Consider the following 85,938-nt stretch of genomic DNA (forward strand, 5'->3'; position numbering starts at 1 on the left):
GCTCAGCACCTATTTTGAACCGCTGGTCATCTACAATGCCGGGCTGGCCGATATCGAAGGCGACCTCGCCAAGGACTACAAGATCAGCGACGACCAGCTGAGCTATACGTTCAACCTGGTCAACGAGACCTGGCATGACGGCAAACCGTTCACCTCGAAGGACGTCAAGTTCACCCTCGAGCTTGCCAAGAACAAGGCCTCCGGCAGCCTGTTTGCGGCCCGCCTCGCCAACATCGCCTCGGTCGATGCCCCGGATGACCACACCGCAGTGGTGAAGCTATCGAAACCGAACGGCTCGTTTCTATCCATCCTCTCGCAGCTGATGATCCTGCCGGAGCATGCCCTGGCCGCTCTGCCGCCGGAATCGCTGGCGACAAGCACCTGGTGGTCGACCACTCCGGTCGGCACCGGCCCGTTCAAGTTCAAGCGCTACGTGACCGACCAATATGTCGAACTGGCAGCCGATGACGATTATCGCGGCGGCAAGCCGAAGGTAGACGTGCTCATCAACCGCTATTTCGAGTCGCCGGCGGCGGCCGTTGCCGCGCTCCGTGCCGGCGAAATCCAGTTCACTTATGTCGAGCCCGACGATGCGGCATCGTTCAAGAGCGACAGCAATTTCAAGGTGATCGAAGGTGCCTCGTACGTGGTCAACTATATCGGCCTGAACCAGAAGGTCGACCTGTTTAGGGATATCCGTGTCCGCCAGGCGATCATGTACGCGATCGATCGCAACGCCATCATCGACAGCCTCTACGGCGGTGCCGCCGAGCCAGCCAATTGCGGCTATGTCGCGCCGCATCTCGTTCCCGCAGGCCTCGAACCCTATGCCTACGATCCGGCAAAGGCCAAGGCGCTGCTGAGCGAGGCCGGCTGGGACAAGATCAACGGCGACAAGCCGATCACCTTGCTGACCTATTACGGCTCGCCGCAAGCGGCCAATGTGATGGCCGCTGTCCAGTCGATGCTGGCCGAGGTCGGCATCAATGTGGTGCCGCGGGTCGTCGATACGCCGACCTACAACGGCATCGTCTACAAGCAAGGCACGCCGGACTGGAACGCCTTTCCGATGGTCTATGCCGGCCTGCAGAACGGCCCCAACCCGGCCGGCCTCAATCCCGGCCTCAACAAGTCGCAGATCCCGCCGGCAGGCTTCAACACCATGCGCATCGAGTTCGACGATCTGAGCACCGCATTGGACGCCGCGCTAGGCCAAACCGATCCGGCCAAGCTCGATCAATCCTGGCAGGGGGTCTGCAAGGTCATGAACAAGGAGCTACCCTGGGCGACGTTGTGGGTGGCCAACCGCTATGGCGTAGCCTCCAACAAGCTGCATGACTTCGTCTGGACGCCGGCGCCGGGCGGCGGCCCCTACGCAGCTCACCCCGAGCGCTGGGACATCCAGTAAGAAACCCGCAACCAAGCGAGCAGGCGGGACCACTTTGGCGCCGCCTGCCACCGCCACGGAAAGCCCATGTTGAGCTTCATCGCCCGCCGCAGCGCCACAGGATTGCTGATGCTGGTCGCGCTCAGCGTCCTCATCTTCATCCTGTTGCGGCTGGCGCCGGGCGATCCGATCGACGCCTATATCAACCCATCGGTCCCCATGTCGGCTTCCGACCTCGAGGGCCTGCGCGAACGGCTCGGGCTCGATCGGCCGCTTCCCGTGCAATATCTCGCCTGGCTGCGCGCGGCGCTGAGCGGTGACTTCGGCTATTCGATCCAGCGCAGCGGCGTTGCCGTGCTGCCACTGGTCATGGAACGCATCGGCCCGACGGCGCTGCTGATGGGTACGGGCCTGGCGATCGCCATCGTGCTCGGCATTTCCGCCGGCATTTTCAGCGCGGTGCGCCGTAACGAACCATCCGACATCGCGCTGTCGGTGCTGTCGTTTATCGGTATCTCCAGCCCGGCTTTTCTGACAGCGCTGCTCGGTCTCTATTTCTTCTCGGTGCTGCTGCGCTGGGCGCCGTCCGGCGGCATGCAGACCGCGGGTGCGCCGTTCTCGGCGACGGATGTGCTTGCGCACCTCGTCCTGCCCGCCTGCCTGCTGTCCGTCGGCCATGCCGCGCTGATCATGCGTTACATGCGCGCCTCGCTGCTGGAAGTGCTCAACCAGGATTACGTGCGGACGGCGCGTGCCAAGGGCGTGCGCGAGTTCTGGGTTATCATCAAGCATGCAACCCGCAATGCGCTCTTGCCGGTCATTACCTTGATCGGCTCGACTGTCGGCATCGCCATCGGCGGCGCCATCTTCCTGGAAAGCGTGTTCAACTGGCCGGGCATGGGACTGCTTCTGGTCAACGCCGTCGGCACCCGCGATTACCCGGTGATCATGGGCGCTACCCTGGTGATCGGCGTTTGCGTCATCCTGGTCAACCTCTTGACCGACGTCGTTTATGCCGTCGTCGACCCGCGCATTCAGGTGGCATGATGGCAATCACGGCGCCAGATCCTACAGTTGACCCGACAGCCGTGCCGCAAACCAAAGGCCCGCTTCGCCGCGCGCTCGACCGCTTTTTTGAAAACCGCGCGGCGCGTGCCGGGCTTTTGATCGTCATCCCGATCCTGCTGGCGGTTTCGACGTATCCTTTGTGGTGGCCGTTCGGTCCTAACACCATCGACCTCCGAGCAATGAACAAGGCGCCGTCGGCCATTCATTGGCTGGGCAGCGACGGCGTCGGGCGCGACGTCATGGCCCGGCTGCTGCAAGGCGGACGGATCTCACTGCTGGTCGCCGTCTGCTCGGTCGCCATATCGACCGTCATCGGCTTCCTGGTCGGCGCCGTCGCCAGCTTTGGCGGGCGTCTTGTCGACGGCACGGTGATGCGCCTGGTCGACCTGGCGATGACGCTGCCGCCGGTGATCTTCCTGCTGGTGCTGGCTTCGATCGCCGGCACCGGCATCGCCCCGACCATCCTGGTGATCTCGCTGCTCTCCTGGCCGGTGCTGTCGCGCATGGTGCGCGCCCGGCTGCTCGAACTGCGCGAGCGCGATTTCGTCGTTGCCGCCCGCGGCATGGGCGCGGGGCTGCCGCATCTGCTGTTCCGGCATGGCCTGCCCAATTGCATCGATATCCTGGTCGTCTACGCCACCTTGCAGATCGCCAACGCCATCCTGCTCGAGGCCGGCCTGTCCTTCCTCGGCCTCGGCATCGCACCGCCCGAAGCCAGCTGGGGCAACATGCTCAATCTCGCCCGCTCCACCGTGGTGCTTGAAAATTACCCCTGGCAATGGATGTTCCCGGGCGCCGCACTGGTGCTCACCGTGCTCGCCATCAATTTCATCGGCGACGGCCTGCGCGACGCATTCGACCCCCGCTCCGATCTCAACTGACCTCAAAGGTTTATCAAAATGCCCCTGTTTACCGGCGTCGTGCCACCTGTCGTCACCCCGCTCAATGCCGATTTCAGCATCGACTTTCCGTCGTTCACCCGCACCATCGAGAACCTGCTCGACGGCGGTGTTCACGGGCTGTTCGTGCTCGGTTCGACCAGCGAGGTGGTCTTCCACGACGAGGCGGGCCGCAGGGCCGTCCTCGAGCACGCGGTCAAGGTCAATAACGGCCGGGTTCCGATCTTCGCCGGGGTCATCGACCCGACGACCGACCGCGTCATCAACCACGCCCGGATCGCCAGATCGGCCGGCGCCGACGCCATCGTCGTCACCGCGCCGTTTTATACCCGCACCAGCCAGCCGGAGATCGGCGACCACTTCCGCTATATCAAGGATGCGATCGACATTCCGGTCATCGCCTACGACATCCCGGTCTGTGTCCACGTCAAGCTGGAGCGCAAGACCATGGTCGGTCTCGCCAGGGAAGGCGCCATTGCGGGTATCAAGGATTCCAGCGGCGATGACGGCAATCTGCGTTACGTGCTCAAGGACATGGCCGACGATCCCAGTTTTTTCGGCATGACCGGTTCCGAGATCCTGGTCGACAGTGTGCTGGCGATGGGTGCGCATGGCGTCGTGCCGGGCCTCGCCAATGTCGACCCGCATGGTTATGTCAGGCTGTGGAAGCTGACGCAGGCGGGCCAGCATGCCGAAGCCCGCCTGGAGCAGGAGCGATTGTTGAAACTGTTCGAGATCGTCTGGATCTCGCTCGGCAGGACTAGCGCCGGCTCGGCCGGCGTCGGCGCCTTCAAGGCGGCGATGAAGAGCCTCGGCATCATCGCCTCGAACACCATGGCGCGGCCGCAACGCAGCCTGAACGAGGAAGAAACCGCGAAGGTCGACATGATCCTTCGCGACGTGGGGCTGCTCCGCTGAGTGTCGCGCCGATCCTCTCGATTTCCGGCCTGCGCGCGGTGTTCCGCATCGCGGGGCGCGACATCGCGGCGGTAACGGATGTCGACCTGACGATCGGCTCCGGCGAGACGGTGGCGCTCGTCGGCGAATCCGGGTCCGGTAAGTCCGTCACCAGCCTGTCGATCATCGGCCTGTTGCCGAAAAGGGTCGGACATATCGCCGAGGGGTCGATCGCGCTGCGGCGCAAGAACGGCACGGTCACCGAATTGACCAGCCTCGATGCCGAATCGCTGCGCAAGATACGCGGCAATGAGATCGGCATGGTGTTCCAGGAGCCGATGACCAGCCTCAACCCGGTCTACACGATCGGCGAGCAGATCGCCGAACCGATCCGCATCCATCTCGGCAAATCGCACCGCGAGGCAGAAGCAGATGCGGTGCGGCTGCTGGAACAGGTCGGCATTCCCGATCCGAAGCGGCGGGCGCGGCAATATCCGCACGAACTTTCGGGCGGGATGCGCCAGCGTGCCACCATTGCCATGGCCCTGTCCTGCGATCCTGGTTTGCTGATCGCCGACGAGCCGACAACCGCATTGGACGTCACCATCCAGGCCCAGATCCTCGATCTTTTGGCCGACCTGCAGGCGCAGCGCGGCATGGGCATCCTGTTCGTCACCCACAATCTCGGAGTCGTCGCCGAAATCGCCGACCGGGTGGCGGTGATGTATGCCGGGCGTATCGTCGAATCGGGTCCGGTGAGCGAGGTGTTCACCCGTCCGCGCCATCCCTATACGGCAGGGTTGATGCGCTCGGTGCCGCGGCTCGGCCAGGCCACGGCGCTGAAGGCGGCGGGAACGCCGCTGCCGACCATTGCCGGAAATGTTCCGTCGCTCGCCTTGCTGCCCATGGGCTGTTCCTTCGCGCCGCGTTGCCCGATGGCTATCCCTGCCTGCCGCGCCGCGGTCCCTCCATTGTTTGCGGCGACGCCGACCCAGCAAAGCCGCTGCCTGCGCTGGGAGGAACTCTGATGGCCGACGCCCCTTTCCTCGCTGTCAAAAACCTGACCAAGCATTTTGCGCCGACAGCGTTCTCGCGCGGACCCGTCGTAAGGGCGTTGGAGGATATTTCTTTCGATATCGGGCGTGGCCAGGTGGTCGGCCTGGTCGGCGAATCCGGCTCCGGCAAGACGACGATCGGCCGCTCGGTGCTGCGTCTTATCGAGCCGACATCCGGCCAAATCAACTATGACGGCACCGACATCACCAGGCTGGGTGCCGCCCAGTTGCGCCGCCAGCGCCGCAAGATGCAGTATATTTTCCAGGATCCCTTCGCCAGCCTGTCGCCGCGCATGACAATCGGGCAGATCCTCACCGAAGGCCTGGACATTCAAGGCATCGGCAAGAAGTCCGAGCGGCGGGCGAAGGCCGAGAAGGCACTTGCCGCGGTCGAGTTGCCGGTCGACGCCTATGACCGTTACGCCCATGAATTTTCGGGCGGCCAGCGCCAGCGCATCGGCATCGCCCGGGCGCTGACGCTCGAGCCGGAATTCATCGTTGCCGACGAGCCGGTCTCGGCACTCGACGTCTCGATCCAGGCGCAAATCATCAATCTGTTGCGCGACCTGCAGCTCCGGCTCGGCCTGACCATGCTGTTCATTTCGCACGATCTGGCTGTCGTCGAGTACATCTGCGACACGGTCATCGTGCTCTATCTCGGGCGCATCATGGAGGTTGCGCCGGCGGCCGAGCTTTATGCCCGGCCGCAGCATCCCTACACGCGCGCGCTGCTGTCAGCCATTCCGTCGCTCGATCCGCTGGCCAGGCAAAGCCGGCAGGTGCTCAAAGGCGATATTCCAAGCCCGGCAAACCCGCCGTCGGGCTGCGTTTTCCGAACCCGTTGCCCGTTCGCGCTGGAAGCTTGCGCCGGGGCTGTACCGCCGCTGAGGGCGACAGCCGAGGGCCATCTGAACGCCTGCATTCGCGACGACATCGCTTAGGTTTTCTGCCCTCGGCCTACGGGAGAACTTGGGCGAGATGGACAAGGTCGTCGGCCACAAAGTCCCAGCTCTCAAGAGGCGAGAGATCGGTCGTCTGCGCCGGGCCATGCTCTTTTGGCCGAGCAACAAAGGCGGTTCCGATACCGCACCTTCGTGCCGCGGCCAGGTCGTCATTGTGCGCGGCGATTAACACGGCCTCCGCAGGTCGCACCCCCAGGATCTCCACTGCGCGGAGATAAGCCTGCGGCGCAGGCTTGTAGGTGCCGAACACATCCGAGCCAAGGACGGTGTCCCAAGGCAGGCCGGCGCGCTTGGCCATATCCAGCAACAGCCGGGTATTGGCCCCTGATAAGGGCACGATGATGAAGCGTTCCTTTAGCCTCGCAAGGCCTTTCAGCGAATCGGGCCACGGCTCCAGCCGGTGCCAGGCGAGGTTGAGTTCCTCAAGTTCGGCGGTCGGCAGCTCGGATGGGGCCAGCCCGAACTGGACGAGGGTGGCGTCCAGATTCTCCCTGTTGATTACGTCAAGTGACACGAAAGGCCGCTGCCCCGTCCGCACCGCCTCGGTCGAGGCGTCATAGCGCGACGCCCACGCATCGGCGAATTCACCGGGATCGACCTGCTCTGCACCAACTCGCGCGAGGAAGGCGCCGGCCTCCCTTGCGATACCGCTGCGCCAATCAACGACGGTTCCCAGAACATCGAAGAATAGGACTCGAGTAGTGGTCATTGAGCTTTCCTCCGACCTCATTGAAACGTCGCCGACGCCAACCCATATGCAATGCGCGTCGGATGTTTCCTCCCATTCGTCCGGCGCGTTCCCCTCTGAAGGTTTTCGACCTTCACATCTGGCCGGGCTTTGCAGCCCGGCCTTTTTTTGCGGGTAAGTGAGCCAGCCGAGATCATGGCGCAGGTGTGCCCAGCGTATCGATGCGTTTCGCCAGCGCCGCGGGATCGCCAAGCACGCGCAGCGTCTTCAGCCGAGCTGTGCCGCCGGCAGCGATCGAGACGCCCGATGCCGGCACGCCAAGCGCCTTGGCTACCAGCCTTTCCAGCGCTCGATTGGCGGCTCCGTTTTCCGGCACGGCGCGGACGCGAGCCTTCAGATGGCTTCGTCCATCCGCCGATGTTTCGATGCCTTCCAGCCTGTCCATCGCTGATTTCGGCGTCAGCCGGACAAACAGGTCGATGCCGTCGGCGCGCGTGCGGAACGGCGCACTCATCGACGCCCTGGGCTCAGACGACCAGCGAAAGCACGGTGGTGAGCAGGAACTGCCGGATGAAGAACAGGATCAGCAGCAGGATGATCGGCGAGATGTCGATGCCGCCGAGGTCGGGCATGAAGCGGCGGATCGGCCGCAGCGCCGGCTCGGTCAGCCGATAGAGCATGTTGCTGATGGTGTCGACGAACTGGTTGCGGGAGTTGACGACGTTGAAGGCGTAGAGCCAGGAAAATATCGCCGAGGCGATGATGATCCACCAGTAAAGGTCAAGCGCCATGACAATGGTCTGAATGAGGGCGATCATGCCGGTCTCCGATTGTTGCCGACATGTAGCCACTGTAGGTGAAAGCGGCAAGAGCCGCCTTCTGCCGCATGGGCGAGGGCGCACGAACGGCCGAGCGGCATTTCGGCAGCAAGCGCAGCCTTGACAGGAAACCGCAGCGGCCGATAAAAGCCCCATCCGCTGGACGGGGCTGTAGCTCAGCTGGGAGAGCGCGTCGTTCGCAATGACGAGGTCAGGAGTTCGATCCTCCTCAGCTCCACCAGCGGATTTTGTCGGACCCTTTGCCTGGATGAATTCCAAGGAAATCCTCCTTGGATTCGCGGCGTCTCTCAGACGAAGCTCGCGAACGCATTGCAGGCCTCTGCCGGCTTGGCACTTATCGTTGCCGGGTGGATTCACATCGGCGACGTAAAGACCCTCTACACCAGTAGCGTATGCGGCCTATTGCCACTGCGCCTCGTCCTTGCCAGACTTGGTCCGTCTTCAAAACCGAGGGGAATTCACCATGACCAGCACGACAAGGCGTGATTTTGTAGGTCTTACAGGAATGGCAGCGACTACCCTGGCCGGTGCTGTTGCAACACGAGCTACCGCTGCGGAAAGCGACGTATCGCCATCGTTCGATGAGGTTCTTCAAGAGTACAATCAAAACAACACAGAAAGGACTAGATCAAAGCTGGCGATCTATGTGGTGCTTTCTCACCTGCACGCCAGTCTCGAGGAGGAATTTAGCGACCTTGGGCTAGAGCTGCCTTTAGGGAAAAAGGCCTTGCCATCGAACCTGCCGGCCAATTTCGCCGACGCGCAGGTTGCACCCCTTCCTTGGCTCTTCAAGCCCTCGGAAGTTACCGACCACGAACGAAACGGCTATGCGACGATTGCAATGCGAATGAACGCAGTGATGGCAAGACACACCGCCGACGTAAGTGTCGGGGTTTCGCATATCATGTCGCACAAGGGATAACCGCGACCTTGCCGGCGAGAACGGCACGTCAGGCGAGCACAACGCCGGCCGGCGATTTGTTGTTGCGGGCGAACCGATTACCTGTTTTGGCGAGGCGACTGCGCTGCGAGAGTCCTCACAATGGATAAATACTTCCGGGACGCGCCGCGCGAGATAGCAAAGCTCTCGGCACCCCGGCCAGTGGGAATTGTCAGCCGTCCGCGCGTAGTGGCGCTGCTTTCGCAGGCCCTCGACAGCGGTGCATGCTGGCTGGCGGCGCCTGGTGGATACGGCAAGACGACCGCGGTGATCGACTTTCTGGAACACGGCGGGCTGGAACAAGGCGGCCTGAAGCAAGGCGAATCGGCGTACAAGTGGTATCGGGTCGACACCGAGGACCAGGACGTTGCGCGCCTTTTCCACTATCTGACGCTGTCGCTCGACGGCAGGCATGCCGGCATGCCGGTCTTTGGTCCGGAATATGCCGACAATTCCGACGATTTCGCGCGGCTGTTCTTCCGCACCTATTTCTCGCGGCTTGATCCGGGCACGATCCTGGTCCTCGACGATCTGCATCGTGCCGATGCGCCAGGCTTTCGCCGGACGCTGGCGATCCTGTTGCGCGAACGCCCCAACACTGTCCGCTGCATCTGCACATCGCGGATGCTGCCTGAGGGCGACGTCGCCGACCTCGTGCTGTCGGGACAGTTGCCGGTGCTCAACCAAACGCTGCTGGAGTTTTCGCCTGGGGAGGCTCGCAACCTCGTCACCGCCCGCTCGCAATCGCCGTCCGAGGTCGGCGACATTTCGGAGGCGCGCGGCTGGGCGGTGGGCCTTCTCCTGCTGGCCAACGCCGGAATGTACTACCCGCTTTCGCAGACCGGCCTTGCCGGGGGCGCCGGCCTTCGGGAGATTGTCGGACGTTATTTCCTGCGCGACATCGCGCCGGAGGACCAGGATCTGCTTATCAGGCTCAACGTTCTGCCGGAGATCAGCACGGAGCTTGCCGATGCGTTTCTGGGCTCGCCGCAGGCTGCTCGCCTGCTGGTGCGGCTGCAGCATCGCCAGCTGCTGATCACGCGCGACGGTCCGGGCGGCGCCGCCTTCCAGCTGCATGACTTGTTGCGCGAATACCTTGCCGGCCTACTGGACCGGCGCGTGACGGAAGCGGACCGTTCCAGGCTGCGCGAGCAGGCAGCAAAGGTCCTGCACGAGGCAGACAAAACCGACGCGGCAATCGTGCTGGCGTTGCAGGCGGGCGCCTGGCCGCTGGCACGCCAGCTCATTCTGGAGTGCGCTAACGGCGTTCTCACGCAAGGGCGCAGGGCCAGCTTCGTCGAATGGTGCAACAGGCTGCCCCCCGAGCAGATGGACGGGTGGGTCCATTATTGGCTGGGCGTCGCCTTCGCAGCGGACGATGGTATGGCCGAACCGCACTTCTCCAAGGCATGGCAAGCATTCGAGAACACCGACATGCGCGGCCAATGCCTGACGGTCGCGCGAGCGGTCGTAGTCAAGACCGCCAGTTGGCGTACGCATGAGGGGCTGGCGGATTGGACGCGCCGAGCCTCACAGCTTCTTGCCAGGGGATTGCCGGAGTTGGATCCGGAGGAACTCATGATGGTCAGGCTCGGCATCCTGCGGGCCGTCGATTTCGCCGAACCTGGCGAATTCGACGCCCATGACGCGAAGCGCCTCGTGAATGATATCCAGCAGCGCCTGACACATCTGCCGATCGAGGATTCGGTCGAGTTGCGCCTGCTGGCAAGCGAAGCGCTCATCGACTACGCGACCTCGTCGGGGCAGCGCGACATTTTTGCCAATGCCGTGGACAGCGTTGCCGCCGATCTCGAACATCCGGATATCCCGCCGCTGGTGCTCGGCATGTGGCTGGTGTCCTTTGGCTCGGCCAGCGGCCGTTACTTCCCCTATTCGCGGCGCGGTTTTGTCTATGCCTCGGCCGAGGATGCGTTGCGACGCGCAACGGCGATAGGCGAGCAGCACGCCTTACGGGGCGTCGAGTTCAGCGCGCTCTATCAGCTTCAATTGCTGATGAAGCTTCACAACAGGTTCTCGGAATTCAATGCGCTCGTCTCCCGGCTGGGCGAGATCGCGGACAGCAGGTTCACAACCCAGGTCGCTGTAGTCGCCGACTGCCACGCGGCGATGCACACGCGCAACGGCGACTTCGTCAAGGCTTATCTCGACTGCGATGCCTTCATGGATGCGATCGAGCGGGCGAATGAGCCGATGATCGAACGCTGGCCGCATTACGTCACCAAATACCAGGTCCTGCTGGCCGATCGGCGTCCAGCGGAGGCCATTGCGCTACTCCAGGAGATCGTCGAAAGGCTGAGCGGCGGCCCTCGCCAGCGGGTCGAACTCAACATTCTGGCCGCTCGGGCCCTGGAGCAGAAGTGGAAAGGCGGCGCGTCCTATGGCACTCGTCTGGCTGAATTCATGGAGGTGTTGCGCCAGGTCAACCCCTCCGCAATCCTGCTCAACCTGCCGGACCTATTGGCCGATCTGGTCGCCGATGCGCTGGAGCGAAAGATCGACGTCGATCTCTGCCGCCGCGTCGTTCGGGCGCGATATCTGGTCCCGCCCGCTGGCCGACCCGTCCAGTGGCCTTGGCCGCTCAGGATCCACTTGATGGGAGGCTTCCGCCTCGAGATCGATGGTGCCGAGGTCGCGCCCGGTGCCAAACCTACCCGCGCTCTCGACATATTGCGCATTATCTGCCTGTCGAGGGATCAGGTCTGTTCGGTGGAAACCCTGCAGGATTGGCTCTGGCCCGACCTCGACGGCGACCAGGCCAAAGCGGCCTTGGAGCAGGCGCTGCATCGTCTGCGCAAATTGCTCGGGCAAGGCGAGCTCGTAACGCTGAGAGAGGGCCGTTTGCGGCTCGCTGCCGACAAGGTCTGGATCGATCTGCAGGATTGGGAAGACCGGCTGAAACCCGTTCTGTCGGGCCAAAGAGACAGCGCAATCGAGGAGCAGGAGAGACTGCTGGAAGGCTTTGTCGGCCCGCTTTTCTCGAATGGCCCGACGCCCGCCTGGTCGAACGCCGCGGCCGACCGGGTGCGGGACGGGTTGGTCGAGCTTGCCGTGCGGGTCGCCAAACACTGGCAGAGCCAAGGCAACGCAGATCGGGCACGCCAGGCGTGCCGGCGTGCGCTCGATTTCTACCCGGAATCGGCCAAACTCCATGGCACGCTCATCCAGGAGAGCCTCTCCAGAAACGACCATGCCGGCGCCATCGAGGATTACCGGCGCTATGAACGCGCGCTCGCTTCGACCGGCGATGACGAGCCCTCGCCTTTGCTGCGTTCGCTCGTGCGCCCGTTTCTCTAGACCGGTCATCGTTTCACCGAAACGCCGAACCGCTCTATCTCTTTATTTTTATTTTTGCGCAATTCCGGACGGAAAACCGTTCCACACTTTTCCTGGAATTGCTCTGGCGCAGCTCGGAACTCTGTAAGCCGTCCGTAAGTCGCGGTCTGGGAACCTCGGCTCGTCGATCAAAACCGATCGCCGGAGGCCTGAAGCCCCCGATACCAACACTCACAGGAAGGAAAAGGTCATGCCGTATACTGCCAGAGCAACTTCGAGAGTGCGTGCCGGTACCATCCGGGCTGGAGCCACAAGACTTTCCGACCAGCTCAGGATCGGGCCTTGGTCGCTCCTCTCGCCCGAAGCTGTCATACAGCAAAAGTACAACTCCCTTGGAGGCGCCGGCTTCGCCGAGATCGACAGGAAGGACACTGGAAAAGCCTGGTATCTCAAGAACGGCTCATGCATTTGTTACAACGATGCCATGCACGACGCCTTTGAGATCCATGGCGAAATCTACAGGAAGTGGATTGCGCTTGGCGGTCTCGCGTGGGGCATTCCCTGCACCGACGAAACCGGAACTCCCGACGGCGTCGGCCGATACAATCACTTCAACAACAATACCGCTTCGATCTACTGGACACCGAATACCGGTGCTCAAGCGATTTGGGGGGCAATTCGCGGCAAATGGGCAGCAATGGGCTGGGAGCGCTCGGTTCTCGGCTATCCGGTCACCGACGAAACCGGAACTCCCGACGGCGTCGGGCGCTACAACCATTTTGCCAATGCCGGCTCGATCTACTGGACACCGAACACAGGAGCCAACGTGGTGTACGGTGACATCCGCAAGAAGTGGGAGAGCCTGGGCTGGGAACAGTCATATCTGGGATATCCCACGACCGACGAGACCGAATTTGCCGATGGTGGCCGTGCCAATCTGTTTGAAAACGGCGGCATATACTGGTGGCCCGACACCGGCGCGATCGACCTTCGAGATGTCGTCGTCCACTATACCGGCCTCCATTGCTTCGGCGAGACCGACTGGGATCAGGGATCGAGTGCGGACGAACCCTATGTCATCGTCAGCGTGACAACGCCGCAGATCGCCGACACCAAGCGCAGCCAGGTCTATGGCGACGTCGATGCCGGAGATACAAGACCCGACCTTATGGAAATCTATCGAGGCAAGCCTTACGGCATCAATATCGGCACGGTGCTGATGGAAAACGATTTTGGCGACCCCAACAAATACAAGGACGAGGTGCAGAAGATCGTCATGGGCGTCCATACGGCGGGCACGCTCGCTTTGGGCCTCATTCCGGTGGCAGGACCTATCATTGCCGCGATAGCCGGCCCGGCCCTGGGATCCTTGATGCCATCGATCGGCGGCGCCATCAGCGATCTCTTCGATTGGGGCGATGACAGGATCGGGAGCGCGACAGTAACCATCTCCGCAAAACAGATGGTGTTGCTCGCGGCACGCACGAACAATACCACCTTCAGCGGGATTGGGTTCAAGGTGGAAACGCCCCTGATTTCCGGCGATGGGGCTTCCTACAAAGCCTATTTTGGCTTTGTGCCTGCCTAGGCCAATCGCCCTGGCAAAAAAGCTTGCCGGGACAATCAACTTACCAGCCCCGCCTTCCGTTGGCGGGGCTGCCAGTTCGCGACAGAGAGTTTCCGTAGCGGTCGTCGCAAGGTGCGGTCCGGATGCGGCAGCGGCCGATCAGCATAGCGGGCAAGCTGTCGTTGCCTAACCCCGCACAGCCCGTAGCGCCGCCATGAACGCGGCTCCTTCGGCCGGAACGATGGAGACCGCATTAAGTGCGGTCACCTCAACGACGCGGCCGCAGCCAACGAGGCCGAACGGGACCGGCGGAAACCGGATCAGGCGGTGCGCAACCCGCCGCCATGACAGCCGAGATCAATCAGGATGGAAAGAGAACGGTGACAAGAGCGGGCATGCATCACACCAGCCCGCGCTTGGCCATCATCGCTTCCGGGGAAGGCATCTTGCCGCGGAAGGCGGTGTAGAGTTCTTCCGGGTCCTTTGAACCGCCGGCGGCGTAGATGTTCTTGCGCAGCCGCTCGGCCAGCGCCGGATTGAAGGGATCGCCTGTTTCCTCGAAGGCGGCGAACGCGTCGGCGTCGAGCACTTCCGACCACATGTAGGAGTAATAGCCGGCAGAATAGCCATCGCCGGCGAAGATATGGCCGAAATGCGGGGTGCGGTGACGCATGGCAATGGTGTCAGGCATGTCGAGCTTTTCGAGCGTCTCGGCTTCGAAACGAAGCGCCTGTTCCGGTGCATCCGGCCGGGCGTGGTAGGCCATGTCGACCAACGCCGAGGCGGTGAACTCGACGGTGGCGAAGCCGGCGCCGAAGGTGCGTGCCGCCAGCATCTTGTCGACCAGCGCCTTTGGCATCGGCTTGCCGGTCTTAATATGCAGCGCATGCTTTTCCAGCACCGCCGGCACCGTCAGCCAGTGTTCATAGAGCTGCGACGGCAGCTCGACGAAATCGCGGCTGACCGAGGTGCCAGCGACCGATGGCCAGGTAACGTCGGTCAGCATGCCGTGCAGCGCGTGACCGAATTCGTGGAACAGGGTCTTGGCCTCGTCGACCGACAGCAAGGCTGCCTCGCCGGCCGGCGGCTTGGCGAAATTCATGATGTTGTAGATGACCGGCTTGGAGCCAGGACCAAGCTTGTAGCCGGATTTCAGCGCGCTCATCCATGCGCCGGAGCGCTTCGAGGGTCGCGCGAAATAATCGGCGAGGAACAGGCCGCGCTCGCTGCCGTCGGCATTCTTCACCACGAAAACACGGGCGTCCGGATGCCAGGTGGCAATGCCCTTCTTTTCTTCGAAAGAAATGCCGAACAATCGTGTTGCCACGTCGAAACAGGCGTCGATGATGCGGTCTAGCTGCAGATACGGCTTCAGCTCGGCCTCGTCGAAGGCGAATTTCTCTGCGCGCAGCTTCTCCTGATAGAAGCGCCAGTCCCAGGCAGCGAATTTCTCGTTGCTGCCGGCCTCGGCCGCCAGCCGCTGCAATTCGGCCTGGTCGCTTGCGGCCTTTTCCACCGCCTTTTCCCAGACCGGATCGAGCAGCGCGTGCACCGCCTCCGGCGTCTTGGCCATGGTATCGTCGAGCTTCAATGCGGCATAGGAAGGATAGCCGAGCAGCTTCGCCTTCTCGGCGCGCAGGCGCAGCATGTCGCGCACCACTTCCGTGTTGTCGGTAGCGCCGCCATTCTGGCCTCGCATGATGAAGGCGCGGAACGCTGTCTCGCGCAGGTCGCGGCGTTCTGAGAAGGTCGAGAACGGCTCGTAGATCGAACGCGACAAAGTGACGGCGTAGTGGCCCTTCTGGCCGCGCATCTCGGCGGCTTCCGCCATCGAGCTTTTCAGGAATTCCGGCAGGCCGGCAAGATCGGCCTCGTCGAGGAACAGCGCCCAGTCGCGCTCGTCGGCAAGCACGTTCTGGCCGAAATTGGTGCCGAGCGACGACAATTCCTCGTTGATCGAGGCGAGCCGCTTCTTGCCTTCGGCGTCGAGCCTGGCGCCGGAGCGGACGAAGTTTTTCCAGGTCTTTTCCAGTACGCGCAGCGTTTCGGCATCGAGCTTCAGAGTCTCGCGGCGTTGATAGAGATCGTCGATGCGGGCAAAGAGGCGCTCGTTCATCGAGATCGCCGAGAAATGCCGCGACATCTTCGGCGAAATGTCGCGCTCCAGCGCCTGGATTGCCTCGTTGGTGTGGGCGCCAGCGCGGCACCAGAAGATCGACGAGACATGGTCGAGAGCCTCGCCGGCGAGTTCGAGCGCGGCAAGTGTATTGTCGATGGTCGGCGTCCCGGTGTTGCCGGCAATCGCCTCGATCTCGGCCTCATGCGCCTTCAGGGCCGCGTCGAAGACCGGAGAAAAATCGCCGTCGCCGATGCGCGTGAAATCGGGCAGGCCGAGCGGCCCTTGCCATGCGGTCAGCGGATGGGCGGCGAGGTCGACGGTGGACGGCATGGGCAAACTTTCGCTGAGTGGCGGGAGAAGCGGATCGTCACCGATGTAAGGCGCCGGCCGGTTGCGCGCAACAGCGGGTCCCGTTCATGGTTCCGTCAGTAGCCGTCGCAGTTTTCGGCGATCGCGGCTTGCGAACTGGCGGTGATCTGGTCGTTGGCGACTGCAAAGGTCTCCTGCATCAGCATGTCGTTGCTGGGAAAATCATAGCAGGCGATCACAGTGGTGACGCCGCCCTCCGTCTTCTCGATCCGGTGGCGGATTTCGGCCCCGGCGACGGCGCCCTGCCACTCGGCGATCGAGGCGATGAATTCCTGCTTGCTTTGCACGACGCCGAGGTCGTCGAGCTTGATGCGGACGTTGTCGGCGAGCAGGTCCGACAATTCGGTGCGGTCGGCGATCAGTAGTGCCGAATACCAGCGGTCGATGATCGCGCTATCATCGGCGCGGGCGACAGTTATCGGGCACAGCAGTGCCGCCGCCGCGAACGCGATCCGAGCTCGCACCATGCCTCGTCTCCTACTCCGTCTCCGGCCGCTCGAAATCGCCGGTTTCCTTGTTCATCACCCAAAGCTCGCCGGTCGAAATATCGAACCAGGCACCGTGCAGCGACAGTCGCCCCTTGCCTTCGAGGATCGAAACACAAGGGAAGGTACGCAGATTGGCGATGGAATACCGGATCGAGATGCGCTCCAGCGCCGTCTGGCGCTCGGTCGCGGTCATGAAGGTGCTGGACGATACGGTCTCGGCCGCGGGCGCGATCAGGCTCATCCACTTGCCGATGAAATCGCCCGGCGACAAGGGTGCGGCCGTGGTGTCGAGTGCCGCGCGGATGCCGCCGCAGCGGCCGTGGCCCATCACCACGATGTTCTTGACCTTGAGGCTCTGCACGGCAAATTCGAGCGCCGCCGATGTCGAGTGGAACTGATCGTCTGGCGCATAGGGTGGCACCAGATTGCCGACATTGCGCAGCACGAACAGCTCGCCCGGCCCGGCATCGAAGATCGCTTCGGGCGCGGCCCGCGAATCGCAGCAGGCGACGATCATCGTTTCCGGTGCCTGGCCCTCTCGCGCCAGCGAGCGATAACGGCCGCTTTCGGTGAGATAGCGGCCGCTCATGAAACTGCGGTAGCCGGTGAGAAGATGCTCGGGAAGATGGGGCATGGGCAGCGGTGGGAGCCTTTCCGGGTTGAAGGCAGCTCGGTTCAATCCCGAAAGGCTCTAGCGCATCGGCCCGAAAATCGGAACCGATTTTCGGAAAGCGGGATGGCGTGGTTTCGACGTGCCAGCCCGTGTTTTGACACGGGTGAACGAACGCCGCCATTAATCGGCCTCAGAACCGCAGATTGGCGGTTCGACTATTCCGCGATGTCCAGCAGGGTCGATATCAGCAGCCGGCGCTCTTCGGCGGAGAGAATGTCCGAATCGAACAGGTTCATGCTGCGAAGCCCTTCGATGGCGAGATAGCAGACCAGTAGCGCTTTGAGGTTCGGCGTCTCCTGCTTCAGCCGCTCGAACAGCTGCCGCCTGAACGATTTTATCGGCGTCAGGAAATCGGGATCCTCGGCAATCGCCGAAAATATCCAGGATGCCGACGGTTTCGATTCCTCGGCATGCTCGGCCGACAGCTTGATGTAAGTTGCAAGCGGGCTTTCGCCGTTGACGCCGGCCGTGCGGGCGGACTCCAGGGCCTGCTCGAAGGCGCGCAGGTAATCCTCCACCAGCGCCTGCATCAATTTCGCCTTGGTCGGGAAATTGTAGAGAAGACCGCCCTTCGACACGCCGGCACGGCTGGCGACCGCATCCAGCGACAGGCTGCCAGGACCCGTCTCGCGCGCCACGGCGGCGGCGGCGGCGAGGATCTTCTCGCGCGAATTTGCTCTGCGGGCCTTCATCAAGCGTTCCCCATTCATTAGCTTAGGCGGAATTGACAAGACCGTCCAGACGGTACAGTAAGATCGCCGTCATTTGAAATTGGGACCAGGCACAGGTATGTGTTCCGGTCATCCGACCGTTATGCTGGGCCGTGGCCGAGGGACTGTTCGTGATCAAGCGCTTCATCATCGCCTTCATTCTGCTCGTGCTGGTGTGCGGCGGCATCGTCGGCTTCAACCTGTTTCGCGACAATGCGATCAAACAGTTCTTCGCCACCATGAAGCCGCCGGCCGCGACCGTGTCGACGGTCATCGTCAAACCGATGTCCTGGACGCCCGGCATCGAGGCGATCGGCACTGTCAGTGCCGTACGCGGCGTCGACCTGACGGTCGAAACCGCGGGCATCGTCAAGGACATCCTGTTCCATGCCAATCAAAAGGTCGCCGCCAACGCCGTGCTGCTGCAGCTCGACGATGAAGTCGAGCGAGCCGACCTCGTCGCATCGAAGGCGCAAGCCACCTCCGACCAGACGACGCTGATGCGCGCACTTGAGCTGCAGAAGCGCGGGGTGGGCACCGATGCTACGCTCGACACGGCGCAGGCAGCAGCGTCGGTCTCCGCCGCGCAGGTGAACAAGCTGCAAGCGGTGCTCGACCAAAAGCAGTTGACGGCCCCCTTCAAGGGTACCGTCGGTATTCCGAAAATCGACCTTGGCCAGTATCTCACACCCGGCACCGCCGTGGTGACCTTGCAGGACATGGATACGATGCGTGTCGATTTCACCGTGCCGGAGCAGCAGCTTCCGCAGCTGAAGATCGGACAGACGGTGCGGTTGGGCGTCGGCGGCGGCGACATGCCGTTCACCGGCAGCATCCGCGGCATCGATCCGAAGATCGACCCGACCAGCCGGCTGGTGACCGTGAGGGCGGAGGTCGGCAATCCCGAAGGCAAGCTGACGCCCGGCCAGTTCGTCCAGGTGCGCGTCGAACTGCCCGAGGAGAACGACGTGCTGGCGCTGCCGCAGACAGCGCTGACTTCCAGCCTGTACGGCGACTTCGTCTTCGTGGTGCGGCCGGCCAAATCCGCCGAAGCCAACGGCGCGGCACCCGAGGCAAAGCCGGAAGACAAGCCGGCTGCAGATGCTGCCAAGCCCGCGGCCGAAGCACCCGCGGCAAAACCCGACGAAAAGCCGGCTGCTACCCCAGCCAAACCGGCAGAGGAAGCCAAGCCGGCAGCGGAAGAACAGAAGCCGCAGCTCGTGCTCGCCCAGGTGTTCGTCAAGCCAGGCCGCCGCAACGCCGGCCTGGTCGAGATCCTGGAGGGCATCGCGCCCGGCGACCAAGTCGTTACCGCCGGCCAGAACCGGCTCTCCAACGGCATGTCCGTTGCCGTCGACAACACGATCGATCCGAGCAAGCCGGGGAACCAGCAGGCAGCCCAGCAATGAGCTTTTCCGACCTCTTCATCCGCCGCCCGGTCCTTTCGACCGTGCTTGCCTGCATGATCCTGCTTCTGGGTTTTCAGGGCATCTTCAACCTTTCGATCCGGCAGTATCCAGAGGTTGAAGAAACGGCCATCACCATCACCACTGCCTATCCCGGCGCCAGCGCCGACCTGATCCAGGGGTTCATTTCCGCGCCGATCGCGCGTGCCGTCGCGTCGACCGAAAACATCGATTATGTCACGTCGGCGAGCCGGCCGTCATCCAGCACCGTGACAGTGCAGATGAAACTCGGCTCCGACCCCGACGTGGCGCTGAACGAAGTCTTGTCGAAGGTGCAGAGCGTGCGCGGCGATCTGCCGGACGAAACCAAAGACCCGGTGATCGTCAAGGGCACCGGCCAGCAGTTCGCGATGATGTACATCTCGATGCAGAACCCGAACATGACGCCGGAACAGCTCACCGAATATATCGAGCGCGTCGTGCGGCCGCGTATCTCGACGGTCGAAGGCGTCGCCGACGTGCAGATCTTCGGCGCAGCCGAATATTCGATGCGGGTCTGGATCGACCCGATCAAACTGGCGGCGCGCGGCGTGACGGCGGCGGAAGTGCTGGCCGCCATCAACGAATCGAATTTCCTTTCCGCGCCCGGCGACACCGAAAACGAATATGTGGTTTCTTCGATCACGGTTCGCTCTACGCTGCAGACGCCGGAGGCTTTCGCCGCCCTTCCACTTCGGTCGAAGGACGGCAATGTGGTGAGATTGCGCGACGTGGCCCGCGTCGAACTCGCCGCGGCGAACACCGACACCAGGGTCAGCTTCAACGGCAAGCCCGGCATCTTTCTCGCTATCTTTCCGACGCCGGCCGCCAATCCGCTGACCACCGCGGCGGCAATCCACAAGATTGTGCCGACCATCCAGGAGACGCTGCCGCTCGGCATGACGATGGAGATCGTCTACGATTCCACCGAGCAGATCAGTGCGTCGATCGAGGAGGTGTTCAAGACCATCGGCGAGGCGGTCGCCATCGTCATCGTCGTCATCCTGCTCTTCCTCGGCTCGTTCCGCTCGGTGCTGATGCCGATCGTGACCATTCCGCTGTCGCTGATCGGCGTCTGTTTCCTGCTGTTTTCGGTGGGCTATTCGATCAATCTTTTGTCGCTGCTGGCCATGGTGCTGGCGATCGGACTTGTCGTCGACGATGCCATCGTGGTGGTGGAAAACATCCACCGCCACATGGAGGAAGACGGCTTGTCGCCGATGCAGGCGGCGTTCAACGGCATGCGCGAGATCTCGTCCGCCGTCGTCGCCATGACGATAACATTGGCCGCCGTGTTCGCGCCGCTGGCCTTCACCGGCGGCCTGACAGGGGCACTATTTCGCGAATTCGCGGTGACGCTTGCCGGCTCGGTGGTGCTTTCGGGTGTCGTCGCCCTCACCATCACACCGATGATGTCGGCACGTATCCTGAGGTCCGGCTCGCACAGCCGCTTCCAGCGCATTGTCGACAATACGTTCGGGCGCGTCGAACACATCTATGAGCGGCTCGTCACCGGTTCGTTGAACTATCGCCCGGTGACGCTGATGATCGTCCTCGCGCTGGTCGCCACGACCGGTTTCATGTTCACCAAGACCGCGAGCGAACTGGCGCCGGAAGAGGACCAGGGTTTCCTGCTTTCGCTGGTGACCGCGCCGCGGTACGCGACGTCGGACTATACCGAAACCTACGTCAATCAGATACTCGGCCTGGTCAAGGATCTGCCTGAGACGCGGGCACAGTTCTCGGCGGTCGCCTTCGGTGGTGGCCAGACGAACAGCGCTTTCGTCGGCTTTGCGTTCAAGGACTGGGCTGACCGCACGCGCAACTCGAAGGAAATCCAGCAAGACATTACGGGCCGCCTGAGCAAGGTGGCGGGCGTCGAAGCTTTCGTCTTCGCGCCGCCGACGCTGCCCGGCTCCGGCGGCGGCCTGCCGATAACGATGGTCGTGCGCTCGACCGGCGACGCCTCGCAGGTGTACGAGGCGGCCGAAGACATCAAGAACAAGGCGCAGGCCTCCGGCCGCTTCATCGTCGTGCAGAATTCGATGACCTTCGACGCGCCGCAAGTGACGGTGACGATCGACCGCGACCGCGCCGCCGCGCTCAACCTGCCGATAGCCGACATCGGCCGGACGCTGACGCTCCTGGTCGGTGGCGCCGAAGTGGCGCAATTCGACCGCGAATCCAACAGCTACGACATCATCCCGCAGGTGCCGCAGAGCTTTCGCGACAACCCTGAAAAACTGGGCGAGTATTTCGTGCGCAGCGTATCGGGCGAGATGGTGCCGCTCTCGGCGGTGGTGAAGATCTCGACCAACGCGTCGCCGGCCGCCATCGAGCAGTTCAACCAGCTCAACTCGGCGACGATCTCTGCCTTGCCGCGGCCCGGCATCACCACCGGGGATGGGCTACAGGCGATCGAGGACATTGCCAAGCAAAGCCTGCCCGACACCTTCTTCATCGACTATACCGGTCAATCGCGGCAGGAGAAGGAACAGGGCTACACGATCATCATCGCCTTCGCGGCGGCGGTGCTCGTCATCTATCTGGTGCTGGCGGCGCAATTCGAAAGTTTCCGCGATCCGCTGATCATCATGATGGCGGTGCCGCTGTCGATCTTCGGCGCGATCGTGCCGCTTAATGTCGGGCTCGGCACGCTCAACATCTACACCCAGGTCGGCTTGATCACGCTGATCGGCCTGATCACCAAGCACGGCATCCTTCTGGTCGAGTTCGCCAACCAGCAGCGTGAAATGCACGGCATGCGGCGGCGCGATGCGATCATCGCGTCGGCCAGGGTGCGGCTGCGGCCGATCCTGATGACGACGGCGGCGATGGCGCTCGGCGTGGTGCCGCTGATCATCTCCAGCGGCGCGGGTGCCGCGGCACGCTATTCGATGGGCCTGGTGATCTTCACCGGCATCCTGGTCGGAACCATGTTCACGCTGTTCGTGGTGCCGATGTTCTACACCTTCATCGCCAGCAAGGACCTGCCGCATCACGCCGAAAAGCCGGATCCGAAGCTGATGCCGGTAATGCCGGATTAGGCTGCGCTAATTTCCGGCCTTTTTTGAGAGCGACGAGAGCAGCATCGCTCATTTAACGATGACGATGCTGGTGTTGGCTGGGCCGAAGACCTCGACGAGCTGGTAGAAATCGGCGGCGTTGTCCGGATGCAGACGCACGCAGCCATGCGAGGCTGGCTGGCCGAGGCGCTTGATGGCGCTTGTCGCATGTACGGCGTAGCCGCCGCTGAAGAACACCGAATGCGGCATCGGGGCGTTGTCGTATTTCTTCGAATACCAAATTTCATGCATGCGGGTCGGCTTGAACGAACCGGTCGGCGTGACGTGCGTCCTGTCGCCGGTCGAGACCTTCCAGGCGAATGTCGGCCGGCCGTCGACCAGGATTTCCATGGTCTGCTGTGACAGTGATACCCGCGCGACGATCTTGTTGGCGGCGGCGTGGGCTGCGCCGTTGCCGGCACTGACAAGCAAGGCAGTACCGGTGATGACGGCGGCGGCAATGTTGATGAGCTTGGCGGAAATGGCAGTGTACATGATGTCTCCCCTATTCTGCCGGTCGGGGCCGGCTCAATTCGATGACCGGCTTATCGGGGCGTCATGTTTCAAGCCGATTTCGCTAGATGCTCGTTTGTGTTTCGATTCTGTTTCCCCTGGTTAACAGAAAAGGTCCATGCAAAGCAGCTTGCAGTTGCACGACGTCGTCATGACGGTGGCGTGTTTGCCTAGGCGGATCGGCCAAACCGCGGCACGAATACGCGATTGCCTTTCGTTTGATAGGAATTCACCTGACTCCGAAACCGAGCTGCAACAAAGCGCAGCCTCGGCGGCATGATCCGGATACAGCGAACAGGCAAAGTTGACCTAACGAAAACAGCGGTCAACGAACGATCGGAAGCCAACACTGTTTTCGCTACGGTCTGGATTGGTCTGGACAGTTTCCAGCCTGCGCGTCGACCGGCTCAAGCCCCTCTGGCGGGGGCGGCTTAGGGCCGTTGAGGATGCGCGGCGCCTCCGGCAACTTGCAGCCGAGAGGACCGAAGGCCCGCGCCGCAACGGGGGGCTCCGCTGGCGGCGCGGGCGCTTCGGGGGTTCCCCTGAAGTGCCCGTAAATTCCAATTTTGAGGAACGAACAGGATGAAAACGAAATTCGCCGCTTCGGTGCTTTCCGCGCTGCTTTACGTCCAGGGGCTGCTCGGCATTGCCGGCCTCGCCACCGTGCTGCTGAAGGAACGTGCCCATGCCGGCGAGGTCAGCACGAACAGTGACATGCCGTCCGGCCCGTCGCTTCTCGTGGTGCGCTGAAGAGCATCGGACCCCAAGGTGGAAACCGGTTTTGGGAAAATCCGATGCTCAAGACAAAAGGGTGGCCGTCCTGCCTTCAATCGGCGAATTGCGTCGGCGGATCGAACCGGTAGCCCGCACCCCGTATGGTGGTGATGGTTTCGGTATCGAGCTTGCGGCGCAGCCGCACGATGCGCGAATCGATCGACCGATCGAAGGCTTCGGCATTTTCGGCGGGCGCGGCGGCGATGATGTCGTCCCGCGTCAGCACCTTGCGCGGGCTGGCCAGGAACAGCCTGAGCAGCGCCACCTGCCCGGGGGACAGCTGTTCTTCCGTGCCCGAGCGGTGCATGACGATGGCCGATCGGAGATCGACGGTCGCGTTCTCCAGCACGATCAGTTCCCCGGCGCTCCTGCCGCGCCGAGCCAGAAGGCCGCCGACGCGAGCGGCAAGCTCCCTGACATTGAGCGGGCTTTCGACGACGTCGGCGGCGCCGAGTTCGAGCGCCAGAACCTTGTCGACCAGATCGGCCGGGCGGCAGATCAGGATGAAATCCGGTCCACCTTCGCCGCCATGTCGCCTGAGCAGGTCGCGCCCCTCCGCCTGGCTGACGCTGTCGCCGACAACCACGACATCGATACCCTTTTCCGAAAGCAGCGATTCGGCCTCCCACGGCTGTCGCGCCGCGCGGACGTCATGACCGCGCCGCTCGAGATGATCGGCGAGATCGGTCGCAATTACTTCAGCGACGGAAACAAGCGCGATAACGGATCGTGCAGCCATGTTTTTCTACCCCGCATACGGCAACCCAAGAAGAGTGCTGGACATCATGTTTATACCCAATCTACTTTCCACTGAAAGCGGGAGCGAAAGCATCGTGCGGGCACGAATTGTCATCGTCGAGGACGAGCCCGATCTGAGGGATGCGGTCGCCGAGTATCTCGGCGCCAGCGGCTATGATGTGGCCACGGCCGAAAGTGCGGCGGCGGCGCGCGACCTTTTGGAAACCCAGTCCTTCCATCTGGCCATTCTCGACATCGCCATGCCGGGCGAGGACGGCCTGTCGCTCGGCCGCTGGATGCGGTCGAAAATGCCGATCGGCATCATCTATGCGACGGCCGCCGGTACCGCGCTCGACCGCATCGTCGGACTGGAGCTCGGCGCTGACGATTACATCGTCAAGCCTTACGAATTGCGCGAAGTGCTGGCCAGGGTGCGCAGCGTGCTGCGTCGCGTTCCTGAGCCGACCGAGCCACAAAAGGCCAAGGCTGAGACATCCGGCGGCCGCCGGTCCGTGAGCTTCGGACCCTTTCACGCCGATCTCGACGGCAGGCTCGTCACCGGCGCCAACGGTGCGGTCATCGACATGGCCAAGAGCGAGTTCGACGTCCTGGAGGTGTTCCTGACGCGCGCCAACCGGCTGTTGACGCGGGCAGCGATCTCCGAGGCGATCGGTTTCGTCGAGGATCCGGAATCGTCCCGCGCGGTCGACATCCGCATCATGCGGCTGAGAAAGAAGATCGAAGCGGACCCGGCCAACCCGAAATTCCTGCGCACGGTGCGCGGCGAAGGCTATATCTTCTCGCTGCCGGCCGGTGAAAATAACTGAGGCCTGGCGGCTTGAGCAAGCCAAGGCCAGGAAATGACCATGACGGCTGAAACAGCACGCGCGGACACGCAGGGCGCCAGGCAGGGCGCGGCGATGGTGGCCGTGCATGTGGTTCGCCGGCTGCGCGAAGCCGGCGATTGGCAGCGCGAGATGGAAGGTATCCTCCAGACGCTTTGCGAAGCCATGGATTGTCACCGCGGCATCCTGTTTCGCCTGCGCGAACTGCCCGGCCAGGGTTTCGCCCAGTCGGTCGCCGCTTATTGGATCGCCCCCCGGTTTGGCGGCGAACTGGCATCGCCTACCGTCATCGTGCAGTCGGTCGTCGATTCGGACCCATTGCTGGAACGGCTGGCGGAGGACGAGCGCCAAGGCAAGATATTCGCCGGGCACACACGCGATCTCGAAGGCTTTCTGCGGACCGATTTCGAAAAGCAGAACATCAAGTCGTTCCTGTCGGTGTCGGTCTTTTCGCACGGCAATTTGTGGGGCACGCTGGCGGTCAACGACTGCGTCAACGAACGCGAATGGACCGACCAGGAAGAGGCGGCGCTGCACATGGTGGCACTCGCCATCGGCGATGCCATCGAACGATCGCCCTCCGACGCGCATGCCAGCGACGTCATTCGCCGCACCATGCTGCAGGCCTCGCTCGACGCCATCATCGTCATCGACGAGACCGGCTCGATCATCGAATTCAATCCGGCCGCCGAGAAGATGTTCGGCTATCGGCGCAGCGATATCCTCGGCAAGGACCTGCTCGACACGGTCGTGCCGGAATATTACCGCAAGGGCTATGCGTCCGGCGCCGAATATATGTCGGGCCGCGGCGCGCCGATGGTCGGCCAGCGGCTCGAAACGGTCACCCAGAACGCCGCCGGCGAGGTTTTTCCGATCGAGCTGACGGCAACCGAGATGCGGGTCGCCGATCGCCAGCTGATCTTCGGCTCTATCCGCGACCTGCGCGACAGATTGCGCGCCGAGGAGGAAATCAACCGCCAGCGCGAAAAACTGCACCAGAACGAGAAGATGGCGGCGATGGGCTCGCTGCTTGCCGGCGTTTCGCACGAGCTCAACAACCCGCTGGCCGTGGTCGTCGCCCAGTCGACGCTGCTGCATGAATTTGCCGCCGATTCGCAGACCAAGGTGCGCGCCGAAAAGGTGCGCGCCGCTGCCGAGCGCTGCGGCCGTATCGTCAAGAGCTTCCTGTCGATGGTCCGCCTGCACCCGGCCGCACAGGCCGAAACCGACCTCAACCAGGTGATCCGCGCCGCACTCGAAGTGACCGCCTATGGCGCACGGTCGAGCGGCATCATCATCGACACCGATTTCGCCAGCGGCCCGCTGCTGGCCATGGCAGATGCCGACCACGTGACGCAGGTGGCCGCCAACTTCCTCATCAACAGCCAGCACGCCTTGGCCGGCGTTGCCGGCGACCGCCGGATCAAGGTCCGGACGTTTCGCAGCGACCGCGGCAATCCCGGATTCTCGGTCGAGGACAACGGACCAGGCGTGCCGGAAGCGATACGCTCACGCATATTCGAATCCTATTTCACCACCAAGCCGGTCGGTGTCGGTACCGGCATCGGCCTGTCGATCTCGAAATCGATCATCGAGCGGCACAATGGCAATATCTGGTTCGAGGAGGTTTCGCCGAGAGGTGTGCGTTTTGTCGTGCAGCTGCCGGCGATCGCTGCTGGCGCGGCCGCCGCTAGCGACAGTCCGTCGCGGTCGAGCGGCTTGCGTCACGCGCTGATCATAGACGATGAGCCGGATGTCGCGGCGTCGCTGTCCGACATTCTGGAGTTGATGGGCATCAAGTCGCGGATCGTGCCGGCCTGGGTCTCGGCCGCCGCGACGCTGAGCGGCCATGTCCCGCCGGACATCGTGTTTTCTGATTTGCGCATGCCCGGCACCAGCGGCATAGCCGCCTATCGCGAGCTACTCGCCGAAATGCCGGGTCTGGCGCGGCGCTTCGTGCTTGTCACCGGCGATCTGATCGGCGCGAAAGGCGAGATCGAGGCGCTGCCGGCGCCGCAGCGGCCGCCAATCCTCGAAAAACCGTTCAGCACGCTGGATGTGCGCGGCGTGCTCTCGGCCATTGCCGAGCAGGCCGGTCTGGGCGGCTAACTCCGCGATCTCTCGCGGAAGAAAAAGGCTCCCGGCCGACATTGCGGCGGGAGCCTGACTGGAGTGCTGGAGGGCGCTCGCAAAAAAATCAAAAAACGTTCGGCGTATCAGTCAGCGGGGCGGCGTTGGCGATCATGCGGACCGGCCGTGCCTTGCCCGACTGGGCGGCGATGACGCGCAGGCATTCCAGGCTCTCGGCGCCCCAGGCCTGCCCCTTGCAGGCAAAATCGATCTCCGGCGCCGGCAGGCGCGCCGTCTTGGTGGTGGTCGTCGCGCCATCGATGAGGTTGGCCGGCGGGTTCAGTGAGGCGAAGGCCGGACCGACGGTCGGTGTCAACGCCATGCCGGCAAATGCGGCAGCCGCCAGCAGCATGAACATCGCCATTGGATGATCACTGGCGCGCTGGCGCAGCGCCAGCTTCGGGCGCCGGTCGTTACGCTGGGGACCCTGCTGGCGAAGGTCGGTATCGGTGATCTGGATTTTCGTACGCATCGTCGTTTCCTTCGGTCTTCTTCTTTTCTCTGTTGAAACGAACCTAATCGCACCTTGTAACCGGCCAACGATGATGAATTAACGATTGTGTAACCGGCATGAAACCAAGCCCGCGGCCATTCCTGGGCAAACCGATCCGGCGTAGCCGGCAGCACCGGTGGCATTCTCTGCTCGTTTTCCGCTACCCACGGCACCAGATCCACGTCGCCTTTCCAGGCCCACGGAGCGTCGGGCGCTCAACAAGTGTAAGGGGATTAACGTCTGGAATTCCCGGGATTTTCCCGGCTTCGATCGTTCGGACTGGGCTCTCGAATCCCGTTCGATTTCCCGTCAAGACTTAGCCCCATTTTTCCAAGCCATTGCATTTCAATGGAAAATATGCTTTTATTGAATGACCATTCAATAAATAAAGAGCCTTTATGAACCCGCATCTGCGTGACGTGGCAATCCCCAACGATTGGGATCGGCGGGGGCTGCCGGGCTGGAGCTATCATTCCGACGCCTTGCTCGAACTCGAGAAAGAGCACGTCTTCCGCAATCATTGGCAGATCGCCGGCCATGTCTGCGACGTGCCGAACGCCGGCGACTATCTGACGATGGATGTGGTCGGCGAGCGGGCGCTGATCGTGCGCGGCAAGGATGGCGTTGTGCGCGCCTTCAACAATATGTGCCGCCACCGCGGCAGTCGCGTCGTTGCCGACAGCCAGGGCACTTGCAAGAATGCGCTGGTCTGCCCCTTTCATGGCTGGGTCTACAATCTCGACGGCACGCTGCGCGGTGCTGCCCGCCCCCGTTCATTCCCCGACCTCGACAAGACCGATTTCGGCCTGATGCCGCTCGAGCTCGAAATCTGGATGGGCTTCATCTTCATCCGTTTCCGCAAGGGTGGGCCGCAGCCATCGGTGGCCGAGCTGTTGAAGCCGATCGAAGCCGAGATTGCCCATTACGGCGTCGCCGAGATGGTGCCGTCCTGGGGCATCTGGACCCAAAGGACGCCGGTCAACTGGAAGTCGGTGCGCGATGTCGACAATGAAGGCTACCACGTCGCCATGGCGCATCCGGCGCTGCAGGACCTTTACGGTGCGACCTATTTCGACGAGCCGTTCGTCAACGGCGTGTCGCGCTCGTTCGCCACCTACAATCCGCATGCCGGACGGCGCTGGAGCGTCGCGCAGTACATCAAGCTCGCACCCGAGGCGAAGCACCTGCCGGAACACCTGCGCAAGGCCTGGATCTACTACGGCATCTTCCCGAACAACGTGCTGTCGATCATGCCGGAATCGGTGCAGTTCTATCAGGAATTTCCGCTGTCGACGGGTGAGACGCTGCTGCGCGGCGCCATCTACCGCTATCGCGACGAGACCAGGGAACAGGCGGCAGCCCGCTACCTATCCTACCGCATCGACCGCGACACGCTGGCCGAGGACGTGCAGCTTTCGATATGGTCCAACGAATCCATGCTGTCCGAAGCCTTCGGAGGTTTTTACCTCTCCGATCTCGAATATGGCGTGCGCACCCACCACGACCATTTGCGTAAGCAAGTTCCCGTGCTCGGATTGGAGACCGCGCCCGAGGAGAAGGATATGTGGGCACTCAACGAGGCGCTCAGATCACGCTCCTGACGCCCCGGTCCTCAGGCCCAAATGGCGACCGGAATACCGAAACGATCGGCGAGCGGCGGATCCGGAAACGGCATTGCCTCGCCTCTGACGATGCGTCCGGCAACCAGCATCATCGCCGCGGCGTCGAGGAAATCGTCGGCGGCCGCGCCGCGCGGCGGCGTCTGGTCGAGAAAATCTTGGCTATAACCATGCTGGGCAAGCAGCGCCTTGCGTTCGGCCATGCCGGCCGGATTGATGTTGCCCCTGATCTTCTTCGGCAGGCGCATAGCGCGGTCGCCGTTCAGTTTGCAGAAAGCAACTTCCGGATGCGATTCGAAGACGCGGCTGCGCAGTTCGGGCCGCGCGATCAGCAGCGAATCGATCTCGCGGATCTTGGCGAAGATGCCGAAGGCCTGGATCGAGACACCGCGCGGCGGATCTGATGTCGTCCTGGCCACCTCGCTTGCCTTGCGATGTGCGGCGTACCAGGCATCGACCGTGGTGAAGGCTTCGATCTCCGCGTAGAGCGCGGCGCGGGAGGGGATGGCAAAGACACTGGACTGCCGCGCCCCGAGCAACGGCCGCACCAGCGCCTCCGGGCCGCGACCGCCTCTTTGCGAGAAATCGGGCAGGCCGATTGGCATATCGACCGCTACCAACGAGTCGGCGGGCAGTCGGTCGAGCAACGCCGCGAAGCTCGGGAAAACGGCTGTCGACGGTGCCGCACCGGGATCGTGGCGGACGGCTATCCAGCCGGCCTTGCAACCGTCGACGCCGACAAGCACAACACCCCAAGGCATAACATCGTCGGGCGCAACATCCTTGGGCGCATCATCCTGGGGCACGGCGTCTTCGGCCTGCGTCACGCCCGGCGGTCCCGTTCCGGATGCAGCAGATGGCGAAGCTGCACCATCGCCATCGGGTGCGACAGGCTCTGGGCATCGGTCTCGAGCTGCAACTCGTCGCCGCCGCGCTTGGCGGTCCGCGCCAGGATCTCGTAGACCGCCGCCGTGGTCGATTGCAGCGCCTTGGCGGCCGGCTGGCCGGACAGGGTCCGCGCCAGGTAGACGGCCGCCGTCAGGTCGCCGAGCCCATTCGGCGGCTTGTCGATGAGCCGGTGTTCGGCAAGCAGTGCCTCCCTGCCGGCGAGCAGTAAATTGCCGGTGCCGCCGGCCATCATCGCCGGCGCCGATGTGACCAGCATGGCCGGTGGGCCGGCCTGCAGGGCTGCAGCCATTGCCGATTTCAAGTCGGGCAGCGGCGCTCCGGCCATCCATTCCAGCTCGTAGCGGTTGGGCGTGGCGATATCGGCGATCGGCATCAGCCGGTCGCGCATGGCGATTGCGGTCGGCTCAGGTACGTAGAGCCCGCCCGAATCGCCCATCACCGGATCGCAGACATAGAGGGCGTCCGGCGTCTTCGCCTTGACCGCGCCGACCAGCGAAGCGACGGCTTCGGCCTGGCCAGCCTCGCCGAGATAGCCGGACAGCACGGCGCCGACCTCGCCCAGCCACGGCGCGCGCTCGAGGTCGGCCATCAGCGCCCTGAACTGGTCCAGCGGCGGCACAATGCGGGTGGCCCGGCCATGGCCCGGATGCCAGGGCAGGATGACGGTCGGTACCGCCCAAACCGGAAAGCCGAGCGTCTCCAGCGCAAAGACAGCGGCACGGTTGCCGACCGAGCCACGGGCGACATGACTGGAGACGACGATGACCGCGCGCGGCGCGTCGGTTTTTTCGGCACTCATTGATTTTTCCTAACTGCCCCTGGTGACGAAAAGCACGAGCCAGATCAACAGGCCGATGGCAATAAGCAAGCCCGCTGCCCGACCGATGCGGGTGCCCCAATATTCGATCGGGTCCGACCGGTCGGCATCGGCCGCAGTGACGTGGTCGCGCGCGCCTTTAGTCGTTCGTGCAAGGAACGAGGTGCCCCCCGGGTCGGTCTCGCGCGCCACCCGTTCGATGATGCGGCGCGATTCCGCGTCGCTGTCGTGGCGTTTCGCCATGGTGATGTCCCGTTTTATGCCGAGCTTAACCCGTTCGCCTCGTCTGTCACAGGGCCCGACGGCGAATGGCAGAAACCAGTAACACTTCTCGGCCGAAGTCATTTTCTTACGCAAGGATTGTGCTAATGCTTCGCCTGCCAATGCTATCGAGGGGACTTATCATGCTTGCCCAGCGCCTTTCTTCGCCGCCAATCTTCCGTAATTTAGCTGCGTTCCTGGTTATGGCCGTCATGCTGCCGCTGCTTGCCGGCTGCGGCTACAACACCATTCCAACAGCTGAGGAAAACGCCAAGGCCGCATGGAGCGAGGTGTTGAATCAATACCAGCGCCGCGCCGATCTCATCCCCAATCTGGTCAACACGGTCAAGGGCTACGCGGCGCACGAGAAGGACACGCTCGATGCCGTGGTCGAAGCGCGCGCCAAGGCGACGCAGGTGACCGTGACGCCGGAAACGCTGAACAATCCGGAAGCCTTCAAGAAATTCCAGGACAGCCAGGCCGGCCTGACCAGCGCGCTGTCGCGCCTGCTGGCGGTGGTGGAGAACTATCCCGATCTCAAGGCCAACCAGAACTTTCTGGCGCTGCAAGCACAACTCGAAGGCACCGAGAACCGGATCACGGTCGCCCGCCGCGACTATATCCAGGCAGTGAGAGAGTACAATCTGACGCTGAGGACCTTCCCGTCGGTGATCTGGGCGACCTTGTGGTTCCGCGGCAACCAGCCGTTTGCGAATTTCACCATCGAGGAGGATAAGATGCAGCCGCCGAAGGTCGATTTCGGCACCAACACCACGCAAGGCGGGTGAAGAACAGCCGGTGAGCGTGGTCCCTATTGGCCTTGCACTCCGTAGCGCCCCCCTCTGCCCTACCGGGCATCTCCCCCTCCAGGGGGGAGATTGGCAGCTTTGGCTTCACCGCCCATCCTGCATCGTTGGAGATTGGCGAAAACAGCCCTGACAGCCGATCTCCCCCCTTGAGGGGGAGATGTCCGGCAGGACAGAGGGGGGCGCGACAGAACGCCAGCCTGGCCTTCCTGCTCGTCTTCCAAAGCCTTCTCCTCCTCCCGCTCACCGCCCTTGCCGCCGCACTGCCGGCGCTGACCGGACGGGTCGTTGACAATGCCGGCATCATCGATGCCGCGACCGAGGCGGCGCTGACGCAGAAGCTTGCCGAGTTCGAGACCAAAGGGTCCGACCAGATCGTCGTCGCGACCATCCCCAGCCTCGACGGCGAGGAGATCGAGCCTTACGCCAACCGGCTGTTCCGCGCCTGGAAACTGGGCCAAGCGAAGGAGAACAATGGCGTGCTTTTGCTGGTGGCGCCGAACGACCGCAAGATGCGCATCGAGGTCGGCTATGGGCTTGAAGGCACGCTGACCGACCTGCACACCAAGCTGATCATCGAAAACGACATGGTGCCGGCCTTCCGTGCCGGCGATTTCTCAGGCGGCATCAGCAAGGCCGTCGACGACATGATCATGGTGCTGGAAGGCAATCCCGAAGAGCTGGAGGCGCGCGGCGAACGCAACCAGCAGCCGCCGTTCAACAGCGACGATCTGTTCTTCACGATCTTCATAGCCATCTGGGCAATCATCTTTTTCGGCGGCCTCGCAGCCTCCATCCTGCCGCCGATCTTCGGCCAGAAGATCGGTCCCGGCCGCTATCGCTGGCTGGGCATGACCTTCGAGCCAAACCGGCGGTCGTCCGGCGGCTGGTCGGGAGGTTCCGGCGGGGGATGGTCGTCGGGTTCAAGCGGTGGCGGGTTTTCCGGCGGCGGCGGTTCGTCCGGCGGCGGCGGCTCCTCGGGAAGTTGGTGACGAGATGACAAGACACGCCGTCAGCCCGGTGGAATCCGGCCGTTTCACCAAAACGATCGGCACCGCGCTGTTGGCCATGGCGGTGCTGCTGGTCGGCTTCGCGGCCTTCGCCGCCGCACTGCCGGCGCTGACCGGACGGGTCGTCGACAACGCCGGCATCATCGATGCCGCGACCGAGACGGCGCTGACGCAGAAGCTTGCCGAGTTCGAGACCAAAGGGTCCGACCAGATCGTCGTCGCGACCATTCCCAGCCTCGACGGCGAGGAGATCGAGCCTTACGCCAACCGGCTGTTTCGCGCCTGGAGACTCGGCCAGGCGAAGGAGAACAACGGCGTCCTGCTTCTGGTGGCGCCGAACGACCGCAAGATGCGCATCGAGGTCGGCTATGGGCTTGAAGGCACGCTGACCGACCTGCACACCAAGCTGATCATCGAAAACGACATGGTGCCGGCCTTCCGTGCCGGCGATTTCTCAGGCGGCATCAGCAAGGCCGTCGACGACATGATCATGGTGCTGGAAGGCAATCCCGAAGAGCTGGAGGCGCGCGGCAAGCGCAATCCGGCGAATGACAATCCTGTCGATCCCATCTTCATGCTGTTCATCGTCCTGTGGGCGACGATGTTCTTCGGCGGCTTGGCAATGGCGTTCCTGCCGCCGATCTTCGGCACGAAACTGTCGCCGGGCGTGTACAAGTGGCTGGGCATGACGTTCCGCTACGGCCGTGGGCCAGCTTCGTCATCTTCCGGCGGCGGTAGCTGGACGTCCGGGACCTCGTCAGGCAGTGGCTGGTCGTCTGGAAGTTCCGGCAGCGGTTGGTCGTCCGGAAGTTCGGGCGGCGGGTTTTCAGGCGGCGGCGGCTCGTCCGGCGGCGGCGGTTCTTCAGGAAGCTGGTGAGACATCAATCATGGCAACACGACCGATCAGCCCCGAGGATCATGAGCGCATCGCCGATGCGATCCGCGCTGCCGAATCAAAGACCGACGGCGAGATCTACTGCGTCGTGGCGCATGCCAGCGACAGCTATTTCTTCCCGGCCGCTTTCATGGCGATGCTCAGCATGCTCGTCGTCAGCCTCGCCGTCGGTTACGGGCTGGAAGCCTGGTGGCTGTCGATCCGCTTGCCGCATTTCGTCATCGCCGAGCTTCTGGCGCTTGCCAGTGTGCTCATCCTGTTGTGGGCATTGCCGGCATTGCGCATCCATTTGGTGCCGAGGCGGCTGCGCTACCAGGCCGCCCACGCCAATGCGATGAAGCAGTTCCTCGCCCGCAACGTCCACCGCACCACGGCGCGCACTGGCGTGCTGGTGTTCGTCTCGATTGCCGAGCGCTACGCCGAGGTGGTCGCCGACAGCGGCATCGATTCTCGTGTCGGCCAGCATGTCTGGGACGGTGTCGTCCGCGACCTTACGGCGCATGCCGGCGACGATCGGCTTGCCGACGGGTTCGTCAAGGCGATCCAAGCAGTCGGTGGGGTACTGGCCGAGCATTTTCCGGTCTCGACCGGCGACAGCAACGAACTGGACGACCATCTGGTCGAGATTTGATCTCGCCAAAAGCGGTTTCGCAGCGTCTCAAGGACGCACCGTCCGGCTGTGTGAAAGCATCGCGGCGGTTGACCGGACTCTTGCAATCGGGCGCGGCGGGTTTATGGTTAACCAATCATGAATACGCTGAGCATCGACATCAGGAAAGCCGAACCGCGCGATGCAGCCGCCATTGCCGACGTGCATCTCGAGGCCTGGCGCGGCGCCTATTCGGGCATCATCCCGCACCGCACGCTGACATCGATGATCAACCGCCGCGGCGCCGACTGGTGGGCGAATGCCATTCGCCGCGCTGCCACCGTCCTGGTCGTCGAAATCGGCGGCAAAATTGCCGGCTATGCGACGATCGGCAAGAACCGCGCCCGCGAACTCAGGCAGCAGGGCGAGATCTACGAACTTTACCTGCGGCCGGAATATCAAGGCATCGGGCTCGGCAGCCGGCTGTTCTCGGCCGCGCGGGCACGGCTGGCCGACCATGGCCTGAAAGGCATGGTGGTCTGGGCGCTGGAAGACAATCAGAACGCACTTGCCTTCTATGCCGGCGCCGGTGGCCGCGATGTTGCCGAAGGCGTCGAGATATTCGAGCAGAAGGCGCTGAAGAAGGTCGCTTTCGTCTGGGAATGACGGCCAGCGCATGATCCGGCCGGTTTTCGGTTCGGACGATCTCCCCGTACCATTCGCCGCATTGCACCATTCGCCGTCGCCCGCTATCGATCTCCAATCGAGAGAGGGATAAAGCGATGCGTATCGAAGCGATTGCCAGCGGAAAGAACCCGCCCGAGGACGTCAACGTCATAATCGAGGTGCCGATCGGCGGCGAGCCGATCAAGTACGAGATGGACAAGGAGGCCGGCACGCTGTTCGTCGACCGCTTCCTGCACACTTCGATGCGCTATCCCGGCAATTACGGTTTCGTACCACACACGCTGTCGGGCGACGGTGACCCGATCGACGTATTGGTCTGCAACACGCGCGCGCTGGTGCCAGGCTGCGTCATCAATGTCCGGCCGATCGGCGTGCTGGTGATGGAGGACAATGCCGGCCAGGACGAGAAGGTCATCGCTGTGCCTTCGCCCAAGCTGACCTTGCGCTACGAGGACGTCCACGAATACACGCAATTGCCCGACATCACCCGCCAGCAAGTGCAGCACTTTTTCGAGCACTACAAGGATCTCGAACCCGGCAAATGGGTCAAGATCGAAGGCTGGTACGATGCGGCCTATGCCAAGAAGATGATCGTCGAGGCAATCGAGCGGGCCAGGCGCAAGTAATTATCGGGCGCAAATAATCAGTTGTCGACGCGGCCGAAAGCGGGCGCGTCGCCCAGCACCTCACGCTTGTCCTTGCCGCAGGCGAAGGTGCGTGCCTTCTCGTCGGCAAGCTTGCGCGCCTGATCGTTGGCGGCGGGATTGCCGGTGGCGAGCACAAGGCCGATCGTGCAGCCTTCGTGGGCGTCAGGCTGGGCAACCTTGGCCACAATCAGCACTTCCGTCGACTTGTTCTCGCCCTCGCTATCGCTGATCGAGCGACGATGGATGACGGCGAACGGAATGGCAGTTTTGCCGTTGGTTTCGATCCGCCACTCGACCTTGGGTCCAGCCGAATTGAGACCGGAAAAGCTTTCCCAGACCGTGGTCATGTCGCCAGGTGGAAAGCCGTAGAACAGCGATTCCCGCGCGTCGTCATAGGAAATCATCACCGGGTAGCCGCGGTAGCCCGAACAGGCGAGATCGGCCCAGTCGCCGTCGCCTTCTTCCGCTTGGGCATAGGTGACGCAGTCCTTCTCCCAATCGAGATCGGTATAGACGCTGGATATGTCGCCGGCCCGGGCCGCCTGGCAGAAACCGGCGAGGGCAAGCGGGATCAAGAGAGCGCGCATGGCGGAACAACTCAGTTCGGGGGGCGCAGCGTACCGTCAAATTTAGCGGCAGCCTAGAGGAAGTCAGGCTGCGCACAGTGGTCTTGTAAAACGGACCACTATTTCTTCAAGCTTGCCTCTATCAGAAGATCGGCGTTGCGGGCCACCGACTTCGCCGGCCCGCCGGCACCGAACAGCTGGCCGCTGATATAGGCGCCCTCGATCAGGAGCAGCAGCCCGTCGCCCAGCGTGTTGGCGTCGCCGGCGCCCATCTCTGCCGCCATGGCACGCAGGCGGCGGCGCAGTTCCTGCTTGTTGGCCTCGCTCACGACGCGGGCCGGATGGCCATGTTCGGGATATTCGACCGCGGCATTGGTCATGCCGCAGCCGCGATAGTCGGGCCTTTGCGTACGCTTGCCGACACGCGTCAGGAAGGTGACGATCTGCGCGCGCGGATCGCCGGGATGGGCATTCACCGCCTCGTCGAAACGCTCCCAGAATTCGAGATCATAGTGCCGGAGGTAGGATGCGGCCAGCTCATCCTTGGACGGAAAGCTGCGGTAGAGGCTGGGCTTGGTGACGCCGGCACGCCGCACGATCTCGTCGACGCCGATCGCTCTGATGCCTTGCCGGTAGAACAGGTCTCGCGCCACCTGGAGAATCCGTTCGGCGGCGCGAGGCGGCGGTGCGTCATTGGCCTTGATCGTTGGTTCAATGCTTTTCATGCCTGGTCTGCCGATTAGCTGGTTGACAATGTTACCGGTCGGTACGTATGTTTCGCGCTCCTGCAACGTACCGGTCAGTAACATGATAGCTCAATCCCGCCCGTTTGGCCAGCGCTACGCTTTCGTCGTGGTCGCCGTCATCTTCCTTTGCCTGCTGATCGCAGCGGGCCTGCGTTCGGCGCCGGCAGTCATGATGCTGCCGCTGGAGAACAGTTTCGGCTGGCGGCGCGACGTGGTGTCGCTGGCGGCGGCCACCGGCATCTTCCTCTATGGCCTGACCGGGCCGTTTGCCGCGGCGCTGATGGAGCGGATCGGGCTGCGCCGCACCTTGCTTGCCGCGCTGCTCTTGATGTCGGGATCGACCGCGCTCAGCCTGTTGATGACCAAACCGTGGCATCTGCTCCTCACCTGGGGCGTGTTTTCCGGCGTCAGCTCGGGCGCCGTCGCCACCGTGCTCGGCGCGACCATCGTCAACCGCTGGTTCAAGACCAATCGCGGCTTGGTGATGGGACTGATGTCGGCGTCCAGTGCCACCGGGCTGCTGGTCTTCCTGCCGCTGCTCGCCTCGCTGGCCCAGTCGGGCGGCTGGAAGCCGGTCGCCATCGCCATTGCCGTGGCCACCGCCTGCCTGGTGCCGCTGGTCTATATGCTGGTGCCGGAGCGCCCGGCGTCGATCGGCATGGTCCGCTATGGCGCCGATGCCGACGACGTGCCGCCGGTGCCGCCAGCCTCGCAAGGCAATTTCCTTTCGCATACATTGAGCACGCTGCGCCGCGCCGCCGGCACGCGCGTGTTCTGGTATCTGTTCGCCACCTTCTTCGTTTGCGGCTTCACCACCAACGGGTTGGTCGGCACGCATCTGATCGCTTTTTGCGGCGATATGGGCATCGGCGAAGTGCAGGCCGCAGGCCTGCTGTCGATGATGGGCATCTTCGACCTGATCGGCACGACGCTGTCGGGCTGGCTCACCGACCGTTTCGACCCGCGCAAGCTGCTCGGCGTCTATTACGGCATTCGCGGCCTGTCGCTGATCTATCTGCCCTATTCCGGCTTCTCGGCGACCAGCCTGATCATCTTCGCGGTGTTTTACGGACTGGACTGGATCGCCACGGTGCCGCCGACGCTCAGGCTTTCCAACGAGGCGTTCGGCGACCGCAGCGGGCCGATCGTCTTCGGCTGGATCGTCGCCGGCCATCAGGTTGGCGCCGCGACAGCGGCCTTCTTCGGCGGCACCATGCGCGAGCTGCAAGGCAATTACGAGCTTGCCTTCCTGATCGCCGGTATGACGGCAATAGCCGCCGCCTGCATCTCGCTGTTGATCAACACCAGCCGCCCGGCGTTTGATCCGGAACCGCAGGCGGCGTAGGGCGCAATCGCCGATGCAGGAGGCCGGCGCTCCATCCGAGACGACCCCCTCTGTCGCCTTCGGCGACATCTCCCCCTCGAGGGGGGAGATTCGCCAGCCTGTTCACTGTTATCAAACCTTCATCGTTTCGAAATGTGCCTGAAACATTGAAGCTGGAGCTTGGCGGCGACGTTCAACGCCATCCAGGAGACAGCCATGAACAAGATTTCGATGACGCGGCGCGCTTTCGTCACGTCGGCCAGCGCCGTTGGCCTGGTCGGCGCCTCGGGCCTCGCCCTCCCCCATTACTCGCGCGCCAATCAGCGCCCGGCTTTCACCCATGGCATCCAGTCCGGCGACGTCGACGCCACCAGCGGCATGGTCTGGACACGCACCGACCGGCCGTCGCGCGTCATGTTCGAGGTGTCGCGGACCGAAAGCTTCACCAATGCCGTCCGCCTCGCGCCGCTCGATACCTCGCCGGCCAGCGATTATACGGTGAAGCGGCTGCTTACCGATCTCGCCTCCGACCAGGACATCTTCTACCGCATGGTCGCGGCCGATCTTGCCGACATCAACGCCGTTTCCGAGCCGGTCGTCGGCCGCTTCCGCACGGCACCTGCCTCGAAGCGCGACATTCGCTTTGCCTGGTCGGGCGACACCGCCGGCCAAGGTTGGGGCATCGACGAGACCGGCATGAAGACCTACGCCACCATTGCCAAGCACACGCCCGACTTCTTCCTGCATTCGGGCGATACGATCTATGCCGATGGTGCGATGAAGGACGAGGTCGACCTGCCCAACGGCGGCAAGTGGAAAAACAAAGTGCTGATCGACGAGAAGCGCAAGGTTGCCGAGACGCTGGACGAATACCGGGCGCAGTGGAAATACAACATGATGGACAGGCATGTGCTGGCGCTCAGCGCCATCTGTCCGACCTTCTATCAGTGGGATGACCACGAGGTGCTGAACAACTGGTCGGACTCGAAGGACCTGAGCGCCGACGATCGCTACACTGAAAAATCCGTCCATGTGCTGGCGGCACGTGCGGCGCGCGCCTTCCACGAAATGACGACGATCCGTTACGAGCCGTCGGAGCCCGGCCGCGTCTACCGCAAGATCGCCTATGGTCCGCTGCTCGACGTGTTCTTCCTCGACATGCGTTCCTACCGCGGCCCCAACGGTCCGGATATGCAGGAGACGATGACGCCGCAATCGCGCATCCTCGGTGAACAGCAGATCAAGTGGCTGAAGCGTGAACTGGCGAATTCCAACGCAACCTGGAAAATCATCGCCGCCGACATGCCGCTCGGCCTCGTCGTCTGGAACGACGGCACCAAGAAGGTAGGGGCCGAGGCGGTCAGCAATGGCGACAATGGCCCGGCCAAAGGGCGTGAGCTGGAAATTGCCGACCTTCTTCGCTATATAAAGAATGCGGGTATCAGCAACACTGTCTGGCTCACCGCAGACGTGCATTATACAGCCGCGCATTACTACAATCCGGACAAGGCGCAGTTCCAGGACTTCAATCCGTTTTGGGAATTCGTTTCGGGTCCGATCCATTCCGGCACGTTCGGGCCTAATGGTTTCGATATGACATTCGGCCCGGAGCTGAGGTTCATAAAGGCACCAACTGCCGAACAGGGTCAAAACCTGCCGCCTTCGGCCGGCCTGCAGTTCTTCGGGCTCGTCGAGATCGATGGCGCCACCGAGCAGTTGACGGTGCGGCTGATGGATCGCGACGACAGCGAACTCTACAAGGTCACGCTCGATCCGGTGCGGTCGGCGTGAGCGACGGCGCCACTACCCTCGGGCCAGCCCGAGGGTAGGACGTATATCAATCGGGATAGCAGACGACGGGAATGTTGGGCCAGACGGCGCTGTCGCATCCGGCATTTTGCTGCCGCTGCTTGAAGGCGGCGCTGACCGGCCCGGTCACCACCGGATCGACGCCATCGGGAGCATCGGCAAAAAGCTGCTCCGCCGACGGCTTGTCGGGCGGCAAAGCAGACCGCGTCTCCTTGAACGACGCCGCCGATTGCGCCGCGCCGGCCGCGAGGAGGACGGCAAGCGCGGTACATGCCAAAATCGGCCGGAGTTTGATGCCTACCTCGATCATGAAATTCGAACTGTCCGGACCATGAAAGGTTCCGCCTTGGTTAATAATTCCACTTCACACCAAGACATTTAAGATTTGGTGACTTTATTTGGTGGCTCGCCTCCTCTTTCGCAATTGCGAAAAACCCTGTATGAGCCGCCCAACCGAAAGAGGCAGCGCCTTTTGGCCTGCTGCCTGCAACGCTCCCGAGACCAAAACATGAAAATCCGCAATATCGCGATCATCGCGCACGTCGACCATGGAAAAACCACCCTCGTCGACCAGCTTCTGAAACAGTCCGGCTCGTTCCGCGACAACCAGCGCGTCGCCGAGCGCGCCATGGATTCGAACGACCTCGAAAAGGAACGCGGCATCACCATCCTGGCCAAGGCGACCTCGGTCGACTGGAAGGACACCCGCATCAACATCGTCGACACGCCCGGCCACGCCGACTTCGGCGGCGAGGTCGAGCGCATTCTGTCGATGGTGGATTCGGCCATCGTGCTGGTCGACGCCGCCGAGGGGCCGATGCCGCAGACCAAATTCGTGGTCGGCAAGGCACTCAAGGTTGGACTGAAGCCGATCGTCGTCATCAACAAGATCGACCGGCCAGATGCCCGCCACGTCGAAGTGGTGAACGAGGTGTTCGATCTTTTTGCAGCACTTGACGCTACCGACGAGCAGCTCGACTTCCCTATCCTTTACGGTTCAGGCCGCGACGGCTGGGTCTCGGAAAACCCCGAAGGTCCGAAGGACCAGGCTCTGGCGCCGCTGTTCGACCTCGTCATCAAGCACGTGCCGGCGCCGACCGTTCATCCCGGCCCATTCCGCATGATCGGCACCATCCTGGAAGCCAATCCTTTCCTCGGCCGCATCATCACCGGCCGTATCGAATCCGGCACGCTGAAATCCAACCAGGCGGTCAAGGTGCTGCACCATGACGGCACCCAGGTCGAAACCGGCCGAATCTCGAAAATCCTTGCTTTCCGCGGGCTCGAGCGCCAGCCCATTGACGAGGCGCAGGCGGGCGACATCGTCGCCATCGCCGGCCTGTCGAAAGGCACTGTCGCCGACACCTTCTGCGACCTGTCGGTGACCGAGCCGCTGCACGCGCAGCCGATCGATCCGCCGACTGTGACGATGTCTTTCCTCGTCAACGATTCGCCGCTGGCCGGTACCGAAGGCGACAAGGTGACCAGCCGCGTCATCCGCGACCGCCTGCTGCGCGAGGCCGAAGGCAATGTCGCGCTGAAGATCGAGGAATCACCTGACAAGGATTCGTTCTTCGTTTCCGGCCGCGGCGAATTGCAGCTGGCCGTGCTGATCGAGACGATGCGCCGCGAAGGTTTTGAGATCGCCGTGTCGCGGCCGCGCGTCGTCATGCAGAAGGGCGATAGCGGCGAATTGCTGGAGCCGGTCGAGGAAGTCGTCATCGACGTCGACGAGGAGCATGCCGGCGTCGTCGTGCAGAAGATGTCGGAGCGCAAGGCCGAGATGGTCGAGCTTCGCCCTTCGGGCGGCAATCGCCAGCGCATCGTCTTCCACGCGCCGACGCGCGGGTTGATCGGCTACCAGTCGGAACTGTTGACCGACACGCGCGGCACCGCTGTGATGAACCGGCTGTTCCATGCCTATGAACCTTACAAGGGTGAGCTGCCTGGCCGTACCAACGGCGTGCTGATCTCCAACGAACAGGGTGAATCGGTGGCGTACGCCATGTGGAACCTGGAAGACCGCGGCCCGATGGTCATCGACCCCGGCGTCAAGGTCTATCAGGGCATGATCATCGGTATCCATTCCAGGGACAACGACCTCGAAGTCAACGTGCTCAAGGGCAAGAAGCTGACCAACATCCGCGCCGCCGGCAAGGACGAGGCGGTGAAGCTGACACCGCCGATCCGCATGACGCTGGAACGCGCGCTGGCCTGGATCCAGGACGACGAGCTGGTCGAAGTGACGCCGAAGACCATCCGCCTGCGCAAGCTCTATCTCGATCCGAACGAGCGCAAGCGTTTTGAGAAGTCGGCGAAAGTGGTCGGCGCAGCATAAAGGGCAATACCGCGCAATGAGCGGTAAACTCGTCACGGCTGTCATATACGACAATCGACCCGAGGCCGAAGTTTGCGTGTCGATGCTCGACGCGTATGGAATTTATGCTCTCGCGAATTATCTTCTCGACACGGGCAGGCTTGGCTTGATCCATGTGCAAGTCGCCGACTCGATCTCGATGCGGCCAAGGGTTTGATTGGCTCGGCCTCCAAAGAGGGCGACTGACCCCTGGCCGTACGGATTCCTGCCGTTGCCTCATTCACCTGCAGCCGAAATGATTTTGTCCCGGTCTGGTTCGCCAGACAGGTGGATCTGGATCGCCGTTCCCGCCCGCGCTGGCTTGCGCAAGGCTTTGGCTCCGTCCGGACCAACCACCAGCAATCGTTTCTCTTCCCAAACCTGAAGCCGCGATCGCGAGACACCGAGTTCGTTGGCGAGCAACCGGTCGAGCCGCAGCGCTGTCGGCATTTCGAGCCAGAGCTGAAGTTCGAGCGCGCTGGTATTTTCCGGTCTATCCCCGAGCGCCTGCTTATGAACGACGGCTTCGGGAAACTCCTCGACGCGCCCGATACTGCTTCGCAATGCGGCAACATCGAAGGCATGGCGCCGCGCCAGGACCGGATCGTTGCTTTCGAGCGCCTGCAATATTGTCGGTTCGATATCGCGGCGGCTGCAGCGCTCCAGAATGCCGAAATTCCAGGAATTGTCGCAGTCGATGCAGCGGTAGATCAACCAGGCGTCAATGCGCTTGCCGTTGGCATTGACCCGGAATTTGCCGCTGCAGCGATAGGCTTTCAGGCCGCCGCAGCGATTGCAGTTGAGGTGAGGTCGAGGTGCGGTCTTGGGTGTGATCGTCCAGCGGATACGCAGTATCGAAGGCATGCCGAAAAGCCCTTCCCGTCGGGAAGTTCGTCAGATCGGCGATATCGAGAACCCATGCGGGCACGGCGTGGCGAGAGACTGCGGCAGTTGGAAATCAGGTGTCGCGGGTGGTTATGCGCGACAGCGGTTCAGCAGTGCCAAACCGGTCTCGAACCGCCACCCGAGGAACACATGATGTGAAAACAGGCATCGCGACTGCGACGCCCTGCTCTGTGTTGGGGGAGTTGACGAGACCGGCGGTTACGAAGGCAAAGTGAAGCTCGAAATGATGTCGGGACGACATTTCTAGCCGCGAGGTGCCTGGCCGACAAGCCTTCTTTCGGTGGACGCTACTGTCGTCGGACCAGTTGGGTTATCTTGAACGACCCAAACATTTCAAACGGGATCCGCGTCATGCATTTCACATCGCTTCTGATTTTTGCCGGCGCCCTGCTTGTTGCCGCCGGCTCGCCCGGCCCATCGATCGCCGCTCTTGTGGCGCGGGTCATCGCAAAAGGGTTTCGCGACGTGTTCCCGTTCCTGCTTGCGATGTGGATCGGCGAAGCGATCTGGCTGTCGCTGGCGGTGTTTGGCCTCGCCGTGGTGGCGCAGACGTTCCACTTTGCCTTTGTCGTCGTGAAGTGGGTCGGCGTCGCCTATCTCGGCTGGCTTGCCTGGAAGATGTGGACGGCACCGGTCGAGGCCAAGGAAGGCGCGCTGCCGCGCGAAGATTCGCCCGTCAGACTGTTCTTTGCCGGCATGGCGGTGACACTCGGCAACCCCAAGATCATGATGTTCTATCTGGCGCTGCTGCCGACCATCATCGACCTCGGTTCGGTCAGCATGGTGGGCTGGATCGAATTGACGGCGACCATGGCAGTGGTCCTGGTCGCCATCGATTTGACATGGGTGCTCGCCGCATCGCAGGCGCGCAAGCTCTTGAGGAGCAAGCGGGCGATGAAAATCGCCAACCGCATCAGCGCCGGTACCATGGCCGGCGCTGCGGCGGCGATCGCCGCGCGGTCTTGAGCCGGCGTCAACCCATTTCGATTATCGGTGCGATCTCGACGCTGAAACCCGGGTCCGTCAAGATAGGACAATCCTTGGCCTTGCCGACGGCATCGTCGATGTCCTTTGCTTCGATGATGGTGTAACCGGCGGTCGGATTGCTGCCGCCATTGTTCTCGACCTTGCCGCCAGGCAGCAGGGTCTTCGACATGCCGACTGGATTGCCGCCGTCGACCACCGCTGAGCCAAGCTTGCCGTACCAGCCGTTCCAGGCATCCATCGCTGCCTTCCGTTCGGCCTCCTCGGTTGGCATCTTGCCCGAGCCGTGATAGACGTAGAGAAATTTCGCCATGTTCTCCTCCTCTGATCGGCGGCATCGAACCGGCATGCGGTCATGCCGCATGCCGATCATCGGACCAAACCGGCAAACAAGCAACGAGAATGCGAAGTAGCTAATATAATATGCCGTTGACTCGCAACGGCGGTGCCCTATCGCGCCATCGCATGGTATTCATCGTTCGGCCGCATATCGATTGCCGATGCCAGCCGGTTCGACATGTTGAAGAACGCCGCGGTCGAGGCGACGTCCCAGATGTCGCGGTCGGAAAAGCCGACTTGCCGCAACGCCGCCCGGTCCGCTTCGACGATCTTTGCCGGCTGCCCGGTCAGCTTCACCGCGAATTCGAGCATGGCGCGTTGCCTGTCCGACAGCTTGGCGGCGCGAAAATTCATCACCATCATCTCGCCGAAGGCTGGGTCGCCGGAAAGCTGGCGCACCGCCGCGCCATGCGCGGCCAGGCAATAGTAGCAATGGTTGACCGATGAGACGGCCACCGCGATCATCTCGCGCTCGAGTTTCGACAGGCCGGATTCACCCAGCATCAAATCATTGTACATGTCGGTGAAAGCGCGCAGCTTCTTCTCGTCGAACGCATAGGCGAGCAGCACGTTGGGAACGAGGCCGAGCTTCTCCCGGCACTTGGTGAAATAGGCCTTGGTCGCGTCGCTCAGCTCCGCCGGTGCCAGGTCAAGCGCGGTGATTTTGTCCGTCATGGCGGATCTCTCCTCTTTTTCGCCAGGCTGCCGGTGAATTCCGACATTTCGTCGCAAGCCGTCAAACCTTTGTCGCCAAATACCCGTCATCTGTTAGCATAGCCGCAAAAACATGTGACGGGAGGGACTCATGGCCAGCGTAAAGTCAGCGAGCCGGTTGAAAAAAGCCGGCCTGACGAGGGGTGAAGCCGCGGGTGGTGAAAAGCCCGGCAGGCTTGCCGACTACCTGCTGGCCCGAGCTCCGGCCGAAGATGTCGCCGCCTACGACGTCATCGATCTCGAACGCGCTGCCGAACTCGCCGGCCGCGCAGTGGCCAGGCACAAGAAGGACGACTGCGTCGTTGCCATAGACGTCGATTCCGGTGTCGTCCGCCAGGGCCGGCCGATGACGGTGATCACTGTCGTCAACGACAACATGCCGTTCCTGTTCGATTCCGTCCTCGGCGAGATTACAGAAAGCGCCGGCGAGCCGCTGCTGGTTACCCATCCAGTCATAGTCGTCAGGCACGGCAAGAACGGCGTCGAGGAAATCCTCGGCGATGGCGGTTATGCCAAGGGCGACCACAGCCATGACCGACTGAGCGTCATCCATGTCCATATCGGCCGCCTTTCGGCCGAGCAGGCCGAAGGCCTGGCCGCACGCCTGACGAAGCTGCTCGGCCAGGTGCGAGCCGCCGTCACCGACTGGAAGCCGATGCTTGCCCGCCTCGACCAGGCGATCTCGGAATTCCGCTACTCGCCAGTGCCGCTCGACAAGGCCCATGTCACCGAGGCGATCGCCTTCCTCGAATGGCTGCGCGACGACAACTTCACCTTTCTCGGCATGCGCGAATTCAACTATACCGGCGGCGAGACGAGCGGCATGCTCGAGCGCGCCGAAAAGCCCGGCCTCGGCATCCTTTCCGATCCCGACGTGCTGGTGCTCAGACGCGGCACCGAAGCGGTGAGCACGACGCCGGAAATCCGCGCCTTCCTGCATGGGCCGGAACCGCTGATCGTCACCAAGGGCAACGCCAAGTCGTCGGTGCACCGCCGCATCTACCTCGACTACATCGGCGTCAAGACCTACACCGGCAAAGGCGTGCTTTCAGGCGAGCTCCGTATCGTCGGCCTGTTCACCTCGACTGCCTATACGCGCTCGGTGATGAAAATCCCCTATCTGCGCTCGAAGGCGGAAACCGTCATCGCCAAATCCGGCTTCAATCCAAGCGACCATTCCGGCAAGGCATTGATCAACGTGCTGGAGAGCTATCCGCGCGACGAGCTGTTCCAGGTTCCGGTGCCGATCCTGCGCAAGCATGCCGAAGCCATACTGGGCTTGATCGAGCGGCCGCGCGTCAGGGCATTGGTGCGTGTCGACCAGTTCGACCGCTTCGTCTCCGTGCTCGTCTTCGTGCCGCGTGACCGCTACGACAGCGTCGTGCGCGAGAAGATCGGCACTTATCTGAAGACCGTCTTCGAAGGCCGGCTGTCGGCGTACTATCCGGCCTTCCCGGAAGGCGGGCTGGCGCGCGTCCATTTCATCATCGGCCGCTCCGGCGGCAAGACGCCGAAGGTCGAGCAGGCAACGATCGAGGCGGCGATCCGCGACATCGTACGGACCTGGGACGATGCCCTGCGCGAGACCGCGACCGAGACCGGCGCCGATGCGAGACTCACGGCCATCGCCTCGCGTTTTTCGGAAAGCTATCGCGACAGTTTTCGGCCGGCCGTGGCGCTGGCCGATGCCGGGCGCATCGCCAAGCTCGATGCCTCAAATCCGATCGCCATCGACTATTACCGTCACGCCGACCAGAAGCCGCATCAGGCGGCGCTGAAGATCTATCACCATGGCAGCCCGGTGGCGCTGTCGCGGCGCGTTCCCGTGCTGGAAAACATCGGTTTCCGCGTCATCAGCGAGCGCACTTTCGAGGTCGGCGACATTCAATCCGGCACGATCAATAGTGATCAGCCCGGCATGGTCTTCATCCACGACATGGAACTCGAGAACAGCTACGGCAGGCCGATCGACCTCGGCAATGGCGGCGCGCTGTTCGAGGATGCGTTCCTTTCCGTCTGGCGCGGTGATGTCGACAATGACGGCTATAACGGCCTTGCCCAGACCGCCGGCCTGTGGTCGGGCGAGATCACCGTCCTGCGCGCCTATGGCCGCTATCTGCAGCAGGCCGGCATCCCGCAGAGCCAGGATTTCATCGCCGCCGCGCTCAACCGTTATCCCGAGATCGCCCGCGACCTGCATGCGCTGTTTGTCGCCCGCCTCGGCGCGACGGCCGAGAAGGAAGGCGTCGTTCAGGCCAAACATCTGAAAGCCAAGATCACGGATGCGCTGGAAGACGTTCCCAACATTGACGACGACACCATCATCCGCCGTTATCTGAACCTGATCGAAGCCTCGCTGCGCACCAATCATTTCGTTGCCGACACGAAACAGAAAGGCCAATCGCTGGCGATCAAGCTCGATTCGCAATCGGTCGACGGGCTGCCGGCGCCGCGGCCATGGCGGGAGATCTTCGTCTACGGCTCCGAGGTCGAGGGTGTGCATCTGCGCTTCGGCCCGGTCGCGCGTGGCGGCCTGCGCTGGTCGGACCGTGCGCAGGACTATCGCACCGAGGTGCTCGGCCTGGTCAAGGCACAGCAGGTCAAGAATGCGGTGATCGTGCCGGTTGGCGCCAAGGGCGGCTTCTACCCGAAAAAGCTGCCGATGAGCGCCGGGCGCGACGCAATTTTCGAGGCCGGCACGGCCGCCTACAAGAATTACGTTTCCAGCCTGTTGTCGATCACCGACAATATCGGGCTGGACGGCGTCATCCCGCCACCCGGCGTCGTGCGGCGCGATCAGGATGATCCGTATTTCGTCGTCGCCGCGGACAAGGGCACGGCGACCTTCTCGGACATCGCCAACGCCATCAGCGAAAGGCACGGCTTCTGGCTCGACGACGCTTTCGCCAGCGGCGGTTCGGCCGGCTACGACCACAAGAAGATGGGCATCACCGCCAAGGGCGCCTGGGAAGCGGTCAAGCGGCATTTCCGCGAGATGAACCGCGACATCCAAACCACGCCGTTCACCGTCGTCGGCGTTGGCGACATGTCGGGCGACGTGTTCGGCAACGGCATGCTGCTGTCGGAGCAGACCCGGCTGATCGCCGCCTTCGATCATCGCGACATCTTCATCGATCCCGATCCCGACATGGCCGCTTCGATGGCCGAGCGCCGGCGTATGTTCGCTCTCGCCCGCTCAAGCTGGCAGGATTACGACAAGACGAAGCTGTCCGAAGGCGGCATCATCGTCTCGCGCAGCCAGAAGTCGATCACCTTGCCGGCCGCCGCGGCTGCAGCTATCGGCCTCGGCAAGACAACGGCCACGCCGGTCGAGATCATGAGTGCCATCCTCAAGGCGCCGGCAGATCTTTTGTGGTTCGGCGGCATCGGCACCTATGTCAGGGCATCGGGCGAGACCAACCAGGACGTCGGCGACCGTGCCAATGACGCGATCCGCATCGCCGCGCTCGACCTGCGTGCCAAGGTCATCGGTGAAGGCGCCAATCTCGGCGTCACACAGCGGGCGCGCATCGAATTCGGATTGAACGGCGGCCGCTGCAACTCAGATGCGATCGACAATTCGGGCGGCGTGAACTGCTCAGACGTCGAGGTCAACATCAAGATCGCGCTGGCTTCCGCCATGCGGAAGGGTTCGCTGACGCGGCCGTCGCGCAACAAATTGCTGGCCGAGATGACCGACGAGGTCAGCGCCCTGGTGCTGTCCAACAATTACCAGCAGACGCTGGCGCTGTCCCTTGCTCGCAAGCGCGGCCTTGCCGACATTGCCCATCAGAGCCGCTTCATGGAGGCGCTCGAGGCGCGCGGGCTGCTCGACCGTGCCGTCGAGACGCTGCCGTCGCCGGCGGCGCTTGCCGCGCGCGAAGCGCGCGGCGAGCCGCTCACCCGGGCCGAGCTCGGCGTGCTGCTTGCCTATGCCAAGATCGTGCTGTTTTCCGATATCGTCGCCAGCGACGTGCCGGACGATCCGCATTTCGACCGCGACCTGATGGGTTACTTTCCCGACCGCATGGCAAAGAAATATGCGGCGGAAATCCACGGCCATCGCCTGCGCCGCGAGATCATCGCCCGTGCCGTCGCCAATGACCTGGTCAATCGCGGCGGCCCGTCCTTCGTCAACAGGCTGCAGGAAGCGACCGGGCGCAGTGCCGCCGATGTCGTGCGCACCTTCGCCGTGGTGCGGGATGGCTTTGCGCTGCCGGCGCTCTATCGCCAGATCGACGCGCTCGACAACCGGATCGACGGACAGATCCAGCTCGACCTCTATCAGGCGGTCAGCCGGCTGATCTATGTGACCGGCGGCTGGTACCTGAAGAACGATGCCGGCACCGCACCGCTCGGGCAGCGGATCACCGAGTTGCAGGATGCGCGCAAGGCGCTGGAGCCGAAGCTCGTTGCGCTGTTGCCGGCCTTCTCGCGCGAGCGGATCGAGGAGCGGCGGCACAGCCTGTCGAAGGGCGGCGCGCCCGAGAGCCTGGCCGAGCAACTGGCGTTGACCGATGTGGCGGAACTCATCCCCGACATTGCGCTGACGGCGCGGACGGCAAATGCCGGCATCGTCGCTGCCGCCAAGGCGTTTTTTGCAGTCAGCGATGTCTTCCGCATACCGCGCGTCGAAGATGCGGCGCGCTCGATCACGCCCTCGGATTATTACGATCAACTGGCGCTTTCGCGCGCCACCGACACGATCGGCGCCGCCAGGCGCGGCATCGCGGTGGCGGCACTCACCAGTCATGCCGAGGCGGCGGATCCGGTGACAGCATGGTTGGAGGCGGGCGGCGAACGGGTCGGACGCATCCGCGAGCGGTTGCAGGCTCTGACCGAGGGCGGCGACATCACCGTGTCGCGGCTGTCGGTGGCGTCCGGCCTGATGAGCGATCTGACAGGGCTGTGAGACGTCTTCCACATCGCGCGGGATTGCCGGGAAGAACTGCGCTATTGAGCGAACGGCGCCCTGCGTTGGGGGGCGCCGGAGCATGATCCCAAAAAGTGACGATCGGCTTTTGGACAAGATCGTGCTCAACAACAAGACGGAGCATCATTCCGATTCGATCGGCATGGAGCAAGCTCCAGCGGAGGGGACATGGCTGAGATGGCAGTGCAGCGGGCATCGGGACGCGGCATCTGGGGATGGATGCTGTTCGATTGGGCGGCACAGCCGTTTTTCACGGTCGTTACCACCTTCATCTTCGGTCCTTATTTCGTCTCGCGCATGGCCAGCAATCCAGAGACCGGGCAAGCGGCCTGGGGCTACGGCATTGCCGCCGCCGGCCTCGTCATTGCCGTTTTGTCGCCGGTCCTCGGCTCGATCGCCGATCAGACCGGACCACGCAAACCGTGGATAGCCTTCTTCGCCGCGGTCAAGATCACCTGCCTCACCCTGCTGTGGTTCGCCGCGCCCGGCTCTAATCTTTTTCTGGTCGTGGTGTTGTTCTCGCTGGCGTCGGTCGCGGCGGAATTCTCGACTGTGTTCAACGATTCGATGATGCCCCGCCTGGTGCCAAAGAGCGACATCGGCAGGATCTCGAACATGGCCTGGGGACTCGGCTATCTCGGCGGCATGATCGCACTGATCTTCGTCGTTACCGTCATGGCCGGCTCGCCTGAAACCGGCAAGACCGTCGTTGGGCTCGACCCGATCTTCGGCCTCGACCCCAGGCTCGGCGAGGACGCGCGCGCCACCGGACCATTGTCGGCGGCCTGGTATTTCCTGTTCATCCTGCCGATGTTCTTCTTCACGCCTGATGCGATCAAAGGCATTCCAATCGGGCCGGCGGTGCGCGAAGGCCTGTCGGAACTGAAGTCGACGCTGGCCGAAGTGCGCAAGCGCAGCGGCATTTTTCGCTTTCTCGTCGCCCGCATGATCTATCAGGACGGCGTCAATGCACTGCTGGCGCTGGGCGGAACGTTTGCGGCGGCAATGTTCCATTGGTCGATTACCGAGATCGGCCTGTTCGGCATCATCCTCAACGTCGTTGCCATCGTCGGCTGCCTGGTTGCCGCACGCCTCGACACAGCACTGGGTTCCAAGACCATAGTGATGATTTCGCTGATCATGCTAAGCATCGCTACGCTCGGCATCGTCTCGACCGGCCCGGGCTATACGCTGTTCGGCGCCTGGGTGATGCCCGGACTGGACGGCGGCGGATTGTTCGGCACGGCGGCGGAAAAAGCCTACATTTTCTACGGCCTGCTGATCGGGCTTGCTTTCGGGCCGGTGCAGGCATCGTCGCGCTCCTACATGGCGCGCAGCGTCTCCGCTGCCGAATCGGGCCGCTATTTCGGCATCTATGCGCTGGCCGGCCGGGCAACCAGTTTTGCCGCACCCTTCATGGTGGCCACGATCACCCTGGCCAGCGGCTCGGCGCGGCTCGGCATGGCGGCGATCGTGCTGTTCCTTGGCGCCGGCATGGCGATCCTGATCGGCACGCCCTATCCGGCGGATCGGCCGGCGGAGTGAGCTGCTCTTGCCTTCTCCCACAGCGGGGGTAACGCGTTCAATGCCGGAAATGCCTCACTCCGGTGAAGACCATGGCAATGCCGTGAGCGTCGGCGGCGGCGATGACATCGTCGTCGCGCATCGAGCCGCCGGGCTGGATGACGGCTGTGGCGCCGGCTTCGATTGCCGACAAAAGCCCATCAGCGAACGGGAAAAAGGCATCCGAGGCGACGACCGAGCCCCTGGTCAAAGGCTCCGTCAGGCCGGCAGCTTCGGCCGCGTCGAGCGCCTTGCGCGCCGCGATGCGCGAGGAATCGACCCGGCTCATCTGGCCGGCGCCGATGCCGACTGTAGCGCCATCCCTGGCATAGACGATGGCGTTCGACTTGACGTGCTTTGCCACGCGAAAAGCGAATTTCAGATCGGCCAATTCGGCCGGCGTCGGAGCGCGTCTGGTCACCACTTTCAGCTCGAGGTCATCCACCACCGCGTTGTCGCGGCCCTGGATCAGCAAACCGCCAGCAACCGATTTCAAGCCAAGGCCCGCTGCGCGCGGGTCGGGCAGGCCGCCGGTGACCAGCAGGCGTAGGTTCTTCTTGGCGGCAATGATGCGGACTGCTTCTTCGGACGCCTCCGGTGCGATGATCACTTCGGTAAAGGTCTTGACGATCTCTTCGGCGGTTCCGGCATCGAGGATGCGGTTCATGGCGACGATGCCGCCGAAGGCCGAGACCGGGTCGCAGGCCAGCGCCTTGGCATAGGCCGCCTGCAGCGAAGCGTCCTCAGCGACGCCGCACGGGTTGGCGTGCTTGATGATGGCAATTGCTGCGGAGCGCGACGGGTCGAACTCGCCGACCAGCTCGAAGGCAGCGTCGGTGTCGTTGATGTTGTTGTAGGAAAGCTGCTTGCCCTGAAGCTGGCGCGCCGTGGCGACGCCCGGCCGCCTGTCGCCGTTGACATAGAAGCCGGCGCCCTGATGCGGGTTTTCGCCATAGCGCATCACCGACTGCAGCTTGCCGCCGAAGGCGCGCCATGTCGGATGCTCGATCTCAAGCGCCTCGGCGAACCATCCCGAGATCGCCGCATCGTAGGTGGCGGTGCGGGCAAAGGCCTTGGCTGCCAGCTTTTTGCGGAAATCCAGCGACAACGACCCGAAATTCATCTCCAGCGCGTTGAGCACCGAGGCATAGTCATCGGGATCGGTAACGATGCCGACATAGGCGTGGTTCTTGGCCGAGGCACGGATCATCGCCGGGCCGCCGATGTCGATGTTCTCGACGATCGCCGCGTAGTCGGCGCCGGAGCGACGCACCTCTTCGAACGGATAGAGATTGGAGACGACGAGATCGATCGGCTCGATGCCGTGGTCGCGCATCGCTGCGGCGTGCTCGGGATCGTCGCGCACGCCAAGCAGTGCGCCATGCACCGACGGGTGCAGCGTCTTGACGCGGCCGTCCATGATCTCGGGAAAGCCGGTGAGCTCGGACACGTCGCGCACCGCCATGCCTGCCTCGGCAAGCGCCCTTGCGGTGCCGCCGGTCGAGACTAGCTCGACGCCGGCCGAAGCCAGCGCCCTGGCGAAATCGATCAGGCCGGTCTTATCAAAGACGGAAAGGAGCGCGCGACGGATGGGTACAAGGTCGGGCGCGGGAATGTTCTTGGCGGCGACGGCCATGGGCTGGCGGCCTTTCCAGTTCTGGTTGGAGAGCGTCCGCGGGCCGTAGCATATGAGGCCCGGAAATCAAGCCGCAAGACTTGATCAGTGTCTGCCGTTGCCACCGGCTTCAGCTTTTTCCGGACGGCCGGCGATGATGGTGCGCGTCAATTGCCAGTGGACCTCCGAAATTTCCGAGGCCTTGAACGCAAGCACGATCTGGCGGCTGCGGCGCGGGCCGCCAAGCCCTGCGAAATAGATCGATTCCTCGACCTCGGGCACCACTTCGGTAGAGGTAAACACCCAGGTGTCGGCATGGTCGGCGGCCAGCACCAGACGGTCATGCTCATCCTGGAGCAGGCTAATATCGGGATGGACATGGAAACGCACCGTGACGAAGTCACGGCCATTGTTGCGGATAGAAGCGCCGCCCGGGCGCAGAAAACGGTCCCTGCCGGCAAACACATTGCCTTCGGTCGATAATTTCAGCTCGCGCTCATGCAGGAAGCCGAAGCGCGCTGCATAGCCGTCATGGCGGGCGATGAAGCCCTGGCTGCCCTTCTGGTCGGTGCGCTTGCAAGGCACATGCTGCGGCCCGCCGATCAAAGGCGTGCCGAGCAGGTCGTTGACGCGCAAGGAGTGATTGAAGCGCGCCGACGACGTGTCGTTGATGGTGGCGGTCGAGTGGGCGGCGGTGGCGCGGGCAAGCGGCCGGAACTCGGCGGCGCCATAAGTGTCTATTCCGGCGTTGACGATATAGTGCTGGCGGCCCGACGACAATTCGAAGGCGAGGCATCCGGCGTGAGCGGCATTGGATACGTCGACAGGGGGCGGCGGGCCGGTATCGGCGATCACAGTGACACCGCCCATCGACAGGCGCTCATAACCCGAATGCGGCGCGTGCAGCAACGGTGCGCCGGCGGTGTCGTCGTGATGCAGGATGCTGGCGATACGATCGTGAATGGTGGCGCCCATGCCGTTGAAGCGGGCAAGGCTGCCGTCCTGATGGCGAAAGAAGCGCAATGCCGGCAGCATCCGGTCGATGGCGCCGATCAGGGCGGCCGGCGGTGTCTCGGCCTGATTGGCGTATGTCTGGCGCAACGGCAGAAGGTCGGCGAGGATTTCAAGCACGGCCATCGGATTGCGCGAGATATGGCCGCCGTCAGGCAGGATCTGGCGGTCGAGCTCCTCGGCGAGATTGCGGGTAGCACCGCGTAGCGCCGAGGCCGGCGCCGGCAGCGACAAAGCGGCAAAGGCCAGCGCAATGCGGGCGCGCAGCCGGTCCTTGCCGTCCGGCATCTCGCGCACCATGGCGCGCAGATAGCGGATCTGGACGGCGAGCGATTTCAAGAACGCGCGGTAGAACGGAAATTCAGCGCCCTGCAACACGATCGAGGAATGCTGCAGCCAGGCAATGACACGCTTGGCCGTCGTGCCGGGCTCCCACGCGACGCCGGAAATATGGCTGCCATGGATTGCAATCCAGTCGGAAACCAACGCCCGGGCGTTGGCGGCGGCGAGCTCGGTACCGGCGGCACGCATATGGCGCAGCCAGCGAAAGCCATGCAGCGTTTTTTGCCAGCCGGGATTGGGCACGTCGATCTGGAAGGGCGATTTGCCGCCGGTCTCGACCAGATGCCCCGAAAGCGGATAGCGGCCGTAATAGATCTCGAGCGCGATCTGAGGATCGGCGAGCCGCAGGTCCGGTGGGGCGATCAGGACGCGCTCCGGCGTGCGGCCTGAGTAGCGCCAGCGATAGAGTGGCCCGGCGCGCAAGCGCCGGCGCGTCTTGCGCCAGAACTCCCTCGCGACAAGCGTCCACAGACGCGTCGTGTTACCGGCAGCGATTGCCAAAACCCCTCCTGATCGTCCTCACCCAAGCACAAGTTTATATGATTCAAGAACTTGTGCGAAGGCGAATTCCGCGGCAGTGGGGCCGTTCAGCCTGTTTTCCATGCCTCCTCGCCCCAAGAAGCCGGACGGCGCTTCAGGATCGGCCCTTAGCCGGCTCTGCGCATGCGGGCGGCGAAGAAGCCGTCCAGCCCGGAGCGGCCCGGCGAGCCTAGCTCCAGATCGGCAGGCGTGGTGCGCAACGTGCCTTGCGGCGTCAGAAACGGGTCGATGCCGGCGATCTCACCCGGCCGAAGCGGGTCGTCGACAATCTCCGCATTGCCGGCGAGAAAGTCGCGATAGAGCTCTTCGCCTTCCAGCGGATCGAGCGAACAGTTGGAAAAGACGATGCGTCCACCAGGCTTGACCAGGGTGACGGCGCGGGCAAGCAGCCGGCGTTGCAGGTCGGCCAGTTTTTCGACGTCGGCCACCGTCTTCGTCCAGGGGACGTCGGGATGCCGCCGCACCGTGCCGGTCGAAGAGCAAGGTGCGTCGAGGAGGACGGCGTCGAAGAGGTCCTTCGGCTCGTATTTGAGCAGATCGGCCTGGACGATCTCGGCGGCCAGACCGAGCCGTTCGAGGTTCTGCGTCAGCCGTGCCAGCCGCGTTTTGGACATGTCTAGCGCGGTGACGTGGGCGCCGGCGAGGATCAGCTGGGCGGTCTTGCCGCCCGGCGCGGCGCAGAGGTCGGCGATTCGCAAACCATTGATGTCGCCGAACAGCCGGGCCGGCAGGCTGGCCGCTGCATCCTGAACCCACCAGGCGCCTTCCCCAAAGCCGGGCAGTTCGGTCACGGAAGCGCTGAGCTTTTCCACCCGCACCGTGCCGGTCGGCAAGACAAAGCCGCCGAGCCGTTCGGCCCACAGCGCCGGGTCCGACTTGACCGAGAAATCGACCGGTGCCTCATGGCGATGGGCGAGCAGTATCTGCCGGGCCTTGTCGAGGCCGTAGACTGTTTTCAAACGGTCGGAAAACCATTTTGGCGCCTCGTCGGTAGCGGCAAATGCTGCGGCGAGCTCGTCCTGCTTGGCCCGCGCCAGCGTGCGCAGCACGCCGTTGACGAGGCCGGAAAAGCGCGCCGTGCGCGGATCGGACTTGGCGTGTGTCACGGCGAGGTCGACGGCGGCGCTGTCGGGAACATCGAGGAACAGGATCTGCGCTGCCGCCACATGCAAAATGTGCGAAAGCGCCGTGGCGTTGGGCGGCAGCGGCTTTTCCAGGCGACGGGCCAAAAGGCCTGATATGGTCATGCGGTAGCGCAGGGCGGTGACCAGAATGGCGCGCACCAAAGCGCGGTCGCGCAGGTCGAGCGCCTTGTATTGTGGATGGCCGTTTTCATGGTCGGTCAGCCCGTCGAGCGGCGTTTTCGCGTCAATGACGGCGGCAAGCAGGCGCGCGGCTGCCTTGCGCGCGGCGAGACCGCGAGCTTCTGAAGCCTCACTGTGAGTTGGCCTCATTGTGTCGGCGATCGGTTGACTAGTTTAAATATAGCGCTGACAAAATCTTCTTTGCTTCCTAGGGGGGAGGTCACCTGAATGTAGTCTTTTTCAACCGTGCCGACATAGTCCGCGACTTGCTTTGGAGATGCACCATCCCCGACAAGTCGGACGATGTGGCGGAGATAGGTGTCATATTCATCTTCAGGAAGTGGGCGAAAGCCCAGATCACTTGATGTTGCTATGCTCGCCATCGGTATGCCGATAGGGTTCCAGTGCCTTGCACAAAGATCGCGCATTTCCGCCAGCGAGATCCCGCCTTTTTTGTCTGTCGCGCTCGTCACGACCACGGACCTTTGGGTCCGGTCGGATTGCGTCCCCAGGGATTGGGTCTCGGCTTGGCCGGCTCAGGCGGCCTCTCGGGCCGCGCGGCCCTGTCCCACGGACCAGACGGCTGCTGCCCGGTCCCTTCCGGCGCCGGCCTTGGCGTCGCGGCCGCTTCGGGTGCGCCGGCCATTTCGCTCGCCATCCTCTGCAACGCGGCGATGCGGTTTTCTGTGCTCGGGTGAGTGGAAAACAAACTGTCCATACGCTCGCCGGAAAGAGGATTGATGATGAAGAGATGGGCGGTTGCCGGATTGCGCTCGGCATCCGGGTTGCGGATGCGTTCGGCGCCCCGCGCGATCTTGTCAAGCGCCGAGGCGAGCCACAGCGGGTGTCCACAGATTTCGGCACCGCGCCGGTCGGCCTCATATTCGCGGGTGCGGCTCACCGCCATCTGCACGATCATGGCGGCCAAAGGCGCGACGATCATTGCCACCAGCACGCCGACGATGCCGAAGGAATTGTTGTTGTCGCGGTTGCCGCCGAAAAAGAAGGCGAAATTGCCGAGCATCGAAATTGCGCCGGCAAAGGTGGCGACGATCGTCATGGTCAGCGTATCGCGGTGCTGCACATGGGCGAGCTCGTGCGCCATCACCGCCGCGACTTCTTCATGCGATAGCCGCTCGAGCAGGCCGGTGCTGGCGGCGACAGCGGCATTTTGCGGATTGCGGCCGGTGGCGAAGGCATTGGGCTGCGGATTGTCGATGAGATAGGTTCTCGGCATCGGCAGGCCGGCACGTTGGGCGAGACCCTGCACGATGGCGTAATATTCAGGCGCGTTGCGTTCGTCGACTTCGATCGCACGGTGCATCGACAGCACCATCTTGTCGGCGTTCCAATAGCTGAACAAATTGGTGCCGGCGGCGATCAGCAAGGCGATCATCATGCCGCCGGATCCGCCGACCAAATAGCCGACGCCCATGAACAGGGCCGTCATTGCGGCCAAAAGCATGGCGGTGCGAAGGGTGTTCATCGTCTGCTCCATTTGGGCCCAACAAAGGGGTCGATCCTTGTGGGCCCATCGCTATATGATGGGAAACAGCGGTTCCCGTTTCAATCGGGGCCTGTTTCAATCTAGCGGAAGATCGCATGATCGACAAAACCAGCCAAACGCATGCTAACGGCTCGCCGCAAAAGCCGCTGACCCCGGCAGCCAGGCGCGCCTTGGTCGAGGCCGAGGCCCGGCGGGAGAAATATCGCGAGCAGGAAGCCACGCTGCCGAGGGAGATCGGCGGGCGCGGCGGCAAGGAGCCTGGCCGCTATGGCGACTGGGAGGTCAAGGGCCTGACCAGCGACTTTTAGCGCAAGCAGGATGCTAGTTAAGCAGGCTGTGCGGTCCGTTCCGCTTCGATGGCAATCCAGCCGTTGTCATCGACAGCGATGCCGATCGCGCCATAGCCGGTGATGGCGGCATGCGGCGTCTGCAACGGATGCCGGTGCGTGGCGCTGATCACCACGATTGCAGCGCCCGCGGCTTCGGCTGCCGCTATGCCGGCCGGCGCGTCCTCGAAGACGAGGCAGTCGCGCACATCGACGCCGAGCCGTGCGGCCGCCAGCCGGAAGCAGTCGGGTGCCGGCTTGCCGCGAGCCACGTCCTCCGCCGCGACGATCACGGCGGGAGCCGGAATGCCGGCGGCCTGCAGGCGCAGCAAGGCAAGTTCGCGCGGTGCCGAAGTGGCGATCGCCCAGCTTCTAGGCGGCAGCGACGCCAAGAAGGCCGCGGCGCCGGCAATCGGGCGAATGCCCTCGACATCGGCCGCCTCGGCCTGCAAAAGCGATTCGGCTTCGCGGGCAGGATCGACGCCTGGGAGCGCCAGCCGGCCGATGGTCTCGATCGCCCGCACGCCGTGGATGGTCGGCAGGAATGCGGCGACGTCAAGACCTTGCCGATGCGCCCACGCTGCCCAGACCCTTTCCGCCGCGGCGATCGAATTGAGAATCGTGCCGTCCATATCGAACAGGAAGGCCGCGAATTTTCTGCCTGCGAACATCGGTTTCCCGGGGTCATCTTGGAGGAATTATTTCGAAAGACGCGTGTCGATCGACCGTAACGTTGCCGCGTCCGTATGGGAAGTCGCGAGGCGTCGTTTTTGACGACCACAAGGAACCGCCGCACACTCTCCTGCGTTGACCAGCACTATCTTCCATGACGATCGTAGGGGGACGGCGATGCTGATCAGGCTCGGCTATGAAATTGCCATTGAATGCGCTGCAGCCACGCCGATTGTTTCGCTGCTCGAGATCCATCGGGATCGCCAGGCCGACATCAAGCGGCAGACGCGCGTGCTGACGTCGCCGTCGGTTCCGACCAGGGTCTACCACGATCTTTTCGGCAATAGCTGCCGCCGCTTCACGGCGCCGGCCGGAAGCTTTCGCATCCTTTATGACGCGGTGGTCGAGGACAGCGGCGAGATGGACGAAGTCAACACGCTGGCCGGGGAAGTCCCGGTTGCCGAATTGCCGGACGAGGTGCTCGGCTATCTGCTCGGCAGCCGTTACTGCGAGACCGACCATCTCGGCGACCTGGCCTGGCAACTTTTCGGCCAGCTTCCGCCGGGCTGGGCGCGGGTGCAGGCGATCGTCGACTATGTCCACAACCGCCTGTCCTTCGGCTACGGCTATGCGCGCTCGACCCGCACGGCGGCGCAGGCGCATGAGGAGCGCGTCGGCGTCTGCCGCGACTTTGCCCATCTGGCGATCACGCTCTGCCGCTGCATGAACATCCCGGCCCGCTACGTGAACGGCTATCTCGGCGATATCGGCGTGCCCGCCGATCCGGCGCCGATGGATTTCTCGGCCTGGGTGGAAGTGTTCCTCGACGGCAGATGGTACACCTTCGATCCTCGCCACAATGTGCCGAGGATCGGCCGCGTCGTCATAGCCCGCGGCCGCGACGCCACCGACGTGCCGCTGCTGCACAGTTTCGGCCCGCATCGGCTCAGCCTGTTCAAGGTCTGGACCCACGAGCAGGAAGGCAATCTGTTCAAGCCGCCCTATCGCGGCGTCGACAAGACCGTCAGCGCACGGATGCTGGCCTGATCTTCGGACACATTCGCAGTCCGGATTTCCACCTGCCGCCACTGCGGCAGCACTGATCCTGTTCGATACATCTCGTCTGTACCGGATTGGGACGCAGTCCAGCCGTCTCGAATTGCGAGCCCGAATCTTGGTAAGCGCTTTTTGAACAAAGCCGTGCCGACGCGGCTTTCGTTTACCCGCTGTTTACCTTGTCGCCGCTCGAAACCGTTTGGAAACAATGGCCTGAGCGGGGGCCGCTCGCTTTCCCGCGCCCGGCGGCGCGATCCGGCCGGATTCCTGCAATGCGCGTTCGGACAGCTGCAGGCTGTAGCGAATGGAGGCGGAAAGAATGCGGCGTTTCGGGGGTCTTGTTCAGGCGATCGGCGGCTTTGCCGGGGATCGCAGCGGAAATTTCGCGGTCCTGTTTGGTATAATCGGCTCAGTACTGGCGCTGAGTGTCGGCTTTGCCGTCAACGTATCCCAACTCTACAATGTGAAATCGAGCCTGCAAGGCGTCGTCGATGCGGCGGTCACCTCGACGGCCCGCGACCTGACGACCGGCGTTATCAGCGAGGCCGAAGCCAGCAAATCGGTGCAGGCCTTTCTCGATGCCAACAGCACGGCGGGTATCCTGCAGGACAATCAGATCGTTCTCGACAAACTGACCGTCGACCAGACCGCCAGGACCGTTCAGGCGGACGTTCATGTCAATGTCAGCTATTATTTCCCGCTTTTCAGCACGGGTAGCATGCAGCGCGTTCCCGCATCGACGACGGCTCTCTATTCGGACAAGCAGATCGAAGTCGCGATGATGCTCGATGTGACCGGCTCGATGGCAGGCCAGAAAATCATCGATCTGCGGACGGCTGCGGCGAATGCCGTCGACAGCTTCCTGGGCGGTCAGGACACCTCCAAACCGCGCGTGCGGGTTGCCATCGTGCCTTATGCCAATTCGGTGAATGCCGGTACACTTGCCGCCAGCAGCGTCTATGTGGAAACCACCGCCAGCCAACGCAAACAGGCGCCGGCCAATGACGCTGTGCAGTATGTCTCGGGCCTCATCCGTCCTGACAATTGCGCCACCGAACGCAAGGGGACCTACCAATATTCGGACGCGGGCCCCGACGCCAGCATGGTCAACCGCGACTACCTGCTGTCGTCCTTCGCCTGGCAAACCGGCACCGCCGCCTGCCCGGCCGCCACGCTGATGCCGCTGACGGCGGATGCGACGGCGCTCAAGACGGTCATCAAGAATTTCATCGCCTCCGGCGGCACTGCCGGCCATATCGGCGTACAGTGGACCTGGTACATGCTCTCGGAGAACTGGGGGAGCATAATGAGGACTTCGCAGCGGCCGGCCAAGATGGATCCAAAAAAGGTCGCCAAAATCGCGATCCTGATGACCGACGGCGAATTCAACCTGTCCTACTTCGATGCGAGCACGGTGAGCGACGTCTACAATGACGCCGGCAAGGAGCCGACCCGCACGGCCGCCAAGAAACTTTGCGCTGCCATGCGCGACAACGGCATCGAGATCTTCACTATTGGGTTTGACCTAAACGAAACGAATGCCAAGGCCACGCTCCAGGATTGCGCGAGCCCGGACACCGCCAAGATCAAGCACTTCTACCAAGCTGCCAATGGAACCGAACTCAACCAGGCTTTCCAGGACATAGCGCGCAACGTCGAGATGTTGACCGTAACCAAATAAGGGACAACAGCCCAAAAAGGAAAAGGCCGCCGCTTCTCGCGAAGTCGGCGGCCTTCCGTGTTTCCGTCCATGGCGCGGCTCCTGGCGGCGACGGTTGGTCGCCAGCCGCGCATCTCGCGCCTTAACGGGAAGACTGCTTCCCGAAAGTGCGATCCGCTGAGGCCACGTTCTGGAAAACGAAATCACTCGACATCGGATCACCTCCTTTCGATTTGTTGAACACTTCCTCATGATGGGGTGTCATCCGGCAAATGGCAAGGCGCGGCACTCGAAAATCCTGAACAAGCGTGCTTGTGCACTCGGGCGGCTTGCGGCCGGCCGATCGGGCAGGCAAGATCGAGCCGCGATTGTTCCGGGCCGTTATTTGCCGGGTAAGGGAGGACGGGGATGGAGGCAGCCGAGAGAGCGGCCCGGATTGTTCGGACGGTCATCGAGACGCTGAAGCCGGGTTTCGCGGTGAGGCTGTGGACAGGCGAGCGGATCGGCCCGGCTACCGGCCCGGTGCTCACTATCAACGACCAGGACATCGTCTGGCAGATCGTACGTCGGCCCTCTTTATCGACGCTGATCGAGATGTGGATTGCCAAGGCGGTCGACGTCGAAGACGGATCGCTGTTCGATTTCTACGCCTTGCCCACGCACGGCAAGCTCAGGACGAAGCTCAAGACATTGCCGAAGCTGGCGATCCTGCGCGACCTGCCGGCGGTGCTGTTTTCGCGAAAACAGATGACGACGCGAACCGATCTTTCCGGCCGCAATCCTTTCGTCAGCGGTTCGAGCAAGGAGGCGATCCAGCATCATTACGACATTTCCAACGCATTCTACCGGCTCTTCCTCGACGAGCGCATGGTCTATAGCTGCGGCTACTTCAAGGATTTCGCCAACGATATCGATCAGGCCCAGAGAGACAAGCTCGACCATATCTGCCGCAAGCTTCGCCTGAAGCCCGGCGACAGATTGCTCGACATCGGCTGCGGCTGGGGAGCGATGCTCATCCATGCGGTGAAGAATTATGGCGTCGTCGGCCACGGCGTTTCGCTATCGGAAGCACAGACCGAACTCGCCCGTGAACGCATCCGCGCCGCCGGGCTGGAGGACCGCATCACCATCGAGATCAAGTCCTATGCCGAGCTGTCCGGCTCCTTCGACAAGATCTCCTCGATCGGCATGTTCGAGCATCTGGGGCTTGCCAACCATGCGGCCTATTTCTCGAGGATCCATCGCCTGCTCAAGCCCGGCGGCATCTATCTGCACCACGCCATCACCCGGCGCGACAAGGGCAGCTTGAAGAAGACGCTGCGCAAGGGGCCGGAATTCAAGGCGCTGATCAAATACATTTTTCCGGGCGGCGAACTCGATACGATCGGCATGACGCTCGGCAATCTCGAGGCGCACGGCTTCCTCGTCTACGACGTCGAAAACTTGCGCGAGCACTATGCGCGCACCTGCAGGCTATGGGCAGAGCGTCTCCACGCACGCTTCGACGAAGCCATCGCCGAGGTCGGCGAAGCCAAGGCGCGGCTCTGGCTGCTTTATCTCACCGGTTGCTCGATCACCTTCGAACGCGCCTCGGCGCAGGTCTTCCAGACCGTTGTCACCAGGCGCGCGCGCGGCCCGAGCGGCCTGCCGCCGACGCGGGCGGATTTGTATCGATAGCTACAGGAGGCGCATCGTGGCGCCGATCTCGACGCGGGCCGGTCGGTCGACGGTGCAGTAGACGCCGAGATTATGGGCGTTGTGGCGGACCAGGCTGCGCAGGATTGCCGGGTTGTGGTCGAACCCGTTCTGGCCAATGATGGTGAAGCCGCAGCGGCGGCACGGCTCGGAGATGGTCAGGAGCAGGTCGCCGATTGCCAGCTTGCACCCGATCCATTCCGTCTCGGGAAACGACCCCTCGACCTCTGGCATATCGACGACGATGTTGGGGCGGAAGCGGCGCGCGTCGGCGGCGCCCTCTGGATGCAGCACTTTCAAACGCGCCAGTGAGGCGGTGGTCAGCAGATGAATAGGGGTTTTGACGTAGCGTTCCGTCAGCAGGGGGCCGAGGTAATCCGGAGCCGCATTTTCCCGGCGGAACGGCCGGATGGAAGCCGCAAAGCCGAGATACGCGGAAACCGCGCGATCACTTTGCGCGCCAGGTGCCGAAAGCCAGCGTCCGTCGGGGATGGCGACCTCCAGCCTGCCGGCCTGCGACAGCCGGGTGCGGATGCGGGGCACCTTGTGCCATTTCGCTTCGCGGTCGGGCCGCGCGATTTCATCGGTCGAGGTATCGACAAGACCAAACAGGCGGTCGCCTTCGACGGTATACCAGTCGACGGAGATCGCCTCCTGAAACTCGCCGGCGAGCGAGCTCGCGGGATAGCGCCAAAGCTCGGTGACGCCGCCCAATGCGGGTTGCATCAGCCCTTCTTGTTTTGCCGGTTGGCGATCAGGTCGTCGACGACTGCCGGGTCGGCGAGCGTCGAGGTGTCGCCGAGCGCGGCAAAATCATCCTCGGCGATCTTGCGCAGGATGCGCCGCATGATCTTGCCGGAACGGGTCTTCGGCAGGCCGGGCGCGAACTGGATCTTGTCGGGCGAAGCGATGGCGCCGATCTCCTTGCGGACATGGGCGACGAGCTCCTGGCGCAATTCCTCGCTTGGCGTCTCGCCGGCCATCAGCGTGACATAGCAGTAGATGCCCTGGCCCTTGATATCGTGCGGGTAGCCGACGACGGCGGCCTCCGAGACCTTCTCATGCGAAACCAGCGCCGATTCGACCTCGGCGGTGCCCATGCGGTGGCCGGAGACGTTGATGACGTCATCGACGCGGCCGGTGATCCAGTAGTAGCCGTCAGCATCGCGGCGGCAGCCGTCGCCGGTGAAGTACCTGCCCTTGTAGGTCGAGAAATAGGTCTGCACGAAGCGGTCGTGATCGCCATAGACGGTGCGCATCTGGCCCGGCCATGAGTCGGCAATGCAAAGATTGCCGCTGGCTTCGCCTTCCAGTACCTTGCCGTCGGCGTCGACCAGCTGCGGCTTGACGCCAAAGAAGGGCCGCGTCGCCGAACCCGCCTTGAGGTGGGTGGCGCCCGGAACCGGCGTGATCATGATGCCGCCGGTCTCGGTCTGCCACCAGGTGTCGACGATCGGCACCTTGCCGTTGCCGACGACGTTGAAATACCACTCCCAGGCTTCCGGATTGATCGGCTCGCCGACGGTGCCGAGCACGCGCAGCGACTTGCGCGACGTTTTGGTGACATGGGCATCGCCGGCGCCCATCAGCGCGCGCAGCGCCGTCGGCGCCGTGTAGAAGATGTTGACCTTGTGCTTGTCGATCACGTCCCAGAAACGCGACTGCGACGGGTAGTTCGGCACGCCTTCAAACATCAGCGTGGTGGCGCCGTTGGCGAGCGGCCCGTAGACGATATAGCTGTGGCCGGTGACCCAGCCGACATCGGCGGTGCACCAGTAGATATCGCCGTCATGATAGTCGAAGACATATTGGTGGGTCATCGAGACATAGACGAGATAGCCGGCGGTGGTGTGCAGCACGCCCTTCGGCTTGCCGGTCGAGCCGGATGTGTAGAGGATGAACAGCGGGTCCTCGGCGTTCATCTTCTCGGGCTTGCATTCGGCCTTAACCGTGGCGACCTCGTCATGGTACCAGACGTCGCGCCCGGCGGCCCAGCCGGTCTTGCCGCCGGTGCGGCGCACGACCAAGACCTTTTCGACTTTCGTTCCGGCCTTGGCGGCGATCTCGATCGCCTTGTCGGTGTTCTCCTTCAGCGGGATAGTCTTGCCGCCGCGCAGGCCTTCGTCGGCGGTGATGACGAAGGTCGACTTGCAGTCGTCGATGCGTCCGGCCAGCGCATCCGGCGAAAAGCCGCCGAAGACAACCGAATGAATGGCGCCGATGCGCGTGCAGGCGAGCATCGCATAAGCGGCCTCCGGGATCATCGGCATGTAGATGGTGACGCGGTCGCCCTTCTTGACGCCGTGCTTCTTCATCACATTGGCGAGGCGGCAGACACGTGCGTGAAGTTCGTTATAGGTGATCTTCCTGTCGTCGTAGGGATTGTCGCCTTCCCAGATGATGGCGGTCTGTTCGCCGCGCTTCTTCAGATGCCGGTCGATGCAGTTCCACGAAACGTTTGTCTGGCCATCCTCGAACCATTTGATCGAAACCTTGCCGTCGAAGGACGTGTTCTTGACCTTGCTGTAGGGCTTGAACCAGTCGATGCGCTTGCCGTGCTTGCCCCAGAACTTGTCCGGGTTCTTGACGCTGTCGGCGTACCATTTCAGGTAGGTGTCATTGTCAATCAGCGCGTTCTTCTTCCACGCCGGCTGGACGCGATGGACATGAACATCGGACATTTCTTCGCCTTCCTCCCCAAAACCAAACCGCCGGCTTGACCGCCGGCAGGATCGCGGCGATGCGGCCGCGAATTCGCGCGCATTATTAACAGTTCGGCGGTGACGGCAACATTAGACGTTGGATTCGCGCGGCGGGATGCCGCAGGTGCCTTGCCGGGCGGTGTCAGCACTCTCGTGAGGCGGCTGCTAAGCGCATGTTTTTGCGGGAGGAATCTGGTTTGATCGCAGAAATATCAATAGACGAATAAGCAAATGGGGTGCACAATTTCAGGCTGGGAGGAAGGAGAATCAACCAGGGGACCGGCAATGCGCGACCATTCAGAAATGGACCTGATGCTCAAGGGCTATGGCTTGACCACGGCCAAGATTCTTTATCACTTCCCAGATCATCCGCATCTGCTGCAGAGCTTCATCTGGCAGGATTACGACATCGCCCCGAAATTTCCCGTGCTGATCCGCTTCATCGAGTTCTGGAAGGCCAAGCTCGAAGGCCCGCTGCATTCGGTCAGCTACACGCACCAGAAGCTGATCGCGCCGAACGAATGGCGCAAGGTCGACGGCGAGTTCGTTCTGCATTAGCCGGGCGGGCGGCAGTCTGGGAGCCGCCGCCCAGCTTTTGGAGCGTCAGACTGCGGGCGGGTTCAGCCGGGCAAACCCTCCTGCCGGCGATAGGGAAAATACGGATAGGGTGCGGTGATCTCACTTGCCGTGTCGAGCTTCTTCATCTGCTCGGCTGTCAAGGACCAGCCGACGGCGCCGAGATTCTGGTGCAACTGCTCCTCGTTGCGCGCGCCAATGATGACGGAGGCGACGGTCGGCCGCTGCAGCAGCCAATTGATGGCGATCTGCGGTATGGTCTTGCCGGTTTCCTCGGCGACAACATCAAGCGCGTCGACGACCCGATAGAGATGCTCATCCTCGACGGGCGGTCCGAAGCTTGCCGTGTCGTGCAGCCGGCTTTTCTCAGGCAGCTTCTGGCCACGGCGGATCTTGCCGGTCAGGCGGCCCCAGCCGAGTGGGCTCCACACCAGCGCACCGACGCCCTGGTCGAGGCCGAGCGGCATCAACTCCCATTCATAATCGCGTCCGACCAGCGAGTAATAGACCTGATGGGCGACGTATCGGGGATAGCCATGTCTATCCGCCAGGCCGAGCGACTTCATCACTTGCCAGCCGGAAAAATTGGAGACGCCGACATAACGCAGCTTGCCGGCGCGCACGAGACTGTCCAGCGTCGACAGCACCTCCTCGATCGGTGTTGCGGCGTCGAAGGCGTGCAGTTGCAGCAGGTCGATGTAATCGGTGCCAAGACGCTTCAGCGCGTCTTCGACGGCCTTGATCAGGCGTGAACGTGACGAGCCGGCATCGTTGGGACCGTCGCCCATCGGCAGCGAGGTCTTGGTCGAGATCAGCACGGCGTCGCGGCGGCCCTTGATGGCAGCGCCGAGCACTTGTTCGGAAGCGCCATTCGAATAGACATCGGCGGTGTCGAACAGGTTGACGCCGGCCTCAAGGCAGATGTCGACCAGCCGCCGTGCTTCCGCCGCATCGCTGTTGCCCCAGGCACCGAACAGCGGGCCTGAACCGCCGAAGGTTCCAGCGCCGAACGAGAGCACCGGGACCTTCAGGCCTGATGCGCCAAGATTTCGATAATCCATGGGTTTGCTCCTTGTGGAAGGATGGCTGTTTCAAAGATTGGCTGAGGTTTGCGTTCTATGACCGCGCGATTTCCGGTGTAGCGAGGACAGGATCTCGGTCGAGACGCAGCGCAAACGCCGCTACGGCAAGCGCTGAAAGTGGCAACAGCGCCGCGACCCAGGTGACGGCACCGAGGCCGGGACCATGGGCGATGACCACGCCGCCGAGCCAGGCGCCGGCCGCATTGCCGAGGTTGAAGGCGGCGATGTTGAAGGATGAAGCTAGGCTCTGGCCGGCGCCTTGCGCCTTCTGCAACACCCATAACTGTAGCGGCGCGACGGTGGCGAAGGCGGCGGCGCCGAGCAGGCCGACATAGATAACGGCCATGACCTGGCTGTGCAGGGCGAAGGTCATGGTGCCGAGCACCAGCGCCAGCACGACGAGACTGCCGAGAACGGACGGTACCAGCCAGCGATCGGCGAACTTGCCGCCGGCGAGGTTGCCGGCGATGAGGCCGCCGCCGAAGACCAGCAGGATCGGCGACACCGCTGTCTCGTCAAAACCGGTGATCTCGGTCAGCAACGGGGCGATGTAGGTGAAGACGGCGAAGACGCCGGCATAGCCAAGCACGGTGGTGGCAAAGCCAAGCAGGACCGGCGCGCGGCCGAGCAAGGCGAGATCGGCGCGCAAATTGCTCTTCTCAGGCTCTGTTCGGCTGCGCGGCACCAGCAGCAGAATGATGGTAAAGGCGGCGATGCCGACCAGGGTCACCGCCCAGAAGGTCGCGCGCCAGCCGAAGGCTTGGCCGAGCCATGTGCCGAAGGGCACGCCGAGGATGTTGGCGATGGTCAGGCCGGTGAACATCAGGGCGATCGCCGAGGCTTTCTTGTTGGGCGCCACCAGTCCGGTCGCCACGACCGAGCCGACGCCGAAGAAGGTACCGTGGGCGAAGGCGGTCAGTACGCGCGCACCCATCAGCGTCCAGTAGTCTGGGGCAAGCGCACAAGCGAGGTTGCCCAGCGTGAAGATCGCCATCAGCGCCAGAAGCACGGTCTTGCGCGGCCAACGGCCGGTCGCGATCGTCAGCAGCGGCGCGCCGATGACGACGCCCAGCGCATAGCCGGAAATCAGCTGGCCGGAAGCTGAGATCGAGACGCCGAGATCGGTGCTGACGTCGAGCAGCAGGCCCATGATGACGAATTCGGTGACGCCGATGCCAAAGGCACCGGCGGCAAGAGCGTAAAGAGCAAGGGGCATGGCGGTTCCCACTTCGATGACGACCAGTTTTGACGACGGGCGCCGTGTCCTCCCACGCCCCGATCCGGAAGATCGTGCCGCGATGTGCTGTGAACCAGCCTTGCATCGGGCACATCGTCTGTGAAATAGATTCACCAATGGCCAGGCCCGACATCAATCGCTCCGGCGAGATCGAAGTGTTCGTCCGCGTCGTCGAGGCGGGCAGCTTTTCAGCCGCTGCCCGCGCGTTGCGGATGACGCCGTCGGCGGTGAGCAAGCTGATCGCGCGGCTGGAGGCGCGGCTTGGTGCGCGGCTGGTCAGCCGTTCGACGCGCAAGCTGCAACTGACGCCGGAGGGGGCGGCGTTCTTCGACAGCGGCGTGCGCGTCCTTGCCGACATGGCGGCGGCCGAGCGCGAGGCAGCGGCGGGTGCCGCGCCGCGTGGCCGGCTGCGGATCAACAGCTACGTGCCTTTCGGGCAGCATCGGCTGATCCCGCTTTTGCCGCGTTTCCTAGAGCGCTACCCCGAAATCTCGGTCGATCTGGTGTTGACCGACGATGTCATCGACCTGATGGAGGAGCGCGCTGACGTCGCCATCCGCGCCGGGCCGCTCGGCGAATCACGGCTGGTGGCGCGCAAGCTCGGGCAGAGCCGGGTGGTCGTCGTTGCGGCGCCATCGTATCTCGAAGCGCGTGGCACGCCCAAGACGCCCGCCGACCTCGATCGTCACAACCGGATGGGATTCCGTTTCGTTCGTCACCTCGAGGGCTGGCCTTTTATCGACGCGGCCGGCAAGCCGATCACCCTGTCGATCATAGGAAATACGCTGGTCAGCGACGGCGAGGCGATGCGGCTGATGGCGCTCTCGGGGGCGGGCATCGCCCGGCTGGCACGCTGGCATGTGGAGGCCGACATTGCCGCCGGCCGGCTTCTGCCGCTGCTGGAAGATTTCAATCCCGGCGACGAGGAACTCACCCACGCCGTCTATGTCGGCCAAGGCAAGTATCTGCCGGCGCGGGTGCGGGCGTTTTTGGACTTTTTGGTCGAGACTGTTCGGCTGACTTGAGCCCAAAAAAAGATCGGGAGCCTGCCGGCTCCCAAAGCATCGAATCGAAGGTAAATTGAACTACTTTTTCGGCACAAAGGGCGCCGGCCGCCGGCCGGCCGCCTGACGCTCCAGCATCCAGCCGGGGTATTCGGCGGGCAGGGCACTGACTTCGTCGAGGCGAACAAGATCATCGGCATCGAGCTGCAACTCGGTGGCTGCAAGGTTCTGTTCCAGCTGCTCCATGCGGCTGGCGCCGATGATGACGCTCATCACGAATGGCTTGGCCAGGACATAGCCGAGCGCCACCGTGGCGACGCTGACGCCGTGCTTGACGGCGATCTCGCGCATGACAGCGACCGCTGCCCAGGCACGGTCCTCATTGACCGGCGGGAAATTGAAGCTGGCGCGGCGGCCCTCGCCATTGCCGGGGGCGCCCGGTCCGTATTTGCCGGAGAGCAGGCCGCCAGCCATCGGCGACCAGACCATCAGCCCGAGTTTCTCCTCGTTGAGCAGCGGCACGATTTCGCGCTCGAGATCGCGGCCGGCGATCGAATAATACGACTGCACGGTCTCGAAGCGGGCAAAGCCTTTGCGCTCCGCAATACCCAGCGCCTTGGCGATGCGCCAGGCCTGCCAGTTCGAGACGCCGACATAGCGGACCTTGCCGGCGGCAACCAGGTCGTCGAGCGCCCGCAGCGTTTCGTCGATCGGCGTCACCGTGTCGGTGCCGTGCAGCTGGTAGAGATCGATGTGATCGAGCTGTAGCCGCTCGAGGCTGCTCTCGACCGAATCCATGATGTGGCCGCGCGAGGAACCGCGCTGGTTCGGGCCGCCGCCCATGGCGCCATGAACCTTGGTGGCGATGATCACGTCCTGACGGTTGACGCCAAGGTTCCTGAGCGACTGGCCGAGAAGCCGTTCCGAGGCGCCGAAGGAATAGACATCCGCCGTGTCGAAGAAATTGACGCCGGCGGCGAGGGAGCGGGCAACGATCTCGTCGACGCCCTTCTGGTCGAGGCTGGCGATCAGGCCCCATTGGGCATTCTCGCCGGCCGCGCCGAACGTCATCGTGCCGAGGCAAAGTTCGGAGACGAACATCCCCGTATTTCCAAGTTGATTGTAACGCATGGTGGCTCCAGACGGGTTGAGAATAACTCGATCGATATAGGAACGAAACGTTCCGTTTCTATGCGCTGGCTTAGTCAATGTCAGCTTGTGGCCTAAGGGCGGCTGCGCCTCATCTGGCGCCGAAAATCGCCGATCCAACCCTGACATTGGTCGCGCCGAAGGCGATCGCGGTTTCGTAGTCGCCGGACATGCCCATGGAGAGCTTGTCGACGCCGGCCTCAAGCCCAAGCTTTTCCAGCAGCGCGAAATGCGGGCCGGGGTTCTCGTCGGCCGGCGGAATGCACATCAGCCCTTCGATGGCGAGGGCGTGAACCGAGCGGCAGCGGGCGACGAAGGCGACAGCCTCGCGTGGCTCGATGCCGGCCTTTTGCGGCTCGGAGCCGGTGTTGACCTGGACATAGAGCCTTGGCGTCCTGCCCTGCCTGGCGATCTCCTTGGCCAGCTCTGCGGCGATCTTTTCACGGTCGATGGTTTCGATGACGTCGAACAATGCCACCGCTTCCTTGGCCTTGTTCGATTGCAGCGGACCGATCAGATGCAGCTCGACGTCGGGAAACGCCGTCCGCAGTGCCGGCCATTTGGCTTGTGCTTCCTGGACGCGGTTTTCGCCGAAGACGCGCTGGCCGGCCTCGATGACGGGGCGGATATCGGCGGCGTCGAAGGTTTTCGAGACCGCGACCAGCGTCACCGCTCCGGCCTCACGGCCTGCCTCGCGCTCGGCGGCAGCGATCCTTGCCTTGACCGTGAAAAGCTGTTCGGCGGCGCTCGCCATGCCTATATCCTGCCTGTGTTTGGCTTTTCGCCGGATCGCCGCAGTTGACGGGTCCGGCAATCCATGGTGAACACCGCGACGACATTTCCTGAGCCGCCCGGGCATTGTCCGGCGGCTCGCGCATGCTTTTAAGTGAAAAACACCCGATGGCAACCGAACGATACAATCCGCGCGCGTCAGAGCCCAAATGGCAGAAGGCCTGGGACGCCAAGAAGCTGTTCGAAGCCGACAATGACGACCCGCGCCCGAAATACTACGTGCTGGAGATGTTCCCCTATCCGTCGGGGCGCATCCATATCGGCCATACCCGCAACTATACGATGGGCGATGTGGTGGCGCGCTACAAGCGGGCCAAGGGTTTCAATGTGCTGCACCCGATGGGCTGGGACGCCTTTGGCATGCCAGCCGAAAACGCGGCGATGCAGAACAAGGTCCATCCCAAGGACTGGACCTATCAGAACATCGCCGCCATGCGCGAGCAGCTCAAGGTCATGGGCCTGTCGCTCGATTGGGCGCGCGAGTTCGCCACCTGCGATGTCGACTACTATCACCGCCAGCAGATGCTGTTCCTCGATTTCGTCGAGAAGGGGCTGGTGACGCGCAAATCCTCCAAGGTCAACTGGGATCCGGAGGACATGACGGTGCTTGCCAACGAGCAGGTCATCGACGGACGCGGCTGGCGCTCAGGCGCGCTGGTGGAACAGCGCGAGCTGACGCAGTGGTTCTTCAAGATCACCGATTATGCGCAGGATCTGCTGGATTCGCTCGATCAGCTCGACGACTGGCCGGAAAAAGTGAAGCTGATGCAGGCGAACTGGATCGGCCGTTCAGAAGGGCTGCTGATCCGCTGGCCGCTGGTCAAGCCAATCGCCGGCGAGCATGAGCTCGAAGTCTATACGACAAGGCCCGACACGATCTTCGGCGCGTCCTTCATGGCGATTGCGGCCGACCATCCGCTGGCCAAAAAGGCCGCCAAAGACAATCCGGCACTGGCAAAGTTCATCGACGAAGTCCGCCATATGGGCACTTCGGCGGCGGCCTTGGAGACGGCCGAGAAGAAGGGTTTCGATACCGGCACTCGCGTCGTCCATCCGTTCGACGAGAGGTGGACGCTACCCGTCTACGTCGCCAATTTCGTGCTGATGGACTATGGCACCGGCGCCATCTTCGGCTGCCCGGCACATGACCAGCGCGACCTCGACTTCGCCAACAGATACGGCCTTCCGGTCATTCCGGTGGTGATGCCGGAAGGCAAGAATCAAGGAAGCTTCCAGGTCATCGACGAGGCTTACGTCGATGATGGCGCGATGATCAATTCGCGCTTCCTCGACGGCATGAAGCCGGATCAGGCATTCGACGAGGTGGCGAAGCTGCTGGAACAAAGGACCATCGGCAACCGGCCGATGGCAGAGCGCAAGGTGAATTTCCGCCTGCGCGACTGGGGCATTTCGCGCCAGCGCTATTGGGGCTGCCCGATCCCGATGATCCATTGCGAGGATTGCGGCGTGGTGCCGGTGCCGAAAGCCGACCTGCCGGTCAAGCTGCCGGACGACATCGAGTTCGACCGGCCGGGCAATCCGCTCGATCGCCATCCGACATGGCGGCACGTCAAATGCCCGCGTTGCGGCAAGGATGCGCGGCGCGAAACCGACACGATGGACACATTTGTCGATTCTTCGTGGTATTTCGCTCGCTTCACCGCGCCGTGGGCAAACGATCCGACCGATCCCGAGGCCGCGACTGAATGGCTGCCGGTCGACCAGTATATTGGCGGTATTGAGCATGCGATCCTGCATTTGCTCTATTCGCGCTTTTTCACCCGCGCCATGCGCGAGACCGGCCATGTCGATCTCGCCGAGCCGTTCAGGGGCCTGTTCACGCAAGGCATGGTGGTGCACGAGACCTATCGGGTTGGCGGCGCCTCGAACGGCCGCTGGCTTGCGCCAAGCGAGGTCAGGCTGGAAGACGCCGACGGCAAGCGCCGCGCCTTCGAAATCGCCACCGGCGAAGAGGCGGTGATCGGTCCGCTCGAAAAGATGTCGAAGTCGAAGAAGAATACGGTGAGTCCGGAAGAGATCACCGACGGCTACGGCGCCGATACGGCGCGCTGGTTCATGCTGTCGGACTCGCCGCCCGAGCGCGATGTCGAATGGACCGACGAGGGTGCGGCCGGCGCGCACCGCTTCATCCAGCGCATCTGGCGCCTGGTGTCGACGGCTGCCGAATCGCTCGCCGGAGTCCGGCCAGAGGCGGCGAAGGACGGCGAGGCCGGGACAGTGTCCAAGGCCGCGCACAAGATCCTGAAATCGGTCGGTGAGGATATCGAAAAGCTCGCCTTCAACCGCGCCATCGCCCGCATCTATGAGCTCGCCAATGCCTTGACTGTACCGCTCAACGAGGCGGCAGAGGGCAAGGCCGGTCCGGCGCTGCAAGCGGCCTGCCGTGAGGCCGTCGAGATCCTGGTGCACCTGATCGCGCCGGTCATGCCGCATCTGGCCGAGGAGTGCTGGCAGACGCTCGGCGGCACCGACCTTGTCGCCGAACGGCCCTGGCCGGTCTACGATCCCTCGCTTGTCGTCGACGCCGAGATCGTGCTGCCGGTGCAGGTCAACGGCAAGAAGCGCGGCGATTTGACAATTGCCCGCGACGCGGACCAAGGTGCGGTCGAAAAAGCGGTTCTGGCCCTCGACTTCGTGCAGAGAGCGCTCGAAGGTAAGGCGCCGCGCAAGGTGATCATCGTGCCGCAGAGGATCGTTAATGTCGTTGCCTGATCCGCGAAAGACAGAGCTGACGCTGCGCCGCGTCGTGCTTTGCGGGCTGCTCGCCTCGGTGGCGCTGGTTTCCGCCTGTACGGTGCGGCCGCTCTATTCGAGCGCGCCGCTGATCGCCGGCTCGCAGGTCGGCGCTGCTGCCGAGCTGGCATCGATCTCGGTCAAGCCGGTCAAGACCCGCTACGCCCAGCAGGTCCGCAACAATTTGATCTTCGCGCTCGGCCGGGGCGCCGGCGAGCCGGCTTCGCCGGTCTATTCGCTTGATCTCGGCGTCTCCGAACTCGTCGAATCGGCGGCAATCGAGCAGGTCACGACAGACGAGGACGAGCCGACCGCCGGCACTGTAACGCTGACCGCCAACTATGTGCTCAGCGATGCCAAGACGGGCACGGTCATAGCGAGGGGCAAGCGCTCGATTCCGTCGTCATACGACAGGCCGCGCCAGGAATTCGCGTCATACCGAGCCCAGATCGACGCCGAGAACCGTGCGGCGCGCGAGCTGGCAGATGTGCTGCGGCTGTCGATCGCTCAGGATCTGATCAAGCACGGCAAGCCGGCGGCAAGCTAGGTCTTTCCGGAGTGCGCAATCTGCAAAAAAAGGCCGATTGCTCGGCCTTTTTTTTTCGTAGGATAGTCGCTTCAGCCGATCTTCTGCCCGGTCTTTGCCCAGTCGGCGAGGAACAGTTCCAGGCCCTTGTCGGTCAGCGGGTGTTTGACCAGTGCCTTGAGCGTCGCCGGCGGCGCGGTGATGACATCGGCACCGATTAGCGCCGCCTGCTTGACATGGTTCACGGTGCGCACAGAAGCGGTCAGGATCTCGGTCTGGAAGTCATAATTGTCGTAGATGGTGCGGATATCGGCAATCAGCTCCATGCCGTCCCAGCCGCTGTCGTCGATGCGGCCGACGAAGGGCGAGATGAAGGAGGCGCCGGCCTTGGCGGCGAGCAGCGCCTGGGTGGCCGAGAAGCACAGCGTGACGTTGACCATGCGGCCGTCCGACCGGATGTCCTTGCAGGCTCTCAGGCCATCGAGCGTCAGCGGCACCTTGATGCAGACATTGTCGGCGATCCTGGCCAGGATCTTGGCCTCCGCCATCATGTCCTTGTATTCGGTGGCGACGACTTCGGCCGAGACTGGGCCCTTGACGATCTCGCAGATCTCTCTTGTGACGTCGGCGATCTTGCCGCCGGATTTCAGGATCAGCGACGGATTGGTGGTTACGCCGTCGAGCAGCCCCAAATCGTTCAGCTCGCGGATTTCCTTGACATCGGCGGTGTCGACAAAAAATTTCATGGCGGTCTCCTGAAGATTTTTCATGTGCACGTCATGCACATTCGGGGTCGGACTTTGATCTAGACCAAAGTCGGGGCAAGGTCACGCCTCATGATCGAAGATTCGCCCTTTGTCGCGGCCGCACCGGTGCTGGTGCCGATGCCCGCCGAGCGCCCCTACACCTATGCCGTGCCGGCTGGCATGCGCGTGGTGCCGGGCTCGATCGTGCGCGTTCCGCTTGGGCCCCGCCAGGTCGCCGGCATCGTCTGGGACGGCGCCGTCGAAAAGGTCGACGCGAAGAAATTGCGGCCGATCGAGCAGGTTTTCGACTGCCCGCCGATCGACCGCGCGATGCGGCGTTTTGTCGATTGGGTGGCGCAGTACACGCTGTCGCCGCCCGGCATGGTGGCGCGCATGCTGCTCAGGGCGCCGGAGGCGTTCGATCCGGAGCCGTGGATCGAAGGGCTGCAGCGCACCTTCGCCAAGCCCGACCGGATGACGGAGGCGAGGACGCGCGTGCTGGAGACGGCCGAAGGCGGACTTGCCTGGACGCGATCCGGCCTGGCGCATGCGGCAGGCGTGTCGTCGACGGTGGTGGACGGGCTGCGGGCGCAGGGCGTATTCCAGACGGTGATGATCCCGCCGCGGCCGGTGGTCGCAGCACCCGATCCCGGCTACGCCGTGCCTTCACTGATGCCCGACCAGAGCGATGCCGCCGAGACGCTGCGCGCCAATGTCGCGACCGGTACATTCGGGGTCACCCTGCTCGACGGTGTAACCGGATCCGGCAAGACGGAGGTCTATTTCGAGGCGGTCGCGGCCGCGCTCGATCGCGGCAAGCAGGTGCTGATCCTGCTGCCGGAAATTGCGCTGACCCATGCCTTCCTCGAACGCTTCCAGGAGCGGTTCGGCGCCAAGCCGGCGGAGTGGCACTCGGACCTGCCGCCAAGGATGCGCGAAAAGGTCTGGCGGCAGGTAGCGGAAGGCGGCGCGCGGGTCGTCGCCGGCGCGCGCTCGGCGCTGTTCCTGCCGTTCAGGGAGCTTGGACTGATCGTCGTCGACGAAGAGCACGATCCCGCCTACAAGCAGGAGGATCGCGTCTTTTACAACGCGCGCGACATGGCCGTGGTGCGCGGCCATATCGGCGGCTTTCCGGTCGTGCTCGCTTCGGCGACACCGTCGGTCGAAAGCCGGGTCAATGCCAGCCAGGGCCGCTACAGCAGGGCGGTGCTTTCGGCGCGCTTTGCCGAGGCGGCACTTCCCGATCTCAAGACGATCGACATGCGCCGCGCGCCGCCGGCACGCGGCGGTTTCCTGTCGCCGGTGTTGCTTGGACAAATGCGGCAGACACTGGCAAAACAGGAACAGTCGCTGCTGTTCCTCAACCGCCGCGGTTATGCGCCGCTGACGCTCTGCCGGGTCTGCGGCCACCGCTTCGGCTGTCCGGTCTGCTCGGCCTGGCTGGTCGAGCACCGCTTTCGCGGCCAGCTCGTCTGCCACCACTGCGGGCACAATGAACGCCGGCCCGAAGCCTGTCCGGAATGCGGCACGCTCGATCATCTGGTCGCCTGCGGGCCAGGCGTCGAGCGCATCGCCGAGGAGGTCGTCGCGCATTTCCCCGATGCCCGCACCATCGTCTTGTCGTCCGACCTGATGGGCGGCGTGCGGCGGCTGCGGCTCGAGCTTGAAGCCATCGCCAATGGCGAGGCCGACATCGTCATCGGCACGCAACTCGTCGCGAAGGGCCATAATTTCCCCAACATGACGCTGGTCGGTGTGGTCGATGCCGATCTCGGCCTTGCCAATGGCGACCCGCGCGCCGCCGAGCGCACCTTCCAACTGCTCAGCCAGGTGACCGGCCGCGCCGGTCGCACCGGCAAGAAAAGCCTCGGCCTGCTGCAGACCTTCCAACCCGACCACCCGGTGATGCGCGCGATCGTCTCAGGCGATGCCGAGGCCTTCTACGAGCGCGAGATCGCCGAGCGTGAGCGGGCGGGGCTGCCGCCCTTCGGCAGGCTCGCCGGCGTCATCGTCAGCGCGGCGACACGGGCCGAAGCCGAAGGGCACGCCCGTGGCCTGCGTCGCGCCGCGCCGCAAGCCACCGACCTGTTCGTGCTCGGCCCGGCCGAGGCGCCGCTGTCATTGATCGGCGGCCGCCATCGCTTTCGCCTGCTGATCCAGGGCGAGCGGCGCGCCGACATGCAAGGGTTCATTCGCACCATGCTGGCCGAGGGACCAAAGATAAGGGGCTCGGTGCGAGTCCAGGTCGACATCGACCCGCAGAGCTTTTTGTAAGCTGTCGAATTACCCTTTCGAGGCGCGTTCGGTGAATGGGTTCAGGTAAGGCACGTCGAGAATCGCAAAATGCCGGGTGTTGGCCGTCAAAACTGACAGGCCGTGCAAACGGGCAGTAGCTGCGATCAGAACGTCCGCCAGACCCGGATTGGCGCCTCTGGCGATAGTGGCGTCTTCCAGTTTTCCGGCTTCTCGCGCGATTGCTAAATCGATGGGAAGGATGCGCTGGTTGAACTCTAGAAGCAACCTTTCGAACCACTCATTGATGCGCTCTGCCTTCATATGCCCGCCCGCCCGCTTCAGTTTCGCGATTCCTCGTTCCACCTCCAAGATGACGATCGACGAGAGCTGCCAAGAGCCGCGTTCTCCTTGTTCGGCAACCCAGTTCTGCACGTGTGCCGGAAGCAGAGGCCGACCAGGTGCAAATGCCGAGAGAAAAGACGTATCAAGCAGATAGCCGGTCAAAACTCCACTTCCCGCGACGGCGATTCGTTTCGCTCAAGCTCGATGCCGCCTGGATACTGAAGCAGGAAATCCACGAAGTCTTTTTGGCTGTTCTGCGGATAAAGTTTCCGTCCCTCACCGATTGGCACCACCATGACTGCGGGCTTGCCGTGCTTGGTGATAACCGTGGGCTCACCGTTCTCAGCAGCCTCCACGAGCGCGGAAAGGCTGGCCTTTGCCTCTCGTAGTTGCATCGTCTTCATGCGCGGAACCTCTTGTGGTCTCATGTAGTCACAATATAGGAATTGTGCAGAAAAAAACAGCCCGTTGTGTAACGTCCTGTTAGCCCGGTCGATACAACGGCGCTCGCGTTGGGCTGACGCCCCGTAAATTGCGACGGCCCATCTGGCGCATGTCTCTTGCTTCGCTAGAATGCCCGAAAATTTTGAATATCCATTTACGAGGGGACAAGGATGGAATTTGCGTTTCCATGGCCGATGAGCCAGGGCGAGTGGCTGGCATGGTCAAGCGCCGTCGTGACCTTGCTTTTCGGGCTGCTGCTGTTCCTGGCGCCAGGGCTGGCCTTCCGGATTCTCAGGCTGCAGGTCAAGCCCGAGAAGGCGGCGGCGATCGCCGAAGGTCGCGGCAGGATGTCGGGCTTCTATCTCGGTGTCAGCCTGTGCTGCATCCTCTTGGCGCAGCCGCTGCTCTATATGGCGCTCGGCTTCTCCTGGCTGTTCACCGCCTTCGGCCGGCTGCTATCGATGATGTCGGACGGCGCCAACACGCCGTTCAACTGGGCTTCCATCGTCGTCGAGCTGGTGCTGGCGGCGCTGCCGCTTGCCTTCGCCTTCGGCTTTTTGCCCTGAATCAGGGATCAATCCGGGGTTGGTTGCTGAACTCGCCCGGCGGATGCGACAATAGTGCCTGAAAACCATGCCGGACGACGCATTGCGGTCTGAAAATGCCTGTGCTAGACGGCAATCGACTTTCGACCGGGGATAGCGGAAGCCGCGCCTCCGTGCTTGGAAAAATGCAGTAAGGTCAAAGATTTAGCCAGAGTTTTTGCTCGCGCCAACAATCTGCGGCCTGTCAGACAAGAGAAAAGACGGTCCGTGGCCCAATCGTCATCGCCAATCTCAGGTGTCGCAGAACGCTATGCGGGTTCGCTGTTCGAACTCGCGCTGCAGGCCAATTCGGTCGCCAGCGTCGAGGCCGACCTCAACAGGTTCGAAACGATGCTCGAAGGCAGCGCTGACCTTTCGCGGCTGATCAGGAGCCCTGTCTTCTCCAGCGAGGACCAGGCCAAGGCGATCGCCGCGATCGCCGACAGAGCAGGGATCACCGGCCTCACCGGCAATTTCCTGCGCGTCGTTGCCCAGAATCGCCGGCTGTTCGCCGTGCCCGGCATGATCAAGGCGTTCCGCCGGATCGCCGCCGAACACCGCGGCGAGACCGCTGCCGAGGTCACCTCGGCGCATCCGCTGACGCCTGCCCAGGAAACCGAGCTGAAAGCAGCGCTGAAAAGCGTCGCCGGCAAAGACGTGGCGATCACGGTCACCGTCGATCCGTCGCTGCTCGGCGGACTGGTGGTCAAGATCGGCTCGCGCCAGATCGATACGTCGCTCAAAACCAAACTCAATTCGCTCAAGCTTGCACTGAAAGAGGTCGGCTGATGGACATCCGCGCCGCGGAAATTTCCGCAATTCTGAAAGACCAGATCAAGAATTTCGGCAAGGAGGCCGAGGTCTCCGAAGTCGGCCAGGTGCTGTCCGTCGGTGACGGTATCGCCCGCGTCTACGGCCTCGACAATGTCCAGGCCGGCGAGATGGTCGAGTTCCCCGGCGGCATCCGCGGCATGGCGCTCAACCTCGAAGCCGACAATGTCGGCGTTGTCATCTTCGGCGCCGACCGCGACATCAAGGAAGGCGACACCGTCAAGCGCACCGGCGCCATCGTCGATGCACCCGTCGGCATGGGTCTGCTCGGCCGCGTCGTCGACGCGCTCGGCAACCCGATCGACGGCAAAGGCCCGATCCAGGCCACCGAACGCAAGCGCGTCGACGTCAAAGCGCCCGGCATCATCCCGCGCAAATCGGTGAACGAGCCAATGTCGACCGGCCTCAAGGCCATCGACGCGCTGATCCCGGTCGGCCGCGGCCAGCGCGAGCTGGTCATCGGCGACCGCCAGACCGGCAAGACCGCGATCATCCTCGACACCATGCTCAACCAGAAATCGGTGCACGACAACGGCCCTGAGAAGGAAAAGCTGTACTGCGTCTATGTCGCCGTCGGCCAGAAGCGCTCGACCGTGGCGCAGTTCGTCAAGGTCCTGGAAGAGCGCGGCGCGCTCGACTATTCGATCATCATCGCCGCGACCGCCTCCGATCCGGCGCCGATGCAGTTCCTGGCGCCGTTCACCGCCTGCACCATGGGCGAATATTTCCGCGACAACGGCATGCACGCGCTGATCAGCTACGACGATCTGTCGAAGCAGGCCGTCGCCTATCGCCAGATGTCGCTGCTGCTGCGCCGTCCTCCGGGCCGCGAGGCCTATCCCGGCGACGTCTTCTACCTGCACTCGCGCCTGCTCGAGCGCGCCGCCAAGCTCAACGACGAAAACGGCGGCGGGTCTCTGACGGCGCTGCCGATCATCGAAACGCAGGCCAACGACGTTTCGGCCTATATCCCGACCAACGTCATCTCGATCACCGACGGCCAGATCTTCCTGGAAACCAATCTGTTCTTCCAGGGCGTGCGCCCGGCGGTCAATGTCGGCCTGTCGGTGTCGCGCGTCGGCTCCTCGGCGCAGATCAAGGCGATGAAGCAGGTTGCCGGGTCAATCAAGGGCGAGCTCGCGCAGTACCGCGAAATGGCTGCTTTCGCGCAGTTCGGCTCCGACCTCGATGCCGCCACGCAACGCCTGCTCAACCGCGGCTCGCGTCTGACCGAGCTGTTGAAGCAGCCGCAATTCTCGCCGCTCAAAGTCGAGGAGCAGGTCGCGGTGATCTTCGCCGGCGTCAACGGCTATCTCGACAAGCTGGCGATCAACCAGGTCGGCAAGTTCGAGCATGGCCTGTTGTCGCATATGCGCTCGGCCGGCAAGGACGTGCTCGACGGCATCCGCAAGGAGAAGGCGCTGTCCGACGATCTGCGCGCCAGGCTGAAGGCAGAAATCGACGCCTTCGCCAAGACCTTTGCTTGAGCAGGACGGACGGGATCAGGTTTGAAGCATGCCTTCGTTAAAAGACCTTCGTAACCGTATCGCCTCGGTCAAGGCGACGCAGAAGATCACCAAGGCGATGCAGATGGTCGCCGCGGCGAAGCTGCGTCGCGCGCAGGAAGCGGCGGAAGCGGCGCGTCCCTATTCGGAGCGCATGGGCGCGGTGCTGGCCAACATCACCCAGGCGATCGGCGGCGGCGGCGATGCCCCGGCGCTGATGACCGGCACCGGCAAGGACGACGTGCATCTGCTTGTCGTCTGCACGGCCGAACGCGGTCTGTGCGGCGGCTTCAATTCGCAGATCGCCCGCTTTGCCCGCGACCACATCCGTAAGCTTCTGGCAGACGGCAAGCAGGTCAAGATCATCTGCGTCGGCAAGAAGGGGTTCGACATATTGCGCCGCGACTACGGGGCGCTGATCATCGAGCGTGTCGACCTGCGCGAGGTCAAGACGCTGGGCTTCGTCAATGCCGATGCCATCGCCAAGAAGGTGATCCACCTGTTCAACGAAGGCGGCTTCGATATCTGCACGCTGTTCTATTCGCAGTTCAAGTCGGTGATCAGCCAGATCCCGACGGCGCAGCAAATTATCCCGGCGGGCGCGCCTGCGGCTGGCGCGGAAGTGAGGGATGGCGGCAGCGCCGTCTACGAATACGAGCCGGAGCCGGGCGAGATCCTCTCCGATCTCATCCCGCGCAACATTTCCGTGCAGGTTTTTCGCGCGCTGCTCGAGAATGCTGCCGGCGAGATGGGCGCCAAGATGAGCGCCATGGACAATGCGACGCGCAACGCCGGCGACATGATCAACAAATTGTCGATCACCTACAACCGCCAGCGGCAGGCGCAGATCACCAAGGAATTGATCGAAATCATTTCGGGCGCCGAGGCGCTCTAGGCACGCCCACAAGGAGGTCATCGACCTCAAGCGTGTGAGAAACAAAGAGACGAAAAGGGTAAGAACGATGGCGAAAGCAGCGACCCCGAAGACGGTAGCCCCGAAGGCCGCGGCACCAGCGAAGGCTCCGGCGGCAGCAAAGGCCGCTCCGGCCAAGAAGGCGGCAGCAACCAAGGCCGCCGCTGTGAATGCGCCGGCCGCCACCATCAAGAAAACCGGCCTGGCAGGCAAGGTTCGCCAGGTCATCGGCGCCGTTGTCGACGTCCAGTTCGGCGAACATCTGCCGGCGATCCTGAACGCGCTTGAGACGATCAACGTCGGCAATCGCCTGGTGCTAGAGGTGGCCCAGCATCTGGGCGAAAACACCGTGCGCTGCATCGCCATGGACTCGACCGAAGGTCTGGTCCGCGGCCAGGACGTCTATGATACCGGCGCTCCGATCACCGTGCCGGTCGGCCCGGGCATGCTCGGCCGCATCATCAACGTCATCGGCGAGCCGGTCGACGAGGCAGGCCCGGTCGACGGCATCGAGATGCGCTCGATTCACCAGCCGGCGCCGACCTATGTCGAGCAGTCGACGGAAGCGCAGATCCTGGTCACCGGCATCAAGGTGCTCGACCTGCTGGCCCCCTATGCCCGCGGCGGCAAGATCGGCCTGTTCGGCGGCGCCGGCGTCGGCAAGACGGTGCTGATCCAGGAACTGATCAACAACGTCGCCAAGGCGCATGGCGGCTTCTCGGTGTTCGCCGGCGTCGGCGAGCGCACCCGCGAAGGCAACGACCTCTATCACGAGTTCATCGAGTCCGGCGTCAACAAGAAGGGCGGCGGCGAAGGCTCCAAGGCCGCGCTCGTCTATGGCCAGATGAACGAGCCGCCGGGCGCCCGCGCCCGCGTCGGCCTGACCGGGCTGACGGTTGCCGAATATTTCCGCGATCAGGGCCAGGACGTGCTGTTCTTCGTAGACAACATCTTCCGTTTCACGCAGGCGGGCTCGGAAGTGTCGGCGCTGCTCGGCCGCATTCCTTCGGCCGTGGGCTACCAGCCGACGCTGGCCACCGACATGGGTGCGCTGCAGGAGCGTATCACCACGACGACCAAGGGTTCGATCACCTCGGTGCAGGCGATCTATGTGCCGGCCGACGACCTGACCGACCCTGCACCGGCGACCTCGTTCGCCCACCTCGACGCGACGACCGTGCTCAACCGCGCGATTTCGGAAAAGGGCATCTATCCGGCGGTCGATCCGCTCGATTCGACCTCGCGCATGCTCGACCCGATGGTTGTCGGCGAAGAGCATTACCAGGTCGCCCGCCAGGTGCAGTCGATCCTTCAGCGCTACAAGTCGCTGCAGGACATCATCGCCATCCTGGGCATGGACGAGCTGTCGGAAGAGGATAAGCAGACCGTGGCCCGCGCCCGCAAGATCGAGCGCTTCCTGTCGCAGCCCTTCTTCGTCGCCGAAGTGTTCACCGGCGCACCGGGCAAGCTGGTCGACCTCGCCGACACCATCAAGGGCTTCAAGGGCCTTTGCAACGGCGATTACGACCATCTGCCGGAGGCCGCCTTCTACATGGTCGGCGGCATCGAGGAAGCGGTCGAGAAGGCACAGCGCCTGGCCGCTGAAGCGGCCTGATGGTGAATGGGTCGATAGTGAATTGTGAATGGGGAGTAGCGGATAGGAAATCGGGGGCTGAGTGAAGGTCATTCTTTCTGACTATTCACCATTCACCATTCACCAGTCGCTAAATTGATCATGCCTGAAGCTTTCAAATTCGAACTGGTCTCGCCGGAGCGCCTCTTGGTTTCCGAGCAGGTCGAATCCGTCGTCATTCCGGGCGCCGAGGGCGAAATGACTGTCATGGCGCATCACGCGCCGGTCATGACGACGATCAAGCCGGGCGTCGTCACGCTAAAGACCGCGCAAGGCAAGGAAGAGCGCTATGTGGTGTTCGGCGGCTTTGCCGACATCGTTCCGGCCGGCTGCACGCTGCTGGCGGAATCGGCTGTGGCCGTCGGCGACATCGACCGCGCCGACCTTGCCCGCCGCATCCAGGAGGCCAGGGAAGACGCCGCCGACGCCAAGGACGACCAGACCCGCAGCAAGGCCGAGCAGTTCCTCAACCAGCTCACCACGCTCGAAGGCGCGCTGTTGCCGGCTTAACAGGCGCCCCTTGCCTTCTCCCCTTGTGAGGGCTTTGCATGAAGGGTGTGCTTAACCTGATTGGCCTACTGGGCGTCTTTTGAAGGCGTCTAAGGCCTCGCCCTGTCGCCCTGGCGCGGCATCGACCGGCATCATTGGCCCGATCGGCTCGATTTTGGACGCACTCCTCCCTCACGCCCGTCTCTCTTTGGGTGGATACAGGACACC

At 63.1% G+C, this 85,938-nt stretch carries 75 protein-coding genes, 1 tRNA gene and 1 pseudogene (1 of these 77 only partly in view); 43 read left to right on the top strand and 34 right to left on the bottom strand.

Features of this window, described 5'->3' with window-relative positions; genetic code table 11:
- The 6 genes from NKH59_RS07075 to NKH59_RS07100 form a co-directional block, all read left to right on the top strand.
- A protein-coding gene (locus NKH59_RS07075) for an ABC transporter substrate-binding protein (RefSeq protein ID WP_023678170.1) crosses the window boundary here: on the top strand, positions 1-1,408 show its 3' portion. The gene continues 173 nt to the left of window position 1, outside the view; the window shows 1,408 of its 1,581 coding nt (coding positions 174-1,581); its start codon lies beyond the left edge, outside the window; the stop codon is at positions 1,406-1,408.
- Positions 1,409-1,474: 66 nt separating this feature from the next.
- Positions 1,475-2,434, top strand: a complete 960-nt coding sequence (locus NKH59_RS07080; RefSeq protein WP_023678169.1) for an ABC transporter permease — start codon at positions 1,475-1,477, stop codon at positions 2,432-2,434.
- A complete protein-coding gene (locus NKH59_RS07085; RefSeq protein WP_502893704.1) occupies positions 2,431-3,336 on the top strand; it encodes an ABC transporter permease in 906 nt (301 codons plus the stop codon). The genes NKH59_RS07080 and NKH59_RS07085 overlap by 4 nt, the downstream gene beginning before the upstream one ends.
- Positions 3,337-3,354: 18 nt before the next feature.
- A complete protein-coding gene (locus tag NKH59_RS07090) occupies positions 3,355-4,272 on the top strand; it encodes a dihydrodipicolinate synthase family protein (protein WP_353013896.1) in 918 nt (305 codons plus the stop codon).
- Positions 4,269-5,279, top strand: coding sequence for an ABC transporter ATP-binding protein (locus tag NKH59_RS07095; protein WP_353013940.1), 1,011 nt, complete (start codon positions 4,269-4,271; stop codon positions 5,277-5,279). The genes NKH59_RS07090 and NKH59_RS07095 overlap by 4 nt, the downstream gene beginning before the upstream one ends.
- On the top strand, positions 5,279-6,247 hold the full coding sequence (locus NKH59_RS07100; protein ID WP_353013898.1) for an ABC transporter ATP-binding protein: 969 nt from the start codon (positions 5,279-5,281) through the stop codon (positions 6,245-6,247). Before NKH59_RS07095 ends, NKH59_RS07100 begins: the two co-directional genes overlap by 1 nt.
- Positions 6,248-6,263: 16 nt before the next feature.
- Here the strand turns inward: NKH59_RS07100 and NKH59_RS07105 are convergent, their stop codons facing one another.
- The 3 genes from NKH59_RS07105 to NKH59_RS07115 all read right to left on the bottom strand — a co-directional run bounded on the left by NKH59_RS07105 (position 6,264) and on the right by NKH59_RS07115 (position 7,774).
- On the bottom strand, positions 6,264-6,977 hold the full coding sequence (locus NKH59_RS07105) for a haloacid dehalogenase type II (RefSeq protein ID WP_353013900.1): 714 nt from the start codon (positions 6,975-6,977) through the stop codon (positions 6,264-6,266).
- Between the two features lie 172 nt (positions 6,978-7,149).
- On the bottom strand, positions 7,150-7,470 hold the full coding sequence (locus tag NKH59_RS07110) for a DUF167 family protein (RefSeq protein ID WP_352470731.1): 321 nt from the start codon (positions 7,468-7,470) through the stop codon (positions 7,150-7,152).
- 13 nt (positions 7,471-7,483) lie between these two features.
- Positions 7,484-7,774, bottom strand: a complete 291-nt coding sequence (locus tag NKH59_RS07115; RefSeq protein WP_023678162.1) for a YggT family protein — start codon at positions 7,772-7,774, stop codon at positions 7,484-7,486.
- Positions 7,775-7,939: 165 nt separating this feature from the next.
- On the opposite strand from NKH59_RS07115, the gene NKH59_RS07120 reads away from it, so the two are divergent.
- The 4 genes from NKH59_RS07120 (at position 7,940) to NKH59_RS07135 (ending at position 13,617) form a co-directional block, all read left to right on the top strand.
- A tRNA-Ala gene (locus NKH59_RS07120) sits at positions 7,940-8,015 on the top strand.
- Positions 8,016-8,258: 243 nt separating this feature from the next.
- Positions 8,259-8,717: a hypothetical protein gene (locus tag NKH59_RS07125; RefSeq protein WP_352767469.1), complete on the top strand. Its 459-nt coding sequence runs from the start codon at positions 8,259-8,261 to the stop codon at positions 8,715-8,717.
- 120 nt (positions 8,718-8,837) lie between these two features.
- Entirely contained in the window at positions 8,838-12,050 is a 3,213-nt protein-coding gene (locus NKH59_RS07130; protein ID WP_353021405.1) for an AfsR/SARP family transcriptional regulator, read from the top strand.
- A 229-nt stretch (positions 12,051-12,279) separates the two neighbouring features.
- Positions 12,280-13,617, top strand: a complete 1,338-nt coding sequence (locus NKH59_RS07135; protein ID WP_352540887.1) for an LGFP repeat-containing protein — start codon at positions 12,280-12,282, stop codon at positions 13,615-13,617.
- 379 nt (positions 13,618-13,996) lie between these two features.
- On the opposite strand, the gene NKH59_RS07140 is transcribed toward NKH59_RS07135, so the two are convergent.
- The 4 genes from NKH59_RS07140 to NKH59_RS07155 form a co-directional block, all read right to left on the bottom strand.
- The gene (locus tag NKH59_RS07140) at positions 13,997-16,051 is read right to left on the bottom strand and encodes a M3 family metallopeptidase (protein ID WP_352767472.1); all 2,055 of its coding nucleotides are present in this window, start codon (positions 16,049-16,051) and stop codon (positions 13,997-13,999) included.
- Between the two features lie 89 nt (positions 16,052-16,140).
- A complete protein-coding gene (locus NKH59_RS07145; RefSeq protein WP_352470724.1) occupies positions 16,141-16,551 on the bottom strand; it encodes a nuclear transport factor 2 family protein in 411 nt (136 codons plus the stop codon).
- Positions 16,552-16,561: 10 nt separating this feature from the next.
- On the bottom strand, positions 16,562-17,206 hold the full coding sequence (locus tag NKH59_RS07150; RefSeq protein ID WP_352451260.1) for a carbonic anhydrase: 645 nt from the start codon (positions 17,204-17,206) through the stop codon (positions 16,562-16,564).
- Between the two features lie 194 nt (positions 17,207-17,400).
- Positions 17,401-17,937, bottom strand: coding sequence for a TetR/AcrR family transcriptional regulator (locus NKH59_RS07155; protein WP_352683701.1), 537 nt, complete (start codon positions 17,935-17,937; stop codon positions 17,401-17,403).
- A gap of 149 nt (positions 17,938-18,086) precedes the next feature.
- Here NKH59_RS07155 and NKH59_RS07160 point away from each other — a divergent pair, with 149 nt between their 5' ends.
- Both NKH59_RS07160 and NKH59_RS07165 read left to right on the top strand, forming a co-directional pair.
- Positions 18,087-19,364, top strand: a complete 1,278-nt coding sequence (locus tag NKH59_RS07160; protein ID WP_502908680.1) for an efflux RND transporter periplasmic adaptor subunit — start codon at positions 18,087-18,089, stop codon at positions 19,362-19,364.
- Positions 19,361-22,447: an efflux RND transporter permease subunit gene (locus NKH59_RS07165; RefSeq protein WP_352817433.1), complete on the top strand. Its 3,087-nt coding sequence runs from the start codon at positions 19,361-19,363 to the stop codon at positions 22,445-22,447. Before NKH59_RS07160 ends, NKH59_RS07165 begins: the two co-directional genes overlap by 4 nt.
- A gap of 48 nt (positions 22,448-22,495) precedes the next feature.
- Here NKH59_RS07165 and NKH59_RS07170 read toward each other — a convergent pair whose 3' ends face one another.
- Entirely contained in the window at positions 22,496-22,960 is a 465-nt protein-coding gene (locus NKH59_RS07170) for a L,D-transpeptidase (RefSeq protein WP_352470721.1), read from the bottom strand.
- A 600-nt stretch (positions 22,961-23,560) separates the two neighbouring features.
- Here NKH59_RS07170 and NKH59_RS07175 point away from each other — a divergent pair.
- On the top strand, positions 23,561-23,728 hold the full coding sequence (locus NKH59_RS07175; protein ID WP_023721318.1) for a hypothetical protein: 168 nt from the start codon (positions 23,561-23,563) through the stop codon (positions 23,726-23,728).
- Positions 23,729-23,804: 76 nt separating this feature from the next.
- Here NKH59_RS07175 and NKH59_RS07180 read toward each other — a convergent pair whose 3' ends face one another.
- Positions 23,805-24,491, bottom strand: a complete 687-nt coding sequence (locus NKH59_RS07180; protein WP_292663715.1) for a response regulator transcription factor — start codon at positions 24,489-24,491, stop codon at positions 23,805-23,807.
- A 46-nt stretch (positions 24,492-24,537) separates the two neighbouring features.
- Here NKH59_RS07180 and NKH59_RS07185 point away from each other — a divergent pair, with 46 nt between their 5' ends.
- Positions 24,538-25,317, top strand: a complete 780-nt coding sequence (locus NKH59_RS07185; RefSeq protein WP_352470719.1) for a response regulator — start codon at positions 24,538-24,540, stop codon at positions 25,315-25,317.
- 39 nt (positions 25,318-25,356) lie between these two features.
- Complete coding sequence (locus NKH59_RS07190) at positions 25,357-27,444, top strand: PAS domain S-box protein (RefSeq protein ID WP_353021407.1); 2,088 nt, start codon at positions 25,357-25,359, stop codon at positions 27,442-27,444.
- A gap of 88 nt (positions 27,445-27,532) precedes the next feature.
- On the opposite strand, the gene NKH59_RS07195 is transcribed toward NKH59_RS07190, so the two are convergent.
- Positions 27,533-27,937 (bottom strand): hypothetical protein, encoded by a 405-nt coding sequence (locus tag NKH59_RS07195; RefSeq protein WP_352470717.1) that lies wholly within the window; start codon positions 27,935-27,937, stop codon positions 27,533-27,535.
- Positions 27,938-28,356: 419 nt separating this feature from the next.
- On the opposite strand from NKH59_RS07195, the gene NKH59_RS07200 reads away from it, so the two are divergent.
- Entirely contained in the window at positions 28,357-29,559 is a 1,203-nt protein-coding gene (locus NKH59_RS07200) for an aromatic ring-hydroxylating oxygenase subunit alpha (protein ID WP_352470716.1), read from the top strand.
- Positions 29,560-29,570: 11 nt separating this feature from the next.
- Here NKH59_RS07200 and NKH59_RS07205 read toward each other — a convergent pair whose 3' ends face one another.
- The 3 genes from NKH59_RS07205 to NKH59_RS07215 all read right to left on the bottom strand — a co-directional run bounded on the left by NKH59_RS07205 (position 29,571) and on the right by NKH59_RS07215 (position 31,546).
- On the bottom strand, positions 29,571-30,338 hold the full coding sequence (locus NKH59_RS07205) for a DUF429 domain-containing protein (protein ID WP_352772225.1): 768 nt from the start codon (positions 30,336-30,338) through the stop codon (positions 29,571-29,573).
- Positions 30,339-30,400: 62 nt separating this feature from the next.
- Positions 30,401-31,285 carry a pyridoxal kinase PdxY gene (pdxY, locus tag NKH59_RS07210; protein WP_352772159.1) on the bottom strand — a complete coding sequence of 295 codons (885 nt, stop codon included), beginning with the start codon at positions 31,283-31,285 and terminating at the stop codon, positions 30,401-30,403.
- Positions 31,286-31,294: 9 nt separating this feature from the next.
- Positions 31,295-31,546 (bottom strand): hypothetical protein, encoded by a 252-nt coding sequence (locus NKH59_RS07215; protein WP_023678142.1) that lies wholly within the window; start codon positions 31,544-31,546, stop codon positions 31,295-31,297.
- A 161-nt stretch (positions 31,547-31,707) separates the two neighbouring features.
- Here NKH59_RS07215 and NKH59_RS07220 point away from each other — a divergent pair, with 161 nt between their 5' ends.
- The 6 genes from NKH59_RS07220 (at position 31,708) to ppa (ending at position 36,177) form a co-directional block, all read left to right on the top strand.
- Positions 31,708-32,352, top strand: coding sequence for a LemA family protein (locus NKH59_RS07220; RefSeq protein WP_352470713.1), 645 nt, complete (start codon positions 31,708-31,710; stop codon positions 32,350-32,352).
- A gap of 167 nt (positions 32,353-32,519) precedes the next feature.
- Positions 32,520-33,362, top strand: coding sequence for a TPM domain-containing protein (locus NKH59_RS07225; protein ID WP_352613230.1), 843 nt, complete (start codon positions 32,520-32,522; stop codon positions 33,360-33,362).
- A gap of 76 nt (positions 33,363-33,438) precedes the next feature.
- A complete protein-coding gene (locus NKH59_RS07230; protein WP_352683761.1) occupies positions 33,439-34,257 on the top strand; it encodes a TPM domain-containing protein in 819 nt (272 codons plus the stop codon).
- 10 nt (positions 34,258-34,267) lie between these two features.
- A complete protein-coding gene (locus tag NKH59_RS07235; RefSeq protein ID WP_352613235.1) occupies positions 34,268-34,906 on the top strand; it encodes a TPM domain-containing protein in 639 nt (212 codons plus the stop codon).
- Positions 34,907-35,023: 117 nt separating this feature from the next.
- Positions 35,024-35,530 carry a GNAT family N-acetyltransferase gene (locus NKH59_RS07240; RefSeq protein ID WP_023678138.1) on the top strand — a complete coding sequence of 169 codons (507 nt, stop codon included), beginning with the start codon at positions 35,024-35,026 and terminating at the stop codon, positions 35,528-35,530.
- 116 nt (positions 35,531-35,646) lie between these two features.
- A complete protein-coding gene (ppa, locus tag NKH59_RS07245; protein ID WP_352451245.1) occupies positions 35,647-36,177 on the top strand; it encodes an inorganic diphosphatase in 531 nt (176 codons plus the stop codon).
- A gap of 17 nt (positions 36,178-36,194) precedes the next feature.
- On the opposite strand, the gene NKH59_RS07250 is transcribed toward ppa, so the two are convergent.
- Positions 36,195-36,785 (bottom strand): hypothetical protein, encoded by a 591-nt coding sequence (locus NKH59_RS07250; RefSeq protein ID WP_353021409.1) that lies wholly within the window; start codon positions 36,783-36,785, stop codon positions 36,195-36,197.
- A 98-nt stretch (positions 36,786-36,883) separates the two neighbouring features.
- The gene (locus NKH59_RS07255; RefSeq protein WP_353021411.1) at positions 36,884-37,489 is read right to left on the bottom strand and encodes a TetR/AcrR family transcriptional regulator; all 606 of its coding nucleotides are present in this window, start codon (positions 37,487-37,489) and stop codon (positions 36,884-36,886) included.
- Between the two features lie 82 nt (positions 37,490-37,571).
- On the opposite strand from NKH59_RS07255, the gene NKH59_RS07260 reads away from it, so the two are divergent.
- Together NKH59_RS07260 and NKH59_RS07265 are read left to right on the top strand one after the other, a co-directional pair.
- Positions 37,572-38,855 (top strand): MFS transporter, encoded by a 1,284-nt coding sequence (locus NKH59_RS07260; RefSeq protein WP_352474677.1) that lies wholly within the window; start codon positions 37,572-37,574, stop codon positions 38,853-38,855.
- Positions 38,856-39,050: 195 nt separating this feature from the next.
- On the top strand, positions 39,051-40,625 hold the full coding sequence (locus NKH59_RS07265) for an alkaline phosphatase D family protein (RefSeq protein ID WP_353013920.1): 1,575 nt from the start codon (positions 39,051-39,053) through the stop codon (positions 40,623-40,625).
- A 46-nt stretch (positions 40,626-40,671) separates the two neighbouring features.
- Here NKH59_RS07265 and NKH59_RS07270 read toward each other — a convergent pair whose 3' ends face one another.
- Positions 40,672-40,953, bottom strand: a complete 282-nt coding sequence (locus tag NKH59_RS07270) for a hypothetical protein (protein ID WP_353013922.1) — start codon at positions 40,951-40,953, stop codon at positions 40,672-40,674.
- A 198-nt stretch (positions 40,954-41,151) separates the two neighbouring features.
- Here NKH59_RS07270 and typA point away from each other — a divergent pair, with 198 nt between their 5' ends.
- Positions 41,152-42,981: a translational GTPase TypA gene (gene typA / locus NKH59_RS07275; protein ID WP_352451241.1), complete on the top strand. Its 1,830-nt coding sequence runs from the start codon at positions 41,152-41,154 to the stop codon at positions 42,979-42,981.
- Positions 42,982-43,236: 255 nt separating this feature from the next.
- Here typA and NKH59_RS07280 read toward each other — a convergent pair whose 3' ends face one another.
- Positions 43,237-43,863 (bottom strand): DUF1062 domain-containing protein, encoded by a 627-nt coding sequence (locus NKH59_RS07280; protein ID WP_352540902.1) that lies wholly within the window; start codon positions 43,861-43,863, stop codon positions 43,237-43,239.
- A 393-nt stretch (positions 43,864-44,256) separates the two neighbouring features.
- On the opposite strand from NKH59_RS07280, the gene NKH59_RS07285 reads away from it, so the two are divergent.
- Positions 44,257-44,871 carry a LysE family translocator gene (locus NKH59_RS07285; RefSeq protein ID WP_352834068.1) on the top strand — a complete coding sequence of 205 codons (615 nt, stop codon included), beginning with the start codon at positions 44,257-44,259 and terminating at the stop codon, positions 44,869-44,871.
- Positions 44,872-44,878: 7 nt separating this feature from the next.
- Here the strand turns inward: NKH59_RS07285 and NKH59_RS07290 are convergent, their stop codons facing one another.
- On the bottom strand, positions 44,879-45,202 hold the full coding sequence (locus NKH59_RS07290; RefSeq protein ID WP_023678126.1) for a YciI family protein: 324 nt from the start codon (positions 45,200-45,202) through the stop codon (positions 44,879-44,881).
- A gap of 137 nt (positions 45,203-45,339) precedes the next feature.
- Complete coding sequence (locus NKH59_RS07295; protein WP_352683681.1) at positions 45,340-45,903, bottom strand: peroxidase-related enzyme; 564 nt, start codon at positions 45,901-45,903, stop codon at positions 45,340-45,342.
- A gap of 130 nt (positions 45,904-46,033) precedes the next feature.
- On the opposite strand from NKH59_RS07295, the gene NKH59_RS07300 reads away from it, so the two are divergent.
- Both NKH59_RS07300 and NKH59_RS07305 read left to right on the top strand, forming a co-directional pair.
- Positions 46,034-50,854 (top strand): NAD-glutamate dehydrogenase, encoded by a 4,821-nt coding sequence (locus tag NKH59_RS07300; RefSeq protein ID WP_353021413.1) that lies wholly within the window; start codon positions 46,034-46,036, stop codon positions 50,852-50,854.
- A 189-nt stretch (positions 50,855-51,043) separates the two neighbouring features.
- Positions 51,044-52,420, top strand: a complete 1,377-nt coding sequence (locus NKH59_RS07305; protein ID WP_353014386.1) for an MFS transporter — start codon at positions 51,044-51,046, stop codon at positions 52,418-52,420.
- 37 nt (positions 52,421-52,457) lie between these two features.
- Here NKH59_RS07305 and purH read toward each other — a convergent pair whose 3' ends face one another.
- The 5 genes from purH to htpX all read right to left on the bottom strand — a co-directional run bounded on the left by purH (position 52,458) and on the right by htpX (position 58,736).
- Positions 52,458-54,074, bottom strand: a complete 1,617-nt coding sequence (gene purH, locus NKH59_RS07310) for a bifunctional phosphoribosylaminoimidazolecarboxamide formyltransferase/IMP cyclohydrolase (protein WP_352814783.1) — start codon at positions 54,072-54,074, stop codon at positions 52,458-52,460.
- Positions 54,075-54,158: 84 nt separating this feature from the next.
- Positions 54,159-55,907: a heparinase II/III family protein gene (locus tag NKH59_RS07315; protein ID WP_352540908.1), complete on the bottom strand. Its 1,749-nt coding sequence runs from the start codon at positions 55,905-55,907 to the stop codon at positions 54,159-54,161.
- 146 nt (positions 55,908-56,053) lie between these two features.
- Positions 56,054-57,400, bottom strand: a complete 1,347-nt coding sequence (locus tag NKH59_RS07320) for an RsmB/NOP family class I SAM-dependent RNA methyltransferase (protein ID WP_352683673.1) — start codon at positions 57,398-57,400, stop codon at positions 56,054-56,056.
- Entirely contained in the window at positions 57,397-57,723 is a 327-nt protein-coding gene (locus tag NKH59_RS07325; RefSeq protein ID WP_353014387.1) for a hypothetical protein, read from the bottom strand. The genes NKH59_RS07320 and NKH59_RS07325 overlap by 4 nt, the downstream gene beginning before the upstream one ends.
- Positions 57,720-58,736: a zinc metalloprotease HtpX gene (gene htpX, locus NKH59_RS07330; RefSeq protein ID WP_352683668.1), complete on the bottom strand. Its 1,017-nt coding sequence runs from the start codon at positions 58,734-58,736 to the stop codon at positions 57,720-57,722. The genes NKH59_RS07325 and htpX overlap by 4 nt, the downstream gene beginning before the upstream one ends.
- Positions 58,737-58,852: 116 nt before the next feature.
- Here htpX and NKH59_RS07335 point away from each other — a divergent pair, with 116 nt between their 5' ends.
- Positions 58,853-59,065 (top strand): DUF1674 domain-containing protein, encoded by a 213-nt coding sequence (locus tag NKH59_RS07335; protein ID WP_352451229.1) that lies wholly within the window; start codon positions 58,853-58,855, stop codon positions 59,063-59,065.
- Between the two features lie 17 nt (positions 59,066-59,082).
- Here the strand turns inward: NKH59_RS07335 and NKH59_RS07340 are convergent, their stop codons facing one another.
- Positions 59,083-59,754: an HAD-IA family hydrolase gene (locus NKH59_RS07340; RefSeq protein WP_353021416.1), complete on the bottom strand. Its 672-nt coding sequence runs from the start codon at positions 59,752-59,754 to the stop codon at positions 59,083-59,085.
- A 178-nt stretch (positions 59,755-59,932) separates the two neighbouring features.
- On the opposite strand from NKH59_RS07340, the gene NKH59_RS07345 reads away from it, so the two are divergent.
- From NKH59_RS07345 to NKH59_RS07355, 3 genes are all read left to right on the top strand, one after another.
- Positions 59,933-60,802: a transglutaminase-like domain-containing protein gene (locus NKH59_RS07345; protein ID WP_352451227.1), complete on the top strand. Its 870-nt coding sequence runs from the start codon at positions 59,933-59,935 to the stop codon at positions 60,800-60,802.
- A gap of 328 nt (positions 60,803-61,130) precedes the next feature.
- Positions 61,131-62,492, top strand: coding sequence for a pilus assembly protein TadG-related protein (locus tag NKH59_RS07350; protein ID WP_352767513.1), 1,362 nt, complete (start codon positions 61,131-61,133; stop codon positions 62,490-62,492).
- 387 nt (positions 62,493-62,879) lie between these two features.
- On the top strand, positions 62,880-64,148 hold the full coding sequence (locus NKH59_RS07355; protein WP_352451225.1) for a class I SAM-dependent methyltransferase: 1,269 nt from the start codon (positions 62,880-62,882) through the stop codon (positions 64,146-64,148).
- On the opposite strand, the gene NKH59_RS07360 is transcribed toward NKH59_RS07355, so the two are convergent.
- Together NKH59_RS07360 and acs are read right to left on the bottom strand one after the other, a co-directional pair.
- On the bottom strand, positions 64,149-64,892 hold the full coding sequence (locus NKH59_RS07360; protein WP_353021418.1) for an MOSC domain-containing protein: 744 nt from the start codon (positions 64,890-64,892) through the stop codon (positions 64,149-64,151).
- Positions 64,892-66,847 (bottom strand): acetate--CoA ligase, encoded by a 1,956-nt coding sequence (gene acs / locus NKH59_RS07365; protein WP_352471293.1) that lies wholly within the window; start codon positions 66,845-66,847, stop codon positions 64,892-64,894. Before acs ends, NKH59_RS07360 begins: the two co-directional genes overlap by 1 nt.
- A 306-nt stretch (positions 66,848-67,153) precedes the next feature.
- On the opposite strand from acs, the gene NKH59_RS07370 reads away from it, so the two are divergent.
- A complete protein-coding gene (locus NKH59_RS07370) occupies positions 67,154-67,426 on the top strand; it encodes an usg protein (RefSeq protein WP_023678111.1) in 273 nt (90 codons plus the stop codon).
- A 45-nt stretch (positions 67,427-67,471) separates the two neighbouring features.
- On the opposite strand, the pseudogene NKH59_RS07375 reads toward NKH59_RS07370, so the two are convergent.
- Both NKH59_RS07375 and NKH59_RS07380 read right to left on the bottom strand, forming a co-directional pair.
- Positions 67,472-68,505, bottom strand: a pseudogene (locus NKH59_RS07375) (aldo/keto reductase).
- Positions 68,506-68,560: 55 nt separating this feature from the next.
- Positions 68,561-69,742: an MFS transporter gene (locus tag NKH59_RS07380; protein WP_352471291.1), complete on the bottom strand. Its 1,182-nt coding sequence runs from the start codon at positions 69,740-69,742 to the stop codon at positions 68,561-68,563.
- Between the two features lie 137 nt (positions 69,743-69,879).
- Between NKH59_RS07380 and NKH59_RS07385 the strand changes: the two genes are divergently transcribed.
- Positions 69,880-70,788 carry a LysR family transcriptional regulator gene (locus tag NKH59_RS07385; RefSeq protein ID WP_352500794.1) on the top strand — a complete coding sequence of 303 codons (909 nt, stop codon included), beginning with the start codon at positions 69,880-69,882 and terminating at the stop codon, positions 70,786-70,788.
- A 60-nt stretch (positions 70,789-70,848) separates the two neighbouring features.
- Here the strand turns inward: NKH59_RS07385 and NKH59_RS07390 are convergent, their stop codons facing one another.
- Complete coding sequence (locus NKH59_RS07390) at positions 70,849-71,898, bottom strand: aldo/keto reductase (RefSeq protein WP_352471289.1); 1,050 nt, start codon at positions 71,896-71,898, stop codon at positions 70,849-70,851.
- Positions 71,899-72,007: 109 nt separating this feature from the next.
- A complete protein-coding gene (locus NKH59_RS07395) occupies positions 72,008-72,670 on the bottom strand; it encodes a YggS family pyridoxal phosphate-dependent enzyme (RefSeq protein ID WP_353014389.1) in 663 nt (220 codons plus the stop codon).
- Positions 72,671-72,816: 146 nt separating this feature from the next.
- Between NKH59_RS07395 and leuS the strand changes: the two genes are divergently transcribed.
- Positions 72,817-75,441 carry a leucine--tRNA ligase gene (gene leuS / locus NKH59_RS07400; protein ID WP_353014390.1) on the top strand — a complete coding sequence of 875 codons (2,625 nt, stop codon included), beginning with the start codon at positions 72,817-72,819 and terminating at the stop codon, positions 75,439-75,441.
- Positions 75,428-76,009 carry an LPS assembly lipoprotein LptE gene (locus tag NKH59_RS07405; protein WP_352504883.1) on the top strand — a complete coding sequence of 194 codons (582 nt, stop codon included), beginning with the start codon at positions 75,428-75,430 and terminating at the stop codon, positions 76,007-76,009. The genes leuS and NKH59_RS07405 overlap by 14 nt, the downstream gene beginning before the upstream one ends.
- Before the next feature lie 71 nt (positions 76,010-76,080).
- On the opposite strand, the gene fsa is transcribed toward NKH59_RS07405, so the two are convergent.
- Positions 76,081-76,734, bottom strand: coding sequence for a fructose-6-phosphate aldolase (gene fsa, locus NKH59_RS07410; RefSeq protein WP_023678103.1), 654 nt, complete (start codon positions 76,732-76,734; stop codon positions 76,081-76,083).
- Between the two features lie 90 nt (positions 76,735-76,824).
- On the opposite strand from fsa, the gene NKH59_RS07415 reads away from it, so the two are divergent.
- Entirely contained in the window at positions 76,825-79,008 is a 2,184-nt protein-coding gene (locus tag NKH59_RS07415) for a primosomal protein N' (RefSeq protein ID WP_353014391.1), read from the top strand.
- 9 nt (positions 79,009-79,017) lie between these two features.
- Here NKH59_RS07415 and NKH59_RS07420 read toward each other — a convergent pair whose 3' ends face one another.
- Positions 79,018-79,473 carry a type II toxin-antitoxin system VapC family toxin gene (locus NKH59_RS07420; RefSeq protein WP_352471284.1) on the bottom strand — a complete coding sequence of 152 codons (456 nt, stop codon included), beginning with the start codon at positions 79,471-79,473 and terminating at the stop codon, positions 79,018-79,020.
- Positions 79,470-79,715: a type II toxin-antitoxin system Phd/YefM family antitoxin gene (locus NKH59_RS07425; RefSeq protein ID WP_254018681.1), complete on the bottom strand. Its 246-nt coding sequence runs from the start codon at positions 79,713-79,715 to the stop codon at positions 79,470-79,472. The genes NKH59_RS07420 and NKH59_RS07425 overlap by 4 nt, the downstream gene beginning before the upstream one ends.
- A gap of 210 nt (positions 79,716-79,925) precedes the next feature.
- Between NKH59_RS07425 and NKH59_RS07430 the strand changes: the two genes are divergently transcribed.
- The 6 genes from NKH59_RS07430 (at position 79,926) to NKH59_RS07455 (ending at position 85,731) form a co-directional block, all read left to right on the top strand.
- Positions 79,926-80,321 carry an AGROH133_08824 family phage infection protein gene (locus tag NKH59_RS07430; protein WP_352500793.1) on the top strand — a complete coding sequence of 132 codons (396 nt, stop codon included), beginning with the start codon at positions 79,926-79,928 and terminating at the stop codon, positions 80,319-80,321.
- A gap of 246 nt (positions 80,322-80,567) precedes the next feature.
- Positions 80,568-81,128 (top strand): F0F1 ATP synthase subunit delta, encoded by a 561-nt coding sequence (locus NKH59_RS07435; RefSeq protein WP_353021420.1) that lies wholly within the window; start codon positions 80,568-80,570, stop codon positions 81,126-81,128.
- The gene (gene atpA / locus NKH59_RS07440; protein WP_352489181.1) at positions 81,128-82,657 is read left to right on the top strand and encodes a F0F1 ATP synthase subunit alpha; all 1,530 of its coding nucleotides are present in this window, start codon (positions 81,128-81,130) and stop codon (positions 82,655-82,657) included. The genes NKH59_RS07435 and atpA overlap by 1 nt, the downstream gene beginning before the upstream one ends.
- A 28-nt stretch (positions 82,658-82,685) precedes the next feature.
- Positions 82,686-83,570 carry a F0F1 ATP synthase subunit gamma gene (locus NKH59_RS07445; RefSeq protein ID WP_352471280.1) on the top strand — a complete coding sequence of 295 codons (885 nt, stop codon included), beginning with the start codon at positions 82,686-82,688 and terminating at the stop codon, positions 83,568-83,570.
- A gap of 67 nt (positions 83,571-83,637) precedes the next feature.
- Positions 83,638-85,203 carry a F0F1 ATP synthase subunit beta gene (gene atpD, locus NKH59_RS07450; RefSeq protein WP_352683656.1) on the top strand — a complete coding sequence of 522 codons (1,566 nt, stop codon included), beginning with the start codon at positions 83,638-83,640 and terminating at the stop codon, positions 85,201-85,203.
- Between the two features lie 120 nt (positions 85,204-85,323).
- Positions 85,324-85,731: a F0F1 ATP synthase subunit epsilon gene (locus NKH59_RS07455; protein WP_023678096.1), complete on the top strand. Its 408-nt coding sequence runs from the start codon at positions 85,324-85,326 to the stop codon at positions 85,729-85,731.
- Positions 85,732-85,938: the final 207 nt, after the last annotated feature.

Origin of the sequence: Mesorhizobium sp. M0998 (assembly GCF_040318885.1) — a bacterium.
GTDB lineage: Bacteria > Pseudomonadota > Alphaproteobacteria > Rhizobiales > Rhizobiaceae > Mesorhizobium.

Coding starts and splice junctions, on each gene's coding strand:
- NKH59_RS07080 (WP_023678169.1), top strand. CDS start 1,475: ATGTTGAGCTTCATCGCCCGCCGCAGCGCCACAGGATTGCTGATGCTG.
- NKH59_RS07085 (WP_502893704.1), top strand. CDS start 2,431: ATGATGGCAATCACGGCGCCAGATCCTACAGTTGACCCGACAGCCGTG.
- NKH59_RS07090 (WP_353013896.1), top strand. CDS start 3,355: ATGCCCCTGTTTACCGGCGTCGTGCCACCTGTCGTCACCCCGCTCAAT.
- NKH59_RS07100 (WP_353013898.1), top strand. CDS start 5,279: ATGGCCGACGCCCCTTTCCTCGCTGTCAAAAACCTGACCAAGCATTTT.
- NKH59_RS07105 (WP_353013900.1), bottom strand. CDS start 6,977: ATGACCACTACTCGAGTCCTATTCTTCGATGTTCTGGGAACCGTCGTT.
- NKH59_RS07110 (WP_352470731.1), bottom strand. CDS start 7,470: ATGAGTGCGCCGTTCCGCACGCGCGCCGACGGCATCGACCTGTTTGTC.
- NKH59_RS07115 (WP_023678162.1), bottom strand. CDS start 7,774: ATGATCGCCCTCATTCAGACCATTGTCATGGCGCTTGACCTTTACTGG.
- NKH59_RS07125 (WP_352767469.1), top strand. CDS start 8,259: ATGACCAGCACGACAAGGCGTGATTTTGTAGGTCTTACAGGAATGGCA.
- NKH59_RS07130 (WP_353021405.1), top strand. CDS start 8,838: ATGGATAAATACTTCCGGGACGCGCCGCGCGAGATAGCAAAGCTCTCG.
- NKH59_RS07135 (WP_352540887.1), top strand. CDS start 12,280: ATGCCGTATACTGCCAGAGCAACTTCGAGAGTGCGTGCCGGTACCATC.
- NKH59_RS07145 (WP_352470724.1), bottom strand. CDS start 16,551: ATGGTGCGAGCTCGGATCGCGTTCGCGGCGGCGGCACTGCTGTGCCCG.
- NKH59_RS07150 (WP_352451260.1), bottom strand. CDS start 17,206: ATGCCCCATCTTCCCGAGCATCTTCTCACCGGCTACCGCAGTTTCATG.
- NKH59_RS07155 (WP_352683701.1), bottom strand. CDS start 17,937: ATGAAGGCCCGCAGAGCAAATTCGCGCGAGAAGATCCTCGCCGCCGCC.
- NKH59_RS07165 (WP_352817433.1), top strand. CDS start 19,361: ATGAGCTTTTCCGACCTCTTCATCCGCCGCCCGGTCCTTTCGACCGTG.
- NKH59_RS07170 (WP_352470721.1), bottom strand. CDS start 22,960: ATGTACACTGCCATTTCCGCCAAGCTCATCAACATTGCCGCCGCCGTC.
- NKH59_RS07175 (WP_023721318.1), top strand. CDS start 23,561: ATGAAAACGAAATTCGCCGCTTCGGTGCTTTCCGCGCTGCTTTACGTC.
- NKH59_RS07180 (WP_292663715.1), bottom strand. CDS start 24,491: ATGGCTGCACGATCCGTTATCGCGCTTGTTTCCGTCGCTGAAGTAATT.
- NKH59_RS07185 (WP_352470719.1), top strand. CDS start 24,538: ATGTTTATACCCAATCTACTTTCCACTGAAAGCGGGAGCGAAAGCATC.
- NKH59_RS07190 (WP_353021407.1), top strand. CDS start 25,357: ATGACGGCTGAAACAGCACGCGCGGACACGCAGGGCGCCAGGCAGGGC.
- NKH59_RS07195 (WP_352470717.1), bottom strand. CDS start 27,937: ATGCGTACGAAAATCCAGATCACCGATACCGACCTTCGCCAGCAGGGT.
- NKH59_RS07200 (WP_352470716.1), top strand. CDS start 28,357: ATGAACCCGCATCTGCGTGACGTGGCAATCCCCAACGATTGGGATCGG.
- NKH59_RS07205 (WP_352772225.1), bottom strand. CDS start 30,338: ATGCCTTGGGGTGTTGTGCTTGTCGGCGTCGACGGTTGCAAGGCCGGC.
- pdxY (WP_352772159.1), bottom strand. CDS start 31,285: ATGAGTGCCGAAAAAACCGACGCGCCGCGCGCGGTCATCGTCGTCTCC.
- NKH59_RS07215 (WP_023678142.1), bottom strand. CDS start 31,546: ATGGCGAAACGCCACGACAGCGACGCGGAATCGCGCCGCATCATCGAA.
- NKH59_RS07220 (WP_352470713.1), top strand. CDS start 31,708: ATGCTTGCCCAGCGCCTTTCTTCGCCGCCAATCTTCCGTAATTTAGCT.
- NKH59_RS07230 (WP_352683761.1), top strand. CDS start 33,439: ATGGCGGTGCTGCTGGTCGGCTTCGCGGCCTTCGCCGCCGCACTGCCG.
- NKH59_RS07235 (WP_352613235.1), top strand. CDS start 34,268: ATGGCAACACGACCGATCAGCCCCGAGGATCATGAGCGCATCGCCGAT.
- NKH59_RS07240 (WP_023678138.1), top strand. CDS start 35,024: ATGAATACGCTGAGCATCGACATCAGGAAAGCCGAACCGCGCGATGCA.
- ppa (WP_352451245.1), top strand. CDS start 35,647: ATGCGTATCGAAGCGATTGCCAGCGGAAAGAACCCGCCCGAGGACGTC.
- NKH59_RS07250 (WP_353021409.1), bottom strand. CDS start 36,785: ATGCGCGCTCTCTTGATCCCGCTTGCCCTCGCCGGTTTCTGCCAGGCG.
- NKH59_RS07255 (WP_353021411.1), bottom strand. CDS start 37,489: ATGAAAAGCATTGAACCAACGATCAAGGCCAATGACGCACCGCCGCCT.
- NKH59_RS07260 (WP_352474677.1), top strand. CDS start 37,572: ATGATAGCTCAATCCCGCCCGTTTGGCCAGCGCTACGCTTTCGTCGTG.
- NKH59_RS07265 (WP_353013920.1), top strand. CDS start 39,051: ATGAACAAGATTTCGATGACGCGGCGCGCTTTCGTCACGTCGGCCAGC.
- NKH59_RS07270 (WP_353013922.1), bottom strand. CDS start 40,953: ATGATCGAGGTAGGCATCAAACTCCGGCCGATTTTGGCATGTACCGCG.
- typA (WP_352451241.1), top strand. CDS start 41,152: ATGAAAATCCGCAATATCGCGATCATCGCGCACGTCGACCATGGAAAA.
- NKH59_RS07280 (WP_352540902.1), bottom strand. CDS start 43,863: ATGCCTTCGATACTGCGTATCCGCTGGACGATCACACCCAAGACCGCA.
- NKH59_RS07285 (WP_352834068.1), top strand. CDS start 44,257: ATGCATTTCACATCGCTTCTGATTTTTGCCGGCGCCCTGCTTGTTGCC.
- NKH59_RS07290 (WP_023678126.1), bottom strand. CDS start 45,202: ATGGCGAAATTTCTCTACGTCTATCACGGCTCGGGCAAGATGCCAACC.
- NKH59_RS07295 (WP_352683681.1), bottom strand. CDS start 45,903: ATGACGGACAAAATCACCGCGCTTGACCTGGCACCGGCGGAGCTGAGC.
- NKH59_RS07300 (WP_353021413.1), top strand. CDS start 46,034: ATGGCCAGCGTAAAGTCAGCGAGCCGGTTGAAAAAAGCCGGCCTGACG.
- NKH59_RS07305 (WP_353014386.1), top strand. CDS start 51,044: ATGGCTGAGATGGCAGTGCAGCGGGCATCGGGACGCGGCATCTGGGGA.
- purH (WP_352814783.1), bottom strand. CDS start 54,074: ATGGCCGTCGCCGCCAAGAACATTCCCGCGCCCGACCTTGTACCCATC.
- NKH59_RS07320 (WP_352683673.1), bottom strand. CDS start 57,400: ATGAGGCCAACTCACAGTGAGGCTTCAGAAGCTCGCGGTCTCGCCGCG.
- htpX (WP_352683668.1), bottom strand. CDS start 58,736: ATGAACACCCTTCGCACCGCCATGCTTTTGGCCGCAATGACGGCCCTG.
- NKH59_RS07335 (WP_352451229.1), top strand. CDS start 58,853: ATGATCGACAAAACCAGCCAAACGCATGCTAACGGCTCGCCGCAAAAG.
- NKH59_RS07340 (WP_353021416.1), bottom strand. CDS start 59,754: ATGTTCGCAGGCAGAAAATTCGCGGCCTTCCTGTTCGATATGGACGGC.
- NKH59_RS07345 (WP_352451227.1), top strand. CDS start 59,933: ATGCTGATCAGGCTCGGCTATGAAATTGCCATTGAATGCGCTGCAGCC.
- NKH59_RS07350 (WP_352767513.1), top strand. CDS start 61,131: ATGCGGCGTTTCGGGGGTCTTGTTCAGGCGATCGGCGGCTTTGCCGGG.
- NKH59_RS07355 (WP_352451225.1), top strand. CDS start 62,880: ATGGAGGCAGCCGAGAGAGCGGCCCGGATTGTTCGGACGGTCATCGAG.
- NKH59_RS07360 (WP_353021418.1), bottom strand. CDS start 64,892: ATGCAACCCGCATTGGGCGGCGTCACCGAGCTTTGGCGCTATCCCGCG.
- acs (WP_352471293.1), bottom strand. CDS start 66,847: ATGTCCGATGTTCATGTCCATCGCGTCCAGCCGGCGTGGAAGAAGAAC.
- NKH59_RS07370 (WP_023678111.1), top strand. CDS start 67,154: ATGCGCGACCATTCAGAAATGGACCTGATGCTCAAGGGCTATGGCTTG.
- NKH59_RS07380 (WP_352471291.1), bottom strand. CDS start 69,742: ATGCCCCTTGCTCTTTACGCTCTTGCCGCCGGTGCCTTTGGCATCGGC.
- NKH59_RS07385 (WP_352500794.1), top strand. CDS start 69,880: ATGGCCAGGCCCGACATCAATCGCTCCGGCGAGATCGAAGTGTTCGTC.
- NKH59_RS07390 (WP_352471289.1), bottom strand. CDS start 71,898: ATGCGTTACAATCAACTTGGAAATACGGGGATGTTCGTCTCCGAACTT.
- NKH59_RS07395 (WP_353014389.1), bottom strand. CDS start 72,670: ATGGCGAGCGCCGCCGAACAGCTTTTCACGGTCAAGGCAAGGATCGCT.
- leuS (WP_353014390.1), top strand. CDS start 72,817: ATGGCAACCGAACGATACAATCCGCGCGCGTCAGAGCCCAAATGGCAG.
- NKH59_RS07405 (WP_352504883.1), top strand. CDS start 75,428: ATGTCGTTGCCTGATCCGCGAAAGACAGAGCTGACGCTGCGCCGCGTC.
- fsa (WP_023678103.1), bottom strand. CDS start 76,734: ATGAAATTTTTTGTCGACACCGCCGATGTCAAGGAAATCCGCGAGCTG.
- NKH59_RS07415 (WP_353014391.1), top strand. CDS start 76,825: ATGATCGAAGATTCGCCCTTTGTCGCGGCCGCACCGGTGCTGGTGCCG.
- NKH59_RS07425 (WP_254018681.1), bottom strand. CDS start 79,715: ATGAAGACGATGCAACTACGAGAGGCAAAGGCCAGCCTTTCCGCGCTC.
- NKH59_RS07430 (WP_352500793.1), top strand. CDS start 79,926: ATGGAATTTGCGTTTCCATGGCCGATGAGCCAGGGCGAGTGGCTGGCA.
- atpA (WP_352489181.1), top strand. CDS start 81,128: ATGGACATCCGCGCCGCGGAAATTTCCGCAATTCTGAAAGACCAGATC.
- NKH59_RS07445 (WP_352471280.1), top strand. CDS start 82,686: ATGCCTTCGTTAAAAGACCTTCGTAACCGTATCGCCTCGGTCAAGGCG.
- atpD (WP_352683656.1), top strand. CDS start 83,638: ATGGCGAAAGCAGCGACCCCGAAGACGGTAGCCCCGAAGGCCGCGGCA.
- NKH59_RS07455 (WP_023678096.1), top strand. CDS start 85,324: ATGCCTGAAGCTTTCAAATTCGAACTGGTCTCGCCGGAGCGCCTCTTG.